106 protein-coding genes, 7 tRNA genes, 1 other RNA gene and 1 pseudogene (1 of these 115 running past the window's edge) are annotated in these 111,161 nt (G+C 60.1%); 48 read left to right on the top strand and 67 right to left on the bottom strand.

Annotated elements, in window-relative coordinates:
• The 5 genes from ccmE to ccmA all read right to left on the bottom strand — a co-directional run.
• On the bottom strand, positions 1-383 hold the 5' portion of the coding sequence (gene ccmE / locus ACJ8PL_RS08440; protein WP_004936264.1) for a cytochrome c maturation protein CcmE. 112 nt of this gene lie to the left of the window's left edge; 383 of the gene's 495 nt are visible here — the first part of the coding sequence; it begins with the start codon at positions 381-383; the stop codon falls past the left edge of the window.
• Positions 380-616 (bottom strand): heme exporter protein CcmD, encoded by a 237-nt coding sequence (gene ccmD / locus ACJ8PL_RS08435; protein WP_016926840.1) that lies wholly within the window; start codon positions 614-616, stop codon positions 380-382. The genes ccmE and ccmD overlap by 4 nt, the downstream gene beginning before the upstream one ends.
• Positions 613-1,350, bottom strand: coding sequence for a heme ABC transporter permease (locus tag ACJ8PL_RS08430; RefSeq protein ID WP_004936270.1), 738 nt, complete (start codon positions 1,348-1,350; stop codon positions 613-615). The genes ccmD and ACJ8PL_RS08430 overlap by 4 nt, the downstream gene beginning before the upstream one ends.
• A gap of 120 nt (positions 1,351-1,470) precedes the next feature.
• Positions 1,471-2,130, bottom strand: coding sequence for a heme exporter protein CcmB (ccmB, locus tag ACJ8PL_RS08425; protein ID WP_016926839.1), 660 nt, complete (start codon positions 2,128-2,130; stop codon positions 1,471-1,473).
• Entirely contained in the window at positions 2,130-2,762 is a 633-nt protein-coding gene (ccmA, locus tag ACJ8PL_RS08420; protein ID WP_016926838.1) for a cytochrome c biogenesis heme-transporting ATPase CcmA, read from the bottom strand. Before ccmA ends, ccmB begins: the two co-directional genes overlap by 1 nt.
• A gap of 229 nt (positions 2,763-2,991) precedes the next feature.
• Between ccmA and ACJ8PL_RS08415 the strand changes: the two genes are divergently transcribed.
• Positions 2,992-3,918 (top strand): formate/nitrite transporter family protein, encoded by a 927-nt coding sequence (locus ACJ8PL_RS08415; protein ID WP_049300086.1) that lies wholly within the window; start codon positions 2,992-2,994, stop codon positions 3,916-3,918.
• A 129-nt stretch (positions 3,919-4,047) separates the two neighbouring features.
• Positions 4,048-4,122: transfer RNA gene (locus tag ACJ8PL_RS08410), tRNA-Arg, on the top strand.
• A gap of 93 nt (positions 4,123-4,215) precedes the next feature.
• Here the strand turns inward: ACJ8PL_RS08410 and ACJ8PL_RS08405 are convergent.
• The 4 genes from ACJ8PL_RS08405 to ACJ8PL_RS08390 form a co-directional block, all read right to left on the bottom strand.
• Positions 4,216-5,490 (bottom strand): lactonase family protein, encoded by a 1,275-nt coding sequence (locus ACJ8PL_RS08405; RefSeq protein ID WP_233504957.1) that lies wholly within the window; start codon positions 5,488-5,490, stop codon positions 4,216-4,218.
• 20 nt (positions 5,491-5,510) lie between these two features.
• Positions 5,511-6,311 (bottom strand): helix-turn-helix domain-containing protein, encoded by an 801-nt coding sequence (locus tag ACJ8PL_RS08400; protein WP_016926835.1) that lies wholly within the window; start codon positions 6,309-6,311, stop codon positions 5,511-5,513.
• A 703-nt stretch (positions 6,312-7,014) separates the two neighbouring features.
• Entirely contained in the window at positions 7,015-7,236 is a 222-nt protein-coding gene (locus ACJ8PL_RS08395) for a hypothetical protein (protein ID WP_004936288.1), read from the bottom strand.
• A gap of 6 nt (positions 7,237-7,242) precedes the next feature.
• A complete protein-coding gene (locus ACJ8PL_RS08390) occupies positions 7,243-8,211 on the bottom strand; it encodes a DUF4013 domain-containing protein (protein WP_028127757.1) in 969 nt (322 codons plus the stop codon).
• A 228-nt stretch (positions 8,212-8,439) separates the two neighbouring features.
• Here ACJ8PL_RS08390 and ACJ8PL_RS08385 point away from each other — a divergent pair, with 228 nt between their 5' ends.
• The 3 genes from ACJ8PL_RS08385 (at position 8,440) to dsdC (ending at position 11,717) form a co-directional block, all read left to right on the top strand.
• A complete protein-coding gene (locus ACJ8PL_RS08385) occupies positions 8,440-9,936 on the top strand; it encodes a helix-turn-helix transcriptional regulator (RefSeq protein WP_016926833.1) in 1,497 nt (498 codons plus the stop codon).
• Positions 9,937-10,070: 134 nt separating this feature from the next.
• Positions 10,071-10,322: a CsbD family protein gene (locus ACJ8PL_RS08380; RefSeq protein WP_016926832.1), complete on the top strand. Its 252-nt coding sequence runs from the start codon at positions 10,071-10,073 to the stop codon at positions 10,320-10,322.
• A gap of 465 nt (positions 10,323-10,787) precedes the next feature.
• On the top strand, positions 10,788-11,717 hold the full coding sequence (gene dsdC / locus ACJ8PL_RS08375) for a DNA-binding transcriptional regulator DsdC (protein WP_016926831.1): 930 nt from the start codon (positions 10,788-10,790) through the stop codon (positions 11,715-11,717).
• 11 nt (positions 11,718-11,728) lie between these two features.
• On the opposite strand, the gene ACJ8PL_RS08370 is transcribed toward dsdC, so the two are convergent.
• The 3 genes from ACJ8PL_RS08370 to ACJ8PL_RS08360 are packed head-to-tail and all read right to left on the bottom strand — an operon-like array spanning position 11,729 to position 13,295.
• The gene (locus ACJ8PL_RS08370) at positions 11,729-12,031 is read right to left on the bottom strand and encodes a hypothetical protein (protein ID WP_028127758.1); all 303 of its coding nucleotides are present in this window, start codon (positions 12,029-12,031) and stop codon (positions 11,729-11,731) included.
• Positions 12,032-12,034: 3 nt separating this feature from the next.
• Positions 12,035-12,958 (bottom strand): DMT family transporter, encoded by a 924-nt coding sequence (locus ACJ8PL_RS08365; protein WP_028127759.1) that lies wholly within the window; start codon positions 12,956-12,958, stop codon positions 12,035-12,037.
• A gap of 46 nt (positions 12,959-13,004) precedes the next feature.
• Positions 13,005-13,295: a hypothetical protein gene (locus ACJ8PL_RS08360; protein ID WP_028127760.1), complete on the bottom strand. Its 291-nt coding sequence runs from the start codon at positions 13,293-13,295 to the stop codon at positions 13,005-13,007.
• A gap of 397 nt (positions 13,296-13,692) precedes the next feature.
• Between ACJ8PL_RS08360 and ACJ8PL_RS08355 the strand changes: the two genes are divergently transcribed.
• The gene (locus tag ACJ8PL_RS08355) at positions 13,693-14,844 is read left to right on the top strand and encodes a porin (protein WP_028127761.1); all 1,152 of its coding nucleotides are present in this window, start codon (positions 13,693-13,695) and stop codon (positions 14,842-14,844) included.
• A gap of 57 nt (positions 14,845-14,901) precedes the next feature.
• Here the strand turns inward: ACJ8PL_RS08355 and mltB are convergent, their stop codons facing one another.
• Positions 14,902-15,990, bottom strand: a complete 1,089-nt coding sequence (gene mltB, locus ACJ8PL_RS08350; protein ID WP_442531060.1) for a lytic murein transglycosylase B — start codon at positions 15,988-15,990, stop codon at positions 14,902-14,904.
• A 285-nt stretch (positions 15,991-16,275) separates the two neighbouring features.
• Here mltB and ACJ8PL_RS08345 point away from each other — a divergent pair, with 285 nt between their 5' ends.
• Positions 16,276-16,731 (top strand): DUF805 domain-containing protein, encoded by a 456-nt coding sequence (locus tag ACJ8PL_RS08345; protein WP_016926825.1) that lies wholly within the window; start codon positions 16,276-16,278, stop codon positions 16,729-16,731.
• Here ACJ8PL_RS08345 and pgaD read toward each other — a convergent pair.
• The 4 genes from pgaD to pgaA are packed head-to-tail and all read right to left on the bottom strand — an operon-like array spanning position 16,728 to position 22,969.
• Complete coding sequence (pgaD, locus tag ACJ8PL_RS08340; protein WP_016926824.1) at positions 16,728-17,168, bottom strand: poly-beta-1,6-N-acetyl-D-glucosamine biosynthesis protein PgaD; 441 nt, start codon at positions 17,166-17,168, stop codon at positions 16,728-16,730. The two genes, ACJ8PL_RS08345 and pgaD, sit on opposite strands and share 4 nt — an antisense overlap.
• Positions 17,165-18,499, bottom strand: coding sequence for a poly-beta-1,6-N-acetyl-D-glucosamine synthase (pgaC, locus tag ACJ8PL_RS08335; protein WP_016926823.1), 1,335 nt, complete (start codon positions 18,497-18,499; stop codon positions 17,165-17,167). Before pgaC ends, pgaD begins: the two co-directional genes overlap by 4 nt.
• Entirely contained in the window at positions 18,496-20,502 is a 2,007-nt protein-coding gene (pgaB, locus tag ACJ8PL_RS08330) for a poly-beta-1,6-N-acetyl-D-glucosamine N-deacetylase PgaB (protein ID WP_442531059.1), read from the bottom strand. Before pgaB ends, pgaC begins: the two co-directional genes overlap by 4 nt.
• 10 nt (positions 20,503-20,512) lie before the next feature.
• Complete coding sequence (pgaA, locus tag ACJ8PL_RS08325) at positions 20,513-22,969, bottom strand: poly-beta-1,6 N-acetyl-D-glucosamine export porin PgaA (protein ID WP_442531058.1); 2,457 nt, start codon at positions 22,967-22,969, stop codon at positions 20,513-20,515.
• A gap of 579 nt (positions 22,970-23,548) precedes the next feature.
• Between pgaA and ACJ8PL_RS08320 the strand changes: the two genes are divergently transcribed.
• Together ACJ8PL_RS08320 and ypdK are read left to right on the top strand one after the other, a co-directional pair.
• Positions 23,549-23,986, top strand: coding sequence for an antitoxin HicB (locus tag ACJ8PL_RS08320; RefSeq protein ID WP_048796672.1), 438 nt, complete (start codon positions 23,549-23,551; stop codon positions 23,984-23,986).
• A gap of 556 nt (positions 23,987-24,542) precedes the next feature.
• Complete coding sequence (ypdK, locus tag ACJ8PL_RS08315; protein WP_099782600.1) at positions 24,543-24,617, top strand: membrane protein YpdK; 75 nt, start codon at positions 24,543-24,545, stop codon at positions 24,615-24,617.
• Positions 24,618-24,686: 69 nt separating this feature from the next.
• On the opposite strand, the gene ACJ8PL_RS08310 is transcribed toward ypdK, so the two are convergent.
• The 3 genes from ACJ8PL_RS08310 to ACJ8PL_RS08300 form a co-directional block, all read right to left on the bottom strand.
• Positions 24,687-25,211, bottom strand: coding sequence for a cytochrome b (locus tag ACJ8PL_RS08310; RefSeq protein ID WP_442531057.1), 525 nt, complete (start codon positions 25,209-25,211; stop codon positions 24,687-24,689).
• A gap of 112 nt (positions 25,212-25,323) precedes the next feature.
• A complete protein-coding gene (gene alaC, locus ACJ8PL_RS08305) occupies positions 25,324-26,553 on the bottom strand; it encodes an alanine transaminase (RefSeq protein ID WP_033643934.1) in 1,230 nt (409 codons plus the stop codon).
• A gap of 119 nt (positions 26,554-26,672) precedes the next feature.
• A complete protein-coding gene (locus ACJ8PL_RS08300) occupies positions 26,673-27,212 on the bottom strand; it encodes a GNAT family N-acetyltransferase (RefSeq protein WP_097101587.1) in 540 nt (179 codons plus the stop codon).
• Between the two features lie 168 nt (positions 27,213-27,380).
• Here ACJ8PL_RS08300 and ACJ8PL_RS08295 point away from each other — a divergent pair, with 168 nt between their 5' ends.
• From ACJ8PL_RS08295 to ACJ8PL_RS08285, 3 genes are all read left to right on the top strand, one after another.
• Positions 27,381-28,625, top strand: a complete 1,245-nt coding sequence (locus ACJ8PL_RS08295) for a DUF1479 domain-containing protein (protein ID WP_097101585.1) — start codon at positions 27,381-27,383, stop codon at positions 28,623-28,625.
• 91 nt (positions 28,626-28,716) lie between these two features.
• Positions 28,717-30,408, top strand: a complete 1,692-nt coding sequence (locus ACJ8PL_RS08290; RefSeq protein WP_016926815.1) for a sensor histidine kinase — start codon at positions 28,717-28,719, stop codon at positions 30,406-30,408.
• On the top strand, positions 30,405-31,139 hold the full coding sequence (locus ACJ8PL_RS08285) for a LytR/AlgR family response regulator transcription factor (RefSeq protein ID WP_004936341.1): 735 nt from the start codon (positions 30,405-30,407) through the stop codon (positions 31,137-31,139). The genes ACJ8PL_RS08290 and ACJ8PL_RS08285 overlap by 4 nt, the downstream gene beginning before the upstream one ends.
• A gap of 4 nt (positions 31,140-31,143) precedes the next feature.
• Here ACJ8PL_RS08285 and ACJ8PL_RS08280 read toward each other — a convergent pair whose 3' ends face one another.
• Positions 31,144-31,476, bottom strand: a complete 333-nt coding sequence (locus ACJ8PL_RS08280; RefSeq protein ID WP_016926814.1) for a DUF2502 domain-containing protein — start codon at positions 31,474-31,476, stop codon at positions 31,144-31,146.
• Between the two features lie 397 nt (positions 31,477-31,873).
• Between ACJ8PL_RS08280 and ACJ8PL_RS08275 the strand changes: the two genes are divergently transcribed.
• Positions 31,874-33,103 (top strand): L-lactate MFS transporter, encoded by a 1,230-nt coding sequence (locus ACJ8PL_RS08275; RefSeq protein WP_016926813.1) that lies wholly within the window; start codon positions 31,874-31,876, stop codon positions 33,101-33,103.
• Between the two features lie 69 nt (positions 33,104-33,172).
• On the opposite strand, the gene glk is transcribed toward ACJ8PL_RS08275, so the two are convergent.
• On the bottom strand, positions 33,173-34,135 hold the full coding sequence (gene glk, locus ACJ8PL_RS08270) for a glucokinase (RefSeq protein WP_016926812.1): 963 nt from the start codon (positions 34,133-34,135) through the stop codon (positions 33,173-33,175).
• Between the two features lie 310 nt (positions 34,136-34,445).
• Between glk and ACJ8PL_RS08265 the strand changes: the two genes are divergently transcribed.
• Positions 34,446-35,693, top strand: a complete 1,248-nt coding sequence (locus ACJ8PL_RS08265) for an ion channel protein (protein ID WP_049190183.1) — start codon at positions 34,446-34,448, stop codon at positions 35,691-35,693.
• On the opposite strand, the gene ACJ8PL_RS08260 is transcribed toward ACJ8PL_RS08265, so the two are convergent.
• On the bottom strand, positions 35,690-36,382 hold the full coding sequence (locus ACJ8PL_RS08260; protein WP_016926810.1) for an aspartate/glutamate racemase family protein: 693 nt from the start codon (positions 36,380-36,382) through the stop codon (positions 35,690-35,692). The two genes, ACJ8PL_RS08265 and ACJ8PL_RS08260, sit on opposite strands and share 4 nt — an antisense overlap.
• 66 nt (positions 36,383-36,448) lie before the next feature.
• Positions 36,449-36,901, bottom strand: coding sequence for a multidrug/biocide efflux PACE transporter (locus ACJ8PL_RS08255; RefSeq protein ID WP_016926809.1), 453 nt, complete (start codon positions 36,899-36,901; stop codon positions 36,449-36,451).
• A gap of 99 nt (positions 36,902-37,000) precedes the next feature.
• Between ACJ8PL_RS08255 and ACJ8PL_RS08250 the strand changes: the two genes are divergently transcribed.
• Positions 37,001-37,870 carry a LysR family transcriptional regulator gene (locus ACJ8PL_RS08250; protein WP_016926808.1) on the top strand — a complete coding sequence of 290 codons (870 nt, stop codon included), beginning with the start codon at positions 37,001-37,003 and terminating at the stop codon, positions 37,868-37,870.
• Here ACJ8PL_RS08250 and ACJ8PL_RS08245 read toward each other — a convergent pair.
• A complete protein-coding gene (locus ACJ8PL_RS08245) occupies positions 37,867-39,528 on the bottom strand; it encodes an alpha-keto acid decarboxylase family protein (RefSeq protein WP_442531056.1) in 1,662 nt (553 codons plus the stop codon). The two genes, ACJ8PL_RS08250 and ACJ8PL_RS08245, sit on opposite strands and share 4 nt — an antisense overlap.
• 188 nt (positions 39,529-39,716) lie before the next feature.
• On the opposite strand from ACJ8PL_RS08245, the gene mgrA reads away from it, so the two are divergent.
• Together mgrA and ACJ8PL_RS08235 are read left to right on the top strand one after the other, a co-directional pair.
• Positions 39,717-40,706, top strand: a complete 990-nt coding sequence (gene mgrA, locus ACJ8PL_RS08240; RefSeq protein ID WP_442531055.1) for an L-glyceraldehyde 3-phosphate reductase — start codon at positions 39,717-39,719, stop codon at positions 40,704-40,706.
• A gap of 222 nt (positions 40,707-40,928) precedes the next feature.
• The gene (locus ACJ8PL_RS08235; RefSeq protein ID WP_004936369.1) at positions 40,929-41,339 is read left to right on the top strand and encodes a DUF2502 domain-containing protein; all 411 of its coding nucleotides are present in this window, start codon (positions 40,929-40,931) and stop codon (positions 41,337-41,339) included.
• Positions 41,340-41,380: 41 nt separating this feature from the next.
• Here ACJ8PL_RS08235 and ACJ8PL_RS08230 read toward each other — a convergent pair whose 3' ends face one another.
• On the bottom strand, positions 41,381-42,616 hold the full coding sequence (locus tag ACJ8PL_RS08230) for an Nramp family divalent metal transporter (RefSeq protein WP_004936371.1): 1,236 nt from the start codon (positions 42,614-42,616) through the stop codon (positions 41,381-41,383).
• Between the two features lie 377 nt (positions 42,617-42,993).
• Between ACJ8PL_RS08230 and ACJ8PL_RS08225 the strand changes: the two genes are divergently transcribed.
• Positions 42,994-44,181 carry a NupC/NupG family nucleoside CNT transporter gene (locus tag ACJ8PL_RS08225; RefSeq protein ID WP_004936373.1) on the top strand — a complete coding sequence of 396 codons (1,188 nt, stop codon included), beginning with the start codon at positions 42,994-42,996 and terminating at the stop codon, positions 44,179-44,181.
• Positions 44,182-44,299: 118 nt separating this feature from the next.
• Here ACJ8PL_RS08225 and ACJ8PL_RS08220 read toward each other — a convergent pair.
• Together ACJ8PL_RS08220 and ACJ8PL_RS08215 are read right to left on the bottom strand one after the other, a co-directional pair.
• Positions 44,300-44,375, bottom strand: a tRNA-Ala gene (locus ACJ8PL_RS08220).
• A gap of 60 nt (positions 44,376-44,435) precedes the next feature.
• Positions 44,436-44,511, bottom strand: a tRNA-Ala gene (locus ACJ8PL_RS08215).
• A 308-nt stretch (positions 44,512-44,819) separates the two neighbouring features.
• Between ACJ8PL_RS08215 and ACJ8PL_RS08210 the strand changes: the two genes are divergently transcribed.
• Complete coding sequence (locus ACJ8PL_RS08210) at positions 44,820-45,605, top strand: formate/nitrite transporter family protein (protein WP_016926804.1); 786 nt, start codon at positions 44,820-44,822, stop codon at positions 45,603-45,605.
• A gap of 68 nt (positions 45,606-45,673) precedes the next feature.
• Here ACJ8PL_RS08210 and gltX read toward each other — a convergent pair whose 3' ends face one another.
• Positions 45,674-47,089 carry a glutamate--tRNA ligase gene (gene gltX, locus ACJ8PL_RS08205; RefSeq protein ID WP_016926803.1) on the bottom strand — a complete coding sequence of 472 codons (1,416 nt, stop codon included), beginning with the start codon at positions 47,087-47,089 and terminating at the stop codon, positions 45,674-45,676.
• Positions 47,090-47,383: 294 nt separating this feature from the next.
• Here gltX and ACJ8PL_RS08200 point away from each other — a divergent pair.
• The 9 genes from ACJ8PL_RS08200 (at position 47,384) to ACJ8PL_RS08160 (ending at position 52,307) form a co-directional block, all read left to right on the top strand.
• Positions 47,384-47,459 (top strand) — tRNA-Val (locus ACJ8PL_RS08200).
• Between the two features lie 29 nt (positions 47,460-47,488).
• Positions 47,489-47,564, top strand: a tRNA-Val gene (locus tag ACJ8PL_RS08195).
• A 38-nt stretch (positions 47,565-47,602) separates the two neighbouring features.
• A tRNA-Val gene (locus ACJ8PL_RS08190) sits at positions 47,603-47,678 on the top strand.
• 7 nt (positions 47,679-47,685) lie between these two features.
• Positions 47,686-47,761, top strand: a tRNA-Lys gene (locus tag ACJ8PL_RS08185).
• A 75-nt stretch (positions 47,762-47,836) separates the two neighbouring features.
• A non-coding RNA gene (locus tag ACJ8PL_RS08180) (RtT sRNA) lies at positions 47,837-47,961 on the top strand.
• Positions 47,962-48,168: 207 nt separating this feature from the next.
• Complete coding sequence (gene fepB, locus ACJ8PL_RS08175) at positions 48,169-49,176, top strand: Fe2+-enterobactin ABC transporter substrate-binding protein (RefSeq protein WP_033639716.1); 1,008 nt, start codon at positions 48,169-48,171, stop codon at positions 49,174-49,176.
• A gap of 214 nt (positions 49,177-49,390) precedes the next feature.
• Positions 49,391-50,446, top strand: a complete 1,056-nt coding sequence (gene fepD, locus ACJ8PL_RS08170; RefSeq protein ID WP_016926801.1) for a Fe(3+)-siderophore ABC transporter permease — start codon at positions 49,391-49,393, stop codon at positions 50,444-50,446.
• Positions 50,446-51,483, top strand: coding sequence for an iron-enterobactin ABC transporter permease (gene fepG, locus ACJ8PL_RS08165; protein ID WP_110147242.1), 1,038 nt, complete (start codon positions 50,446-50,448; stop codon positions 51,481-51,483). Before fepD ends, fepG begins: the two co-directional genes overlap by 1 nt.
• A gap of 17 nt (positions 51,484-51,500) precedes the next feature.
• On the top strand, positions 51,501-52,307 hold the full coding sequence (locus tag ACJ8PL_RS08160) for an ABC transporter ATP-binding protein (protein ID WP_016926799.1): 807 nt from the start codon (positions 51,501-51,503) through the stop codon (positions 52,305-52,307).
• A 28-nt stretch (positions 52,308-52,335) separates the two neighbouring features.
• On the opposite strand, the gene ACJ8PL_RS08155 is transcribed toward ACJ8PL_RS08160, so the two are convergent.
• From ACJ8PL_RS08155 to budA, 3 genes are all read right to left on the bottom strand, one after another.
• Positions 52,336-53,922 (bottom strand): ABC transporter substrate-binding protein, encoded by a 1,587-nt coding sequence (locus ACJ8PL_RS08155; RefSeq protein ID WP_442531054.1) that lies wholly within the window; start codon positions 53,920-53,922, stop codon positions 52,336-52,338.
• A 140-nt stretch (positions 53,923-54,062) separates the two neighbouring features.
• The gene (gene alsS / locus ACJ8PL_RS08150; protein WP_442531053.1) at positions 54,063-55,748 is read right to left on the bottom strand and encodes an acetolactate synthase AlsS; all 1,686 of its coding nucleotides are present in this window, start codon (positions 55,746-55,748) and stop codon (positions 54,063-54,065) included.
• 32 nt (positions 55,749-55,780) lie between these two features.
• The gene (gene budA, locus ACJ8PL_RS08145) at positions 55,781-56,560 is read right to left on the bottom strand and encodes an acetolactate decarboxylase (protein WP_004936416.1); all 780 of its coding nucleotides are present in this window, start codon (positions 56,558-56,560) and stop codon (positions 55,781-55,783) included.
• Between the two features lie 451 nt (positions 56,561-57,011).
• On the opposite strand from budA, the gene ACJ8PL_RS08140 reads away from it, so the two are divergent.
• Positions 57,012-57,914 (top strand): LysR substrate-binding domain-containing protein, encoded by a 903-nt coding sequence (locus ACJ8PL_RS08140; protein WP_442531052.1) that lies wholly within the window; start codon positions 57,012-57,014, stop codon positions 57,912-57,914.
• On the opposite strand, the gene eutC is transcribed toward ACJ8PL_RS08140, so the two are convergent.
• Positions 57,893-58,684, bottom strand: coding sequence for an ethanolamine ammonia-lyase subunit EutC (gene eutC, locus ACJ8PL_RS08135; RefSeq protein WP_442531051.1), 792 nt, complete (start codon positions 58,682-58,684; stop codon positions 57,893-57,895). The genes ACJ8PL_RS08140 and eutC overlap by 22 nt on opposite strands.
• Positions 58,681-60,066: an ethanolamine ammonia-lyase subunit EutB gene (locus ACJ8PL_RS08130; protein ID WP_442531050.1), complete on the bottom strand. Its 1,386-nt coding sequence runs from the start codon at positions 60,064-60,066 to the stop codon at positions 58,681-58,683. Before ACJ8PL_RS08130 ends, eutC begins: the two co-directional genes overlap by 4 nt.
• A 159-nt stretch (positions 60,067-60,225) precedes the next feature.
• Here ACJ8PL_RS08130 and ACJ8PL_RS08125 point away from each other — a divergent pair, with 159 nt between their 5' ends.
• Positions 60,226-60,774 (top strand): nucleotidyltransferase family protein, encoded by a 549-nt coding sequence (locus ACJ8PL_RS08125; RefSeq protein WP_234213039.1) that lies wholly within the window; start codon positions 60,226-60,228, stop codon positions 60,772-60,774.
• Between the two features lie 52 nt (positions 60,775-60,826).
• Positions 60,827-61,294, top strand: coding sequence for a FlxA-like family protein (locus ACJ8PL_RS08120; protein ID WP_016926792.1), 468 nt, complete (start codon positions 60,827-60,829; stop codon positions 61,292-61,294).
• A gap of 1 nt (position 61,295) precedes the next feature.
• Here ACJ8PL_RS08120 and ACJ8PL_RS08115 read toward each other — a convergent pair whose 3' ends face one another.
• Positions 61,296-62,216, bottom strand: coding sequence for a LysR family transcriptional regulator (locus ACJ8PL_RS08115; RefSeq protein WP_442531049.1), 921 nt, complete (start codon positions 62,214-62,216; stop codon positions 61,296-61,298).
• 96 nt (positions 62,217-62,312) lie between these two features.
• On the opposite strand from ACJ8PL_RS08115, the gene ACJ8PL_RS08110 reads away from it, so the two are divergent.
• The gene (locus ACJ8PL_RS08110; RefSeq protein ID WP_016926790.1) at positions 62,313-63,305 is read left to right on the top strand and encodes a bile acid:sodium symporter family protein; all 993 of its coding nucleotides are present in this window, start codon (positions 62,313-62,315) and stop codon (positions 63,303-63,305) included.
• Positions 63,306-63,331: 26 nt separating this feature from the next.
• On the opposite strand, the gene ACJ8PL_RS08105 is transcribed toward ACJ8PL_RS08110, so the two are convergent.
• From ACJ8PL_RS08105 to zipA, 3 genes are all read right to left on the bottom strand, one after another.
• Complete coding sequence (locus ACJ8PL_RS08105) at positions 63,332-63,547, bottom strand: DUF3820 family protein (RefSeq protein ID WP_004936441.1); 216 nt, start codon at positions 63,545-63,547, stop codon at positions 63,332-63,334.
• Complete coding sequence (gene ligA / locus ACJ8PL_RS08100) at positions 63,547-65,568, bottom strand: NAD-dependent DNA ligase LigA (protein WP_004936443.1); 2,022 nt, start codon at positions 65,566-65,568, stop codon at positions 63,547-63,549. Before ligA ends, ACJ8PL_RS08105 begins: the two co-directional genes overlap by 1 nt.
• Positions 65,569-65,647: 79 nt before the next feature.
• On the bottom strand, positions 65,648-66,673 hold the full coding sequence (gene zipA / locus ACJ8PL_RS08095) for a cell division protein ZipA (protein WP_079452165.1): 1,026 nt from the start codon (positions 66,671-66,673) through the stop codon (positions 65,648-65,650).
• 221 nt (positions 66,674-66,894) lie between these two features.
• Between zipA and cysZ the strand changes: the two genes are divergently transcribed.
• The 5 genes from cysZ to crr all read left to right on the top strand — a co-directional run bounded on the left by cysZ (position 66,895) and on the right by crr (position 71,797).
• Positions 66,895-67,653, top strand: coding sequence for a sulfate transporter CysZ (cysZ, locus tag ACJ8PL_RS08090; RefSeq protein WP_033639704.1), 759 nt, complete (start codon positions 66,895-66,897; stop codon positions 67,651-67,653).
• 185 nt (positions 67,654-67,838) lie between these two features.
• On the top strand, positions 67,839-68,807 hold the full coding sequence (cysK, locus tag ACJ8PL_RS08085) for a cysteine synthase A (protein WP_016926786.1): 969 nt from the start codon (positions 67,839-67,841) through the stop codon (positions 68,805-68,807).
• Positions 68,808-69,206: 399 nt separating this feature from the next.
• On the top strand, positions 69,207-69,464 hold the full coding sequence (ptsH, locus tag ACJ8PL_RS08080; protein WP_004936458.1) for a phosphocarrier protein Hpr: 258 nt from the start codon (positions 69,207-69,209) through the stop codon (positions 69,462-69,464).
• Positions 69,465-69,510: 46 nt separating this feature from the next.
• Positions 69,511-71,238 carry a phosphoenolpyruvate-protein phosphotransferase PtsI gene (gene ptsI / locus ACJ8PL_RS08075; RefSeq protein WP_015378671.1) on the top strand — a complete coding sequence of 576 codons (1,728 nt, stop codon included), beginning with the start codon at positions 69,511-69,513 and terminating at the stop codon, positions 71,236-71,238.
• A 49-nt stretch (positions 71,239-71,287) separates the two neighbouring features.
• Complete coding sequence (gene crr, locus ACJ8PL_RS08070) at positions 71,288-71,797, top strand: PTS glucose transporter subunit IIA (RefSeq protein WP_004936467.1); 510 nt, start codon at positions 71,288-71,290, stop codon at positions 71,795-71,797.
• Between the two features lie 299 nt (positions 71,798-72,096).
• Here the strand turns inward: crr and ACJ8PL_RS08065 are convergent, their stop codons facing one another.
• The 10 genes from ACJ8PL_RS08065 to ACJ8PL_RS08020 all read right to left on the bottom strand — a co-directional run bounded on the left by ACJ8PL_RS08065 (position 72,097) and on the right by ACJ8PL_RS08020 (position 81,621).
• Positions 72,097-73,416, bottom strand: coding sequence for an ATP-binding protein (locus ACJ8PL_RS08065; RefSeq protein WP_421131301.1), 1,320 nt, complete (start codon positions 73,414-73,416; stop codon positions 72,097-72,099).
• A gap of 6 nt (positions 73,417-73,422) precedes the next feature.
• Complete coding sequence (locus tag ACJ8PL_RS08060) at positions 73,423-74,103, bottom strand: response regulator transcription factor (protein WP_016926783.1); 681 nt, start codon at positions 74,101-74,103, stop codon at positions 73,423-73,425.
• A 252-nt stretch (positions 74,104-74,355) separates the two neighbouring features.
• On the bottom strand, positions 74,356-75,237 hold the full coding sequence (gene cysM / locus ACJ8PL_RS08055) for a cysteine synthase CysM (protein WP_028127766.1): 882 nt from the start codon (positions 75,235-75,237) through the stop codon (positions 74,356-74,358).
• Positions 75,238-75,318: 81 nt separating this feature from the next.
• A complete protein-coding gene (gene cysA / locus ACJ8PL_RS08050) occupies positions 75,319-76,407 on the bottom strand; it encodes a sulfate/thiosulfate ABC transporter ATP-binding protein CysA (RefSeq protein WP_025303786.1) in 1,089 nt (362 codons plus the stop codon).
• Complete coding sequence (gene cysW, locus ACJ8PL_RS08045; RefSeq protein WP_021505625.1) at positions 76,397-77,272, bottom strand: sulfate/thiosulfate ABC transporter permease CysW; 876 nt, start codon at positions 77,270-77,272, stop codon at positions 76,397-76,399. The genes cysA and cysW overlap by 11 nt, the downstream gene beginning before the upstream one ends.
• Complete coding sequence (gene cysT / locus ACJ8PL_RS08040; protein WP_019453852.1) at positions 77,272-78,111, bottom strand: sulfate/thiosulfate ABC transporter permease CysT; 840 nt, start codon at positions 78,109-78,111, stop codon at positions 77,272-77,274. Before cysT ends, cysW begins: the two co-directional genes overlap by 1 nt.
• Positions 78,112-79,134: a sulfate ABC transporter substrate-binding protein gene (locus ACJ8PL_RS08035; protein ID WP_240293663.1), complete on the bottom strand. Its 1,023-nt coding sequence runs from the start codon at positions 79,132-79,134 to the stop codon at positions 78,112-78,114.
• 201 nt (positions 79,135-79,335) lie between these two features.
• Positions 79,336-80,235, bottom strand: coding sequence for a Dyp-type peroxidase (locus ACJ8PL_RS08030; protein WP_016926778.1), 900 nt, complete (start codon positions 80,233-80,235; stop codon positions 79,336-79,338).
• Between the two features lie 177 nt (positions 80,236-80,412).
• Positions 80,413-81,000: an RpoE-regulated lipoprotein gene (locus ACJ8PL_RS08025; RefSeq protein WP_004936494.1), complete on the bottom strand. Its 588-nt coding sequence runs from the start codon at positions 80,998-81,000 to the stop codon at positions 80,413-80,415.
• A 156-nt stretch (positions 81,001-81,156) separates the two neighbouring features.
• Positions 81,157-81,621 (bottom strand): DUF2919 domain-containing protein, encoded by a 465-nt coding sequence (locus tag ACJ8PL_RS08020; RefSeq protein ID WP_079452163.1) that lies wholly within the window; start codon positions 81,619-81,621, stop codon positions 81,157-81,159.
• A 174-nt stretch (positions 81,622-81,795) separates the two neighbouring features.
• Between ACJ8PL_RS08020 and ACJ8PL_RS08015 the strand changes: the two genes are divergently transcribed.
• Complete coding sequence (locus ACJ8PL_RS08015) at positions 81,796-82,194, top strand: YgiW/YdeI family stress tolerance OB fold protein (RefSeq protein ID WP_016926776.1); 399 nt, start codon at positions 81,796-81,798, stop codon at positions 82,192-82,194.
• Between the two features lie 41 nt (positions 82,195-82,235).
• On the opposite strand, the gene ACJ8PL_RS08010 is transcribed toward ACJ8PL_RS08015, so the two are convergent.
• Positions 82,236-82,661 (bottom strand): GNAT family acetyltransferase, encoded by a 426-nt coding sequence (locus ACJ8PL_RS08010; RefSeq protein ID WP_004936504.1) that lies wholly within the window; start codon positions 82,659-82,661, stop codon positions 82,236-82,238.
• 205 nt (positions 82,662-82,866) lie between these two features.
• Here ACJ8PL_RS08010 and amiA point away from each other — a divergent pair, with 205 nt between their 5' ends.
• From amiA to ACJ8PL_RS07995, 3 genes are all read left to right on the top strand, one after another.
• Positions 82,867-83,748, top strand: coding sequence for an N-acetylmuramoyl-L-alanine amidase AmiA (amiA, locus tag ACJ8PL_RS08005; RefSeq protein WP_016926775.1), 882 nt, complete (start codon positions 82,867-82,869; stop codon positions 83,746-83,748).
• 65 nt (positions 83,749-83,813) lie between these two features.
• Positions 83,814-84,734: an oxygen-dependent coproporphyrinogen oxidase gene (gene hemF, locus ACJ8PL_RS08000; RefSeq protein WP_016926774.1), complete on the top strand. Its 921-nt coding sequence runs from the start codon at positions 83,814-83,816 to the stop codon at positions 84,732-84,734.
• Complete coding sequence (locus ACJ8PL_RS07995; protein WP_028127767.1) at positions 84,734-85,189, top strand: YaiI/YqxD family protein; 456 nt, start codon at positions 84,734-84,736, stop codon at positions 85,187-85,189. The genes hemF and ACJ8PL_RS07995 overlap by 1 nt, the downstream gene beginning before the upstream one ends.
• Before the next feature lie 22 nt (positions 85,190-85,211).
• Here the strand turns inward: ACJ8PL_RS07995 and ACJ8PL_RS07990 are convergent, their stop codons facing one another.
• The 4 genes from ACJ8PL_RS07990 to ACJ8PL_RS07975 form a co-directional block, all read right to left on the bottom strand.
• On the bottom strand, positions 85,212-87,452 hold the full coding sequence (locus ACJ8PL_RS07990; RefSeq protein ID WP_016926772.1) for a TonB-dependent receptor domain-containing protein: 2,241 nt from the start codon (positions 87,450-87,452) through the stop codon (positions 85,212-85,214).
• Between the two features lie 120 nt (positions 87,453-87,572).
• Positions 87,573-89,699 (bottom strand): S9 family peptidase, encoded by a 2,127-nt coding sequence (locus tag ACJ8PL_RS07985; RefSeq protein ID WP_442517049.1) that lies wholly within the window; start codon positions 89,697-89,699, stop codon positions 87,573-87,575.
• A gap of 54 nt (positions 89,700-89,753) precedes the next feature.
• On the bottom strand, positions 89,754-90,551 hold the full coding sequence (locus tag ACJ8PL_RS07980; RefSeq protein ID WP_123867361.1) for an energy transducer TonB family protein: 798 nt from the start codon (positions 90,549-90,551) through the stop codon (positions 89,754-89,756).
• A gap of 102 nt (positions 90,552-90,653) precedes the next feature.
• A complete protein-coding gene (locus tag ACJ8PL_RS07975; protein WP_421131305.1) occupies positions 90,654-91,493 on the bottom strand; it encodes a ChaN family lipoprotein in 840 nt (279 codons plus the stop codon).
• A 177-nt stretch (positions 91,494-91,670) separates the two neighbouring features.
• On the opposite strand from ACJ8PL_RS07975, the gene mmuP reads away from it, so the two are divergent.
• Positions 91,671-93,080 carry an S-methylmethionine permease gene (mmuP, locus tag ACJ8PL_RS07970; RefSeq protein ID WP_033639696.1) on the top strand — a complete coding sequence of 470 codons (1,410 nt, stop codon included), beginning with the start codon at positions 91,671-91,673 and terminating at the stop codon, positions 93,078-93,080.
• Complete coding sequence (gene mmuM, locus ACJ8PL_RS07965) at positions 93,070-94,008, top strand: homocysteine S-methyltransferase (RefSeq protein ID WP_115436377.1); 939 nt, start codon at positions 93,070-93,072, stop codon at positions 94,006-94,008. The genes mmuP and mmuM overlap by 11 nt, the downstream gene beginning before the upstream one ends.
• 9 nt (positions 94,009-94,017) lie before the next feature.
• On the opposite strand, the gene ACJ8PL_RS07960 is transcribed toward mmuM, so the two are convergent.
• The 7 genes from ACJ8PL_RS07960 to ACJ8PL_RS07930 form a co-directional block, all read right to left on the bottom strand.
• A complete protein-coding gene (locus tag ACJ8PL_RS07960) occupies positions 94,018-94,374 on the bottom strand; it encodes a type II toxin-antitoxin system death-on-curing family toxin (protein ID WP_025303801.1) in 357 nt (118 codons plus the stop codon).
• Positions 94,371-94,580 carry a type II toxin-antitoxin system Phd/YefM family antitoxin gene (locus tag ACJ8PL_RS07955; protein ID WP_004936539.1) on the bottom strand — a complete coding sequence of 70 codons (210 nt, stop codon included), beginning with the start codon at positions 94,578-94,580 and terminating at the stop codon, positions 94,371-94,373. The genes ACJ8PL_RS07960 and ACJ8PL_RS07955 overlap by 4 nt, the downstream gene beginning before the upstream one ends.
• Positions 94,581-94,689: 109 nt before the next feature.
• A complete protein-coding gene (maeB, locus tag ACJ8PL_RS07950) occupies positions 94,690-96,969 on the bottom strand; it encodes an NADP-dependent oxaloacetate-decarboxylating malate dehydrogenase (protein ID WP_016926766.1) in 2,280 nt (759 codons plus the stop codon).
• Positions 96,970-97,183: 214 nt separating this feature from the next.
• On the bottom strand, positions 97,184-97,357 hold the full coding sequence (gene lysC / locus ACJ8PL_RS07945) for an Rz1-like lysis system protein LysC (protein ID WP_033634179.1): 174 nt from the start codon (positions 97,355-97,357) through the stop codon (positions 97,184-97,186).
• Complete coding sequence (locus ACJ8PL_RS07940; RefSeq protein WP_028127771.1) at positions 97,338-97,715, bottom strand: DUF2570 family protein; 378 nt, start codon at positions 97,713-97,715, stop codon at positions 97,338-97,340. The genes lysC and ACJ8PL_RS07940 overlap by 20 nt, the downstream gene beginning before the upstream one ends.
• Complete coding sequence (locus ACJ8PL_RS07935; protein ID WP_049299551.1) at positions 97,712-98,113, bottom strand: M15 family metallopeptidase; 402 nt, start codon at positions 98,111-98,113, stop codon at positions 97,712-97,714. Before ACJ8PL_RS07935 ends, ACJ8PL_RS07940 begins: the two co-directional genes overlap by 4 nt.
• Positions 98,103-98,429, bottom strand: a complete 327-nt coding sequence (locus ACJ8PL_RS07930) for a phage holin, lambda family (RefSeq protein ID WP_004936551.1) — start codon at positions 98,427-98,429, stop codon at positions 98,103-98,105. Before ACJ8PL_RS07930 ends, ACJ8PL_RS07935 begins: the two co-directional genes overlap by 11 nt.
• Before the next feature lie 292 nt (positions 98,430-98,721).
• On the opposite strand from ACJ8PL_RS07930, the gene ACJ8PL_RS07925 reads away from it, so the two are divergent.
• The gene (locus tag ACJ8PL_RS07925; RefSeq protein ID WP_016926761.1) at positions 98,722-100,221 is read left to right on the top strand and encodes a glycosyl hydrolase family 18 protein; all 1,500 of its coding nucleotides are present in this window, start codon (positions 98,722-98,724) and stop codon (positions 100,219-100,221) included.
• 85 nt (positions 100,222-100,306) lie between these two features.
• Here ACJ8PL_RS07925 and ACJ8PL_RS07920 read toward each other — a convergent pair whose 3' ends face one another.
• Positions 100,307-101,248, bottom strand: coding sequence for a LysR family transcriptional regulator (locus ACJ8PL_RS07920; RefSeq protein WP_025303805.1), 942 nt, complete (start codon positions 101,246-101,248; stop codon positions 100,307-100,309).
• Positions 101,249-101,652: 404 nt separating this feature from the next.
• Here ACJ8PL_RS07920 and ACJ8PL_RS07915 point away from each other — a divergent pair, with 404 nt between their 5' ends.
• Entirely contained in the window at positions 101,653-102,246 is a 594-nt protein-coding gene (locus tag ACJ8PL_RS07915; protein ID WP_004936574.1) for a lytic polysaccharide monooxygenase, read from the top strand.
• Positions 102,247-102,311: 65 nt separating this feature from the next.
• On the opposite strand, the gene ACJ8PL_RS07910 is transcribed toward ACJ8PL_RS07915, so the two are convergent.
• The 6 genes from ACJ8PL_RS07910 to ACJ8PL_RS07885 all read right to left on the bottom strand — a co-directional run bounded on the left by ACJ8PL_RS07910 (position 102,312) and on the right by ACJ8PL_RS07885 (position 108,314).
• Entirely contained in the window at positions 102,312-103,274 is a 963-nt protein-coding gene (locus ACJ8PL_RS07910) for a sugar-binding transcriptional regulator (RefSeq protein ID WP_004936575.1), read from the bottom strand.
• A gap of 95 nt (positions 103,275-103,369) precedes the next feature.
• On the bottom strand, positions 103,370-104,026 hold the full coding sequence (dhaL, locus tag ACJ8PL_RS07905; RefSeq protein WP_193843003.1) for a dihydroxyacetone kinase subunit DhaL: 657 nt from the start codon (positions 104,024-104,026) through the stop codon (positions 103,370-103,372).
• 3 nt (positions 104,027-104,029) lie between these two features.
• A complete protein-coding gene (locus ACJ8PL_RS07900; protein WP_033639686.1) occupies positions 104,030-105,031 on the bottom strand; it encodes a dihydroxyacetone kinase subunit DhaK in 1,002 nt (333 codons plus the stop codon).
• Positions 105,032-105,060: 29 nt separating this feature from the next.
• Positions 105,061-105,831 carry an SDR family oxidoreductase gene (locus ACJ8PL_RS07895; RefSeq protein WP_042705973.1) on the bottom strand — a complete coding sequence of 257 codons (771 nt, stop codon included), beginning with the start codon at positions 105,829-105,831 and terminating at the stop codon, positions 105,061-105,063.
• Between the two features lie 35 nt (positions 105,832-105,866).
• Positions 105,867-107,135, bottom strand: coding sequence for an MFS transporter (locus ACJ8PL_RS07890; protein WP_033639685.1), 1,269 nt, complete (start codon positions 107,133-107,135; stop codon positions 105,867-105,869).
• A gap of 66 nt (positions 107,136-107,201) precedes the next feature.
• A complete protein-coding gene (locus ACJ8PL_RS07885) occupies positions 107,202-108,314 on the bottom strand; it encodes an MDR/zinc-dependent alcohol dehydrogenase-like family protein (protein ID WP_147882606.1) in 1,113 nt (370 codons plus the stop codon).
• A gap of 318 nt (positions 108,315-108,632) precedes the next feature.
• On the opposite strand from ACJ8PL_RS07885, the gene rpiB reads away from it, so the two are divergent.
• The 3 genes and pseudogenes from rpiB to ACJ8PL_RS07870 form a co-directional block, all read left to right on the top strand.
• Complete coding sequence (gene rpiB, locus ACJ8PL_RS07880) at positions 108,633-109,091, top strand: ribose 5-phosphate isomerase B (protein ID WP_004936593.1); 459 nt, start codon at positions 108,633-108,635, stop codon at positions 109,089-109,091.
• A 193-nt stretch (positions 109,092-109,284) separates the two neighbouring features.
• Positions 109,285-110,235, top strand: a complete 951-nt coding sequence (tal, locus tag ACJ8PL_RS07875) for a transaldolase (RefSeq protein ID WP_016926754.1) — start codon at positions 109,285-109,287, stop codon at positions 110,233-110,235.
• Positions 110,236-110,253: 18 nt separating this feature from the next.
• Positions 110,254-111,161, top strand: a pseudogene (locus ACJ8PL_RS07870) (transketolase); the annotation flags it as partial.

The raw sequence follows: 111,161 nt of genomic DNA, 5'->3' as shown, positions 1-111,161 counted from the left end.
GCCAGCACTTCACGCGCGTTGACCACGTTGCCCTCGCCCAGCACGCCCTGCGCCACCACGCCCTGCCCTTCGCGGAACAGATCCGGCAGAATGCCGGTGTAGGTCACGCCGATCGCGCCGCGCGCGTCGTAAATCTTGAAGCTGACCTGCAGCGTATTGGGATCGCGTTTCACCGAGCCCGGCATCACCATGCCGCCGATGCGCAGCCGTTGGCCGACCTCGGGCTTCTCATGATTTTCGCCCTTGCCCTGCAGGATCTCACCCGGGGTATAGAACAGATCGATGTTGGAGCGCAGCGCGTACAGCATCAGGGTCGCGGTCAGTGCAATACCGATCAGCACAACGATCGCCAGATAAAGGCGGCTTTTACGACGTGGATTCACAATGATTTCTCCCGCGGTGCGGCGGATTTTTGTTTTGATTGTTGCGCATGGCGAATGCGCCGCTCGCGCGCCTGACGGCGGCCGATCTCGGCGAGCAACTGCCGCCGCTGCCAGACGGTGTGCGCCACCAGCCCCAACAGCGAAATCAGCGTGGCGGCGACCGCCAGCCAGACATAGAAGGCATAACCGCCCATGGCGAAAAACGCCGGCCAGGAATCGAATGCGGCATTCATGACTGACGCTCCTTGTTCACCAGCCCGGCGACCCACGGGCGCTGGCGCTCCTGGAACAGAATCAGATTGCGCAGGCGCATCAGCGTCAGCGTGACGAACAACAGCAGGTAGCCGAGGATCGCCCAGCGCAGCGGGGTACGCATGCTGGGCGCGATGGATTGCTGCATGTTGGTCGAGCCCTGATGCAGCGTGTTCCACCATTCGACGGAGAAATGGATGATCGGAATGTTCACCACGCCCACCAGCACCAGAATGCCGGCGGCCCGGCCCGCCAGGCGGCGGTCTTCGAAAGCGTTATACAGCGCGATGACGCCCATATAAAGGAACAGCAGCACCAGCTCGGAGGTCAGCCGCGCATCCCATACCCACCAGGTGCCCCACATCGGCTTGCCCCAGGCGGAGCCGGTCACCAGCGCGATAAAGGTGAACACCGCGCCGATCGGTGCCATCGCCGCCACCACGGTATCGGACATTTTCATCTGCCACACCAGGCCGATAAACGCCGCCACCGCCATCGAGGCATAGATGCCCATCGACCACATGGCCGCCGGCACGTGAATATAAATGATGCGGAAGCTGTCGCCCTGCTGATAATCCTTCGGCGCGAAACCAAAGCCCCAGGCCCAGCCAAGCAGCAGGCAGGCCGCCGCCGCCAGCCCCAGCCAGGGGATAAAGCGGCCGCAGACATGATACAGCCGTTCAGGCCGCGCCAGTTGATGTAACCATTTCCACATTGTCGTCAGTGCTCACGGTAATTTTTATGCGTCGGCCGCCTCGAGCGTTCGAAACGGCGAAAATCTTCTGCGGGGTACGCTCTTGCCGGCCTTGCCCCGTCTGTTCATTCAATTTGTTAGCTAGTGCACGCTCACTCGCAGCGCCGCTGCGGCAGCAAACGGCGCCAATGTCACGCTGCCCGCCAGCATCGCGCCGAGTATCGCCAGGTAACCGTCGATCGGCATGCCCATCGCGGCGGCGTCGATCGCGCCGGTGGCGAAGATCAGCACCGGGATATACAGCGGCAGCACCAGCAGGCTGAGCAGCACGCCCCCTTTGCGCAGGCCGACGGTCAGCCCCACGCCGATAGCGCCGATCAGGCTCAGCGTCGGCGTGCCGAGCAGCAGCGTACCCGCCACCGCCAGCCAGGTTTGCATATCAAGCGACAACAGCAGCGCCACCAGCGGCGACAGGATCAGCAGCGGCAATCCCGTCACGACCCAGTGAGCACACACTTTGCCCAGCACCGTCATCGGCAGCGGCGTCGGCAGCAGCAACAGTTGCTCCAGCGAGCCATCGAGAAAATCGTCGCGAAACAGCCGCTCCAGCGACAGCAGCGAGGCCAACAGCGCCGCCACCCATACGATGCCCGGCGCAATGCGCGCCAGCAACTGCGGCTCCGGGCCAATCCCCAACGGGAACAGCGTGATCACAATCAGGAAAAACCACAGCGGGTTGACGATCTCCGAACCTTTACGGCAGGCGATTTTCAGTTCGCGACGCACCAGGGTCAAAAACATCACAAACTCCCCGCGTCGTGTTCCGCCAAACGAATTTTGCCCACCGTTTGGCTGACGCCGGCCAAATCCTGATGGGTGGTCAACAATACCATGCCGCCCCGCTGCGCATGTTGCTCAAAAAGGCTAATCAAATCGGCCACGCCCTGTTTATCGATCGCCGTTAGCGGCTCATCGAGGATCCACAGCGGCGCCGCGCTGAGCCACAGGCGCGCCAACGCCACGCGCCGCTGCTGCCCGGCGGAAAGCTGCGCCACCGGCAGATCTTCGTAGCCCACCAACCCCACCTGCTCCAGCGCGCGCCAGATAGCCTGATGCTCGACCGCGCCGCGCACCGCCTGATAAAACTGCAGGTTTTCGAAGGGTGTCAATACGGCTTTTATGCCCGGTTGATGGCCGATAAACAGCAAATCTTGCTGGTAATCCGCGCGAGCGCGCAGCGTGTCACGCCCGCGCCAGCACACCTCACCGCCGTCCGGCCGCGCCAGACCGGCGAGGATGCGCAGCAAACTGGTCTTGCCCGCGCCGTTCGGCCCCTCTACCTGAATGATATCGCCCGGCTGAACTGAAAAGCTTAGCTCGCTAAACAGGATGCGTTCATCACGCACGCAACTCAGACTTTTGGCTTCCAGCATCGGGGAACTCATATTTTTCTTTGGGATAGCGAATCATAGCATAAGCCTTTCACCACACGCAGCCCGCGGGGGGCGCGCCGAGGGGCCAATATGGCGAGCAGGATCAAGAATGCGCGGAAAAAAGCGGCGGATTTTAACTCTTGTTACCTTTTTCTGTATTTCGCCGCATTTAGGCCGGGCAACTACGCTTAATGACGTGACCTCACCCTTATTGAGCAGGAGCGACAGCATGAACGAACAGCAACGCCAGGAGCACGAGCAGGATGAGACGATGCGGGTAGAGAGCGAAGAACAGGAACAGGGCAAGCGCGAAATCGAAGTCAGGGAAGAGAATCTGCCGTCGCGCGCGGCGGCGGTGCATGAACAGATCCGGATGGAAGGCGAAAAAGAGCTGGAGCGCGACGGGCTGGCATTGCTGTGGTCGGCGATCGCCGCCGGGCTGTCGATGGGCGCCTCGCTGGCGGCGAAAGGCATTTTCCACGCCCGCTTGCCGGACGATCCCAGCCGCTTTTTCATCGAGAACCTCGGCTACACCTTCGGTTTTATCATTGTCATTATGGCGCGCCAGCAGCTGTTTACCGAAAACACCGTCACGGCGGTATTGCCCATCATGCACAAACCCACGCCGCGCAACCTGCTGATCCTGCTGCGCCTGTGGGGCGTGGTGCTGCTCGGCAACCTGATCGGCACCGGGCTGGCGGCGCTGGCGTTTACCCATATGCCGCTGTTCGACGCCGAAACGCGCGGCGCCTTCATCAGCCTGGGCGAAGAGGTGATGCGCCATACGCCGGGAGAAATGTTCGCCAACGGCATCCTGGCCGGCTGGATCATCGCCACCATGGTATGGATGATCCCGGCCGCCGGCGGAGCGAAAATCTGGGTGATCGTGCTGATGACCTACCTGGTGGCGATTTGCGATCTGACCCATATCGTGGTCGGTTCGGTAGAGATCCTCTATCTGGTGTTCAACGGCGCGATTGGGTGGCAGGAATTCGTCTATCCGTTCGCCCTGCCGACGCTGGCGGGCAACATCATCGGCGGCACCTTTATCTTTGCGTTGATAAGCCATGCGCAGATCCGCAACGATTTGAGCGCCCAAAAACGGGCGGCGCGTCAGCAACAGGAAAAACGGCGCCACGGCGGGGAAAAACCGTGATCGCCGTCGGTTAGGCGAGGAAATTTCGGCGCTAACTGGCGAGGTATTGAGCAAACGCGCCGCTAAGCGCTTATTCTGCGGGTAAAAAAAGGTATAATGCCTCGGCAGCTTCGGTTGCCAGCCCGCAGCGTCCCCGTAGTTAAACGGATATAACAAGCCCCTCCTAAGGGCTAGTTACTGGTTCGATTCCAGTCGGGGACACCATTATTTATTATCAAGCCATTCCCCATCATCCGCACCCGCAATCCCCCTTCTCCACGCCTCAGACCCGATTTCCTCCGCGCGTTATGATTGGCATTAATTGAAAAACTTGATATCCGTCGGCGTAGAAATCGTCGCCGCCTCACCTTTGGCCTTCAACTCGCCCGTCTCATCATCGAAATCGAACAGCGTAACGGTATTGGTGAACACGTTCGTGACATAAAGATGGTTGCCGGTGGCATCGAAAGCGAGCGCACGCGGCTCAATGCCGCCGGCCTCATAGCGCGTCGTCTCCCCTGGCAGCCCATCCCCACCAATTTTTAATACCAGCAAATGGTTATCGGCACCGCGATTGGTGGCAATAAGATATCTCCCGCTCGGGCTGAGGATAATGGCTCCGCCGCTTTTCGCCTCCGCGGAATCCTGCCCACCGTTCAGTTTCACTTTTCCTTGTAGCGTCAATCGATGGTCACTGACGGTAAACGCCTCGATTTCACCCGCCATTTCGGTGATGACATAGGCATACTCGCCTTTCGGCGAGAACACCATGTGCCTTGGGCCGGCGCCTGGCGCAAAGCTGACATCGCGCGATGCATCCGCCTGTAACGGCTGTGCGCTATCCGAGCGATAGCGATAGGCGTGCAGCTTGTCCCCGCCGAGATCCGCCGCATACAGATATTTACCATCGCGGCTGAAGGTGGTTGAGTGCGCATGGCCCCCTTCCTGGCGCCCCTGCACGACGCCAGAACCTGATATAAACGGATAATGCTGCACCCGTTCACCCAGTTTGCCGTCACTGCCAATTGGCAATACCGTCATCCCCGCGCCGCCTTTGGCGACGGAGTAGTTGGCGACAAACAGAAACTTGCCATCCGGACTGAGGGTGGCGTGCGTCGGCTGCTGGCCCGCACTGTTCACCGTATTCAGCACCCGCACGCTGCCAGCGTCGTCTATTGCCAAGGCGGTCACCGTTCCCGCGTTCTCCTCATTGGTGGCATAGGCGAAACGGCCATCGCGAGATTTTACGATCCACGATGGGCTTTTCATTTTAACCACGTCGAGCAGCGTTAACGTGCCGTCGCCATTAACCGTCAGGCGATAGAGCCCTTCACTGGGTCTTGCCGGTTTCTGCACCGCAGGCGCATCCGGAATATGGGTCCAGGTACCGACTAACGCTATTTGCTGATGTTCCCGATTATTGGCCATCGCATTTCCTGAAAACATGAGAAAAATTAACACCGCAGTTAATTGAATGCCCGGCCGGCCTAAGCCGGCAACGATTGTTCGGCCAGGTGCAGACAATATAGAAGATAGCATAAAGCGAGCTTGAGGCCGCTTATTAATCGAGTCGAGAGGTTTTTCTCTATTCATGATGTTTTCTTGCCTCATCACTATGTCACAGGAATAAGTATATCGACATTGACAACCTTCCCATTTAGATCCTCTTGCCTGTATAACTCTATAAAAAAGCTCTCCCGCATTTTGACATTGATAGCTGGCAGATAAGCGTCATACATTACATCGAAAAAGTCAATATATTCTGACAACTCCCCCGTAAAGGGAATGACAATATATTTACCCATAGGGATATAGAAGTTAAAAATGGAATGGAAAACCTCTTGCCCCTTGCTGTTGGAATGCCATTTATTACTCCTTTTCTTTTCCACATTACATGCCCCCCGCTGCTTGCTTAACCATTTCTCATTGGTCTGGGCAATGTCGCCGGCATCTCTGAATTTTCTTATAGAATGAAAAATCAGCGATTTGTAATGCTTTAACATCTCAATGTCATCCGGCATGACCGTGTGATAGAAATAGGGTTTCTTATCGTTGCCATACGGGGGGATCTGCGTGGAAAAATCCCACCCCCGGCTGTTTCTAAAGCTGTTGGGCGTTTCGCCAAAGAAACGTTTGAATGCCCGCGTGTAACATTGTTGTGAGGCAAACCCGGATGCCAGGGCGACATCCAATATGTTCCCTTGGTGCTGTTTGAGCAGAATAGCAGAGCGACTCAGTTTTCTATTCCTTATATAAGTCCCTAGCGTTATACCAAAATAATGCTTAAACAGCCGTTGCAAATGCCATTTAGAGTAACCTGAGATAATGGAAACCTTTTCAACTGACAGCCCCTCAACAATATTCTTTTCCATATATTCCAATACCTGCAAAAGAATATCTTTTCTGTAATCCATATGTGCTCCTTGCTTTTATAAGATTCGCGTCCTTTTTATTAAAATCGTTAACCAACCAAACCAAGTCATTAAGATTAATCCTAAAAAAAACCAGCCTGTCAATTCATTTTTTTCGTCATAGGAAAAACTATCGCATAAATAACTGAAAATGATCATGTTATATAAATCTCTCCGCAAGAAACCCATAAAACAAAATCAACTCGCGTAAAGTGCACTCATCAAAGATGCACTTGCCACGCCAGGTAGAATCACACTTTTTGCTAATTGTTTTACCTTAAAGTGTTTTTTACAGCCAGATTTCATGGCCGAATAGGAATTTCATCATCACAAATGAAAACGCATTTTATATGCTTGGCCCGCCGATAAAACGTACTGCGGAAGAGATATAAAAGTATGGCCGGCAGTCAAAGAAGACGGGAGGAATAAGCTCAAGGCTGAACATCGGTCTCAATAATCTCGCATCGCAATAGCGCGTTTCTTTTTTATCGTTCCTGCGCAGAGAAAACGGATATCTTAACAAACCTTGCTCGATGCCCTATTTTACAAACCGCGCCCATTGGGAACCCTGTCTACGCCCATGAATCGCCCATCTCTCCCCCGGCAAAGTACCGAGCCGACTCGCCCGCGCCTTGTTGTCAGAACGGCCGGCGGCCGCAAACAAAAAGCCCGGCTCGCGAGGCAGGGCTTTTCATTAACGGCCTGATTAATCAGCCAGGTTGTCGATCTCTGCGGACCTGTGCTTGCGCAACAGGTACAGCAGCAAAGACACCCGCCGCTCGGTGCGCTCCGGAGTATCCGGCGGCAGGTTGTAGCGCAGGGTATAACGCTCGTTGTTCTCGTTGCAGAAATCGATGACGAGCACGGGAGCTGAGGCCCCCGCTACTTTTCGATAATTCAGCGAGATGCACGACAGATTTTTTTTCATCTCAACTTACCGCGCGACAGTGCGGCGGGTTGATTCGGCAATCCGCCCCACGCCGGCGCTCAACGCAGCGCCCAACAGCAGCACCAACAACGACCCCCACGCGGCGCGAGACAGTTGTTTGGCCGCTTCATCGGCCGCTTCACGCGCTTTCTGTTCGGCCTCGGCCTTGAGTTTTTCCACTTTCTGCACCGCCTGCTGGTAAGCCTGAGCGTAGTTATCGACGATTTGGCTCGCTTCATCGCGGCTCTTGCCGGTGCGCGCCGCAACGATATTCACCAACGCATCCTTGTCGGCCGCGCTCAACGTCGGCTCACCGGACTGCTTGACGCGGTCGAACCACTGTTTAAGCTCAGAGGCGGCCTGCGCCGGATCGGCAGCCGCATCCATGGCCGATTGTTTGCCATCGGCGGTCGCTCTATCGGCCTTCTGTTCTAACCGAGACGGATCCAGTTCCGGTTTGCCGGTCTGCTTGAGCGTGGCGTTCAACTGATTTTCCAGGCTTCCCCAGTCAAGGCTGATGCCCTTTTTATCCAGCTGCTGCTTGAGGCCTTCGCCCACGTTTGGCGCCGCCGCCGCCAGGCCGCTGCCCGCCAGCGAAAGCCCTTTGCCCACCGCGCTGCCCGCCAGCCCCACCACGCCGCTCGCCAATGAAACCATCAGCCAGGTGGTCAGCAAGGTGGTGATCGCCCAGCTCAGCAAACCATGCAAGCCGCCGCGATTCGGTGCGGCGCGGCCGGCGACGAACGCGCCTGCGGCCAGCGATGCCAACGTTGAAACCAGCAGCCAGATCCCGGTGCCGGTGCCAAAGCCGCTCAACGGGTTGCCCTGTTGCATCATATCCACGGCCTGAGCGCCAATAGCCGTGCCCAGCACGCTGAAGGTCAGATAAGTCACCAGCGCCACGGCACTCCCGGCCAATATCGAGCCCCATGACACCTGAAACGCTAAGCGATTTGATTCATAGACAGTGGTCATCGTTGTTCCTTATATTTTCTGGACAAGTGATTGCACGCACGGCGGATAACCGCGCAGACAAATTCAGTCTGCCGCGCGGCGTTGTCGGCCGTCCCGGTTCATTTGCATCAGAATGCCTAGTGCATTCACACCCTGCGAATACGCACGTTATGCACTAAGCTGCTCAGCGAGTAGCGTAACCCGCGGCCCCCTTAAGCGGCCGTCCCCCTTCTGTCTAGCGGAGAACACATGAGCCAATCCGTTTTGGCCAGCGAAACCCACCGCGGCCACCTGCAGCAAATCATCTCCGGCTTGTCCGACGGCGTGATCCTGACGGATACCGATCAAACCTTGCTATGGGCCAACGAGGCCGCGTTGGCCATGCATGGCGTGAGTCATCAGAAAGCTCTGGGGGCCGATGCCGGCGAGTACGCGGCGCGTTTTGCCCTGCGCTATCGCAACAATCATCCGCTGGTTTTGGAACAGTACCCGCTGAACCGGGTTGCCGAAGGCGAAACCTTCACCGATGTGGTGGTGGAGGTTCGGCAGGTCGACGATCCGGACAGCTTCTGGGTGCACCGCCTGCGGAGCCTGATTATCACCGATGCGCAGGGGCAGCCGGAGCTGCTGGCGCTGATCCTGAGCGACGCGACGGAGTGGGCCAGCGCCGAACAGCGTTTTGAAAAAACCTTCAACGCCAATCCGGCGCCGGCGGTCATTTGTCGGCTCAGCGACCTGCGCTACGTCAAGGTCAACCAGGGCTTCCTTGATATGACGGGTTATCAGCGTGAACAGGTCATGGGGCGTTCGGTTTATGAACTCGACGTTTTGGAACAGGCGGAGCACAAAGAGCTGGCGGTGCAGCGCCTGGGGGAAGGCGCCACCATCCCGCAGATGGAGGCCGAGCTGAAACTGCCCGGCGGAGGAAGCAAGCTGGTGGTGGTTGCCGGCCAACCGCTGGATATCAATGAAGACGACTGCATGCTGTTCACGTTCACCGATCTCGAACCCCGACGCCAGGCGGAATCAGCGCTGCGAGAAAGTGAAGAGCGGTTCGCCAAGGCATTTCGCCTGAGCCCGGTGCCGACGTTGTTATGTACCGCGCACGAACGGCGCGTGCTGGATGTCAACGAAGCCTTCACCCGCGCCACCGAGTACGCCGCCGAAGACTTGATCGGCAAGACGGTCGGAGAGATCCCGTTTATTGACGATCCGGAGGCGAACCGCCGTTTGTTTGCCGCCCTGGAAAAAAGCGGCAACGTCGAAGGGCTGGACATCCGGGTGCGCAAGAAGGGGAGCGAGTCGATTGACTGTGTGGCCTCGGCGGATGCCGTCAGCATCCACAATGCGCCCTGTTATCTGCTGGTGCTCATGGACATTACCGAACGCAAACGCTCGGAGCTGGAGCTGGTAAGCGCCATCGAAGAAGTGATGCAGGACGCCTCCTGGTTCAGCCAAACCCTGATCGAAAAACTGGCCAACGTGAAAAGCATCAACCGGCCCGACCAGGCTGGACTCACCGCCAGCGATCTCACGCCACGCGAGCGCGATGTGCTGGAATTGATTTGCGAGGGGCTGCCGGACAAGAAAATCGCGGCGCGTCTCAATCTGGCGCTCAACACCATCCGCAATCATGTCGCGACGGTCTATTCCAAACTCGGCGTGCACAGCCGCAGCGAAGCCATCGTCTGGGCCAGAGAGCGCGGGCTGTTTACCGGCGGAGCGGCCTCCAGGAACGGCAAGTAGCCTGCAAATGCACTACCCAAACAGATGCAAACGCCCCTTATAGGCCAAAAGTGAAGTGCATAACATGGCGGTGCAAATGCAGGCTTTCGCTCTGTGCGAACGCCAAACGGATCGAACCTTAGGAGCACATCATAATGAACAGCGAAAAAGCCAATGGCATGATGGACAAAGTGGCGGGCAAAGCGCAGGAAATCGCAGGTGACGTCAGCGGTAACGAACGTTGGCAGGCCGAAGGCGTCACGCGCCAGGCAGTGGGCGCGCTGCAAGAAAAATACGGCGACGCCCTGAGCTGCGCCGGCGGTATGATGAAGAAAAACCCCCTCGCCGCGTTGGCACTCGTTGCCGGCGCAGGTTTGTTGGCCGGCCTGCTGCTGCGCCGCCGTTGATACGCGCCGGCGAGCAAACCGCTTTTCCCTGAATGTCGCGCCCGGAGGGTAACCACCGGGCGCAGTTCTATCGGCCTGAGGGGGCGCAGTATTATCGATTGATGCCTCCGCTCGTTTGCCGCTGGGATTAACGCGTATTCTGTGTCGCCATGCGACAAATTATTGCGGCGAAAACGTTATATCCCGCAGGGAACATGAGCCTTTATCGTTCAGGCTGCGCACACCGTCTTTACTCGCTGCTTAACGGCACGTCTTTTTATTATATTCGTCCTATTGCTGATTATCATAACCCTCTCACTCAGTGCGCCCACTGCCTGTTATTTCCGGTTGTTATGCAAGCAAGTGAATTTCCCTTCAACATAACGATATCTCTCAGCGTAAAAACTGAATATATCAATCAGTCTGGGTTTATCCTCCGCGCCATTAAATGTTAACATTGCCGTATTATGCGCATGGAGAAATAGCATGTTCCCCAGTAAAAAACATTCGCAGCGGGCAACCCCGCTGACCAGCTATCAATTTTCCCGGCTACATACTTTCGAATGCGTCGCCCGTCATTTATCTTTTGCGCTGGCGGCGCAAGAATTGTCGATCACCCCCAGCGCCGTGAGCCACCGCATTAATTTGCTCGAAAAGGAATTGGGTTTTCTGCTATTCCAACGCTTTCATCGCCGAATTACGCTGACGCCGGAGGGCGAGCGCATGCAATGGGCGCTGGACAGTTCCTTCAACACCTTGAATCAGGAAATCCTGGACATTAAAAATCGCGAGTTGACGGGGACCTTGACCCTCTACTCGCACCCGTCCCTGGTGCAATGTCTGCTGCTGCCGCGCATCGGCGACTTTATCGCCCAACACCCCACCATTCACCTCAACATTCTGACCGGGCAGGAAATCATCAACCTGGCCAACCGCGGCGTGGATCTGGCGATGTACTTCGGCAAACTGCGCTCGGGGCGGCATCTGGAAGAGGCCTTTATGCAGGAATCGATGGTGCCGATCTGCACGCCGCAGTACGCCGCCGCACACAATCTGTATAGTGCGCCGGAAAACCTGGCTCACTGTACGCTGCTGCACGATCGCTACAACTCCGGCGAAGATGAGTGGCAAACCTGGTCACAACACTTTGCGCTGGGACTGGATACCGACAGTAAAAGTATGGAGTTCGACCGTTCCGATCTCGCGGTGCTGGCCGCTACGCGGCACCTTGGCGTCGCCATGGGGCGGCTTAATCTGGTGCAGGACTGGATCAAAAGCGGCGAGCTGATCATTCCATTCGCCGATATGACCGTGCCCTGCGAACACTGCTATTTTACCTCGACCATCTCCGAGCGGCAGTGGCCGAAGATCCTCGCGTTTAAGCAGTGGATCATGAAAATCTCCCCTCTGGTCTGATGGCCGGAGGGTTAGCGCTCTATTTTGGGAGAATAAGAAAAATGCAGCGCGCAGGCGTAGAGCCGGCCGGCCTTTGAATAAGAGATATATTTGCGGTTTTTATCCCAGGCCAGCAGGGTATTATTGGCAAAATAATAAACCTCCAATTGCATCCCATTAGCCAACCTCGCCCAACTCCGGCTTCTTATTACGGTAAAATCACCGTTATCGCTGAGCGTAATCAGCGGCACACCCCAGGCATAGCGGGATATTTGCAGCTGAATAATGAATTGGCTTTCGCAGCTTATTTGGTAGTTCTGTACATCAACATCCATAATTTATATTTTTGGTGCCACCCTTCGGTCAACATAAATAAGATATGAACAACTCACTACGATTAACCCCAGTACGATCAGCACGGCACCCAATACAAATTCAATTTGCAATGGTTCGCCGAGAATGACGGCCCCCGCCAGGATGCCGAATACCGGCGTCATAAAGGTGAGAATGCCCAGCGAGGAAGCCTGATAACGGCGCAACAGTGAAAACCAGATCAGGTAGCTGAAAAACGACACGATCACCGTTTGGAACAACAGGCTGCTCCAGGCCACGGGGCTCAGGACAACGTGCAAATTGTCCGTCGCCAGCGCCAGCAGCGACAGCAGTACACAGGCGCCCGTCAACTGGAACAGCAGCGTCTGTTTGGCCGGGCACTCCGCCAGGCGCGTGGTACGGATCACCAGGGTAGAACCGCCCCAGGCGATCCCCGCCAGCAGGCCATAGAAATCGCCTTTCAGCCGATCGGCCCCGCCGCTTCCCTCGGCCATGCCCGATATGGCCAGCACCACGCCGCCAAAGGCGATGAGCATGCCCAGCCACTGCAGCGGCGACAGGCGCTCCTGACGGATCAGGAAATGCAGGCCAAGGGCGGAAAACAGCGGCGCGGTGTACAAAAACACCGCCATATGCGAGGCGCTGGTATAGCGCAACCCTTCGGAGACAAAAAAGAACTCCAGCGCGAACAATGCCCCTACGCTCAAACCGGCGCTCAGCGTGGCGCGATCCCAGGTGAAACACTCGCCGCGGCAACGCGCCAGCAGGTATACCCCCAACGCGGCGAGACCCGAGCGAATGGCAATTTGCAGCACCGCCGACACATCCGCCTCGGCAGCCTTGATCGCCACCTGCTGCATTCCCCAGATGGCGCAAAGCACCACCATGGCGGCCGCAGCCCTGCCGTCAATACCGATTCTTGCATTCATAATAGGATTCTCGCCGCCGTTGAAATAATCACAGGCTGCCGTCGCGTTATTCTTTATACACCACGATTTCCTGATAAATTTTAATAACCTCACCATCGCTGTCGACGGAGTCGGTATATTCGGTTTGCTGCGCCAAATGAATCACCTTCCATCCTTTGCGCGCCAGTTCCGGGATCGTCAGGCGCCCTATGCCGCGGCAGGAAAACTGGGTATCGTCAGACAACCTGACCTTACTAACCTCTGCATAATCATAAGCTTGAGAATGACAAACGTGCGATTCCGCCGCCATCGCCGGTAATGAAAACACCCCCACCAACAACATGAACAGATTTCTCATGGCGACCTCCCAATCGCTTATTCCTGCCGACCGATTACGCAGAAAAAGGCTAACGTTAATACGGCGGTGACAGGCTGAAATTAATTATCTCTTGCACGGATAAAATTACAGGCTGACGCCGATGACTGACAAATGAAAAATATAAACCTTGGCGTTAGATGAATTCATCCGAATCGAAAGGCATGAAAAACGGCCCTTTTCACCGCACGAAATGGTCAAAAACCGGCCAACAATTAGCAAGAAAAGTAATTATTTATGTCACCGTTTATGTTACAAATGCCGCCCGCCGCTAAAACACCAAAAAAACCGTCAAAATGCGTGAAAACGCAGCGTTCTGCGCAAAACATCGGCATGGCGGCGCTGATGGGGGCGGTCATACATAAAACAGGGATAACACATGGCAATGAAATTGCGCGTATTGACTCAAGCGGTGGCGCTGGGTCTGGCGATCGGCAGCGCGTCGTTCGCCGCTCAGGCGGAAATCACCCTGCTGAAGCAGGATCCGCAGGCTGGCGATCCGCTCAGCCGCCTGAACTTCACCGTTGGCGGCAGTATCCGTCCGCAGTTCAACAACATGACGGGTGACGGTGACAAGGGCTCCTACAAGCGTAACGGCTTCGACGGCGGCACCCGCTTCCGTTTCGCGGCGGACTATTACCTGTTCGACGATATCAGCTGGATCAGCTACTACGAGCTGGGCGTGAACATTCCGGCGCTGTTCGACTGGGATCACCACTATGCCGACGGCGCGAGAAACACCAGCCGCCGCATGCTGTACACCGGCCTGAAAAGCAACACCTGGGGCCAGATGACCTTCGGTCAGCAGAACAGCGTTTACTACGATGTGGTTGGCGCCAAAACCGATATCTGGGACTACGACATGCTGGCCCAGGCACCGGGCAACGGCATCAACGGCGACTACGACGGCTCTTACCGCTCACGCAAAATGCTGAAGTACAAGAACCGCTTCGGCGATGCGGACGTTTACGCTTCGTACCTATTCAGCGACAGCGACTATCTGCCGGGCAACGGCCTGCGCTACAAGCGCAAAGGCGGCGGCTCACTGGGCGTGGATTACCACATTACGCAGGACCTGACCTGGGGCACCGCCTGGAACTACACCCGCGCCGAAATGCGCAATCCGTCCACCAGCGGCAGCAAGAGCTATGACCAGAACATTTTCGGTACCGCCATCAGTTGGAAACCGGACAACTGGACCCTCACCTTCGGCGGCGGTTACTACAACGACTTCCTGACCACCAAGAAAGCCGACATCAATAATTACTTCGCCGGCGACGCATGGGGTATCGAATACCTGGCCGGTTATACCGTGCCGGTTGGCCAGTACGCGGTGAAATCGGTGATGCCGTACTTCATGGGCGACCGCCTGGAATACATCACCGGCCGCAACTACCAGCGCATCGACAACGGCCTCGGGGTTACCGTGCAGTTTGACTACGGTTTCCGCGTTGACGTGGAGCATGTGCTGACATCGAGCACCGACAACCTCGGCGATATGACCGTGGTGCGCCTGCGCTACGATTTCTGATTGCTCAGAACGCAAAAAAGGCCGCTTGCGCGGCCTTTTTCGTTTATTGACGCAGCGTCAGAAGCCGCCGCGCGCCGAGCGCCCGACCGCTTCGCCCAGTTGCCATACCGCCATGGCGTAATGGGTGCTGTGGTTATAGCGGGTGATGACGTAGAAGTTCGGCAGGCCGTACCAATACTGGTAGCCGGTGCCGATGTCCAGCCGCAGCAGGCTGGCTTCCTGATTATCGCCGAGCGAGCCCTGCGGGCTTAGGCCGGCTTCCGCCAGCGCGGCGACCGAGTAGCGCGTCTTGAAGCCGTTTTCCAGCCCCGGCGCCTGGCCGTTGGCCTGAATGGCGACCGGCTCGCCTTTGGACCAGCCGTGCGCCTTGAAGTAATTGGCCACGCTGCCGATGGCATCGACCGGATCCCACAGGTTGATATGCCCATCGCCGTTGAAGTCGACCGCGTAGCTTTTGAAGGAAGAAGGCATGAACTGCCCATAGCCCATCGCGCCGGCAAAGGAGCCGCGCAGTTCGAGCGGATCGTCGCCTTCAGTGCGCGACATCAGCAGGAAGGTTTCCAGCTCACCGGCGAAGTAATCGGCGCGGCGCGGGTAGTTGAAGGCCAGCGTCGCCAGCGCGTCGATAATGCGGGTTTTACCCATTACGCGGCCCCAGCGGGTCTCCACGCCGATAATCCCCACGATGATCTCCGGCGGCACGCCGTATACCTGCCAGGCGCGCTGCAGCGCATCCTGATATTGATTCCAGAACACTACGCCGTTTTGCACGTTATCCGGAGTGATGAACTTGTTGCGGTAGCGCAGCCAGGAACCGTTCGGCCCGGTTGGGCCCTGGGTAGACGGCGTCGGCGCCTGCCTGTCCATCAGCCGCAGCACCGAGTCCAATCGCCGAGCCTGCGCCAACACGTCGTGCAGCTGCTGCCGGTCAAACCCGTGTTCCTGCACCATCTTATCGATAAAGCGCGCGGTATTCGGGTTATTGGCGAAATCCCCTCCCAGCGGCGCGCCGCTGTGCACCGGGCTCAGCAAAAAGCCGCCCTTTACCGGGGTGCTCTGCGGCGTAGCGGTGGTACTGGGTTTCGGCGTGCTGCTACAGGCAGCAAGCAAGGTAATCAGCGGTAAAAGCGCAACCAGGTGACGCATCGGATATCCATATAGCCATGCAAGAGATAAGTGGGAGTTATGTTAATGCATTGTTCAACGCGAACAAACAGGATTATGCCGCCAATTACCGCGCCAGGTAGCCAAACGTGCCAAATTGTGACGTTTTGCACGGTGAAAGGACGCCCGGTGCGACCGCGTGGAATCTCAACCGCGACTAAATGAGAAAAGTTATCACCTTGACGCCCCCGTTTGCCCCGTTAAAATGCCCGGCTGCTTGCCATCCGGCCGTCGCCGGGCGGTCAATGATTACGACAACGGACTGTGATGGAATCTCTCGGACAACTCGCCAAAGACCTTTACCGCGGGCGCATCTCGCGCAAACCCTTTGTTTTCTCGCTGGCGATCTTCGCCGTTGGCATCGTGCTGTTGTCGTTTCTGTCGACCTACCTGGATAAAAACCATTTTCGCGCCCATGCGCACGGCGACACCGAGGAATTCGTCTCGGTGCTGCTGTATCTGCTGTGCATCATGGTGTGGGCGCTGTTCTGTTTTGGCCTGGTGGCGTGGTTTATGGCCAAAACCGCGTTTCGGCTCAACGATATCGGCCTGCCCGGCTGGATGCTGGCCGTAACATGCTACGTTTGCTCGGTGCTCAACAACTACGCCCCCGGTCCGGTGGCGCGCTGGCTGCCGCTGTTCAGTCTGGCCGTCATGATCTGCGCCCTGCTGTTGCCGCCCGACGGGCTGCGCCGCAAGCCGGACGGCAACGCTGACGATTAACGCAGCTGCACCACCTTGTTCGCTGCTGGTTCGGCCGCCGTCAGCCTGCCGCTAACCTGGCTGATGCCGCCGCCGCTGTTGTGGGACACCACGGCGATCGGCAAACGCCGCAACTGCCGGGTCAGCTCCGGCGTGATATAGCCGATGTGGGTGTTCTGTTGCTGTTTCCGCCAGCGGTCGGCCGCCCTGCGACGGGAGAAATACTGGTTGTATTTGGCCCAGGCGATCAGAGTGACGGCATTGAACAACGCCACAATGATATACAGCGAGATCACTTCCAGCAGCGACAGAGCGGAACCCACCCCGTGCTGATCCATTACCGACATCAGGCCGCGACTGAACAGATAAAGGAAACCGCACCAGGCGAAAAGCGTCAGCAGGCTGTCTACCATACGCGGCAGCAGGCCGCGCTCGGAATAAATCAGGACGTCCGTCATTCTTTGATCCTCCCAATGCCCCGGTCGGGGCTTATCCAGCGCGCACGCCCGCGCCGAGCTTTCAACATCACTTTGGAAAACGCCACCAGCGTGGTCAGCAAGCTGAGCAGCCAATACACCAGCGGATACCAGATGATCCAGAACAGCGAGCGGCCGAAGCCCTTCTCATAACGCTTCTCCAGCAGCAGACTGACGGTGAACTGCAGCAAGCACACCACGCCCAGCACCAGGCCGGTAAACGCCGGCGTCAGCAGCGAGTGGATGCGGATGCCCTCCGGCAGCGGTACCGCCAGTCCGACCAGAAAAATCAGCACGCTGACCAGGTAAGTGAACGCCCACAGCGTGGAGAGGCAATACTCGGCGAACAGCAGCCACATATGCCGGTGCTCCCAGGCCCACAGGTTGCGCAGATTCTTTAAAAACACCTCGGCCCCGCCCTGCGCCCAGCGCAGGCGCTGCTTCCATAGCCCGCGCAAGGTCTCCGGCATCAGGATCCAGCACAGCGCTCGCGGTTCGAAGAAGATAGCCCAGTGCTTCAGCTGCAGCTTCCAGCTGATGTCGATGTCTTCGGTGATCATGTCCTGACTCCAGTAACCGACATCGGTGAGCGCTTGCTTACGAAACGCCGCGACCACGCCGGAAATGGTGAACAGGCGGCCATAAACGCGCTGCGTGCGCTTGATAAGGCCGATGATCGACGAAAACTCACCGACCTGGATGCGGCCGATCAGCGTGGAGCGCGTGCGGATGCGCGGGTTGCCGGTCACCGCGCCGACATGCGGATTGGCCAACAGCGGCGCCACCAAATAGGCTGCCGCATCGCGATCCAGCAGCGCATCGCCGTCGATGCACACCAGATACTCGCTGCGCGCCGCCGCTGCGCCCGCCTGCAGCGCGATCGCCTTGCCCTGATTTTGCGCCAGATGGATCACTCGCAGCCGGGGGAACTCCAGCGTCAACTGGTCCAACACCTCGGCGGTGTCATCGCTGGAGCCGTCGTTGATGGCGATCACTTCGATATTGTCATAGCGCTGCGCCATCGCCGCCGAAATGGTTTCACGCGCGTTCAACCCTTCGTTGAAACAGGGGATCAGCACGCTGATCGACGGGTTGCCCGGCAGCGCCGGCGCGGGCATGTCCGGGCTCCAGCGCCAATGCCGCTCACGATGCAGCCAGAAATAGATGCCGCCGGCGATCCAGATGCCGGACATGAACAACGGCCAGAAGAACACGAAGTTGAGCAGCATTTCGCCGGTAAACAGCAGGACGATGCCGAAAGGCACGCTCAACACCAGACACAGGATAAATAAGGCAATTAAACGATCGGTCATGGCAGTGGGAACCAGGCTGAGGACAACACCGGGCGAACGGCATCCAGCTTAGGCCGATCGTCGAGGAAGTTGTCAGGGTAATAACCAAAGCTCTGAGCGCCATTGCGCTGCAGGCGACGCATCCATTCGGCCAGCAGTTGACCGTCATCCAGGCTGACCCGGCGCTCCTTGCGCCAGTCGACAGCCTGCAACTCAAACACCGTTTTATCGAGCGCGCCGGGGTAAGCGGCCACTTTGCCCACCAGTTGATCCAGCCAGCGGCCGCTGTCGGCGCGCGGCACGTTTTCCATCAGCGGCATCGCCATCGGCGCCACCCAGTCGTAGGCCTGCAGGAAATCCGCCAGATTCTGGCCGAACCAGGCTTCACTGGCGGGATCGAGCACCGGCATCGCATAGATGTTGCGCGCGGTTTGCACCTGCGGGCCGCGGATCGCCCGCACCCGCTCGGTCAGCGACTGGGTAAACCCGATCAGCGCCCGGCTCTTGAAGCGCGTCCAGCGCGCCATCGCCTTCGGATCCTGGCGTATCGCCGCCACCGAATCGGCGAAGCCGGCCTGACGGTAGGCCGCAACGGCGTCGGGGCCGGCATCTTCGAAGTCCGACAGCAGGGCATCGTCGTGGAACAGGATCCCTTTGAAGGTGGCGTGGGCCGCCAGATCCTCGTAGATCTCACCGATGCGCTGACGCGCCACCGGGCTGAACGGCGACAGGCGACGATACTGCTTGTCGTCTACCGACAGCTGCCCGCTTTGCGGATCGAGGCGCTGCACGCGCGGCACGTCAGGCCCCAGCTCGAATGCCAGCACCGGCATCCAGGCATACACGGCCACGCCGGTGCGCGAAGAGAGCTGCCAGGAGACTCGGTTGAACAGGTCGGCCTTCATCGGCAGCCAGCGGTTGGGAAAATAGAGCTCGCGCACGTTGCCGTCGCCTTTTGGATCGGCGAACGCCTGCAGGAAAACGGTATTGATGCGCAGGTCGTAGATGCGCTGGATCAGCTTATCGAGGTTTTTGGCCTGCTGCTGCGGATCGGGATCGTAGAGGTAGTCGAGATCGACGTGCGCCACCCGCATGATCTGTCGGTTCTGTATCTGCGTCAGTTGCTGGGCGAAGCTCGTCAGCGACGGGTTGCCGGCCACCAGCATGCGCGGCACGTTCTCAGGCGCGTTGACGTCTCCCAGCCCGTTCTCCAGCGTCAGCGCCATGCGGTAACCGTGCTTGCGCGCGATGTCCAGCGCCACGCCGCCGGCCGCACCGTACGGCCAGACCCACACGCGCGGCGCCTTACCGGTGGCGGCGGTGATGCGCCGGGTGATCAACGCCACGTCCTTCTCGATGCGTTGGCGGTATTCCTTCTCGCTTTCGTAGCGGCCCTGTTTGGCGTCGTACAGCCGATTGGCGACCGCCGGTTCGGTATTGCCCTGCGGGTTGGCGATGCCGCCGTAATGCGAAGCGTAGGTATGCGCGCCAATCTCCACCAGCCCGGAGTCCGACACTTCCCGCACCTGCTGCCAGGTGAGGAAACGATCGCGCGGCGTCATCAGGCCGCCGAAATCGACCGGCTTGCCGGCCGGCGCATCCAGCCAAACGCCGACCGGCGCCAGCACCGCCGGCCAGTTGTAGGCCTTCAGCAGCGGGAATACCCGGCTGTAGAAGCTGCGGTAGCCGTCGTCGAAGGTCAGCAGCACCGCCTTGTTCGGCAACGCCGGGCCGCCGTTTTGCGCCTGCAGGATCTGCTCGACCGACACCGGCTGGTAGCCGTTTTGCTTCAGCCAGGCGAACTGTTCGTTGAGCGCGCTGGTGCGCACCGACATGTAGCGCTGGTCCGCCGCGCCGTCTTCTACGTCGTGATACGCCAGCACCGCGTAACGGTTGGCCGGCCACGGCCGTTCCATCGGCCCCACGGGGCGCTCCGCCGGCGGCGTGAAGCGCGGCACGTCCGCCTGACTGCAGGCGGTGGTCAGCAAGGCGGCCAACACGAGAAGTGAAGATCGAATAAGCATGATGATTCCTTTAAAAACGATAATTCAGATCAAACGTCACGCCGATGTTCCGCTCGCGTTTACCGTCGTACGGATGCTTCTCAAACTGCAGCATCGCGCCGGCGTCCAACACTCCGTTCCAGCTGACGCGCTGGCCGTAACCCAGCTGGGTGATCGGCTTGCGCGCATAGTCCCGCTGCCAATAGCTGCCGGCGCCGGCCTGGAACTGCTGACTCCACTCGGTCTGATAATGGCGATACAGGGTGTGATCGAGCGTTAACGACGGCAGCAGCGTGAAGTCGCGCTTCGGGTTGTAATACGGCACGTTCTCCTTGCTGTTGCGGCTGCCGGACAGCGTCAGGTTCATGTCCAGCCGATAGCGGGCGCCGGCGAGCAGCCGTTGCCGCCCTTCCAGGCCGTACTCCAGCCGGTTGTTGCCGTCCGAGAAGTGCGAAGGCGCCACGCTGGCGCGCAGCTCGCGGCTTTCGTTCTGCTGCCAACGCAGCCACAGGTTGCCGCCGTTGGCGCTGATGCCGTTGGTCAACGCGCGCAGCGGCGTCTCGGCCGACAGGCGCGCCACCGAACCGCCGAGGCGCCATTGATCATTCAGGTCATACCAGGATGAGAGGCGCAGGCCGAGCTCATTGCCGTGGCCGTAGTTGCGGTTGGCCACCTCGGCCTCCAGCCACAGATCGCGCGAGCGCCACTCGGCGCCGGCGCTGAGATCGCGGTTGATGCCCTTGCCCTCGTCGAATTGGCCGGTGTTGAATCCCCAGCCGGTGAACAACCGCCAGTTGTCGTCGATCGGCGGTGAATAGAGCGCGGCGTGAATGCCGAAATCGTGGCTGCCGCTGACCGGCCCGTCGGAATCAATGCCCTGATTGCCGCTGATGCGCAGTTCAGACATATGGTGAATGCGGCGCGAACGTTCAAGCTGCTGAGCGGCAACGCTTTCCGGCGCGCGCTGGATGACGTCGTCGGCCAGCAAATCCAGTTGGCGCCACTCCTGCAACGCCTGCGCGACATAGCCCTGCTGGATCTCCAACGGCAGGCTGCGCGGCTCCAGCCCTTCCACCTGCTTCAACTCCTCCTCGGCGCGACGCGGCCAGCCGCGCGCCAAATAAACGCTGGCCAAGGAGATGCGCAAACCCTGATTGCCCGGCGCCGTTCGCGCCAGATGGGTCAACTGCCGTTCGGCCTCGGCCAGATCGCGTTGATAAACCCGCGACTGCGCCAGCAGCGATTGGCCGACCAGCCAGTCATCGTTGTAGGCCAGCGTCGGCAGTTGGTACAGGCGGGTCGCGTAGGGATAGCGCTGGCTGACGCGCTGCGCCAGCAACGCCGCCTGATCGATGCGTTCGTTCTCCGCCTGCGCGTAAAACAGATCGGTTTCGTCTTCGGCTGTCACCGCCTGCGGCGCGGCGGCGTTCAGGCGGCCGAAAATGGCCTGCGCCTTGTCCGGCTGCTGCAGATAGAGGTAGGCGGACGCCGCCCAGCGCTGGGCATAATCCGGCACCGTGCGCCCTTCCGCCTGCAAGGTTTGATATTCGCTCACCACTTCGGCCATTCGATAACGCGCCAACAGCGCGCCCAGGCGATCGACGCGCGCCTGTTGGTAGCTGTCCTGCGCCTCCGGCAGCGGCCGCCACTGCGCCAGCAGTTGGTCATAGCGCGCCAGCGCGCGGTCGGCGATGACGAAACGTTCTTGTTCGCCGCGAGCATCGATAAACGACAGCCGCACCAGCTCGGCGGCTTCATCCGCCTGCAGGCGCCGCTGCTGCGCGGGCGGCAATGCCAGCCCCTGGCTTTCACGCAGCGCCGGATCCGCGACCCGATTCGCCGCCAGCAGCGTCACGTAATAAGCCTGAATACCGGTGTCGGACGGCGCCAGCGCGCGGGCATGAGTGGCGTTTTCCAGCGCCGCCCAGCTGCGGCCGGCGGCCTGGTCCACATAGGCGCGCGTCAGATACCACGTCGCCGGCTCCAGCAGTTTCTCCGCTTTGGACGCCTCCGTTTGCGCCTGCGCATCCTGCCCGGCATCCGCCAGCGTCATCACATAGCCACGCTGTAAGCCGCCGTCGGCGGGAGCGAGCTGCAACGCCGTACGCCACAGTCGCAGCGATGGTTGCCACTGCTTCAGGTTGCGATAGGCGCGGGCCGCCGTCGCCAGACTGGCGCTATCCCGCTGCAGCGCGGCGCCGTCGGCACGCCAAAGCGCGACGACCTCTTCATCGTGGCCGGCCCATCCGGCCACCTGGATATAATCGGCTCGCTGCTGCAGGCTCAACTCCTCCTGAGCGCGCCGCTGCGATAGATACGCCAGCACCGGCGCAGTATCGCCCGATCTGGCCTGACGGATCAGCGCGTCATAGCGTTCATCCGCCAGCGCGGTGGCCGGCAGGGATAAACCGATAAACAGCAATGACGCCGCATATTTGGTAGCGTGGCGTTCGGTAAAGCGTAATGAACGCGAGTTAACTTTAGGCACGAGGTATTCCTTTAATCCGTGAGCTGCTGTCCTGGCAAAGTAGAAATGCGAGCAGGCACCCGAAAAGTCGGCTAGAGCCGTCGGGTAATAAGCATGGAGTAATGAATATTTCTGTCTGGCGCACGCTTAAATAGAATCGAATGCGCCTTTGCCTAAAAAGAGTATTTTATAAATCCGCCAATGAATACCGCAGCCAGGTGATATCTGCCTGAAACTGGAATTTCACAATTATCAATAAGTGAAATAATAAAAATTAAAACAATACAAATCAATAAGATGGGATTTATTTATGACCAATATTCTTATTTTCACTCTTTCGTGTGAAATTATATAAAAACCAGTGTGATATTTGATTTTAATTCTCATTATCACCGGCCAACAGGAATATTAATCCAAACACCCAATTAAATAATCTACCTTCTTGGAAAAATAATAAGACTATTGTTAACACGAAAATTAAATTTGCCTGCTAATAATTATTCAGTTCAATTTAAATTCCCCACGTATACATTCATGCTGGCTATCTCCCGGGCATGCCGTCACAATAGCGCCTCATTCTGGTTTCAATCAGGGATTGCCATGTACAGCCACTACCCCGCCCATTACACCTTCGATAGCGACAGCGATGCCTGGCAGATCGGTTTCCACGACTTCCCCGAGTGGCAATCTGCCTGCTATAAACGCGAAGACATCGAGCTGGAAGCACAGGAAAGCCTGCTGGCCGCCATCGCCGCCGCGATGGATGAAGGGCTGCCCCTGCCCGCCCCTTCTCCTCTGCAAACCGATGACTTGAGGGTACATCTGCCGGCGCTGGTGACGCTGAAGATCGAACTGCACAACGCGATGCTGCGCAAAAACACCGGCAAAGCGGCGCTGGCGCGCAAGCTGGGATTCAACGGCGGGCAAATGGAGCGGTTGCTGGATATCGGCTACGCCTCGAAGATTGAAGCGTTGGAGCAGGCGTTGTATCTGCTGGGCTACGAAGTGCGCGTGACAATAAGCGAAGTTTGTCAATAAGTTAGCGATATGTAAGCGAAATATTATCCAAGGGGGCTAAATTTTCCCCGTTTTGCGCCGATATGATGGCTACCTAATCACTTGTCGCAACAACGAAGGCTAAAAATGGAGTGGAGTCGCCGTCATATTTGGGCCGTTATTCTGCTGTCTTGTCTCGTTTTTTGGGTCATTTTGGCGACCGGCATCAACGCCGTCGCTTGAGCGCCTGCCGCCGTATTGCAATACCCGATTTTAAAGCCCGCCACAGCGGGCTACTTTCTGTCGCTTGCTTATAAAAAGCGTTATAAAACAGCCCGCACTGTTTAAAAAACAGCCTAAAATTGTGATCAAAAACACAGTATTGAAATCAGACCAGTATTGAGAGTACATTAGCGCCGATCCTGTCGCGGTTCGGATTTTACCTCACGGAGCATGAGGCGCGACAACCGGACACCCCGCGCTCGAGGACGTTGTTCTTTCGCTTGGAAGAATCCGCCCGACAAGCCGGTTGTCCATAAAACACTCAGCACAACAATCGGGATCATTGCTGGCGAGGACTCCAGACAGGAGTTGTTCAGTGAAATATTTTTTGATGGGCGTGTCATTCATGCTGGTTGCCTGGGTTGGCACCTTCATGTTGATGGTTGCCTGACAGCAGCCACACCAGGAACACAGACAAAGGGACGCGCAAGCGTCCCTTTGTCGTTTCCGTCGTTCGCCATTATTTGCCCGGCATCATGCGGCGCAGGGTGTCATCCTTGCGCAGGTAGTGGTGATACAGCGCCGCCAGCGCATGCGCGCCAATGATAAAGTAGCCGATATTCGCCAGCGTCTCATGAACCGTTTTAACCAGCTTGCGCATCACCGGATCCGGCGTCACCCATTGCGGTACCGGCCACCCCAGTAAAGTCCACGATTTCCCGCCGTAGGCCAGGGTTAACACGCCCAGCAGCGGCAACATCAGGAATACCACGTACAGCAGCCAATGGAAGATCTTGGCGCCCACTTCCTGCCATTCCTCCAGCGGCGGCGTGGTCGGCGGCGTCGCGTGGAGGGTGCGCACCGCCAGCCGAATCAGCATCAGGACAAAAACCGAAGCCCCAAAATTAAAGTGCAGATTTTTGACCAGCGGCGCCCACGCCTCCGGCACCGAATCCTTCAGCAACATCGCCGCGTAGGTGAGGATCACCATCAGCAGTGTCAACCAATGTAAAACGATTTGCGATCGCGCATAGCGGTTGCTCATACACTCTATCCAAAAAAATAAAATTCAGCGTAGTCGAGCATAATGGGGAAATAATGAAGAAAACCTTGGGACGGGAAAAAATAAGGCCGGACAAACGTCCGGCCTGACAGGATTATTTGGCGCCGCCGCCTTTGCCCGGCATCAGCAGCCCGTCCGCGCGGAACATGGCCTTGATGCCGCGCACCGCCTGGCGAATACGGTCCTGATTTTCGATCAGCGCGAAGCGCACATGGGTATCGCCATAGTCGCCGAAGCCGATGCCCGGCGAAACGCAAACCTTGGCTTCCGCCAGCAGGCGTTTGGCGAACTCCAGCGAACCGAGATGGGCATAAGGTTCGGGAATTTTCGCCCAGACGTACATCGACGCCTTCGGGTTTTCCACCATCCAGCCGGCCTCATGCAGCCCTTTCACCAACACGTTGCGGCGCTGCCGGTACTGCTCGGCGATATCGCGCACGCACTGCTGATCGCCTTCCAGCGCGGCGATGGCCGCCACCTGCAGCGGCGTAAAGGTCCCGTAGTCGTGGTAGCTCTTGATGCGCGCCAACGCGCTGACCAGTTCGGGATTGCCGACCATGAAACCGATGCGCCAGCCGGCCATGTTGTAGCTTTTCGACAGGGTGAAGAACTCCACCGCAATGTCTTTCGCCCCCGGCACCTGCATGATCGACGGCGCTTTCCAGCCGTCATAGACGATATCGGCATAGGCCAGATCGTGGATCACCAGCACGTTGTACTGCTTGGCCAGCGCCACCACCCGCTCGAAGAAATCCAGCTCCACGCACTGCGCGGTCGGGTTGGACGGGAAGCCGAGGATCATCATTTTCGGGCGCGGAATGGTTTCCCGAATGGCGCGCTCCAGCTCGCCGAAGAAATCCACGCCGTCCACCAGCGGCACCGAGCGCACCTGAGCACCGGCGATCACCGCGCCGTAAATGTGGATCGGGTAACTGGGGTTCGGCACCAGCACGGTATCGCCGTGATCGAGGGTCGCCAGCATCAGGTGCGCCAGCCCCTCTTTCGAACCGATAGTGACGATGGCTTCGCTTTCCGGATCGATATCCACCTGATAACGATCGGCATACCAGCGCGAAATGGCGCGGCGCAGGCGCGGAATGCCGCGCGAGGTGGAATAACCGTGGGTGTCGTCGCGCTGGGCGACGGCGCACAGTTTTTCCACGATGTGCGGCGGCGTCGGGCCGTCGGGGTTACCCATGCTGAAGTCGATAATATCCTCGCCGCGACGGCGTGCGGCCATCTTCAGTTCGGCGGTGATGTTGAATACGTAAGGGGGAAGGCGTTCAATGCGCGTGAAACGGCGCTGTGGACTGTTATCAGCCATAGGGGATTCCTCGATAGACGTTAGCGCCCGGACCGTCCGAGCGACGCTGGCCAGCGAACTGACCGAATATCGAACATAGCGCAGCGCCGACGAGCTTGTCGATACCCGGCGCGATATTTTTATTTAGCGCTCTGAAACTCCGCCGCCAGCAGCCCGAACAGCCAGTCGTCGCACCACTGATCCGCCAGACGGTAGTTGTCGCGCAACGTGCCCTCCAGCTGGAAACCGCACGACTCCAGCAGGCCGCGCGAGGCGAGGTTGCCGGCGGTCACGGTGGCGGTCAGCTTGTGAAAACCGCAGGCGTTCACCGCAAAATCCAGCACCGCCCGCAGCGACTCCTTGCCATAGCCCTTGCCCTGCCCGGAAGGCAAACTCCCGTATCCCACTTCCGCCTGCCGATACGGCACCCAGTGCGGGCGAAAGCCGGTAATGCCCACCGCCTCTCCGCTGTGCTTCTCACGCATCACCAGGCACAGCCACTGGTCGCCGTGTTTGTCCCAGACCGGCAGGCGCTCCTCGAATCGTGCGCGGATCTCCGCTTCGCTGCGCGGATCGGAGATGTAACGGATCACCTCGGGATCTTGGTACAGGCGCAGAAACAGCGGCCAATCCTCGGCGGTTATCGACTGTAATTGCAGACGTTCAGTGACCAGCTTCATAAAATCTCCGAAAAACGAAAAAGAGGAACTTACGAATGAAAGATATCTCTTTATTTTCCCCGATTGGTTGCCGATAATCATTTACGTTAAAACCACAAAACCATAACGTCTTGCCCGATTCCCTACAACTGCCCGCCGCCGTTACCCACGCGGCATCAGGAGAACACCATGGCCTCTTTAGTCATCGACGATATTCCGCAGGCGATCGTTAACGTCAAGCGTCAGCTGCGCCAGGCATTGCCCAACTATCGCGACGTATTCCAGGCGCTGGAAGAGAACATCCGCGCCCAGGTCGAACAGATTCGCCGCGAACTGGCCGCCGGCCACAACCCGGTGCCGCAAATTGACGCGGAAGATATCCTGCAGCAGCGCGTCACTGAACAACAAAAAGCGCTGATCAAACAGCGCGGCGCCTGCGCTATTCGCGGGGTGTTTCCGCGCGCCAAAGCCGAGGGCTGGAACCGCGAAATCGGCGATTACCTCGATCGCAACAACTTCGTCGAGCGGTTGAAAAACGCCGCCGAAGACAACTATTTCGGCAAGCTGGCCGCCAGCAAGCCGCAGATTTACGGCATCTATTGGTCAAAACCGCAGGTCGAAGCGCGGCAGGATGCGCGCATGCATGCGGTACAGGTGTTCCTCAACAGCCTGTGGGCCACCGAAAGCAACGGCAAGCAGCATTTCGATCCGACCCGCGTCGCCACCTACGCCGATCGCACCCGCCGCCGCCCGCCGAACTCCTCATCACTGGGCCTGTCACCGCACGTCGACAGCGGCACCATCGAGCGCTGGCTGGACGAGAATTTCCGCTATGTGTATCGCCACGTCTTCTCCGGCGACTGGCAGCAGTACGATCCCTTCGCCGCCGACGGCCGCACCGAGGTGCGCGAAATAGCCTCCCCGGCGGTCTGCTCGATGTTCCGCACCTTCCAGGGCTGGACGGCGCTGACGCCGCAACGCACCAACGCCGGCACGCTGAACCTGGTGCCGATCGCCAACGCCATGGCCTATGTGTTGCTGCGCGCGCTGCAGGACGACGTCGCCGACGACGATCTGTGCGATGCGGCGCCGGGCCGCGCGCTGTCGATCTCGGAAAAATGGCATCCCCTTTTATTAAGCGGGATTTCCCCTATTCCCGATCTGGAGCCGGGCGACACGGTATTTTGGCATTGCGACGTGATCCACGCGGTGGAGAACGAACATAACGGCGAGTTCGACAGCAACGTGATGTACATCGCCGCCGCGCCGGGCTGCGAGAAAAACGACGCCTATCTGCAGCGCCAACTGCCGAGCTTTATCGACGGCAGAACGCCGCCGGACTTCGCCCCCGACGATTTCGAGGTCGATTTCGAGGGCCGCGCCACCGTCGAGCTGCTGACGCCGCTGGGCAAAGCGCAGCTCGGCATGCGCTGACCGCCGCCCCAGCCACGGGCCTCTCTCGCTGTGGTATACTGCCGTCATCCGTAGGCCGCAGCGAGAACCCGTCGTGCACCCTTTTTTTGAAATGCTGTTGGCGGTGTTTGATCGCGCCGCGCTGATGTTGATCTGTCTGTTTTTCCTGACCCGCACCCGGCTGTTCCGCCAACTGCTGCAAAAAGAAGACCATACGCCGCTCGAGCTCGGCATCGTCACGGCGATCTTCTCGCTGTTCGCGCTGTTCAGCACCTACTCCGGCATTAACGTTGAGGGATCGCTGGTCAACGTGCGCGTCATCGCCATCATGGCCGGCGGCATCCTGTTCGGCCCCTGGGTGGGGATCGTCACCGGCATCATCGCCGGGGTGCACCGCTATCTGATCGACATCGGCGGCATCACCTCGGTGCCCTGCCTCATCACCAGCATCATCGCCGGCATCAGCGCCGGCTACATCAACCTCAAGGTGAGAAAAGAGCAGCGCTGGCGCGCCGGCATCGTCGGCGGCATGCTGTGCGAATCCCTCACCATGCTGCTGATCGTGCTGTGGGCCAAGCCGACCGAGCTTGGGCTGGACATCGTGTCGCAGATCGCGCTGCCGATGATCCTCGGCACGGTGTGCATCGGCCTGATCGTGCTGCTGGTGCAGAGCGTCGAAGATGAAAAAGAGGTGATCGCCGCGCGCCAGGCCAAGCTGGCGCTGGATATCGCCCACAAGACGCTGCCCTATTTTCGCAACATCAACAGCGAATCGCTGGCCACCATTTGCGATATCATCCGCCAGGACATCCGCGCCGACGCGGTGGCGATCACTGATACCCATCAGGTGCTGGCTTACGTCGGCGTGGGGCGCGAAGCCTACCCGATCGGCCGCGAAGGGCTGAGCCGCGTTACCCGCGAAAGCATTCGCCACGGCAAAATCATCATCAAAAACAACCTGGAAAACCCGGCCGCGCCGCAGATCCATTCGCAGCTGGTGGTGCCGTTGTGGGAAAAGGGCGAAGTGACCGGCGCGCTGAAAATTTACTACTGCCACGCTCACCAGATCACCAACACGCTGAAGGTGATGGCGGTCGGGCTGTCGCAGATCATCTCCACCCAGATGGAGGTTTCGCGCATCGAGCATCTGCGCCAGATGGCGGATAAAGCCGAAATGCGCGCGCTGCAGAGCAAGATTAACCCGCACTTCCTGTTCAACGCGCTGAACGCCATCTCTTCCTCCATCCGCCTGAATCCGGACACCGCGCGCCAGCTGATCATCAATCTGTCGCGCTACCTGCGCTACAACCTGGAGCTGAACGACGAACTGATCGATATCCGCAAGGAACTGCATCAGATCCAGGATTACATCGCCATCGAACAGGCGCGCTTCGGCGCCAAGCTGACGGTGATTTACGACATCGACGACGACGTCTCGGTGCGCATTCCGAGCCTGCTGATCCAGCCGCTGGTGGAGAACGCCATCGTGCACGGCATCCAGCCCTGCAAGGGCAAAGGGGTAGTCGTGATCGCGGTGAAAGATCAGGGCGACCGGGTGAAAATATCGGTGAAGGATACCGGCCACGGCATCAATCAGGAAACCATCGATCGGGTGGCGCGCAACGAGATGCCGGGCCACAATATCGGCCTGCTCAACGTACACCACCGCGTGTCGCTGCTGTACGGTGAAGGGCTGCATATCCGCCGCCTGGAGCCGGGCACCGAAATCGCGTTCTACATCAGCAAAAACGGCGGCAAGCTGCATCAGGAATCGAGCGCGCCGCCGATCGGGGAGGCCTCATGAAAGCCATCATCGTGGAAGACGAATTCCTCGCGCAGGAAGAACTCAGCTACCTGATCAAGAAACACAGCAATATCGATATCGTCGCTACCTTCGAGGATGGCCTCGACGTCCTCAAATACCTGCAGACCCACCAGGTCGACGCCATTTTCCTCGACATCAACATCCCGTCGCTGGACGGCGTGTTGCTGGCGCAAAACATCAGCAAATTCGCGCATCGCCCGTCTATCGTGTTCATCACCGCCTATAAAGAGCACGCGGTGGAAGCGTTCGAGATCGAAGCGTTCGACTATATCCTCAAGCCCTATCACGAGGCGCGCATCGTCACCATGCTGCAAAAGCTGGAGGCGCTGCATCATCGCCCCGCTGGCGCGGCGGAACCGACCAGCGCGCCGAGCCGCGGCAGCCACAGCATCAACCTGATCAAAGACGAGCGGATCATCGTTACCGACATCAACGACATCTATTACGCCGCCGCCGATGAAAAGGTGACGCGGGTCTACACTCGCCGGGAAGAGTTCGTGATGCCGATGAACCTCACCGAGTTTTACGGCCGGCTGCCGGAAGAACATTTCTTCCGCTGCCACCGCTCTTACTGCGTTAACCTGGCCAAGATCCGCGAGATCGTGCCCTGGTTCAACAATACCTACATTCTGCGGCTGAGCGATCTTGAGTTTGAAGTGCCGGTCAGCCGCAGCAAGGTGAAAGAGTTTCGCAAGCTGATGCGCCTGTAAGCGCTTACCAGCGCGGGCCCGGACGGTAGTAATAGCCGGGCGGCGGCGGTGGCGGCATGCGGTAATGCGGCCGATCTCGCCAGTCGCGCCGCGGCGGCCCGTAGTAAATCACCCGTGGCGGCGGGCCGTAATAGTACCCGCGCGGGCGTTCATACCGGTGATGATCGGCCCACCAACGCGGATCGCGCCAGCGATAGCCGTCCCAGTAGTGGCCGCGATGATCGCGATCGCCGATATGCAACGACAGGCCCGGCACGTTCACGCCGATGGACACGTCGGCCTGGCTCGCCAGCGGCAGCGCCAGCAGCGCGGCCAGTAACAACAGCGTTTTTTTCATTTCATGGACTCCTGCAGAGCGGACCTCGTCCGATCGCAGATAACATAGTCCCGCGCTCGCCGCCGCTCTATAGGCGCAATGCCGATTTACGCCTTGCAGACGCATCCTTCACAATTTCACCACAATCGTTCACCGGTGATTAACAATAAATCGTTGATATCTTTGATGTAGATCACGTGTCACCCCCGGCATTTCACGCGCTTTTCGGCGCAAAAACGGCAACTCACGCCGTATAAAATGCATTTCATTCCTTCCATCGTGCAACTCATTCCCTATCCGCCGCCCGCCGGGGGCGCCGGCCATATAATAAGCCCATACCGCGGGAACACAGATTCACCCCGCAAATTTCAGCCAACGGCTCACGCCCGGCAACGCACACACAGGAAGGAGACCGGCCATGAACACCAAACCGGCAAATCGCAGCTTAATCGTTCTCGGCACCATCATCTGTCAGATGGGTCTGGGCACCATCTACACCTGGAGCCTGTTCAACCAGCCGCTGGTCGACAAGTTCCACTGGGGGCTGGCGGACGTCGCCACCACCTTCTCCATCACCAGCTTCTTCCTGGCCTTCGCCACGCTGTTCGCCGGCAAGCTGCAAGAACGCTTCGGCATCCGCAATCTGACGCTGTGTTCCGGCATTCTGGTCGGCCTGGGTCTCATCGCCAGCGCCCACGTCAGCTCGCTCGACATGATTTACCTGCTGGCTGGCGTGGTGGTGGGCTTTGCGGTCGGTATCGCCTACATCTCCACCCTGTCCAACCTGATTAAGTGGTTCCCCGCCAACAAAGGCCTGATTTCCGGCATCTCCGTCGGCGCCTTCGGCAGCGGCAGCCTGCTGTTCAAATACGTCAACGCCGCCCTGATCGCTGACGTCGGCGTTTCCGGCGCCTTCTTCTACTGGGGTGCCATCGTGATGGGCCTGATCGTCGTCGGTTCCCTGTTGCTGAAAGAGCCGGTGCTGGCGGCCAACGCCGCACAGCAAGGCGCCAATGGTCTGGGCAACGACTTCAGCGTGCGCCAGATGCTGGCCACCAAAGAAGCCTACCTGCTATTCACCATCTTCTTCGCTGCCTGCATGAGCGGTCTGTACCTGATTGGCATCGTGAAAGACATGGGCGTTCAGCTGGCCGGGATGGACTTGGCTACCGCCGCCAACACCGTGTCCGCCGTCGCCATCTTCAACACCGCCGGCCGCATCATCCTGGGTACGCTGTCCGATAAAGTGGGCCGCATGCGCGTCATCAGCTTCACCATGCTGGTTACCGTGCTGGCGATTGTCGCCCTGAGCTTCATGACCCTGAACCACACGCTGTTCTTCATCTGCGTCGGCGCGGTGGCCTTCTGCTTCGGCGGCAACATCACCGTGTTCCCGGCGATTGTCGGCGACTTCTTCGGCCTGAAAAACCACAGCAAAAACTACGGCATCATCTACCAGGGCTTCGGCCTGGGCGCGCTGGCCGGTTCGTTCGTCGCCAAATACTTCGGCGGCTTCCACGCCACCTTCATGGTGATTGGCGTCCTGTCCGCCGCTTCTTTGCTGATTACGCTATTCATCAAAGCGCCGAAGGCGGTGGAAATGGAAAGCGAAGAAACCGCACAGGCGGCGGAGCTGGCCAAAGCCTGATACCCCGCGAAAACGACAAGGGGCGCAACCTGCGGGTTGCGCCCCTTTTTTATTGCCCTGCCGCGCGGCTTACAGCCGCATGCCCAGCGTCTGGCGCAGATGCGCGCCGGCCCCCAACAGGCCCGGTTGACCATGGGTTATCATGAACACCGGAATGTCTCGCACATAGTCACGGAAACGCCCTTTGTCTTCGAAGGCGGCGCGGAAGCCCGAGGCCTTGAAGAATTCCATAAAGCGCGGCACGATGCCGCCGGCGATGTACACGCCGCCAAAGGTGCCCAGATTCAGCGCCAGGTTGCCGCCGAAGCGCCCCATGATCACGCAAAACAGCGACAGCGCACGGCGGCAGTCGATGCAGCTGTCGGCCAGCGCCCGCTCGGTAATGTCCTTCGGCGCCAGTTTCTCCGGCAGGCGGTTGTCTGCCTTGACGATGGCGCGATACAGGTTGACCAGGCCCGGCCCGGACAGCACGCGCTCGGCGGAAACGTGCCCTACTTCACCGCGCAGCACCTCCAGAATAATGTCTTCTTCTTCGCTGTTCGGCGCGAAATCGACATGGCCGCCCTCGCCCGGCAGGCTGACCCAGCGGCGATCGACCTGCACCAGGTGGGCGACGCCCAGCCCGGTGCCGGCGCCATACACCGCAATCGGTTTGCCCGGCTGCGCATCGCCGCCGCCAAACTGCAGCACGTCGTCCGGCGAGAGCATCGGGATCGCCATCGAGACGGCGGTGAAATCGTTGATCACTTCCAGATGACTCAACCCCAGGTTGGCCTTCATTTCTTTGATCGAGAACGCCCAGCTGTGGTTGGTCATCGCGACCCAGTCTTCCGTCACCGGGCAGGCGATCGCGATACAGGCGTCCTGCACCTCGATATCGCACGCTTTCAGATAGTGGCGGATCACCGCCTCCAGGCTGTCGAACTCCAGGCCGGAATAGGTTTTCGCCTGGGTAATCTCACCCGTCGCAACAGTGCACAACGCCAGGCGGGCATTGGTGCCGCCAACATCACCTACGAGGGCATAGGTCATTGATTTCGTCTCCGCAAAATGAAAAATAAAAAGCTGCCCACACTGTAAAATCCTGCTGCGAAAACAACAATCACCCGCCTCGGATCTGCACCTCAATAGCGATCCGGATCACAAAAAACGTTTCAGCTTGCCCGCTATGCCGCGATTTGAAACAAATTGCGGCAAAAAATGCCCCCCGGCGACTGTTAACCGCCATCGCCGCCGGGCAATATCAATGCGTGCCTGCGCGCCGATAGTCTGGCAAGTTGTGGCCACTGCCCAACCACCCGCTCTCCCTGCCCCGCAGGGAGACATCGACAAGGGATTATTCATGCTGCATCCGCGCGCCAATGCCATGTTGGCCTTTGCTTTGCCTGCGCTGATTATCGGTTCCGCTTCCAGTCTGGTGCTGCTGTTGGTGATGAAAATTGCCGCCGCATTGCAGCAATTACTGTGGGTGACGCTGCCCGATGCGCTGAGCCTGGACGCCCAGTCGCCCTGGTGGCCGGTTGCGATGCTGACGCTGACCGGCGTGGCGGTCGGCCTGATCGTGCGTTATATGCCGGGTCACGCCGGGCCGGATCCGGCGACGGAATCGCTGATCGGCATGCCGCTGCCGCTCTCCGCCCTGCCGGGGTTGGGGTTGGCGCTGATCGTCGGCCTGGCCGGCGGCGTCAGTCTGGGGCCGGAGAACCCGATCACCGCCATCAACATCGCACTGGCGGCGGCGGCCGGCGCGCGCCTGCTGCCGAAAGTGCCGCGCATGGACTGGATCATCCTGGCCGCGGCAGGCACCATCGGCGCAATGTTCGGCACACCGGTCGCCGCCGCGCTGATCTTTTCGCAAACCCTGGCCGGCAATAACGAAACGCCGCTGTGGGATCGGCTGTTCGCCCCGCTGGTGGCCGCCGCCGCCGGCGCGGTCACCACCCAGATGTTCTTCGTGCCCAATTTCGCCCTGCAGCTCGACGCCTACGACGTGACGCGGCTGCCGGACATCTTCAGCGGCGCCATCGTGGCGCTGATCGCCATCGCGCTCGGCATGGTGGCGCTGTGGTGTTTCCCGCATGTTCACCGCCTGTTCCATTCAATGAAGAATCCGGTGTTGATGTTAGGGCTGGGCGGCTTTGTGCTGGGGCTGCTGGCGCTGTTGGGCGGAGAGATTACCCTGTTCAAGGGGCTGGATGAGATGAAACGCCTGGCGGTGGACGACAGCTATTCGGTGCCGGCGCTGTTGACCATTACCCTGACCAAGCTGGCGGCGCTGGTGATCGCCGCCGCCTGCGGTTTCCGCGGCGGGCGCATCTTCCCGGCGGTGTTTGTCGGCGCGGCGCTGGGCCTGATGCTGCATCAGCACGTTCCGGCGGTGCCGGCGGCGATCACCGTCTCCTGCGCCATCATGGGGCTGGTGCTGGTGGTGACCCGCGACGGCTGGCTCAGCCTGTTTATGGCGGTGGCGGTAGTGCCGGATCTGCACCTGCTGCCGGTCTTGTGCATCGTGATGCTGCCCGCCTGGCTGGCGCTGGCGGGCAAACCGCTGATGCTGGTAAACCGCCGGCAACCGCCGCACGACGATTAGGCCAGCGCGAACGCCGCGGCGGCGCGGGCGTGGATCGCGGTGGTGTCGAACACCGGCACCGACGCATCCCGCTCGCTCACCAGCAAGCCTATTTCGGTGCAGCCGAAAATAATCCCCTGCGCCCCCTGCTGTTCCAGATCGCTGATGATCCGGCGATACTCGTCGCGCGAGGCGTCGCGAATTTTGCCGAGGCAGAGTTCGTCATAGATGATGCGGTGCACGATGTCACGATCGGCGCTGACCGGCGTCACCACGTCGATGCCGTGCAATTCCTGCAGGCGGCCGCGGTAGAAGGTCTGCTCCATGGTAAAACGCGTGCCCAGCAGCCCGACGCGGCGAATGTTTTTCTCCCGCACCTGCAGCGCCGTGGCGTCGGCGATGTGAATCAGCGGCAGGCCGCTGGCCTGCTCGACCGCCTCCGCCACCTTGTGCATGGTGTTGGTGCAGATCACGATGGCTTCGGCGCCGGCGGCGCGCAAAGCCACCGCGGCCTCGGCCAACAGCCGGCCGGCGCCGTCCCAATCGCCCTGGTGCTGCAAGCGCTCAATCTCCTGGAAATCGACGCTGTAGAGCACGATTTTGGCCGAATGCAGCCCGCCGAGGCGCGCCTTTACCTGCTCGTTGATGGTGCGGTAATACGGAATGGTGGATTCCCAGCTCATGCCGCCCAGCAGACCCAACACTTTCATCCTTCGTTCCTCAGCATTTCCGACGATCCTCTGACCTTACCTGAGAATCGTCAGTCTGACGACGCCTTATTTGGCGCCGGAATTGATCGGCTGGCGCGCCTCGAACCAGCGCTGGCGCAGCGTGTCGTACAGCCAGTTATAGGCCATGGTGTACGGCAGGAAGAACAGGAAGAAACCGATTTCCAGCATAAACGCCTGCGCCCAGGAGATACTCAGCATCCAGGCGGCGATCGGCACGCCGATCAGGATAAAACCGGCTTCAAAGCCGACGGCGTGCAGCGCACGCACCTTCAGGTTACGCACCACCCGGCTGACCGGCCACAGGCGGTCGAACACCGTGTTGTAAACCATGTTCCACAGCATCGCGACGGTGGACAGCATCACCGCCAACGCGCCGACCTGCACCATTGAACGGTTCAGCAGCCACGCGCCCAGCGGGGCGCAAACCATCACGGCGATGGCCTCGAAACCGACGGCGTGGACGATACGTTCAATGAGAGACTTGTTTTGCAGTTGCATACATCACCTTTTTTTCAACAGTTGTTGCGAAAGCCAGGTGATTATCATCGCTTTTTTGGGTAGATTAAAAATAGGTTCCATCGATAAAGTAGATATATCATGCACTATTCCCCGGAAGCGTTGCAGGCGTTCGTGGAAGCCGCCGCCCTCGGCTCATTTTCCGCCGCCGCGCGCAAACTGCGCAAAAGCCAATCCACCGTCAGCACCGCCATCGCCAATCTGGAAGCCGACCTGGCATTGACGCTGTTCGATCGCAGCGCGCGCCAGCCGGTGCTCACCGCCGCCGGCCGCAAAGTGCTGGGGCACGTACAGGCGATCCTCGCGGCCAGCGAACGGCTCGACGCCCTGAGCATTCAGCTGGCGGGCGAGGTTGAACCGCGCCTGAGCATGGTGTTTTCCGATACCTACCAGCCCAAGCATCACGATCGGTTGATGCAGCTGTTCGAACAGCGCTACCCGGAAATTGAGCTGGAATGGATGATCGCCGAGGAAGGCGACGTCATCGATCTGCTGCAAAGCGGCCGCGCGCATTTGGGCATGGTGGAAGTGCAAAAAAGTTATCCGCCGGATATCGCCTTCTCCCGGCTGCCTGAGCAGACCGAAATGGGGCTGTTCGTCGCCCATCAGCATCCGCTGGCCCAGGTCGCCGCGCCGACGCCGGAGCAGTTGTCCAGCACCCGCCAGCTGATCCTGAATACCTACACCGGCGCCGAGGCGGCCAGACAGGGTGGACTGGTCTGGTCGGCGCCCAGCTATCTGCTGTTGCTGGAGATGGCGGAACAAGGATTCGGTTGGGCGGTGTTGCCGCACTGGCTGGTGCAGCAATACGGCCACGGCAGACTCACCCAGCTGCGGCCGCGCGGCTGGCCAAAACTGATTTCGGTGGATGCGGTATGGTCCAAACTGACCCCGCCGGGCCCGGCGGGGTTCTGGATGCTGGAGCGCCTGCTGGGCGACACCCTGCCCTAAGCGGCGGCGTTGCGCGCCTGAATAGCGCGAGAGACGGTATCGAGGAGTTCCGGAATGTCCATCTTCGGCAGCATCACTTCGATGAAGGCCAGCCGCTCGTCGTCCGCTACCTCGCGCAACGCCTGACGCAATCCGTCCGGCTCGCTGACCCGCAACGCCTTCACCGGCCGCTCACCGGCCAGCGCCGTCGGCAACTGCGTCCAGTTCCAGCGCGCGATGTCGTTATAACTTTGCTCCGGCCCGTGGATCGCGCGCTCAACGGTATACCCCTGATTGTTCAACACGAAGATCACCGGTTTAAGCCCGTCGCGCAGCATCGATCCCAGTTCCTGCACGGTTAACTGCGCGGCGCCGTCACCGATCAGCAATACTGCCCGGCGCTGCGGTTCGGCGGTCTGCACGCCGAACGTCGCCGGCAGGGTATAGCCGATCGATCCCCAGAGCGACTGCACGATCAGGCGGCAGCCACGCGGCAACCTCAGCGCCGCCGCGCCGAAACAGGCGGTGCCCTGATCGGCCAGCACGATATCCCCCGGCCGCAGGAAATCCTGTATCTGCCGCCAGAAGGCGTGCTGATCCAGCCGTTCCCCATCGCCTTCCGGCAGCGCCGGGCGAACGATCGGCGGCAATGGCCAACGCGACGCCAGCGACAGGCTCAGGCGGTGCAATGCCTGCACCGCCTCGCGCATCGGAATACGGCTAAAGCGCCGCCGCCCGACCCAGGCTTCGAACGGTTGAATATCGATGCATTTTTCCACCGGCAGATGATGCGTGAAACCGGCGGTAATGGTGTCGGTCAAGCGTACGCCGACGTTGATCACCACATCGGCGTTTTCGATCAATTGTTTCACCGCCGGATCGCTGGCGCCGCCGCAGTAGGTACCAACGAAACCGGCGCGGTTCTCGTCCAGCACGCCCTTGCCGAGCAGCAGCGTCGCGTGCGGCATATCGACCTCCTGCAGCCACTCGTCCAGCGCCGCTTCGGCGCCGAAGCGATCGGCGAGGAAGTCCGCCAGCAGCGACACCCGCCGCGCCGACAGCAGCTTTTCGCGCGCTGCGGCGATAAACGCCTGCAATGCGCTCTGCGACAGTTTGGCCTGACGCAACATCAACGGCGCCGGTTTGGCCGACAGCGGCGCTAGTGCGACGTCGCTGGGCAACATCAGATAAACCGGGCGATGTTCCAGCAAGGCGACGCCGATCAGGCGGTCTATCTCCACGGCGGCGTTATCGGCTGTCAGGTTAGCCTGTGCGACGGTCACCTCTTTGGCTATCCGGGCGAAGTGGTTAAAGTCGCCATCCCCCAATGAATGGTGCAGCAAATCACCGGCGCGCTGGGCCCGCTGCGCCGGTGTGCCGACCACGTGGATCACCGGCAGGTATTCAGCGTAGCTGCCGGCCACCCCATTCAACGCGCTCAGTTCCCCCACGCCAAAGGTGGTGAGCAGCGCGGCCGCCGGTTTGCAGCGCGCATAGCCGTCGGCGGCGTAGGCGGCGTTCAATTCATTGGCGCAGCCCACCCAGGTAATTTGCGGATGATCGAGGACGTGATCGAGAAATTGCAGGTTGTAATCCCCCGGCACGCCGAAGAAATGACGGATGCCGATTTGGGCCAGACGATCGAGCAGATAATTGGCCACCGTATAGGTCTGAGTCATGATCATCACCTGTCTGCAACTGGAGCGATTATCTTAAGTATCGAAGATGCCGTTCGAATTTCGAACAATCCCCCCTGCGTCGAACGGCAACCTGGCGTTACATGCCGGCGCCGTGATCCCTCCCGCGGCAGCGCGAGGTGAAAACGTATACACTCAAAGCACTTCACCTCTCGCCGACAAGGATAACTATGTCTTACCCAGCCTCCCCCTCGCGTTATCAAGATATGGAATACCGGCGCTGCGGCCGCAGCGGGCTGAAGCTGCCCGCCGTCTCACTCGGGCTGTGGCACAACTTCGGCGACGCCACGCTGTACGACAACGCCCGCGGCCTGATCCGCTGCGCCTTCGATCGCGGCATTACCCATTTCGATCTGGCCAATAACTACGGCCCGCCGCCCGGCGCCGCCGAGGAGAACTTTGGCCACATTCTCAACGCCGATCTACGGGCCTGGCGCGATGAGCTGATCGTCTCATCCAAAGCCGGTTACACCATGTGGCCCGGCCCCTACGGCGATTGGGGCTCGAAAAAGTACCTGGTCGCCAGCCTCGATCAGAGCCTGAAGCGCATGGGGTTGGAGTATGTGGATATCTTTTATCATCATCGGCCGGATCCGGACACGCCGCTGGAAGAAACCATGGCGGCGCTGGATCTGCTGGTGCGCCAGGGCAAAGCGCTGTATGTCGGTTTGTCCAACTACCCGGCCGAGCGCGCGCGACAGGCGTTCGACATTCTGCAGCGGCTCGGCACGCCGTGCGTGATCCACCAGCCGAAGTATTCGATGTTGGAACGCGGGCCGGAGACGGCGTTGCTGGATACGCTAGAGGAACATGGCGTCGGATCTATCGCCTTCTCGCCGCTGGCGGGCGGCCTGCTGACCGATCGCTACCTGCACGGCATACCGCAAGATTCTCGCGCCGCCAGCGGCAGCCGCTTCCTGCAGCCGGAGCAGCTGACCGCCGAGCGACTGGACAAGGTGCGCCGCCTCGATGCGCTGGCGCGGCAACGCGGGCAAAAGCTGTCGCAGATGGCGCTGGCCTGGGTGCTGCGCGGCGATCGCGTTACCTCAGTGCTGATCGGCGCCAGCAAGAATGCGCAGATAGAAGACGCGGTGGGCATGCTGGCCAATCGTCACTTTAGTGAAGAAGAGCTCGCGCAGATCGAGACAATCTTATTGTAATCGTTTACAAATTCCGCCGTTCAATAGAGCGGCGCTACCCCAGAAAAATCTCAAATCTTAACCTCCTGCATCATTTTCAGAGTGGCTCTCAGATTCAACCCTATGCGCCGGCGCTATGATGCCGATATTGCAGCAAAAATAACGATAAGGCCGCTTTTAAACTGATGAACGCGCTTCATAAAGTGACAAACGGCCAGGCCGCGCAAGCGGGAAGGAGAAGCCATGTTTAAACCTCTGCTCTTGGCCGCCATTTTGGCGGCGACGGTACTGCCCGCCGCACAGCAGGCGCATGCCGAAGGGATCAGCATCGATCTGATGCCGGGCGTTTCATTGCGCATCGGCGATCAGGATAACCGCGGCCGCTATTGGGATGGTTACGATTGGCGGGATCGCGACTGGTGGCAAGGCCATCAGGGGCGTTATCTCGGCGACCGCAGCCGTCGCGGTTACTACTGGGACGGCTATCGCTGGCGCGATGGCGACTACTGGCGTAAACACTATTACTACCATGAAGGACGCTATCGTAAATACGACAAACACTACGATAAGCACCACTGGAAGAAAGAGAAAAAGCACCACCACGATCATGACCGCGATCGCTGGCGCCGCCACGGCGATGACGACCGCGATTAACGACGACGGGCCGGCGCAACGCCGGCCCGCACTGTTTTTGCTTACAGCACGCTGCCGATCAGCAGGTAGCCGTTCAATCCCACCACCACCAGCACGATCAGCTTGCCCAGGTTTTGCACCAGCGGGCCGTTGACCATTTCCCCCATCAGCGCCCGATTGCCGGTGAAAGCCAGCAGCGGCACCAACGCCAGCGCAATGCCGAAGCTGAGCAGCACCTGACTCAGCACCAGAATGCGCGTCGCATCCATCCCCAACATGATGACGATAAACGACGGCAGCATGGTCACCGCGCGCCGCAGCCACAGCGGAATATGGAAACGCACGAACCCCTGCATCACCACCTGCCCCGCCAACGTGCCGACCACAGTAGAAGAGAGGCCGGCCGCCACCAGGCTCAGGCCGAACACGGTGGCGGCGGCGTGCCCGAGCAGCGGTTGCAGCGTCAGGTAAGCCACGTCGAGATCGGCGATGCCGCTGTGGCCGCTGAAATGAAACGCGGCGGCGGCGGTGGCCATCATCGCCAGATTGACGAAACCGGCGATGGTCATGGCCACGGCGACGTCGACTTTGGTAGCGGCATAGCGTTCCGCCTTGTCGTGCTCGCCGCCGATTTGGGTGAGCGACGAATGCAGATAGATCACGTGCGGCATGATGGTGGCGCCCAATACCCCGGCAGCCAGGAATACCGCATCGCCGTTAGGCAAATCGGGCAGCGCCATGCCCTTCAGCAACGGTGCCAACTGCGGCTGGGAGAACGCCAGCTCGACGATGTAGGCGGCGGCGACGAACAACAACAGGCCGCCGATCACCAGCTCCAGCGGCTTTTGCCCGCGTTTTTGCAGCATCAGAATTAAAAAGGTGGCGATGCCGGTCAGCACTGCGCCCTGCAACAGAGAGACGCCGAGCAGCAGCTTGAAGCCGATCGCCGCGCCGATAAACTCGGCCAGGTCGGTCGCCATGGCGATGATCTCCGCCTGCACCCAATAGGCCCACACCGCCGGCCGCGGAAAGCGATCGCGAATATGCTCGGCCAGATTTTTCCCGGTGGCGATGCCCAGCTTGGCGGACAACAGCTGGATCAGCATCGCCATCACATTGGCCCAAACCACCACCCACAGCAGGCTGTAGCCGAATGAGGCGCCGGCCTGGATGTTGGTGGCGAAGTTGCCGGGATCGATATAGCCGATAGCGGCGATGAAGGCGGGCCCCATGAGCGAGAGTTTGATTTTTCTGGCGGAGCGACCGGAGGTGGTTTCAACCACGCGACTGTTCAGCATATGTTGAACCCTTACTGAAATTACGTTTATCTCCACTCTATATAAATGATAATAATTATCAAGCGCATTTGGAGCGGTAAAACTTATCTCTGTAATAGCCAACATTAACGGTTTTATCGAAGGGTTCAGCGCGAAGCTTGCCGATTTCCGTGCTTTTGGGATGGGATTTTGGCTGCAATACCCCTGAAAGACAGGTTAGCACAAGAATACGAATTTCCTATTGCTGCTTTAACATCTTGATTTTTTATGCTTTTGCGCAACACTTTAGGAGAACTCCCACTATGATTTTCCATATTTGCAATAGAAGTCTCGTTTTTAAACGTAGCGTTACATAAAATGACAGCCGAAATTCAGCCTGCCTCAAATTTGGAGCAAACATGTCCCATATTGCGCACTTTGCGTTGGCGATAGTGGTGGTGGCGATCCTGGCCCTGTTGGTGTGCCGCGATCGTAAAAGCATCCGCATTCGCTATGTTATTCAACTACTGGTTATCGAAGTACTGCTGGCCTACTTTTTCCTGCATTCGGAAGCGGGTTTGGGCTTCGTAAAAGGATTCGCCGCGCTGTTTGACAAACTGCTCGGGTTTGCGGGACAAGGGACTGATTTCGTGTTCGGCGGCATGGGCGACAAAGGCCTGGCGTTCTTCTTCCTGAAGGTGCTGTGCCCAATCGTCTTCATTTCGGCGCTGATCGGTATTCTGCAGTACATCAAGGTGCTGCCGTTCATCATCCGCATTATCGGCACCGTGCTGTCGAAAGTGAACGGCATGGGCAAGCTGGAGTCGTTTAACGCCGTCAGCTCGCTGATCCTGGGGCAATCCGAAAACTTCATCGCCTACAAGGATATCCTGGGCAAGATGTCGGAAAAGCGCATGTACACCATGGCGGCGACCGCGATGTCTACGGTTTCCATGTCCATCGTCGGCGCCTATATGACCATGCTGGACGCCAAGTTCGTGGTGGCGGCGCTGGTATTGAACATGTTCAGCACCTTTATCGTGCTGTCGCTGGTCAACCCGTACGACACCAATAAAGAAGAAGAGCTGCACCTCGGCAACCTGCACGAAGGCCAGAGCTTCTTTGAAATGCTGGGTGAATACATCCTGGCGGGCTTCAAAGTAGCGATTATCGTCGCCGCGATGCTGATTGGCTTCATCGCCCTGATCGCCGCGCTCAACGGTGTGTTCAGCGCCATTTTCGGCCTGAGCTTCCAGGAAATCCTCGGCTACTTCTTCTATCCATTCGCCTGGATCATGGGCATTCCTAAACACGAAGCCCTGCAGGTTGGCAGCATCATGGCGACCAAACTGGTTTCCAACGAATTCGTGGCCATGATGGAACTGCAGAAAGTCTCTGCCGAGCTGTCGCCGCGCAGCCTGGGGATCCTGTCGGTGTTCCTGGTGTCCTTCGCCAACTTCTCTTCCATCGGCATCGTGGCCGGTGCGATCAAGGGCCTGAACGAACACCAGGGCAACGTGGTGTCACGCTTTGGCCTGAAGCTGGTGTACGGCTCTACGCTGGTCAGCATCCTGTCCGCTTCCATCGCGGGTCTGGTGCTGGGCTAAGCCTCGAACCGGCCAGGATAACAAGGCGCCTGCGGGCGCCTTTTTTATTGGCTGGCCTTCGGCGAAGGTGGAATAATGCAAAGCAAAAAGCCGACCCTAAGGTCGGCTTTTTAAATGGTGGTGGAGCTAGACGGGATCGAACCGTCGACCTCTTGCATGCCATGCAAGCGCTCTCCCAGCTGAGCTATAGCCCCACAAAAGTGGTACGCGTTGACCGGCGTTACGGTATTCCCCAACCTATCTCAGAAGAAGGTTGGTGGAGCTAGACGGGATCGAACCGTCGACCTCTTGCATGCCATGCAAGCGCTCTCCCAGCTGAGCTATAGCCCCGTTCCACAATCACTTTGTGCTGTGAACGGGGCGCATAATATGAAACCCGCTCAAAGCTGTCAACGGCTAAATTGAATTACTGAATCAAGCGTTGAAAAAGCCGCCAAATCAGCATCTTTGGCGCCAAAAAATCATCACTTTGCGCAGAGTTCATCCATTTTTCGCGCTACATCTCAAAATGGCGAAAGACCCTGCATATCACGTTGATTTTTAATTAACGGAATGTTAGCGAAATGCGCTTGAGTCGGACTCCCGAGCGGCATAGACTGCCCGCGCCATAAACTTCATTACTATAAACCGAGTCCGTCATGTCTTTGCATTCACCAAAAGAAATCGCCGCCCTCGCCGTTCAGGCCGGGGTAAACAAAAGCCGCGCCCCGCTCGCTAATCTGCTGATTCTGGGCTTTCTCGCCGGCGCCTTTATCGCCACCGGCTTCCTGCTGGATATTCACGTCATCGGCACCCTGCCGGCCGAATGGGGCTCTTTCGGCGCGCTGTTGGGCGCAGCGGTCTTTCCTATCGGCCTGATCCTGACCATTCTGGCCGGCGGCGAACTGTTGACCGGCAACATGATGACCTTGCCGATGGCCTGGTTTGCCCGTGAAATTCCCGCTATCGCCGTGCTGCGCAACTGGTTTTGGGTCACCCTGGCCAACCTGGCCGGCAGCGTGGCCGTCGCCTACTTTTTCGGCCATCTGCTGGGCCTGACCGAAGGCGCGTTTTTGCATAAGACGCTGGCAATCGCGCAGGCCAAAGTGGATGCGGACTTCCTGCACGCCTTCATCTCCGGCGTCGGCTGCAACTGGCTGGTGTGCCTGGCGGTGTGGTTAGCCTTCGCCAGCAAGGATGTGCCGGGCAAAGTGATCGGCATGTGGTTCCCGGTCATGGCTTTTGTCGCCATCGGCTTCCAGCACGTGGTGGCGAACATGTTCATCATCCCGGCGGCCATCTTTGCCGGCGGCATGGGCTGGGAGCAGTACCTGCCTAATTTCGTCGCGGTATTTCTCGGCAATGCGCTGGGCGGCGCCGGCTTTGTCGGGCTAATGTATTTCCTCGCCTACCGCCCGGGTTTACCGGCCGGCGAGCAAGCCTGACAGCAAGCAATAAAAAAAGCCCCGGGATTGCTCCACGGGGCTTTTTCATTTATGGCGTATCAACCTAATCAGGCTTGCGCTTCGCGCTCGGCGATGTAAGCCAGCGCCATGTCGATGCGCTGCAGCGAACGCTTCTGGCCGATCGCATGCACGGTCACGTCCATGCCCGGCGACTGGCCGGCGCCGGTCACCGCGACGCGCAGCGGCATGCCGACTTTACCCATGCCGACACCCAGCTCATCCGCCGTGCCCTGAATGGCGTCATGCACATTTTCCGGCGTCCAGACGGTGATGGCGGCCAGCTTGGCGCGCACCGCTTCCAGCGGCTGACGCGCAACCGGGCGCAGGTGCTTCTTGGCGGCGTCGGCGTCAAACTCGCTGAAATCTGCGTAGAAGTAACGGCAAGACTCCGCCATCTCTTTCAGCGTTTTGCAACGCTCGCCCAGCAGCTTGACGATGTCTTTCAGTTCCGGGCCGTTGCGGGTTTCAATGCCCAGTTGCTCAACGTGCCATGCCAGATGCACCGCCACTTCTTCCGCCGGCATATGGTTGATGTAATGGTGGTTCAGCCACTGCAGCTTCTCGGTGTTGAACGCGCTGGCGGATTTGTTGATCGCTTCCAGCGTGAAGAACTCTTTCATCTCATCGATGGAGAAGATCTCCTGATCGCCGTGGGACCAGCCCAGACGCACCAGGTAGTTCAGCAGCGCCTGCGGCAGATAGCCGTCGTCGCGATACTGCATGACGCCCACCGCGCCGTGGCGCTTGGACAGTTTTTTACCGTCGTCGCCGAGGATCATCGACACGTGCGCGTATTCCGGCACCGGCGCGCCCAGCGCTTTGAGAATGTTGATCTGGCGCGGGGTGTTGTTGATGTGGTCTTCACCGCGGATCACATGGGTGATTTCCATGTCCCAGTCATCGACGACGACGCAGAAGTTATAGGTTGGCGAACCGTCGGTGCGGCGGATGATCAGATCGTCCAGCTCCTGGTTGCTGAATTCGATCGGGCCGCGAATTTTGTCGTCGAAGATCACCGAGCCTTCCTGCGGGTTACGGAAGCGCACCACGTGCGGCTCGTCGTCGGTGTGGCTGCACTGGCTGTCGCGGCAGTGGCCGTCGTAACGCGGCTTCTCGCCGTTTTCCATCTGCTTCTCGCGCAGCGCTTCCAGACGTTCCTTGGAGCAATAGCATTTATACGCCGTGCCCTGCTCCAGCATCTCGTCGATGACCGCGTTGTAGCGATCGAAACGCTTGGTCTGGAAATACGGGCCTTCATCCCAATCCAGGTTCAACCAGTTCATGCCATCCATAATTGCGTCGATCGCGTCCTGGGTAGAACGTTCCAGATCGGTATCTTCGATACGCAGAACGAACTCACCACCCGCATGGCGGCTGAACAACCAGGAATAAAGTGCGGTACGCGCGCCGCCGACGTGAAGATAGCCGGTCGGGCTCGGTGCAAAACGGGTTTTGATTTTCATTGGGTTCACTGCCTTATTACGCAACGCGTGTCGGCGGTTGCCGACGATTGCTCGGAATTGAAAAAAGAGTGGACGACATTGTATCACCACGCGCTAATTCCTCAACGCCGACACGATATTGCGCCAGTCGATTTAGCGCGTTTTGCGGCGAGTTTCGCATAGCATCGCGCAAAGAATCGGCGCCGCTGGCGATAATTATCGCGCCCTGCCTAAATTTGCGGCGAACGATTGAAATCATTTTAAAAAGCGTTGACTCACTTTGAACTATCCCTATAATGCGACTCCAACAAGACGGGGCGATTAGCTCAGTTGGTAGAGCATCTCCTTTACACGGAGGGGGTCGGCGGTTCGAGCCCGTCATCGCCCACCATCTTGTTGAGAAAAAATGAGAACGAATGAGGGTGATTAGCTCAGTTGGTAGAGCATCTCCTTTACACGGAGGGGGTCGGCGGTTCGAGCCCGTCATCACCCACCATCATTCGCTCGTTTAGCAGTGCCTGGAAGTCCTGAAGTGGGTGATTAGCTCAGTTGGTAGAGCATCTCCTTTACACGGAGGGGGTCGGCGGTTCGAGCCCGTCATCACCCACCACTTCTGCGGGTCGTTAGCTCAGTTGGTAGAGCAGTTGACTTTTAATCAATTGGTCGCAGGTTCGAATCCTGCACGACCCACCAATTCAGAAAAAAGCGCCTTTTGGCGCTTTTTTCGTTTCTGCGCCATCTGACTCTACCTTTATCTTCTTACTGACATGGCCCACTGAGTCGTGCGGGTGAGATCCTGCGTTCAGGTTCGAGCATCGCGCAGCGATACGACAACGCGCAGCGTTGCCCGTAGGGTGAGGCCACAGGCCGAATCAATCCTGCACGACCCACCAATTCAGAAAAAAGCGCCTTTTGGCGCTTTTTTCGTTTCTGCCTCACTCACTGCCCCTATCTCCTTATTTTTTCTGTATTCACCACGCGCTGAGATACGAATGGTTATCATTTTGGCGGCTTGAATGGTAAATTAGCGGGCATACACCACGCAGCCAATCCGCCGCCGGATTGATACGCCTTAGTTCAAGGAAAGAAAGAGCCCGCTCATGACCCTATCCTTACGCCAGCTGTTCATTGCATTTATCGCCACTTCCAGCCTGCTGCTCAGTGGCTGCGGCCCGGACGACAAGAGCGACGGGCAGAAACCGTCCGCCCCCGCAACCGACAGCAGTTGGCCGCGCACCATCGACAGCGTCAAAGGGAAATTCACGCTGGAAAAACCGCCGCAGCGCATCGTGTCCACCAGCGTCACCATCACCGGCACGCTGCTGGCTATCGACGCCCCGGTGGTCGCCAGCGCCGCCACCAGCCCAAATCCCCTGGTGGCCGATAAACAAGGTTTCTTTACCCAATGGAGCGAGGTGGCCAAGCAGCGCCACGTCGAGCGGCTGTACCAGGTGGAGCCCAATGCCGAAGCCGTCGCCGCCGCCGCGCCGGATTTGATCGTCGTCGCCGCGACCGGCGGGGATTCGGCGTTGAAACTGTATGACCAGCTGTCCGCCATTGCGCCGACGCTGGTGCTCGATTATGGCGACAAAAGCTGGCAGCAGCTGGCCAGCGAGCTCGGCGAGATCACCGGTCATGAAGCCGGCGCCAAACAGGCGGAAGATCGTTTCGAACAGCGCGTGGAGCAAGTGAAGCAGGCGATCGCGCTGCCGCCGCAGCCCACCACTCCGCTGGTGTATGCCGACAACGGCCGCGAGGCCATGCTGTGGACGCCGGGTTCCGCCCAGGGCAAACTGCTGACCCAGCTCGGTTTCCAACTGGCCACCCCGCCGGAAAGCGCCAAAGGCAACACCAGCATGGGGAAACGCCATGACATCATCCAGATCTCCGGCGAAAAAATGGCCGAAGGCCTGAATGGCAAAACCCTGATCCTGTTCGCCACCAATGAGCGCAAAGTGCAAGAGGTGCTGACCAACCCGTTCCTCAAACATCTGGAGCCGGTGGAACAGCGGCACGTCTACGCCGTCGGCAACGACACCTTCCGCCTCGATTACTACAGCGCCACCAACATGCTGAACCAAATCGAACGGTTGTTCAAAAAGCCCTGAATCACGCCGTCGGCAGGCCAGACCCCTGCCGACGCTTTCCGCAAGCGGGGCAAGCATTCACATTCAATCAATTGAAATATCAATAGTTATTAACATCATCATTGCACCTGCGCCGCCAACCGGCGGGTGCATGCGGGCGTAAACTCGTGCTACTATAAGCACCCGCATGAACGCAAATAACAATGAGAATAAAAATCATACAGGAGTTACCGGTGTGAACGTACCCACTCCGACTGAGCGGACGCTTTCGTCCGCACCGCACGCAGCTTACGCCAGTGGCTTCAAACGCATCGCCGGGTTCGGTATCGGTTTGGCGCTGTTGCTGCTGTGCATCATGGCCAGCCTGATGCTGGGTTCCAAAGCCATCCCCTTCCATACCGTCTGGCTCAGCCTGCAGGGCGCCGCGAGCGGTTCCGACAGCACCATCATTCTCAATGCCCGGGTACCCCGTACGCTGGCGGGCATCCTGGCCGGCATGGCGCTCGGCGCCGCCGGCGCGCTGATTCAGGCGCTGACGCGCAACCCGCTGGCCGATCCCGGCGTGCTCGGCATCAACGCCGGCGCCAGCTTCGCCGTAGTCATCGGCATCATGTTTTTCGGCGCCGCCACCACCGAAAGCTATATGGCCTACGCCTTTGTCGGCGCGGCCCTCACCACCCTGCTGGTCTACCTGATCGGCACGCTGGCGGGCGGGCGCATCAACCCGGTGCGGCTGACGCTGGCTGGCGTGGCGATCGGCGCGGTGCTGCTCGGCATCACCACCGGGCTGTCGCTGATCGATCCGCAAACCTTTGACCAACTGCGCTTCTGGCAGGCCGGCACGCTGGATATCCGCACGCTGTCCACGCTGCCGGTCACCGCCCCCGCCATTTTGCTCGGCTGCCTGCTGACGCTGCTCATCGCCCGGCCGCTGAATACCATCGGCATGGGGGAAGATTTGGCTATCGCGCTCGGCGCGCGCGTGGTGTTGACTCAGATCGTCGCGGTGATCGCCATCACGCTGCTGTGCGGCGCGGCGACCGCCACCGTCGGTCCGATCAGCTTCATCGGCCTGATGGTGCCGCATATCGCCCGTTGGTGGGTCGGCCCCGACCAACGCTGGATCCTGCCCTATTCCATGCTGCTGGCGCCGATTTTACTGCTGTGCGCCGACGTGGTCGGCCGCTTGCTGGCGGCCGGTGAACTGCGGGTTTCCATCGTCGCCGCCTTTATCGGCGCGCCGGTACTGATCTGGCTGGTGCGCCGCAAGAAAACGCTGGGGGGCTTGTGATGAGTCTGCCGCACACGCTGTATATCGGCCGTCCGGACGGCGTCATCAACTGGCGCGTGCCGCTGCGCCTGCTGTTGGTCAACCTTTCGCTGCTGGCGTTATGCCTGGCGATGGCGGTTGCCGCGCTGTGCTACGGCACGCTACAGCTCTCGCTGGAGCAAGTCTTTGCCGCGCTCAGCGGCGAGGCGCCGAAAAATCTGGTGACCGTGGTCACCCAATGGCGCTTGCCCCGCATCGCCATGGCGCTGTTGTTAGGCGCCGCGCTCGGCATGAGCGGCGCCATTTTCCAGTCGATTATCCGCAACCCGCTCGGCAGCCCGGACGTGATCGGCTTTAACATGGGGGCCTACACCGGCGCGCTGATCGCCATCACCCTGTTCAACGGCGGATACTATTACATCGCCGGCGGCGCGCTGGCCGGCGGCATTCTCTCGGCGCTGGCCATCTATCTGCTGGCCTGGCGGCAAGGCATCGCCGGTTTCCGGTTGATCATCGTCGGCATCGCCATCAGCGCAGTGCTGGTTTCCACCAACACCTGGCTGATCATCACCGCCTCGCTTGAGCGCGCCATGGACGCCGCCATGTGGCAGGCCGGTTCGCTCAACGGCATGACCTGGCAAAAAGCCCAGCCCGCCACGGCGTTCATCGTGCTGGCGGCCGCGGCCGCGCTGCTGATGGGCAAACGGCTGCAGCTGCTGGAAATGGGCGACGACACGGCGCGCGCGCTGGGCGTCAACGCCGAAGGCAGCCGGCTGTGGCTGATGCTGTTTGGCGTTACCCTCACCGCCGCCGTCACCGCCACCGCTGGGCCGATTTCCTTTATCGCGCTGGCGGCGCCGCAGATCGCCCGTCGCCTGGCCGGACAATCCTCGGTCACCCTGACCTCCTCGGCGCTGATGGGCGCGGCGTTGCTGCTCGGCGCCGACGTGGTGTCCCAACATCTTTTCGCGCCGATCCAACTACCGGTCGGGGTCGTGACCGTCTGCATCGGCGGCCTGTACCTGATTTGGCTGCTCATCCGAGAGGCCCGCAGATAATGAAGAGTGATAATGCCATGAGCCACCGCCTGCACGCCTCGCACCTGAAGCTGGGCTACGACAATAAAATCATCGCTGACGATCTGAGCGTGGCGATCCCCGACGGCGCCTTCACGGTGATCGTCGGGCCGAACGCCTGCGGCAAATCGACGCTGTTGCGCGCCCTGTGCCGCCTGCTGAAACCCAGCGCCGGCGAGGTGATGCTGGACGGCAAGAACATCAGCAGCTTCGCCACCAAGGCGCTGGCGCGCGAGCTTGGCCTGCTGCCGCAAACTTCAATCGCGCCGGACAGCATCACCGTGGCGGATCTGGTGTCGCGCGGCCGCTATCCGCATCAGAGCCTGCTGAAACAGTGGACGCAGGCCGACAAACAGGCGGTGGAAGCCGCCATGGCGGCCACCAACGTCAGCCAATTGGCGGACCGCAGCGTCGACGAACTGTCCGGCGGGCAGCGTCAGCGCGTCTGGGTGGCGATGGCGCTGGCGCAGCAAACCCCGCTGCTGCTGCTGGATGAGCCGACCACCTACCTCGACATCGCGCACCAGATTGAGCTGCTGGATCTGTTCCGCCAGCTTAACCGCGAGCGCGGTCAAACCATGATCGCGGTGCTGCACGATCTCAACCACGCCTGCCGCTATGCCGATCACATCATCGCCATGCGCGACGGCAAGATCGTGGCGGAGGGGAAACCGGCGGAGATCATCACCGCCGAACTGGTGGAGCGAGTGTTCGGCATGCCGTGCATGATCATCGACGATCCGCTGTCCCACACGCCGCTGGTGATCCCGCGCGGCCGCTACCACTGCGACACGCCGCAGGCATGAAAAAGGCCGGGTTACCCCGGCCTTTTGGTTACTTCTCCAGCGACACCTGTTTGAAGATGTGTTTGCCGAACGGGTCTATCTCGTAGCCTTTCACTTCCTTGCGCACCGGTTCGAAGATGGTCGAGTGCGCGATCATCAGCGCCGGCATCTGATCGTGCATCATCACCTGCGCCTGCTGGTACATCGCCACCCGTTTGGCGTGATCGTTCTCTTCACGCGCCTGCAGGATCAGCTGGTCGAACGGTTTGTAGCACCATTTCGCCGAGTTGGAGCCGCCGAGCGAAGCGCAGGTGAACAGCGGGCCGAAGAAGTTGTCCGGATCGCCGTTGGCGGTGGTCCAGCCCATCAGCGCGGTCTGGTGCTCGCCGTTTTTAATCCGCTGTAAATACTCGCCCCACTCGAAGGTGACGATTTTGGCGCGCACGCCGATCTTGGCCCAGTCGGCCTGGATCATCTCCGCCATGCGCTTGGCGTTGGGGTTATAGGGCCGCTGCACCGGCATCGCCCACAGATCGATGTCGAAACCCTGCCCCAGCCCGGCCTCCTGCAACAGCTGCTTCGCCCGCTCCGGCGAATACGGGTAGTCTTCAAGCTGCGCGTTGCTGCCCCATTGGGTCGGTGGCAGCAGATTTTTGGCCGGCTGGCCGGCGCCGTGGAACACCGCGTCGATGATCGCCGGCTTGTTGACCGCCAGCGCCAGCGCCTGGCGCACCTTGACGTTATCCAACGGTTTCTTCTGGGTGTTGAACGCCAGGAAACCGATATTCAAGCCGGATTTTTCCATTACCTGAAGGTTGCCGTCCTGCCGCATGCGCGCCAGATCCACCGGGTTGGGGAACGGCATCACCTGGCACTCGTTCTTTTGCAGCTTGGCGTAACGCACCGTCGCATCCGGCGTGATCGAAAACACCAGTCGGTCGATCTTCGGTTTGCCTTCCCAGTAACGATCGAACGCCTTGTAGAGGATTTTCGCATCCTTCTGGTACTGCACCAGTTGGAACGGCCCGGTGCCGATCGGATCGTTGTCCACCCGCTGCGGCGTGCCGGCCTTCAGCATCGTGTCGGCATATTCCGCCGATAAAATGGTGGCGAAATACATGCCCAGATCGGCGACGAACGGCGCCTCGGCGCGGGAGAGCTCAAAGCGCACGGTGTGGTCATCCACCTTGACGATCCGGTCAATCAGCGTGCCGAACTCCATCGACTCGAAGTTGGTGTAGGCGCCATTGGAGACCTTGTGATACGGGTTGTTGGCGTCCTTCTGGCGCATAAACGAGAAGATGACGTCATCGGCGTTGAAATCGCGGGTGGGCGTAAAATATTTATTGCTCTGGAATGCCACGCCCTTGCGCAGATGGAAGGTATAGCGCTTGCCATCTTCGCTCACCTCCCAGCTTTCCGCCAGGCTGGGTTGCAGCTCGACGGTGCCGGGTTTGAAATCCACCAGCCGGTTGTAGATCGCCGCCGAACTGGCGTCTACCGTGGTGCCGGAGGTGAACAGCTGCGGGTTGAAGCCTTCCGGTGAACCTTCGGAACAGTAGACCAGCGTATTGGCCCGCGCGCCGCCGGCAATCGCCAACGCCAGCAGCCCGATCGTTATTGCTTTTCTTTTCATTGCGCTATCCCCAGTGGTGAAAAAACAGCCCAACGGATAGCAATAAATCATGCAGTTAGCGATGTAAAGGACAAATTCCGCGCATAAAAACGGGCAGGCGCGCAAGCGGCCTGCCCCGGTGAAACAGCGCGATGATGAAATTAAATCATCTGGCTGAAGTTCATCTGCGCCATCAGCTTATAGTTGTCGGCGTAGTCGACCGGAATGGCCACCACCACCGGTCCCTGGATCGCCATCGCCTTGCGCAGCATCGGCCGCAGGTCGTCTACCGACTGCACGGCGAAACCGACCGCGCCGCAGGATTCCGCATAGGCCTTGAAGTCAATCGGCCCAAACTCCACGCCGGATTTGCGCTGGTATTTGTTCACTTCCTGCATCTCCACCATGTTGTAGGCGTTATCGACCCAGATCACGTGCACGATGTTATTTTTCAACCGCACCGCGGTCTCCAGTTCCATGCTCGACTGCATGAAGCCGCCATCGCCGGAGATCGACACCACCTTATCGCCGGGGCGCACCAGCGCCGCGCCGATGGCCCACGGCAGCGCCACCCCCATGGTTTGCTGGCCGTTGGAGATCAACAGCTGGCGGGCGCGGAAGCTGTAAAGGTAACGGGCGATCCAGATGTGGAAGCTGCCCATGTCCACGCACAGCGTCACGTCGTCGCTGACGATGTCCTGCAGCTCCTTGACGATGCGCAGCGGATGGATCGGCATGCCGCCGCGGCGCGCGGCGCGTTCCGCCAGTTCTGTGCGCTGACGGCCGAGATCGGAGAGGATCAGCTCCACCTCCGGCGGCACGCAGACCGCCTCATTGAACGCTTCGGTCATCATGTTCAACGTGGCGCTGATGTTGCCCACCAGTTCGACATCCGGCCGATAGCAGGTGTCGATATCCGCCGGCAGCACGTCGATGTGCACCAGCTTCAGCTGCCCGTGGCTGTTCCACATGCAGGGATCGTATTCGATCGGATCATAGCCGACGCTCACCACCAGATCGGCCTTCTGCAACAGCTGATCGGCCGGCTGGTTGTTGAACAGGCCGACGCGGCCGGCGAAACGGGCGAAGTGGTTGACGTCGATCACCCCCGCCGCCTGATAGGTACCGACCACCGGCATATGGGTGCGGTACAGCAGATGGCGCACCGCCTCGCTGTTCTCCGGCCGGCTGGCCTGCAAACCGAGCAGCAATACCGGGCATTTGGCCTGGCGAATCAGCTTCACCGCCGCCTGGATGTCGTCCGCCGCCGCGGCCCCCATGCGCGGCAAGCGGCAGCCGGCCAGCACCGGCGCGCTGACCGGTTCATTGACGATATCCATCGGCAGGCTGACGAATGATGCTCCCGGCCGGCCAAACTCGGCGCGGCGGAAGGCGTTGGCGATCACCTCGGAAATCGCCGAACCGGCATGCACTTCGGCGCAATACTTGGTCACCGGCCGGAACATGCTGACGGTATCCATGCTCTGGTGCGTCTGCTTCAGGCTGTCGGCGCGCTTCACCGCCCCGCCAAAGGCCACTACCGCGTCCCCCTCCGAGGTGGCGGTGGCCAGCCCGGTGATCAGGTTGGAGCTGCCCGGCCCGGAGGTGACCAGCGCCACCCCGGCCTTGCCGGTCAGGCGGCCGACCGCCGCCGCCATAAAGGCCGCGTTGGCCTCATGCCGCACCACCACCGTGTCGATCGATGGCGCATCCTCCAGCGAGTCGAACACCCGATCGATCTTGGCGCCCGGAATGCCGAAAACGTGTTTGACGCCCTGCGCTTCCAGGTTTTTCACCACCAAATCGGCGCCGCATTGCCAGTCATTGCCTGTTTTTTCCTGTGCCATGGTTCCACCTCCTAAGAAAACGATCGCCGGGGTTAGCCCTCGGCGGAACGAATCGCGCGATCCAAATCCTCTGGGCAGAGGTTAGCGCGCAAGAAATCCGCATCATGCGGCAACTGAAGATTGAGACGGGTGATGACGCCGAACTGCAGGCGGCCATGATCGAGCTGGTAGTCCAGCACGTGGCCGCCGCCGCTGCGGTCGTCGGTAACGAAGTGTTCGTGATAGCCGGCCACGCCGATGCCCTGCATGTAATCCGGCGAGCGGAAACCGACCAGCGTGCCGCGCCGTTGATGAAACGAGAAGGTCGGCTGCTCTTCTATCGCTTCCAACATCGGGCGGTAGGGCCGCTCCTGGCGCGGCACGGTGCGGGTTTCCACGTGACTGAACTCACCGTCGACCCGTACCGCGCAGAACAGGTTCGGCGAGGCGACCTGTTCGTCGATGCACTGATGCAGTTGCGCCTTGGTGATCGGCCGGTCGAACTGTTGGCTGATGCTGGGCTGGAAAAAGGTGACGACGGCGAAAGGGGTTTTCTGTTGCAAACCGGCTGGGCGGGCGCTGCCGTCGGCGCGCAGCTGGTGTATTTCCTGGTCGAAAGCGATCAGTTCGCCGTCCAGGTGATTGAAGGTGCCGAGGCCGAAATCGCCGTGTTTGAGCAACTCGGCAATGGTGGTTTCACCCTCGTAGACCCCGTCGATGAGCGCGCTCATCAGCGAGATTTGATAGATTTCGCCCTCCCCGGCGTTGATCGACTGCCTGGCAAAACCCTGCGCCAAATGGCGCGCACAGGAACACCCATGTTTTTCGTTCATGACTCACTCCTCCACCAGCGCGGGATCGCGATTCCGCGCGTTCAAAAGACCCACCGACGGCGGGCCAAGATGCCCCCTAAGGCGCGTTCATCAGTTGGAACGATTCAGCCTGAGGCGACAAAAAAACCGGCACGGCTGGCCGGCCGATATCCAGAACCCACGGCATGATGTGTGAAAGTAAAGGCTCACTAATCATTAATGCTGAGTCGGATATCAAATTGAACGGTTAATCTGGTGTTGGAGCGACAATCAACTCCGCAGGCGGCTCATGCAGCCTGGGAAAAACATCTGTTATTTAGTGCTAAGCGCCGCGAGGTTTATGCGTTTTTTCTCTATACGGCCAGGATGCGGCGGCGTTGAAGCCCGCCGTCAACCCGCAGCCAGAGTAGCCGCAGCGCCGCCGACAGAGAAGCGGGTATTCATAAGAAACGCTTTTGCATATAATGCAAAAATGAATGACGCCCGTTATGTTGAACATCTGCCGATCTTTCTCGACGTGGCCCGCCTGGGCAGCTTTTCCGCCGCCGCTCGCCGGCTGGGCATGGTGCCCTCCTCGCTGGTGCGCCATATCGACGCATTGGAAAGCGCGCTCGGCGCCGCGCTGTTCGTCCGCTCCACCCGTGGGCTGCTGCTGACCGACGCCGGCGAGCTGCTGCTAACGCGCGCCGCCGAGCTGATGGCGGACATTACCGGTATTCACGCCGAGCTGAGCGCGTTAAACGAAACGCCGCAGGGCACGCTGCGCATCAGCTGCCTGCCGACCTTCGGCAAAACCTATGTGCTGCCGCTGCTGCCGACGCTGGCGGAACGCCATCCGCAGCTGTCTGTCGATCTCGATCTGACCGAACGCCAGACCGATCCGACCCAGGAACGGCTGGACGCCGCCCTCCGCATCGGCGAACAGAAGGACAGCGCGCTGTACGCCAGCCGTATCGCCACGCAACGCTGGGTGATGTGCGCCAGCCCCGCCTACGTCGCCCGCTATGGCCTGCCGAGCGATCTGGAAGCGTTGCCGCAGCATCGGCTGATCGCCCGCTACCACAAACAGCAGCCGGCCTGCTGGGCGCAGATCCTCGACGCGGCGCTGATGAGCCGCTGCACCATGGCGCTGCGCTGCGACGACTTCACCGCGCAGCGCCAGGCGGCGCTGCTCGGCCTCGGCATCGCCTTTCTGCCCAACTGGGTGGTGGGGCCGGACGTGCAGAATGGGCAACTGGTTCAGATGCTCGAAGATCCGCGCCATGAGCAGCAAGGCATCTATCTGCTGCGCCCGATGGCGAAGGTGTCCGCCCGGCTGGCGGCCTTCACCGCCCTGCTGCAGCAAACCCTCGGTCAGCCGCCCAGTTGGGGGTAAAGCGGTGTCACCCGGTTGTGCAGCGCCGGATTGTCGCTCTCGTCCTTCAGCTCGATGCCGCTCAGCCGCCGCTGGAACGCCTGCTCCAGCAGCCAGGCCAGACGGAACGCCGCCTGCGGGTAATCCAGCCCCTCCGGCCGCACGTTGGAGATGCAGTTACGCTCGGCGTCCGTTCTGCGCGCATTCGGCTCCCAGGTTAAATAAATGCCCAGGCTGTCCGGCGACGACAGCCCCGGCCGTTCGCCGATCAGCACCGCCACCGCCCGGGCCTGCAGGCATTCGCCGATCTCATCCCCCAGCGCCACCCGCGCCTGATGCGCCAGCACCACCGGCGTCACGCTCAACCCCAGCGTATCGAGATAAGGTCGCAGCGCCTGCAGCAGCGGCAGCGCCTGGCGGTGCACCGCCTTGGAGGAGAGGCCGTCCGCCACCGCCAGCAGCAGATCGACACGGCGCGATGGTGAGCCGAGCAGCAGGCTGCGGCTGTCCGGCGCCAATCGCCGCCCCAGATCCGGTCGGCGCAGGTAGGCGGCGCGGTCGGCGGCCTGGCTGTGCACCGTCAGCGTGGGCCAACCGGCCTCGTGCAAATCCGCCGCCAGCCGCTCGCTGTCGAAAGGCTGATGCACCGCGTCGCGCGCCAGGGCATGGGCCAGGCCGAAGCGCAGCAGCTCGTCGGTCGGCAGGCTGGCGCCGGTGCGCCCCAGCGCGATGCGCGCGTCGGTAAAGGCGCGCAGCGCGTTCCAACTGTTGACGTGAACCGGTTTGCTCATGTCCGTTCTCCCTGCAGCGCCAGCAACAACGGGTGATTGGCGGCGGCATCGCGCAGCCGCCCGCGTTCGTCGGTGATGTTCATCGCCGCCAGCCAGGCGGCGAACTCCGGCGCATGCTTCAGCCCCAGCAGCTCGCGGATATAGAGCGCGTCATGGAACGAGGTGCTTTGGTAGTTGAGCATGATGTCGTCCGCGCCCGGCACGCCGATCAGGAACGTCAACCCGGCGGCGGCCAACAGCGTCAGCAGCGTGTCCATGTCGTCCTGATCGGCTTCGGCATGGTTGGTGTAGCAGACGTCGCAGCCCAGCGGTAGGCCGAGCAGCTTGCCGCAGAAGTGGTCCTCCAGCCCGGCGCGAATAATTTGCTTGCCGTCATACAGGTATTCGGGGCCGATAAACCCCACCACGGTGTTGATCAGCAGCGGTGAGAAATGGCGCGCCACCGCATAGGCGCGCGCCTCGCAGGTCTGCTGATCGACGCCGTGATGCGCGTTGGCCGACAGGCAACTGCCCTGCCCGGTTTCGAAGTACATCACGTTATCGCCCAATGTGCCGCGCCTAAGGCTCAGCGCCGCCTGCTGCGCCTCCGCCAGCAGCGCCAGGCTGATGCCGAAACCACGGTTGGCCGTCTCGGTGCCGGCGATCGACTGAAACACCAGATCCACCGGCGCGCCGCGCTCCATCAGCCGCAGCGTGTTGGTCACATGGGTCAGCACGCAGGATTGGGTGGGAATGGCGAAGCGCTGTATCACCTCGTCCAGCATATAGTTGAGCTTTTCCAGCAGCGGCAGGCTGTCGCTGGCCGGGTTGATGCCGACCACCGCGTCGCCGCTGCCGTACAGCAGACCGTCCAGCATGCTGGCGGCGATGCCCTGCAGGCTGTCGGTCGGGTGATTGGGCTGCAGCCGCACGCTGAGGTGGCCCGGCAGACCGATCGTGTTGCGAAAGCGCGTCACCACTCGGCATTTCTTCGCCACCAGGATCAGATCCTGATTGCGCATGATCTTGCTTACCGCCGCCGCCATCTCCGGCGTAATGCCGGCGGCCACCTGCGCCAGCATGGCGCTGTCCGCCTGCTCGCTCAGCAGCCAGTCGCGAAAATCGCCGATCGTGAGGTGCGAGATGGGCTCAAAGGCGGCGGTGTCGTGGCTATCGATGATCAGGCGCGTCACCTCGTCCTGCTCGTACGGCACCAGCGGCTGCTGCAGGAACGTCTTGAGCGGCACATCCGCCAGCGCGATGCGCGCCGCCATGCGCTCTTCGGCGCTTTCCGCCGCCACCTCCGCCAGATAATCGCCGGAACGCGCCGGCGAAGCTTTCGCCATCAGCTGGCGCAGGCCGCCGAAGCGATAGCCGCGTTGGCCCACCGTTGCCTGATACATAGCCCCCTCCCTTGCCCTGAGTGACGAGATAACAGCCCTGCACCAAGTGTAGTCAGTGAAGCAAGAAAATTAATTTGCCTGCTATCGCCGCCATCGCGCATCCCCCCATTTCACCCGCCGCCGCTTCGGGTTACAGTAGCCGCGAAAACAGGAGGGGTGATGGATCCGCAACGGCAAATTATCGACTGGCTGCAACAAGATAGCGCGCGCATGGTCGCCCTGCGCACCGTGCGCCGGCTCGGCCTGAATGACTGGTGCCTCGGCGCCGGCTTTGTGCGCAACCTGGTGTGGGATCGGCGCCACGGCTATGTGGAGCCCACGCCGCTCAACGATATCGACGTGATCCACTTCGATGCGGAGCGGGCGGACGCCGAACGCGATCGCATGCTGGAGGCGCGGCTGCAGCAGTGGCTGCCGCGGCCTTGGTCGGTCAAGAACCAGGCGCGGATGCACCTGCGCGGCGGCCGGGCGCCTTACCGCGACAGCGAAGAGGCCATCAGCTTCTGGACCGAAGTGGAAACGGCGATCGGCGCGCGCCTGAACGCCGACGACAGCATCACGCTGGTGGCCCCCTTCGGGCTCGCGGCGCTGTTCGACGACACCATTACCTTCAACGCGAAAAACGGCGATCGCGCAGCCTATGCCCAGCGCGTGGTCGACAAAGGCTGGCTGCTGCGCTGGCCGCGTCTGCGGCAGGTAAAGATTTAGCCGCCGCTGCCGATACCCTGAACAGCGAGATCCAGACTCAGGGAGAGCAACCATGTCGACCACCATCACCATGATCGTACCGATCAAGAATACCGTCCCCGGCGTCAGCAACGTCTTCAGCGCGCCGGGCCATCAGGGCGAATTGCTGATGGCCAAGCCGGTCAACAACCAGCCGCAAGGCGGCAAGATGGAGAAAAACGAACGCGCCAACGGCAATGACGAACCGGTTAATCTCAACGAAAGCCGCGCCTCGGCGCGCATCAAGGCGCTGAACCGGCAGATTCAGGCGCTGCAGCAAAAGCTGGTGGAACTGAAGGACTCCGACGCCGATCCTAAGGAAATCGAAAAGCAGAAACAGCTGATCGAAGCGCAGATCAAGATGTTGCAAGCCGAGATCGCGCGCATCCAGAAAGAAGAAATGGAAAAGCAGCAGCAGGAGCAAATGGAAAAAGCCGCGGCGCGAGCCGGCGACGGCGTAAACCGCCCAACGCCGCTCAACGCGGTGGACGTCTATATCTGAGTCAATATGCCGCGTTTTCCCGCCGGCGCTGTTGCAGCAGCGCCGCCTGCTGACGCGCCACCTGCCAGATGGCCTCCGCCGCCGGCGTCAGCGAGCGGTTCTTGCGCCGCACCAGCATCAGCGCGCGGTTAATTTCCGGCACCAGCCGCCGTACCCGAAGCCGCCCCCCTTCCGGCAGCGGCAGCGCCAACACCGGGAAAATGCTGATGCCGATCCCCTCCGCCACCATCGGGAACAGCGTCGCCGGATGGCCGATTTCCTGCACCACCTGCGCTTCGACCCCCTGCTGCCTCAGCGCGCTGTCGATCAGCGGCCGGCTGCCCGACGCATAATCCTGCAGCACCAGACGGCAGCCGTTCAATGCCGACCAACGCACCGCCTGCTGCGCAGCAAACGGGTGATCGTCGCGGCACAGCAACAGGAACGGTTCATGCAGCACCGCTTCGCACTCCAGATCCACCGCTTGCACCGGATCGACCACGATGCCGAAATCCACCTCGGCGTTACGCACGCTGTGCAGTACCTGCTGCTGCGCCTGATCGCGCAGCATGATGCGGATCTCCGGGTATTGGCGCTCGCCGGCGGCGATGCACTGCGGCATCAGATGGGCGGAAATGGTCTGGCTCGTCGCCACCCGCACCGTGCCGCTGCGCTGTACGCCAAAGCTGCGCGCATCCAGCAAAGCAGCCTGCAGTTCGTCCAGCAACCGTTCAACCCGGTTGGCCAGCCGCAGGCCGGCGTCGGTCAACACCACTTCACGCGTGGTGCGATCCAGCAAACGCACGCCGACCTCCGCCTCCAGCTCTTTCACGCTGTGGCTGACCGCCGATTGCGTCAGGCCGATCGCCTCGCCGGCGCGGCTGAAGCTGCCGTGGCGGGCGACAACGACGAACACCCGCAGCTGTTTGAGTGAGTAATTCATGTGTTTTATTCATAGATGAATTAAATAAATCAATTTAATTATTATATCCCCGCGCGGGAGAATAGCCCCATCGATTTTCTACCCGAGCGCATCGCCATGAGATTCCTGCCCGATCGTTTTACCCTGACGCTGATCGCCACCGTGCTGCTGGCGTCGTTCCTGCCGGCGCGCGGCGAGTTCGTCGGCTGGCTCAACGCCCTGACCATCGCCGCCATCGCCCTGCTGTTCTTCATGCACGGCGCCAAGCTGTCGCGCGAGGCCATCCTGGCCGGCAGCAATAACTGGCGGCTGCATCTGTGGGTGATGTTCAGCACCTTCATCATTTTTCCGGCGCTGGGGATGCTGTTCGCCTGGTGGGCGCCGATCGACGTCAGCCCCGAGCTGTACGCCGGTTTCATCTACCTGTGCATCCTGCCCGCCACCGTGCAGTCAGCCATCGCCTTCACCTCGCTGGCGGGCGGCAACGTGGCGGCGGCGGTGTGCAGCGCCTCCGCCTCCAGCCTGCTGGGGATCTTCGTGTCGCCGCTGTTGGTCGGCCTGCTGATGAACGTGCACGGTGATACCGGCAGCCTGCGGCAGGTGGGCTCGATCGTGCTGCAGCTGCTGGTGCCGTTCGTCGCCGGCCACCTGCTGCGGCCGCTGATCGGCGGTTGGATCGAGCGCCATCGCCCGCTTATCGGCAAAACCGACCAGACCTCGATTCTGCTGGTGGTGTACGCCGCCTTCAGCGAGGCGGTGACGCACGGCATCTGGCATCAGGTAGGGATCGGTTCGCTGGCGTTTATCGTCGGCGGCAGCATCGTGCTGCTGGCGATCGTGCTGGTGGTGAACACTTACATGGCGCGCTGGCTGGGGTTCAGCAAAGCGGACGAAATCACCATCGTGTTCTGCGGATCGAAGAAGAGCCTGGCGAACGGCATTCCGATGGCCAATATCCTGTTCCCGGCGGCGACGGTGGGGATCATGGTGCTGCCGCTGATGGTGTTTCATCAGGTGCAGTTGATGACCTGCGCAGTGCTGGCCAAAAGGTATCAACGCAAGCAGCAAACGCAGCAGGCGGTGCCCAACGCGCAGGCGTCGCGCGGGTAAAAAAAGACGGGCCGAGGCCCGTCAGATCAGCTTTTCTTCAGCGGCTTGACCAGGTGGTCAAGCCCTTCGATTTTAATCGCCAGCGTCATCTCCATCAGCATGCCGAGCTTGCCTTTGGGGAATTCGCCCTTACGGGCGAACCACAGCAGGTACTCTTCGGGCAGGTCGATCAGCACCCGCCCTTGGTACTTGCCGAACGGCATCACGGTGTTGGCGATCTCCAGCAGGTTTTCCTTTTCCATCAGTCACCCAGCAGGCGGATCATTTCCGCTTCGTCGATCACGGCGATACCCAGCTCCTGCGCCTTCGCCAGCTTGGAGCCGGCCGCCTCGCCGGCGATCACCAGATCGGTTTTCTTCGACACGCTGCCGCTGACCTTGGCGCCCAGCGCCGTCAGGCGATCTTTGGCTTCGTCGCGCGACAGCTGGCTCAGCGAGCCGGTCAGCACCACGGTTTTTCCGGCGAACGGGCTGTCTATCTCTTCCGCTACCACCACCACCGGCGCCGGCCAGCGGATGCCGATCTCGGCGCCCACCAGCTCGTTGATCACCTGCTGATTGAGCGCTTCATCGAGGAAATTGCGGGTGTGTTTGGCCACCACTTCGCCGACGTCCGGCACTTCTTTCAGCGCCTCGATATCGGCGGCGAACAGCTTTTCCAGCGAACCGAAATGCGCAGCCAGGTTGGCGGCGGTCGCTTCACCGACCTCGCGAATGCCAAGCGCATACAGAAAACGGGCGAAGGTGGTCTGCTTGGATTTCTCCAACGCGTTGACCAGATTCTGCGCCGATTTCGGCCCCATGCGATCCAGACCGGTCAGAATGCCGGCGGACAGGCGGAACAGATCGGCCGGGTTCTTCACGTACTCCTTGTCCACCAGCTGCTCGATGATCTTGTCACCCATGCCCTCGACGTCCAGCGCGCGACGGGAAACGAAGTGCTTCAACGCCTCTTTGCGCTGCGCGCCGCAGATCAGCCCGCCGGTGCAGCGCGCCACGGCTTCGCCTTCCACGCGCTCAACGTCGGAGCCGCACACCGGACAGTGCAGCGGGAACACCACTTCGCGCGCATCCTGCGGCCGACGGTCTTCCAGCACCCCCACCACCTGCGGGATCACGTCGCCGGCGCGGCGCACGATCACCGTATCGCCGATGCGCAGCCCCAACCGCTCAATTTCATCGGCGTTGTGCAAGGTCGCATTGCTGACGGTCACCCCGGCCACCAGCACCGGCTCAAGGCGGGCCACCGGCGTAATCGCGCCGGTGCGGCCAACCTGAAACTCCACTTCGCGCACCACGGTGATCTGCTCCTGCGCCGGGAATTTGAACGCCGTCGCCCAGCGCGGCGCACGCGCCACGAAGCCCAGCGTTTCCTGCAGATCGATATCGTCAATCTTGATCACTACGCCGTCGATGTCGAAACCGAGCTGTGCGCGGTCCTGCTCGACCTGGCGATAGAACGCCAGCACTTCCTCGCTGCCGGTGCGGCGCTGGGCGCGATCGCTGACCGGCAGGCCCCAGGCCTTGAACTGCATCAGGCGCTCAAAGTGGCTGCGCGGCAGCTCGCCGCCTTCCAGCAGGCCGACGCCGTAGCAGAAGAAGGTCAGCGGGCGTTTGGCGGTAATACGCGGATCGAGCTGGCGCAGCGAGCCGGCGGCGGCGTTGCGCGGGTTGGCGAATACCTTGCCGTCTTTGCGCCGCGCCTCTTCGTTCATCTGTTCAAAACCGGCCTGCGGCATGAACACTTCGCCGCGCACTTCCAGCCGGCGCGGGATATTGTCGCCGGTCAGGCGCAACGGGATGGCGCGAATGGTGCGCACGTTGGTAGTGATGTTCTCGCCGGTGGTGCCGTCGCCGCGCGTCGCCGCGCGCACCAGTTCGCCGTCTTCATACAGCAGGCTGACCGCCAGGCCATCCAGCTTCAGTTCGCAGCAGAAGGTCAGCGGATCGCTGCTTTTGAGCCTGTCCTGCACGCGCTTGTAAAACGCCAGGAAGCTTTCTTCGTCGAATACGTTGTCCAGCGACAGCATCGGCACTTCGTGACGCACCTGGTCGAACGCCGCCAGCGGCGCCGCGCCCACGCGCTGGGTCGGTGAATCGGCGGTGATCAGTTCCGGATGCGCGCTCTCCAGCTCGCGCAGTTCGCGCATCAGGCGGTCATATTCCGCATCCGGCACTTCCGGCGCATCCAGTACATGATACTGGTATTCATGATGGCGCAGTGTGGCTCGTAGTTGATTGATTTGTTGGATTATCGATTCCATGGCTCACCATCAAAGATAAAAAACCCCCGGCTAGCGGGGGCTTTGTTGTTACGGATGTTCAGTGCGCGCGGCAACCCGGTCAGGCGTTGTTTTCCAACACTTCACGGATACGCGCTTTGTAGGTTTCCAGCTTCTGCGGCGTCATCATGCGGCGCTCGTCGTCCAGCACCACGCCGCCCACGTCGTCGGCGATGCGCTGCGCCGACTGCAGCATCAGCTTGAAGTTCTGATTGGCGTCGCCGTAAGACGGCACCATCATAAACATCGACACGCCCGGCGTGGAGAAGTCGGACATCATGTCAGGATCGAACGACCCCGGCTTGACCATGTTCGCCAGGCTGAACAGCACCGGGCCGCTGCCGGCCGGGCTGATATGGCGGTGGAAGATGCCCATCTCGCCAAACTGGAAGCCCGCTTGCAACACGCTCTGCAGCAGCACTTCGCCGCCGATCACGCCGCCCTGATGGGCCGCGACATGCAGCACCAGCACGGTCTCTTTCAGTTTAGCCTGAACTGGCGCAGCGGCCGGCTGTTGCGGCTGCGGTGCAGGTTCCGACTCAGGCTTGACTTCCGGCGCTGGCTGCACAGGGGCGGGTTCGGCGTGGAATGCCGGTTCCGCCGCCAGCGGCGCCTCATGTTCATGCGGCAGATCGTCAACGCGCGGCTCGCGGCGCGCGGCCGGTTGCGATTGCTGCGGCTCGGCCGGTTCTTCGTCCGGCGCGTAGTTGTTCAGCAGGATGTCATCATACTCCGGCCGCTGAGACAGCGGAGGCGGCGTCTGATGAGCGGCCGGCTGAACGGCGCGGGGCGCAGGCGCAGCCGCCGGAGCGGGCTTCGGCGCGGCCACGGGTTCTTCGCGTGCGGCATCGAAATGGCCGAATGACGGCTCGTCTTGCGGGTGAGCGGCGCGTACGCGCACCTCACCGACGCCTTCTTCGAGATCGTCGATCGGAGTTTGTTCACGTTCCTTTTGGGAACGTTTGGCTGGGCGATCGCGGAAGAGCGCTGACCGTTCTTTGCGACTGGTCCACAGACCGTGCAATAACAGCGCTATTATGGCGATCGCGCCAACAACGATTAATATCAGACGCAAATCCTGCATCATTGCTATCTCTGTTGTTCCAATACATTGCCACCGCGGCAAACATTCACTCTTTAACTCTATTTGCCCGCGCACACAAGTGCAAGTCCGTGCTGAACTTTATGCCAATAAAGATGATTATACTGCCTTTTTCTGCTGGTTTTTCAGCCAACCCTACCCTAGCCAGTGGAAAATCATCCCTATATGATAATGATGCCTGTTCAGACAACGAGATAACTTAAGATATGTCCTATACGCAGCCCCCTCCCCGATCGACCAGCGGCATTCACTATTTCGCCGAAGGCTGGCGCCTGATTTCACGCCCGGGGATTAAACGCTATGTGGTCCTGCCGTTGCTGGTCAACGTGCTGCTGATGGGTTCCGCTTTCTGGTGGCTGTTCAGCCGCCTCGGCGACTGGATCCCGGCGATGATGAGCCACGTTCCCGACTGGCTGCAATGGTTGAGCTACCTGCTGTGGCCGCTGGCGGTCATTTCGGTGCTGCTGGTGTTCAGCTATCTGTTCAGCACCATCACCAATCTGATCGCCGCGCCGTTCTGCGGTCTGCTGGCCGAACAGCTCGAAGGCAGCCTGACCGGCAAACCGCTGCCGGACACCGGTCTGCTCGGCATCGCCAAAGATCTGCCGCGCATCATGGCGCGCGAATGGCGCAAACTGATGTATTACCTGCCGCGCGCGCTGCTGCTGCTGGCGCTGTACTTCGTGCCCGGCATCGGCCAGACGGTGGCGCCGGTGCTGTGGTTCCTGTTCAGCGCCTGGATGCTGGCGATTCAGTATTGCGACTATCCGTTCGATAACCACAAGGTGAGCTTTGCCGACATGCGCCGCGCACTGCGCCAGCACAAAACCGACAACCTGCAGTTCGGCGCGCTGGTCAGCCTGTTTACCATGATCCCGATCCTCAACCTGGTGATCCTGCCGGTCGCCGTCTGCGGCGCCACCGCGATGTGGGTCGATCGCTACCGCTCGCAATTCGTCCGATAACCGCCGTTTTTTGCCGCCGACAGCGCGGAAATTTTCGACAGGGCGCGCATTTCGCGCCCTTATCATTGTGCTTAAAACTTATTTCCTAATAACATATAGATATACCAATTCTTTACTTCCCTGCCGGTACTGTTAGCGTATGCTTTCGATGTTCCCCACATTTTCATAGAGTTAAAGGACGGGCTATGAGCAAGATATATGAAGACAACTCATTAACAATCGGCCATACGCCGCTGGTTCGTCTGAACCGTATCGGCAACGGACGCATTCTGGCCAAGGTTGAATCACGCAACCCGAGCTTCAGCGTCAAATGCCGCATCGGTGCCAATATGATTTGGGATGCGGAACAACGCGGTGTGCTGACCGCCGGCAAGGAACTGGTGGAGCCGACCAGCGGCAACACCGGCATCGCGCTGGCCTTCGTCGCCGCCGCGCGCGGTTACAAGCTGACGCTGACCATGCCGGAAACCATGAGCATCGAACGCCGCAAGCTGCTCAAGGCGCTGGGCGCCAATCTGGTGCTGACCGAAGGGGCGAAAGGCATGAAAGGCGCCATCGCCAAAGCGGAGGAGATCGTCGCCACCGATCCAAACCGTTACCTGATCCTGCAACAGTTCAGCAACCCGGCCAACCCGGCCATCCATGAAAAAACCACCGGCCCGGAAATCTGGGAAGACACCGATGGGGAAGTCGATGTGTTCATCTCCGGCGTCGGCACCGGCGGCACATTGACCGGCGTCAGCCGCTACATCAAGAACACCAAAGGCAAGGCCATCACCACCGTGGCGGTCGAGCCGACCGACTCGCCGGTCATCAGCCAGGCACTGGCCGGTGAAGAGCTGAAACCGGGCCCGCACAAGATCCAGGGCATCGGCGCCGGCTTCATACCGGGCAACCTCGATCTTGACCTGGTGGATCGCGTCGAAAAAATCTCCAACGACGAAGCCATCAGCATGGCACGCCGCCTGATGGACGAAGAAGGCATCCTGGCAGGCATCTCCTCCGGCGCAGCGGTCGCAGCGGCGGTAAAACTGGCCGAAGAACCGGCGTTCGCCGACAAGACCATTGTGGTCATCCTGCCCTCTTCCGGCGAACGTTATCTCAGCACCGCGCTGTTCGCCGATCTGTTCACCGAGCAGGAATTACAGCAGTAATTCCGCCACTGCACAAATCGCTAAAAAAGCACCCTGCGGGGTGCTTTTTTGTGGACTGGATCAAACTTTATAGCAGTCCAAGATTGCTTTTGCCCGTCGCCTTTAGTATTTAACGGTGCATTATTTCGATGCGCAAAATTAATCACTCTCCGAGCCTGGTCGAGGCTGAATCGATTTACTCATCTGTCGCCGACGCGGCGAATCGGGCATAATGGGGAGCGGATTGGAACGACGTCTAAAGCCGAGTTTTTTGATCTGAAGTGCCTAACGCGTCGTTTTCTGTTGCATCAACGTTCGCCCCTGTCCATAGTCAGGCGCTATAACCAGACAAGTTAAAGTCAGGCCCCTGGGCTAAACTTTAACTCCACAACATTAATCCAATAAGTTGGGGAAACATCAATGTTCCAGCAAGAAGTTACTATTACCGCTCCGAATGGTCTGCATACTCGCCCTGCCGCTCAGTTCGTTAAAGAAGCCAAAGGCTTCACGTCTGACATCACCGTGACCTCCAACGGCAAAAGCGCCAGCGCTAAAAGCCTGTTCAAACTGCAAACTCTGGGGCTGACTCAAGGGACCGTAGTGACCATCTCAGCTGAAGGTGAAGACGAGCAGAAAGCCGTTGAGCACTTGGTAAAACTGATGGCAGAGCTTGAGTAATCGGCCCGTCTTTTTAGTTAACACCAGTCAAGAGTAAGGTAGGGTTATGATTTCAGGCATTTTAGTATCACCGGGCATCGCTTTTGGTAAGGCTCTCTTGCTGAAAGAAGACGACATCGTCATCAACCGGAAGAAAATCTCTGCTGATCAAGTAGAGCAGGAAGTCTCGCGTTTTCTGGCTGGCCGCGCGAAAGCGTCCGAACAGCTGGAAGCGATCAAGACCAAAGCTGGCGAAACCTTCGGCGAAGAGAAGGAAGCTATCTTCGAAGGCCACATCATGTTGCTGGAAGACGAAGAGCTTGAGCAGGAAATCATAGCCCTAATCAAAGACGATCTGGCCTCCGCAGACGCCGCCGCCTACACCGTGATCGAAGGCCAGGCGAAAGCGTTGGAAGAGCTGGACGACGAATACCTGAAAGAACGCGCCGCCGACGTGCGCGACATCGGCAAACGCCTGCTGCAGAACATTCTGGGCATGCCGATCGTCGATCTGGGTTCCATTCAGGACGAAGTGATCCTGGTGGCCACCGATCTGACCCCGTCCGAGACCGCGCAGCTGAACCTGGACAAAGTGCTGGGCTTCATCACCGATCTCGGCGGCCGCACCTCCCACACCTCTATCATGGCGCGCTCCCTGGAGCTGCCGGCGATCGTCGGCACCAGCGACGTGACCAAGCAGGTGAAAAACGACGACTACCTGATTCTGGATGCGGTTAACAACAAAATTTACGTTAACCCGACCGCTGATGTGATCGATCAGCTGAAAGCCGCCCAGAACCAATACATCACCGAGAAAAACGATCTGGCCAAGCTGAAGGATCTGCCGGCGATTACGCTGGACGGCCATCAGGTTGAAGTCTGCGCCAACATCGGCACCGTGCGCGACGTCGCGGGTGCAGAGCGCAACGGCGCGGAAGGCGTCGGCCTGTATCGTACCGAATTCCTGTTCATGGATCGCGACTCGCTGCCGACCGAAGACGAGCAGTTCCAGGCTTATAAAGCCGTGGCAGAAGCCATGGGCTCGCAGGCTGTGATCGTCCGCACCATGGACATCGGCGGCGACAAAGACCTGCCGTACATGAACCTGCCGAAGGAAGAGAACCCGTTCCTCGGCTGGCGCGCCATCCGCATCGCGATGGACCGCCGTGAAATCCTGCACGCCCAGCTGCGCGCCATCCTGCGCGCCTCGGCGTTCGGCAAACTGCGCATCATGTTCCCGATGATCATCTCCGTGGAAGAAGTGCGCGATCTGAAAGGCGAAATCGAGACGCTGAAGGCGCAACTGCGCGAAGAAGGCAAGGCGTTTGACGAGAGCATCGAAGTGGGCGTGATGGTGGAAACACCGGCTGCGGCGGTCATCGCTCACCACCTGGCGAAAGAAGTCGACTTCTTTAGTATTGGGACAAACGATCTAACCCAGTATACTCTGGCGGTAGATCGCGGCAACGAGCTGATTTCTCATCTCTATAACCCGATGTCCCCATCAGTGCTTGGCCTGATCAAACAGGTTATTGATGCATCTCACGCGGAAGGCAAGTGGACCGGCATGTGCGGCGAACTGGCTGGCGATGAGCGTGCTACACTGTTGTTATTGGGCATGGGGCTGGATGAGTTCAGCATGAGTGCGATTTCAATCCCGCGCATCAAGAAAATTATTCGTAACACGAATTTCGAAGATGTGAAGGCGTTGGCAGCGCAGGCCTTGGCACAGCCAACGGCACAAGACCTGATGAATTGCGTCAATAAATTCATCGAAGAAAAAACGCTCTGCTAAACTTCCACGACACTGGAACGCCGCCCAATTTAATGCTTAGGAGAAGATCATGGGTTTGTTCGATAAACTGAAATCTCTGGTTTCTGATGACAAGAAAGACACGGGCACTATCGAGATCGTCGCTCCCCTTTCTGGCGAAATCGTCAATATCGAAGATGTGCCGGACGTAGTGTTCGCTGAAAAAATCGTTGGCGACGGTATCGCCATCAAACCGGCCGGCAACAAAATGGTTGCTCCGGTTGACGGCACCATCGGCAAGATTTTCGAAACCAACCATGCATTCTCTATCGAATCCGACAGCGGCATTGAGCTGTTCGTCCACTTCGGCATCGATACCGTAGAACTGAAAGGCGAAGGCTTCAAACGCATCGCCGAAGAAGGCCAGCGCGTCAAGAAAGGCGACGTCGTTATCGAGTTCAACCTGCCACTGCTGGAAGAGAAAGCCAAGTCTACCCTGACGCCGGTCGTTATCTCCAACATGGACGAGATCAAAGAGCTGATCAAACTGTCGGGCAGCGTGACCGTTGGCGAAACCCCGATCATCCGCATCAAGAAGTAATCGCGGATGAGCAAGAAAAACGGCGCCCTCGGCGCCGTTTTTTTTATCCCCTTCGTCTTTCGAACCGCAGCGTTGTTGGCCGCACGTGCTCACCCCGGTCACTTACCGGAGTAAGCTCCCGGAGATTCCCCCGCTTGCCGCCTAGCTGCAATTCGAAATCCTTTGGGTATGCCGCGGATAATAGACGTTATCGGCGCAGGCAGTTTGAACATGGACAGCGCGCAACCTTCGAAGCGTACACGCAGTACGTGACGAAGGCGTGCACTGCCCTAGTTCAAAATGGCAAGTAAGATAGTCTATTATTGCCAGCGCGGGATACGCAGGGTAATGACCAGCCCCTCTTTGTCGCCGTTGCGCGCCTCAACCTGGCCACCGTGCGCCAACACCACCTTGCGGGTAATCGCCAGCCCCAGGCCGTAGCCCTTGCCCGACTGCGCCGACTTCACGCGCACGAACGGATCGAAGATGCTCGACAGCTTCGCCTCTTCGACCCCCGGCCCCTGATCGCTGACGGCGATCTGGAACTGGTTATCGACGCGCGACAGCGCCACCGTCACCCGCTGCCCGTGGATGGAAAAGCGCAGCGCATTGCGCACGATGTTGTCCACCGCTCGCCGCATCAGCTCCGCATTGCCCTTGACGGTATACTCCACGTCCGATTCGGCCTGCAGCACGATATCCACGCCGGGCACCTGCGCCTCGTAGCGCGCATCGCTCACCACCGCATCCACCAGGCCGTACAGATCGAAATACTCTTCGTCCGGCAGGCTGCTGTGTTCGGTACGCGACAGCGCCAGCAGCTCGCCGATCATTTTGTCCAGCCGCCCCGACTCATGTTCGATGCGCTTGAGCGAGGTTTCGACGTTGCCGGCATTCTGTCGCGCCAGTCCGATCGCCAGCTGCAGGCGCGCCAACGGTGAACGCAGCTCGTGCGAGACGTCGTGCAACAGCTGCTCGCGGGCGCTGACCAACAGCTCCAGGCGTTCGGCCATAGTGTCGAAATCGCGCGCCACGTCGGACAGCTCGTCATGGCGGCGCCGCATCGTCGGAAACAGCCGCACCGAGAGATCGCCCTGCGCCACCCGATCCAGGCCGCCGCGCAGCTGACGCATCGGCCGGGTCAGGTTCCAGGCCAGCACGGCGCTGAACAGCAAACCGCCCAGCCCGCCGACCCACAGCATCGGCGCAGGAATGTTGAAGAAGTGGGAACGCCGCTCCGGCCGATACTCTTCCCGCAGCCCGCGCACGTCATAGCTCAGCCAGTAACCCTGCCCTTCCCCGGTCTGCACCCAGGCGGAAATCGCTTTCGGCATCCGCCGCCCTTCAAACACCGGTTCTTCCGGCGTAGGCGGCGGTTGGGTCATTGGCGTCACCGACAGCAGACGCCGATCGTCCTCGGGCCAGTCGCGCATCAAGGCTTCCAGCGCCGGCATGCCGCCGCGGCGCAACTGAGTGGCGGCCGAGGTCAGCTGCAGGCCTATGACCCGCCGCGCCATGGCGTTCTCCGGCGGCACATAGCGATCGCCATAGAGAGAAAACGCCACCCACAGCGCCTGCGTCATGATGAGAAAGGTCAGCCAAAAGCCGAGTAAAATTTTCCAGAACAGTCTTCCGCGCATGTCAGGTTACCGAATGCGATAGCCGATGCTGCGCACCGTCTCGATGCTGAGCTTACTGCCGGCCAGCGCGCTCAGCTTCTGGCGGATATTGCTGATATGCACGTCCACGCTGCGATCATAGGCCTCGCGCGGGCGCCCCAGCCCCTTCTCGGACAGTTCGTCCTTCGATACCACACGATCCGGCGCGCGCAGCAACAGCTCCAACAGATTGAATTCCGAAGCGGTCAGATCAAACGCCTTACCGCGCCATTCGCTGCTGCGGGTTGAAGGGTTCAGCGTCAGCTCGCCGAAGCTGATGGCGGCCTCCTCGTCCGCCTCTTGCGGCCGCTCTTCGAAACGGCGCAGCACCGCGCGCAGACGCGCCACCAATTCGCGCGGGTAGCACGGTTTGGGCATGTAATCGTCAGCACCCATCTCCAGGCCAATCACCCGATCGATGTTGTCGCCTTTGGCGGTCAGCATGATGATCGGCAGCCGGCTCTTTTTACGCACATCGCGCAGCACGTCGATGCCGCTCATGTCCGGCAGCATGATGTCGAGGATCATCGCGGTATAGTCGCCCGACAGCGCGCCCTCAACCCCCGCCTTGCCGGTCAGCACCAGCGTGGCGTCGAAGCCTTCGCCCGTCAGGTATTCGCTCAGCATGGTGCCAAGCTCCAGGTCATCGTCGACCAGTAAAATTTTCATGCCTTGCTCCTTCACCGATTTTCGTTATTTTCCCGCCAATTCCGCCGGCCCGCAGCCGGTTTTACTCAATCCTTACACATCGCTCTTTGCGTCTCGCCACCGTTATTGTGGTCGCTGCCGCGCAATTTCTCTACTTCAGTCATGGCATTGGCGCACGAGCAAGCGGCAGCTACCACGCAAGCGGGGCTGCCGTCTGTCGGAAGGAAAGTGGGAAAGATTCTCCCGACGGAACACACCGCCGGGAAGGAGCGATCAGTCGAACACGCCGGTAGAGAGGTAACGGTCGCCGCGATCGCAGACGATCGCCACCACCACGCTGCCAGGATGGGCCGCCGCGATGCGCAAGGCGCCGGCTACGGCACCGCCGGAGCTGACGCCGCAGAAAATGCCTTCACGCTGCGCCAACTGGCGCATGGTCTGCTCGGCATCGCCCTGTTCGATATCCAACACCTGATCCACCAGCTCCGGGCGGAAAATCCCCGGCAGGTAAGCGGGCGACCAACGGCGAATGCCGGGGATGCTGCTGCCCTCCGCAGGCTGCAGGCCGACGATCTGCACCTGCGGATTCTGGCTCTTCAGGTAACCGCCCACGCCGGTAATGGTGCCGGTGGTGCCCATGCTGGAAACGAAGTGCGTGATGCGCCCTTCGGTCTGGCGCCAGATCTCCGGGCCGGTGGTGGTGAAGTGGGCATAGGGATTGTCGAGATTGTTAAACTGATCCAGCACCTTGCCCTGCCCCTGGCGCTGCATCTCCAGCGCCAGATCGCGCGCCCCTTCCATCCCCTGCTCACGGCTGACCAGGATCAGTTCCGCACCGTAGGCGCGCATCGCCGCCTGCCGCTCCAGGCTCATGTTCTCCGGCATCAGCAGCTTCAGCGCATAGCCTTTCAATGCAGCGATCATCGCCAGTGCAATGCCGGTGTTGCCGCTGGTAGCCTCGATCAGCACGTCGCCGGGCTTGATCTCCCCGCGCAGCTCCGCCTGCTGGATCATCGCCAACGCGGCGCGATCCTTCACCGATCCCGCCGGGTTATTGCCTTCCAGTTTGACCCATACCTCGCTGCCCGCCTGGGCGGCCAGCCGTTGCAGTTGTACCAGCGGGGTATTCCCGATGCATTGTTCGAGCGTTGTCACGATCTTTGCCTGTGTGTTGGTGTGCGTAAAGTAAAAAGGCAACCCCGGGGTTGCCTTGAAGAAAAGGACGGCTAAAACCTATCAGGCGCTTTTGGCTAACGCAACAGGTTGCAGCAGTTGATCGCCGGCATACAGCCGCGCATTGAGGCTGCCGACGTAATAACGGCCGCCGCGCACCGGCGTGGCGTTGCCTTCCGGCAACACTATGCTTATCGGTTCCTGATGCCAGCCGATCGGCTGCACCGTCAGTTGCCAGAAATGGCCGCGCGGGCTGACTTCCAATACCTGAACCGGCAGTGGGCAGCGCTCGCTGCTCTCGGTCGCCACTTCCATTTCCCACGGGCGCAGGAACAGATCGACGCTGCCCTGGTGCATCGGCTGGAACGACAGCGGCCACTGGTGCGCGCCGACGAACAGCTGGGAGCCGCGAATTTCGCCGTTCAGACGGTTCACTTCCCCCATAAACTCCAGCACGAAACGGCTGGCCGGCTCGCGCATAATCTCCTCCGGCGAGCCAACCTGTTCAATATTGCCCTGGCTCATCACCACGATGCGGTCGGCCACTTCCATCGCCTCTTCCTGATCGTGGGTGACGAATACGCTGGTGAACTTCAGCTCTTCGTGCAGCTGGCGCAGCCAGCGACGCAGCTCTTTACGCACCTGCGCATCCAGCGCGCCAAACGGCTCGTCCAGCAGCAGAATTTGCGGTTCCACCGCCAGGGCGCGCGCCAGCGCCACGCGTTGTTTCTGGCCGCCGGACAGCTGCGACGGGTAGCGATTGGCCAAATGGCCAAGCTGCACCATGTCCAGCAACTGAGTGACTTTCTGTTTGATCGCCGCAGCGTTCGGCCGCTCGCGGCGCGGCAGCACGGTCAGGCCAAAGGCGATATTGTCGAACACCGTCATGTGGCGGAACAGCGCATAGTGCTGAAACACGAAGCCGACACGTCTGTCGCGCGCGTGCATGTGACTGACGTCGGTGCCGTGGAAACCCAGCTTGCCGCCGCTCTGGCTTTCCAGCCCGGCGATGATGCGCAGCAGCGTGGTCTTGCCGGAACCCGACGGCCCGAGCAGCGCCACCATCTCGCCGGAAGCAATATCGAGCGAGATATCGTTCAATACCTTGGTGCGACCGAAGTACTTGTTGATGCCGTTAATCTCAATGCTCATGATTTTCCTCCCGCTCAAGACGCGCATTTTGACGTTCCAGACGCCACTGCAGCGCGCTCTTCAAAAATAGGGTAACGATCGCCATCAGGGTCAGCAGCGCGGCGGCGGTAAAAGCGCCGACGGTGTTGTAATCCTGCTGCAACAGCTCGACCTGCAGCGGCAGGCTGTAGGTTTCGCCGCGAATCGAACCGGACACCACCGACACCGCGCCGAACTCGCCGATGGCGCGCGCGTTGGTCAGCACCACGCCGTACAGCAACGCCCAGCGAATGTTGGGCAGCGTCACGCGGCGGAACATCTGCCAGCCGGACGCCCCCAGCAGAATGGCGGCCTCATCTTCCTGGCTGCCCTGGCTGAGCATCATCGGCACCAGCTCGCGCACCACGAAGGGACAGGTGACGAAGATGGTCACCAGCACCATGCCCGGCCAGGAGAACATGATCTGGATGTTATGCGCATCCAGCCAGCCGCCCAGCAGGCCGTTGCTGCCGTAAAACAGCAGATAAATCAGCCCCGCCACCACCGGTGAAACGGCGAACGGGATGTCGATCAGCGTCAGCAGCAGCTGGCGGCCGGGGAAGGTAAAACGCGTCACCAGCCACGCCAGCAACGTGCCGAACACCAGGTTGAACGGCACGGTGATCAGCGCGATCAAGACCGTCAGCCAGATGGCGTGCAGCATGTCCGGATCGAGCAAGTTGCTCCACATCGCGCCAACCCCTTTGGAGAAGGCCTCGGCGAAAATCGACATCATCGGCACCACCAGCAGCAGCACCGAGAACAGCGTACCGATAGCGATCAGCGTCCACTTGCCCCAGTTGACGCGCGGGCGCTCGGCGCCGTTGAAGGCGGAAATATCAGCCATCAGTGCCCTCCTCCCAAACGTCTGCCGAAGCGGCTTTGCAAGACGTTAATGCTGAACAGCAGCAGCAGCGACGCCGCCAGGATCACCGAGGCGATGGCGCTGGCCGCCGGATAATCGAATTCCTGCAAACGCACAAAAATCATCAGCGAGGTCACTTCCGTCTTCCAGGCGATATTGCCGGCGATGAAAATCACCGCCCCGAACTCGCCCAGACTGCGGGTAAAGGAAATGGCGGTGCCGGCCAGCAGCGCCGGCGCCACTTCAGGCAGCACCACGCGGCGAAAACTCTGCCAGCGCGTGGCGCCCAGCGTCTCGGCCGCCTCTTCGTACTCCGGCCCTAACTCTTCCAGCACCGGCTGCACGGTACGCACCACAAACGGCAGGCTGGTGAACGCCATCGCCACCGCGATCCCAAGCCAGGTGAAGGTGACCTTGATGTCAAAGTGCGCCAGCCACTGGCCGTACCAGCCCGTGGTGGAAAACAGACCGGCCAGCGTCAGGCCGGCTACCGCCGTCGGCAGCGCGAACGGCAAATCGATCAGGCCGTCCAGCAGCGAACGGCCGGGAAAACGGTAGCGCGTCAGGATCCAGGCCATCAGCATACCGAACACCGCGTTGAACAGGCTGGCGACGCCGGCCGCCAGCAGCGTCACTTTATACGCCGCCACCACCTGCGGGTTGGAAATCACTTCCCAGTACTGCGCCAGGCTCATCTGCGCCAGCTGCATCACCAGCGCGGTGAGCGGCAGCAGCAGGATCAAACAGGTATAAAACAGGCTGCTGCCGAGGCTGAGGCCAAATCCGGGCAGCACCCGCTTACTGGACGACAACGCCAACATTTACTTGCGCCCTGCCGCTAACAGCTGATCCAGCTCGCCGCCGGTGGCGAAGTGGGTTTTCATCACCTGCGGCCAGCCGCCGAACTGGTCTTCCACCCGGAACAGTTGGGTGTCCGGGAATTGCCCCTTCGCGGCAGCCATCGCTTTCTGGTCATAGACGCGGTAGTAGAAGCTGGTGATCACCTGCTGCGCCGCCGGGCTGTAGAGATAGTTCAGATAGGCTTTGGCCGCCTGTTCGGTGCCGTTGCGCTCGACGTTTTTGTCGACCCAGGCCACCGGGAACTCCGCCAGAATATCGACCGGCGGCACGATCACTTCGTACTTGTCTTCACCGTATTGCTTGCGGATGTTGTTCACTTCGGACTCGAAGCTGATCAGCACGTCGCCCAAACCGCGCTCGACGAAGGTGGTGGTCGCGCCGCGGCCGCCGGTATCGAACACCAGCACGTTTTTCAGGAAGCGGGTCATGAAGGCGCGGGTCTTGGCCGCATCGTTGCCGTCAGCCTGGCTGGCGGCGCCCCAGGCGGCCAGATAGGTGTAACGGCCGTTGCCGGAGGTTTTCGGGTTCGGGAACACCAGTTTCACATCGTCACGCACCAGATCGTTCCAGGTGTGGATGCCCTTCGGGTTGTCTTTGCGCACCAGAAACGCCATGGTGGAATAGAACGGCGAGCTGTTGTTCGGCAGACGCGACTGCCAGTCAGCCGGGATCAGCTGCCCGCGATCGTGCAGGATCTGTACGTCGGTGACCTGGTTGTAGGTCACCACGTCGGCCCGCAGGCCCTGCAGGATCGCCAGCGCCTGCTTCGACGAGCCGGCGTGCGATTGTTTGATGGTCAACTTGTCGTTCGGATGCTGTTGATTCCATTGCTGTTCAAAGCCGGGATTCAGCGCGACGAACAATTCACGGGAAACGTCATAAGAGCTGTTCAGCATTTCCGCCGCCGACGCGGCGCCGCTCGCCAACAGCGCAGCCGCCAGCCAACCTTTCAGCACGAGATTTTTAACCCGGTTTTGTTTCATTCTGCACCTTATCACTGAGTCATTCCTTCAGGCTTTCGCCTTATTGACGACCAGTGTATTTATAACTCGGTGCGGAGCTGTAACGCTTTTATATACCGTTTAGTGATTTACAAGCATCAAACGCTATAAGGCAGGGAATGCGAGGCGTTTTCGGGACGGGAAAACGGACCGAAGCCGGACGCGCCGGCTTCGGCGACGGCGTCAAAGTGACAGCAAGCGCGTCAGCGATGGCGCAAAGTAGTAGCTGCCGGTCACTGCACGGCTGAAGCGCAACATCGCGTCACGTTTGCCGTCCAGATCGCCGAACATGCTCAGCAGCTGCTGCTCGATATTGTGCAAGCGCGCGCAATAGGCGATGAAGAACAGGCCGTGCTTGCCGCTGGCGGTGCCGTAAGGCAGGCTCTGGCGCAAAATTTTCAGGCCCTTGCCGTTCTCTTTCAAATCGACGCGGCTGACGTGCGAGGTATCCGGGCGCTGATCGGCCGGCAGCTCTTCGCTATCGTGCTTGGTGCGGCCGATGATCTGCTCCTGCTGTTCGGTGGTAAAGCGCTGCCACTGGCGCAGGTTGTGCTCGTAGCGTTGCACCAGCACGTAGCTGCCGCCTGCGTCCTCTTCGCCTTCAGCGATCGTCGCCACTGCCGGGCGCTGATCGCCCTGCGGATTTTCGGTGCCGTCGACGAAGCCACTCAGATCGCGCTCTTCCACCCAGCGGAAACCGTGGGTTTCTTCTTCAATCTTGATGACGTTGCCGAACGCCGCCAACGCCGCCTGCGCCAGCGTGAAGTTGACGTCGTGACGCAGCGACTGGATGTGGATCAGCATATCGCGCTGGGTGGCCGGCGCCAGCCCTTTGCCGAGCGGCGTGAACGGCTTCAACTCTTTCGCGCCCTGGCCGCTGGAGAGATCGTGCCAGACGTCGTAACCGAAAGCGATCACCGCGCCGAGGCGCGCATCGGGGAACTGCTGCTGCAGCTCGCTCAGGGTCTGACAAAACTGCTTGCAGCCCTGGCGCAAGTCGGCGAATTCGCCCTGTACGCTGGCTTCCATAAAAATGGCGAAACGGCAGTGCTCCAGCAGAATGCCGCTCTGAACCTGTGTCATGTTGTTATCCTCAATACCAAAACCAGGCAACAGGTATGGCGGTTGACGCGCGGGTTCCCTGTTACAAACGCGCGTTATCATACCGCAAGCGCGGGCGATTGCCTTGCAGCAGCGCAAAGAAAATAGGGGTAATGGCTTGAAAAGGCAGGCGCCGCGAACCGGCGCCCGTTGAACGCGTTACTGCTGCGGCTTGGCGTGCCAGATGATTTTGCTGACCGTCCAGCTTTTCAGGGTGTCGTCCGGCGGAATGATATCCTGCGCCCCGGCCCACTTGCCGCTGAAGATGTAGGTGACGTACTTGCTCTGCTCCGCCACGCACTCCACTTTACCGGCGTCTTCGCCGCTGCCCGGCTTACAGGAGCCGAACGCCTTGCTGTACATATCGCCGAACGGCGTGCCGAGCTTGTTGCCCCACTCCGTCGCCACTTTCGGATCCAGCACGTCCACGCGCTGCAGGCGCCCTTTCGGTTCGCCGGTGATCACCAGTTTCACTTCGTCGCCGGACAGCGCCTGGTAATAAGAGACGATCTGGCCGTTGTTGGTCGCCATGCCGCCGCGCAGGCGGTAGTTGCCGTCCAGCCCGTCATTGATGGCGCTTTCCGACATCGGCGTGCCGGCGTTGAGCTTGCCGACGCCCTTGGCGCCAACCTCCAGGCTGCTGCCGAACCAGTTGAACGGCGACAGGCTGGACCAAGAGAAATTGGACATGCTCGAACAGCCGGTCAGTAACAGCGGAAGCCCTAACAACAGGGGGCGAATATTCATCTCTAGCTCCTTAAACATCAATGGCACGGGGCGGTAACCCGCCCCTGCCGCACTCGGCGTTTTGCTGCATGCCAGCCTCTCACAACGGCCCGCACTACGCCAACGGTTGCCAGCTTGGAGTGCGGAAAATGCGAAAAGTGCCGCACTTCTCGGCAATTAGTCGGCGTGCTCCGCCGGCGCGAAACAGGCTTTCAGACGCGCATTCAGCAACAGATAGCTCAGCGCCAGCGCGTCGAGTAACGCCAACGCCAGCTCCAGCCCCGGCGCATCGCCGTCCTGGCGCCACAGGCTGAACAGCGAGCCGCCGAGCGACGCCAGCAGCGAGACAGCCAGCCCCCAGCGCCAACCGCGCCACAGCCGCGGCCATTGGTGGCGACGGCCGCTCAGCAAAAACGCCAGCGCCGCCGGCAGACCGAGCAGCATGCCGTACCAAAAGCGTTGGGTATCCGGATAAAACAGCGCCAGCAAGCTTTCGCCCTGCTCATGCGAAACGCCGGCCATCACGAACAATAGCCAGGTGCGCGCCTGCAAAATCAGCACGGCCCAAAATCCCAGCGGCAGCCGCAGCGCGCCGTGCTGGTCGTAATCATCCGGGGAAAACCGGGGTGAGAATGGCTTCAACGATCGTTCCTTGCCAACAGAATAAAGACTATGGCTACAGATGGGCGCCGGCGATGGGAATTTCAATGCGTCGGCTTAAGAAGCTCTTAAGATCGGCGTGTTTTAATCCCTATCACTAAGCAAGCCCCCGATATCAGCGGGATGTGATTTTCAATAACGATAAGGAAGCGCAACATGAAAAAACTGACTCTGGCCGCTCTGATCGCGCTGTGCAGCGCACCGGTACTGGCGCAACAAGGCGGGTTCCTCGATCCGGCCGCGCCGCAGGCTCAAACGCAAACCACCGCACAAGGTGGTTTCTCCGGCCCCAGCGCGGCGCTGACCACCGTGGACAAGGTGAAATCGCTGAGCGACGACACCTGGGTGATGCTGCAGGGCAACATCGAGCAGCGCATCGGCGACGATACCTACACCTTCCGCGACGCCACCGGCACCCTGACGGTCGAGATCGATCGCAAGCGCTGGAACGGCCAAACCGTCACGCCGAAAGACAAGGTGCAGTTGGAAGGGAAAGTGGATAAAGACTGGAGCAGCGTGGAAGTGGACGTGAAAACCGTCAAAAAGCTGCCGTAATGCGATGCGGCGGGCGGGCTATACCGCCGTCCGCCGCTCGATCAATATTCCTGATCTTCGATCAGCCGCTTGCCCAGGCTGGTGATGCCCTGGATTTCGTAGCCGAGCTTCTCGTACATCTCAACCACCGTGTCGTTGTCTTCGCGCACCATAATTTGGATCTTCGGGCAGCCGCGGGCGATCAGCTTCTTCTCCAGACGGTTGATCAACGCATTGGCGATGCCGCGCCCGCGATAGTCGGGATGCACCCCGAGGTAATACGCCGAGCCGCGGTGGCCGTCATAGCCGCCCATCACCGAACCGACCACTTCGCCGCCGACTTCCGCCACCAGGAACAGCTCCGGATCGTGGTTCAGCTTGCGCTCGATGTCCATTTCCGGATCGTTCCAGGGCCGCAGCAGATCGCAGCGCTCCCACAGGGTAATGACTTCTTCAAAGTCGTCTTGTCGAAATACGCGAATTTCCATCGATGTTGGCCGCTGTTAATTAAGGTGTTTATCTGATTATCGCGTGATTATTCACTTACGCAATATCAAACTGCGATTTAGCGCGCTATTTTGCCCGGAAATCGCCGGTAACAGGCGTAATAAATGGAAATAGTTATCGGGTCGATTAATGATTATCAATACGATATAACGTCGCAAAATAGAAACGTCGACGGAGCGTTGCGTAATGAAAAAGCAGGGTAAACAATTCCTCAATTTTAAGCCGCTTGCCGTTTCCCCGACGCGACGCCAACTGTTGCTTTCCGGCCTGGCGGTGGCGCTGTTCGGCGTGAAAAGCCACAGCGCCAAGGCGGAAGGCCTGCTGCGCAATCAGCACAGCAAACCGGCGGCGAAACCGGCCGGCGGCAAAAAGCGGGTGATGATCGATCCCGGCCACGGCGGCATCGACTCCGGCGCGGTCGGCCACGAAGGCTCGCAGGAAAAACACATCGTGCTGGAAATCGCCAACCACGTGCGCCGTTTCCTGCATGAGCACGATCACGTCGAGGCGCGCCTGACGCGCGAAGAAGATGAGTTCATTCCGCTGTTCCAGCGGGTCGAGATCGCCCACCAGCACCAGGCCGACCTGTTCATTTCGATTCACGCCGACGGCTTTACCAGCCCGTCGGCCTCCGGCGCTTCGGTGTTCGCCCTCTCCAACCGCGGCGCCAGCAGCGCCATGGCGCGCTACCTGTCCAACCGTGAAAACGCCGCCGACGACGTGGCGGGCGGCAAGTACAAGGATCAGGACAACTACCTGCAGCAGGTGCTGTTCGATCTGGTGCAAACCGACACCATCAACAACAGCCTGACGCTCGGCCGCCACGTGCTCGGTCAAATTCGCCCGGTGCACCATCTGCACAGCGACAGCACCGAACAGGCGGCGTTCGCGGTGCTGAAATCCCCGTCCATCCCCTCGGTGTTGGTGGAAACCTCGTTCATCACCAACCCGAACGAAGAACGGCTGCTGGGCACCACCGCGTTTCGCGAGAAAATCGCCCGCGCCATCGCGGACGGCATCGTCAACTTCTTCGACTATTTCGACGCACACCAACGCAAACCCCGCTGATGCCGCGGGCGGCGAATAAGAGTATACTCAGCGCCTTGTTCAGCCAGACGCTATAAAGACCCCGCATGAGTTTACCTAACATCGCTGAAGTAAAATCCTTCCTGCTGGCGCTGCAGGATCACATCTGCGCGCAGCTCGCCCAGGCCGACGGCGGCGCCGTGTTCACCGAAGACCAATGGACGCGTGAAGAAGGCGGCGGTGGCCGCAGCCGCGTGCTGACCAACGGCGCGGTGTTCGAACAGGCAGGAGTCAACTTCTCGCACGTCTCCGGCGCCACCCTGCCGGCCTCGGCGACCGCGCACCGTCCGGAACTGGCCGGACGCAGCTTCCAGGCGATGGGCGTCTCATTGGTTATCCACCCGCTCAGCCCCTACGTGCCCACCAGCCACGCCAACGTGCGCTTCTTCATCGCCGAAAAACCGGGCGAAGCCCCGGTGTGGTGGTTCGGCGGCGGTTTTGACCTGACGCCGTTCTACGGTTTCGCAGAGGATGCCGTGCACTGGCACCGCACCGCGGCCGAGCTGTGCGCGCCGTTCGGCGACGAGGTCTACCCCAAATATAAACAGTGGTGCGACGATTACTTCTTCATCAAGCATCGCAACGAAGCGCGCGGCATCGGCGGCCTGTTCTACGACGATCTGAACACCCCGGATTTCGACCATTGTTTCGCCTTCACCCGCGCGGTGGGCCAGGGCTTCCTCGACGCTTATCTGCCGATCGTCGAAAAACGCAAGGCCTTGACCTGGGGCGAGCGCGAGCGCCAGTTCCAGCTGTATCGCCGCGGCCGCTATGTGGAGTTCAACCTGGTGTGGGATCGCGGCACGCTGTTCGGGCTGCAAACCGGCGGGCGCACCGAGTCCATCCTGATGTCGATGCCGCCGCTGGTGCGTTGGGAATATAACTACCAGCCGGAGGCCGACAGCCCGGAAGCGGCGCTGGCGCGCGATTTCCTGCCGGTGCGCGACTGGCTGCAGGAGTCGAAATGATGCAGATTTGGGTCGATGCGGACGCCTGTCCGAACGTGATCAAAGAGGTGCTGTTCCGCGCCGCCGATCGCACCGCCATCACCGTCACGCTGGTGGCGAACCAGCCATTGCGCACGCCGCCGTCGAAGCACATCCGTTCGCTGCAGGTGGCGGCCGGCTTCGACGTGGCCGATAACGAGATCGTGCGCCGCTGCGAAGCGGGCGATCTGGTGATCACCGCCGACATCCCGCTGGCGGCGGAGGTGATCGAGAAAGGTGCGGTGGCGCTGAACCCGCGCGGCGAACGCTACACGCCGGACACCATCCGCGAGCGACTCAACATGCGCGATTTTATGGATACCCTGCGCGCCAGCGGCATTCAGACCGGCGGCCCGAACGCCCTGAACCAGCGCGACCGCCAGCAGTTCGCCAACGAGCTGGACAAATGGCTGCTGCAGGCGAAACGGGCGCAGTGACTGCGCCCTGCTCTGCTGCGGTTTAGAAGCGCAACTCCCCCCCGAAGATATAAGTCCGCCCACGGGCGGTGTTGGTCGGCGTGAAATCTTGTGACTGCGAAGGCAGCGAATTCATCTTGTTCAGCGCGTCCGAGTAGTCCTTGTCCATCAGGTTTTGCACGCTGAGCTTCAGCAGCAGATTGCGATTCACCTGATAGGTGCCGTACAGATCGATAATGGTCGGAATATGCGGCGCCGGCTCCTTCATCAACTGTTCGTTTTCATCGAGAGTGGAATCAGGCGACAGGCGCACCGCTTTGCCGGTGTATTTCACCACCCCGCCCAGCGTCAACGTCTCGTCCAGCAGGCGCACCCCGCTGTCCAGCGTGAAGTAGAATTCCGGCAGTTCGCTGACATCACCCGCGCCGAACACGTTGCTGGCCTGGTTGGTCGGCTGGGAAGTATGCTCCTTGCTTAACGACAGTTTGGTAAACGCGAAACCGGCGTCGTACAGCGCTTCGATCTCCACACCGCGCATTTTGACCGGTTCGGGGGCGTTGCTGTACATGGTCATGCTGACGTTGACGTCCGCGTTATCCCACTCTTCCTGCGTCGCCTGCGAACGGTTGCACTTCTGGCGGTCTTTACACACCAGGTAGGTTTGGCTGGAGATGTAGTTTTTGATCCTGGTTTCGAAATAGACCGCTTTCAGTTGGAAGCTGTCCTGCTTGAACAACAGATCGTGGGCATTGGCGTTGAACCCGCCCTGCCAGGTCTCCGCTTTTTCGCCCTTGAGGAACGGGTTCATCGACTGGCCGCCGCTGTTGGCGAAGAACACCTCCTGGATATTCGGCCCGCGCATCGACTTGCTGTAGCTGACGAACGGCTGCAGCCACGGCGTCACCTGCGCCGACAGCATGACCGACGGGTTGAAGCCGTGTTCGTTACGGTTGATATTGCCGGCGCCCTGCGGGAAGCACTCTACGCGCTCGTCACAGGCCGGCTTATAGCCGGAGAGGCGATAGGCGGTGTAGTTCAGATCGAAATTCCCCTGCCAGATGCCGTAGTTGGCCTGCAGGCCGCTGTACAGGCTGGAGATATCCTGCTTGCCCGACATTCCCACCGGCATGCTTTCCGCCTGATTGTCATCCGTCACCAAACCGGAGGCCTTTTTCTTATACTCGTTGCGCACCAGCTTGCCGCCGTAGCTGAACGCGAAATCGACGTCCTGCAGGCTGAAACGGCTGGTGTTGTTGATATCCAGCGCATCGGAGATGTTTTTCGCCGTGCTGTCGCTGAATCCCGCCATGTTGTCGGACATGAACTTCTGCTCGCCGCGGCTGGTGCTGGCGGTCAGGTTGAAATCGATCAGTTCGGAGAACGGCGCGTAGTGGTATTTAAGGTAGAAATCGTCGCTGTCGATGTGGCGGCGGGTGATTTTATTCTGGTAGCTGCGCGCCGACAGTTCGATGCTGTTGAAGGCATCCGGCTTGATGTCCACCTTGAACAGCTGGGATTTCGGGTTCTGGCGGTAGGTTTTATCGACGTTGAACATCTCGCTGTCGAAACCGGCGCCGTTTTTGTAGTTGGAGGTGATGGAGCTGCCGCTGATCGCCGCCATCGCCCCCAGACTGCCGCCGTCGGCAAAAGCGGCGGTTTTGGCGCCCACGGCGATCATGCCGCTGCGGCCGATGCCGTTATTGCCCACCGAGAATTTGGTGCGCACGCCGAACGGGTTATCGGAAAACACCACATCGTCCACGCCGATGGTGCGGAAGTTGGCGCTGCCCGCCAGGGCGTTCACCCCGTCGGAACCGGTGGCGTTGCCGCGCGCCACGTCGACGCCGACGATAAAGTTAGGATCGATCAGCGCCCCGAACTGGCTGGTGGGCAATCCCCCGTGTGCCGCGTCGCTCGGCGAGTTGCCGTAGTAGTTTTGCGTGATGCCGTCGACCATGGTGTTGACCCGGCCAAAGCCGCTCAGGCCGCGAATATTGACGCTGACCGATCCCTGGCCGGGATCGATCTGGGTATAGGTGCCCGGCATGCTGCGCAGAATGCTGTCCACCGACTCCAGATTTTTGTTTTCGTCGCGCGAGCTGAACGCGCCCGGCCTGGCCAACGCCTCTTTTTCGCTGCTCTTGCCGCCGTCGGCGGCCGAGACGTTGAGCGGGCTGAACGCCACGCTGCCTTTATTATTTTCCGCCTGTTCCTGCGCGGCCGCAGCCGGCCCGTACAGCGCCAGTCCCGCGCCGATCAGGCTCGCTATCATTTTGATTTTCATATATCCCCAGAAATAGCCAATAAGGTTTGATGGCCGACAATGCCCAGCAAAAAGCCCGCCGAAAGCGCGGTAAAAGTTGTTATTGTTTTATTGCGCCGCAGCGTGCCGCGGCGCTGAAGGTTATTTCTGCGCCTGCCGATCCGCCGCCAGAATAAAGGCGTACTCCAGCGCGCCGTTTTCCAGCCGCGCCAGGCGACCCGATTTGCCGCCGTGGCCGGCGGTCATGTCGGTGGAAAGCAGCAGCAGCGAATCGCCCTGCTTGAAGCGCCGCAGCTTCGCCACCCATTTGGCCGGTTCCCAATACTGCACCTGCGAGTCGTACAAACCGCTGGTGACCAGCAGGTTCGGGTAACGCTGCCTGCGCACGTTGTCGTACGGGCTGTAGGACTTCATCAGCGCATAGGCGGCCGGCTGGTGCGGGTTGCCCCACTCCTCGTATTCCCCGGTGGTCAGCGGAATGCTGTCGTCCAGCATGGTGGTCACCACGTCGACGAACGGCACCTGCGCCACCACCGCGTTGTACAGCTGCGGCGCCTGATTGATCACCGCCCCCATCAGCAAACCGCCGGCGCTGCCGCCCATGGCGTAGATGCGCCCCGGTTGGCCGTAGCCGTCGTTGATCAGCGCTTGGGTAGCGTCGATGAAATCGTTGAAGCTGTTCGGTTTGTGCGTCAGTTTGCCCTGTTTGTACCAGCGCTGCCCCAGCTCGCCGCCGCCGCGCACGTGGATCAGCGCATAGACGAAGCCGCGATCCAACAGGCTGATGCGGTTGGCGCTGAACGCCGGATCCATGCTCATGCCGTAAGCGCCATAGCCATACACCAGCAGCGGGTTATGCCCGTTTTTGAACAGCGATGTGCGGTACACCAGCGAGACCGGCACCTTCACGCCGTCGCGCGCCGCGATCCAAATGCGTTCGCTGTGATACAGGCTGGGATCGACGCCTTTCACTTCCTGTTGCTTGAGCAGGGTGCGCTCGCCCTTGTTCAGATCCCACTCATAGGTGCGGGTCGGCGTGGTCATCGCCGAATAACCGTAGCGCAACCGATCGCTGTCCGGCTCCGGGTTATAGCCCAGCCAGGCCATGTAGCTGGCGTCGTCGAACGGGATGGCGCGCTCGGTTTTACCGTCCCAGCTGATTTGCCGCAGCTGCACCAGCCCGTTGGCGCGTTCCTGCACCACCAGCCAGTCGCGGAACAGGCTGAAGCTCTCCACCTCGTGCTGCGCCTGCGGCGCAATCAGCGTCTGCCAGGGTTTGCCCGCCGCCGCCGTGCGGTACAGGCCGAAGTTCGGATCCTGATGGTTGGAACGCAAATAGAACTCGCCGCGGTAGTGATCGAGATAATACTCGCGGCCTTTTTGCCGGGCGGCGAACAGCTGCGGCTCGCGCTGCGGCTGGCTGGCGTCGATCAGGCGCACCTCGGAGGTGGTGTTGCCGCTGATGGTGAGTATCAGGTAGTCACGCGAAGAAGAACGGCTGAGGCTGAGGTAGAACGCCGGATCGTTTTCCTGATACACCAGTTTATCTTCCGCCGGCGGCGTGCCGTACTGATGACGGTAGACCTGATACGGCAGCAGCGTTTGCGGGTGGTTGCGCACGTAGAACAGGGTTTGGTTGTCGTTGGCCCACACCATGTTGCCGGAGGTGTTTTCCAGCGTTTCCGGCGACCAGCGTTCGCTGCCTAACTCGCGCAGGGAGATGCGGTATTGGCGGCGGCCCTGCAGATCTTCGGCCACCGCCAGACGGCGGTTGTCCCGGCTAATGTCCATCGCCCCCAGGCGATAGTAAGCGTGGCCGGCGGCGCGCTGGTTGGCGTCCAGCAGGGTTTGCCATGGCGCGTCGGCGGTGAGCGCCTGGCGTTGATACAGCGCGAAATCTTTACCGGCGGCGTAGCTTTCCTGATAGCGATAGCCGTTGAGCTGATACGGCACTGAACGATCGTCAGGGTTCATGCGGCCCAGCATCTCCTGATACAGCGTGGCGCGCAGCTTCTGATACGGCGCCATCATCTGCTCGGTATAGCGGTTCTCCGCCTTCAGGTAGTCCAGCACCTTCGGTTCTTTTCGGCTGTCGTCGCGCAGCCAGTAGTAATCGTCGGTGCGCGTCTCGCCATGCGCCGTCAGCGCTTTCGGCGCGCGTTCCGCCAACGGCGGCTGCGGTTGCGCCAGCGCGGCGCCGGCGAGGCCTAAAGAAAGCCAGAGCGCGGCCGCGATGCGACGGCGCGGGGTGAATAACAGCGGATTCATAATCCCTCACGAAGTTTGAAGAGGCGCACGACGGCGATGCGGCGCCTGCGGGCATTAACGGCGGGCATTCAACTCCGCCAGATTGAAATCGATCGGCATCGTCACCTTGACGGCCCCCTGCTGCAGCATCTCCGGCGGCGGCGGCGGCAACGGCTGGGCGCGCGACACCACCGCCACCGCTTCCCGATCCAGCGACGCGGTGCCGGAACGCACCTGCAGCATGACGTTCGAGACCCGCCCCTGCGCATCGACGCTGAAACTGACCTGCGGCATGCCGCTGCGCCGGCGGCTGCGGGCATCCAAAGGGTAATCCTTGATGCGGTTCAGCTTGCCTTTCACCAGGCTCTCCCACGACAGCTTGGCCTGCGCGTTGCTGTTGGCGTCGCTGTTGATCGGGGCGGCGGTGTGGTGGGAGAGCGTCTGCGCCTGCGGCGCGGCGGCGCTGGACGCGGCGGCATTGCGCGTCTCTTTGGCCTGTTCCTGCGGCTTCGGCTGCGCTTTTTGCGGGGGACGGTGTTCGGCGCGCTTCTTCTGCGCCGTCACGATTTTTGCTTTATCGGCGCGCGCCAGCTTGGGCAGATCCGGCTGTTGCTGCTGCTCAGCGGGCTGCGCTGCGGCGGATTCCGCCTGCTGCACGCCCAGCGGCAGCGGCTTGCTTTCCGGCGCTTCAATCTGCGCCGCCCAGCTCATCATCACCGCCGGCGGCGGCAACACCACCGGCTCCAGCGCCGTCTGCGGCCAGTAAAACAACAGCACCAACGCCGCGTGAGCCGCCAGGGCGAGCAGCAGGCCGCGCGCCCAGCGCGGCTGCGGCAGTTCAAAGGCCGGGAGGGAGTAAGACTGACTTAACATAGGGGCATTAGCTTGCTTAATTGCGAATGATTGCAGATCACATTTACTAATGATAATCATTTGCAACTATAATTAACACCCCTTTTCACTCTCTTAACGTATTCATTTCACTGATGGTGTGATCCACAGGTAGTCTGCGGTGTTCGCATCGACCTGTACGCCCGGTTCCGCCAGCATCAGCACCGTCGGCACCGCCGCCGGTTGCAGATCCCGCACGTGCAGCGGCACCCCTACCGATTTGGCGGCGTGATAGCCGCCGGCGATCAACAGCGCGGGCGTCGGTGCCGCCAGCAAGCGCTCAGCCATGCGCCGATCGCGCTGCTGCTGGATCGCCAGCATCGCATGCAGCTGGTCGGCCTCAATCTTGCCGCCGTGCGAAGTGCGGATGGTCTCTTCCAGCGCCTTGCGCACCGCCGGCTGCGCCGATAGCTGCCCCGCCGGGAACTGCGGCTGCTGATAGAACGCCGTAATCTCGCTGCGATCCAGGTTGGCCGACCACAGCGGGTAAGGCGCGCGCATCGCCGCCATCGTCACCCCGCCATACAGCTCCCACTTCCAGCCCGGCTGCCAGGCGATCAGTTCCGCTACGCGGCCGTCACGCACCGTGGGATCGCTCTGCAGCCACTGTTTGACCTTGTCGACCTGCGCCTGCTGGTTCGGGTTGATCATCTCCATCAGCACGCTGCCCTGCGGCCGCCGTTGCGGCAACTGCTGCACCAGCCATTGCTCAATCTGATGGTGGTAAGGATTGTCATGCTTCTCCCCCAGGATCACCCGCGGCTGCTGCGCCAATCGCGTCAACAGCTGCTCTGGCGTCAGGCTCGCGCCGCTGTGCAGATCGGTGATGCTTCCCAAACTCGCGACGTCGCTGGCCGGTGTCTTAACCGGCGTTTGGCTGCAGGCGCCAAGCGCCAACGCCGCCAATAAAATCAGATATCTCATCATGTTGCCCCATTATCGAAAATGGCGACATTATAGATAATAATTATCATTTGCATATAGATCCGGCTTAACGATTTTTTTACGCGGCGATCGCCGGTGGCGCATTGCGTTAAAAAGGCATTACGGGTATAACCAATAGCCATTCAGATATTTAGACGTCTATACGGATAGATTATTATGCACGCATCGGCGCCCGCCGCAGGGCAGTTCAAACGCAGCATGAAGGCCCGGCACCTGGTGATGTTGTCGCTGGGCGGCGTGATCGGCACCGGGCTGTTTTTCAACACCGGCTACATCATCTCCACCACCGGCGCGCTCGGCACGCTGCTGGCCTACCTGATCGGCGCGCTGGTGGTGTATCTGGTGATGCTGTGCCTGGGTGAGCTGTCGGTGGCGATGCCAGAAACCGGCGCCTTTCACGTCTACGCTTCGCGCTATTTGGGGCCGGCCACCGGCTATGCCGTCGCCTGGCTGTATTGGCTGACCTGGACGGTGGCGCTGGGCTCCAGCCTGACCGCGGCCGGATTCTGCATGCAGTACTGGTTCCCGCAGTCGCCGGTGTGGCTGTGGTGCCTGATCTTCTGCGCGGCGATTTTCCTGCTCAATGTGGTGACCACCCGCTTTTTCGCCGAAAGTGAATTCTGGTTTTCGCTGATCAAAGTGGTGACCATTCTGGCATTCATCATACTGGGCGGCGCCGCCATGTTCGGCCTGCTGCCGATGAAAGACGGCACGCCGGCGCCGTTCCTGCACAACCTGACCGCTTCCGGCTGGCTGCCGCACGGCACGCTGCCGATCCTGATGACCATGGTGGCGGTGAACTTCGCCTTCTCCGGCACGGAACTGATCGGCATCGCCGCCGGTGAAACCGAGAACCCGGAAAAAGTCGTGCCGCTGGCGATCCGCACCACGGTGATCCGCCTGATGCTGTTCTTTATCGGCACGGTCTTCGTGCTGGCGGCGTTGATCCCGATGGATCAGGCGGGGATCGTCAAAAGCCCGTTCGTGCTGGTGTTTGAACGCATCGGTGTGCCTTACGCCGCCGATATCTTCAACTTCGTGATCCTGACCGCCATCCTGTCGGCGGCCAACTCCGGCCTGTACGCCTCCGGGCGCATGCTGTGGTCGCTGGCCCACCAGCGCACCTTGCCGGCCTACTTCGCCCGCGTCAATGCGCGCGGCATTCCGATCAACGCCCTGACCTTCAGCATGCTCGGCGGCGTGCTGGCGCTGCTGACCAGCGTGATCGCGCCGGACACGGTGTTCGTCGCCCTGTCGGCGATCTCCGGCTTTGCGGTAGTGGCGGTGTGGCTGAGCATCTGCGCGGCCCACTATGCTTTCCGCCGCGCCTACCTGCGCAGCGGCCAGCCGATAAGCGGCCTGAAATACCGCGCGCCCGGCTATCCATTGACGCCGATCCTCGGCTTTGCGCTGTGCCTGCTGGCCTGCATCGGGCTGGCGTTCGATCCGGAGCAGCGCATTGCGCTCTACTGCGGGCTGCCGTTCGTCGCCCTGTGCTACCTCACCTATTTCCTGACCCGGCGCGCCGGGCAAAAAAATGCTTTGGGAGAACAACATGTCGGTTAACAACCCCGTCGCCCGCCTGCTGGCCGAACAGTCGACGCTGATCCTGGACGGCGCGCTGGCCACCGAACTGGAAGCGCGCGGCTGCGACCTGACCGATCCGCTGTGGTCGGCCAAGGTGCTGATTGAAAATCCCGAGCTTATCTATCAGGTGCATCTCGATTATTTCAACGCCGGCGCCCAGTGCGCCATCACCGCCAGCTATCAGGCCACACCGCAGGGCTTCTTGCGCCGCGGCCTGGATCAGGATCAGTCGCTGGCGCTGATCGCCAAAAGCGTGCAGCTGGCGCAGCGGGCGCGCCGCGATTATCTGGCCGCGCACCCGCAAGCGGCGCCGCTGCTGATCGCCGGCTCGGTGGGCCCGTACGGCGCCTATCTGGCCGACGGCTCGGAATACCGCGGCGACTATCGGCTGGCGCAGGATGACTTCATTGCCTTCCACCGCCCTCGCCTCGCCGCGCTGGCCGCCACCGGCGTCGATCTGCTGGCCTGCGAAACGCTGCCGTCGTTCGCTGAACTGCAGGCGCTGCTGACGCTGTTGCAGGAGTTCCCGACGCTCGGCGCCTGGTTCGCCTTCACCCTGCGCGACAGCCAACACCTCAGCGACGGCACGCCGCTGACGGAGGTCATGTCCGCGCTGCGCGGCAACCCGCAGGTGCTGGCGATCGGCATCAACTGCATCGCGCTGGACAAGGTCGCCCCGGCGTTGCGTCAACTGAACGCGCTGGCCGACAAGCCGCTGCTGGTCTACCCAAACTCCGGGGAGCACTACGATGCGGTCAGCAAAACCTGGCGCGCCTGCGACGGCGAGCACGGCAGCCTGGTCGATCAGGCGGCGGAGTGGCGCGCGCTCGGCGCGCAATTGATCGGCGGCTGTTGCCGCACCACACCGCAGGATATTCGCGCCATCGCCGCGCGCTGCAAGAAATGAGCAGGGGGGTTATTCGGTTAGCCGGCGTAAGTGTTCAGCGGCTTGTTCTACGTTGAGGCGGCCTTGAGCTGCTTCAACCGTAATTTCGACCAGTTCTGCGTCTTCCCGCAGTGCAATGCCATTAATACCGAGAAATAGCGCCATGCTTTGGAAGGCCGTACGTTTGTTGCCATCAAGAAAAATGTGACCGTGGCTGATGGCGATGAGATAGAGCGCAGCCAAGCGGTATACGTCTGTGACGTTCTCGTAGTGGTAAGCATTGAGCACGCGGTTGGCTACAGCCTCAACTTTGCTGCCTTCCTGGCGGCCGTGAGGCACAATTTCAGCATTGAACTCCGCAATATCCTCTGCGGTCAAAAAGATCATCTATTCGCCAGCGCCTTAATCGTATCCGCGTGTTTAGCCTGAATGCGCGCTTTCACTTTGGCTTTGACCAAAACCTCATAGTCGGCCTTACTGATGATGTAAACCTCATCGTGTCCGCGGCGCGTCACTTCCACCGGCTGTTTTTGCGCTTCCAAAAGCACCTCGGCCAAATTGTTTCTCGCCGCCGTATAGCTAATCGTAGTCATTTTCTTTACCTGTACATGTACATATTTGACGATTATTTGTACCACGCCCGCTGGAAATAAAAAAGCCCCCGGCGCCAACGGCACAGGGGGCCAGTCATTCAACCCGGTCTTACAGCGGTTCGGTCTGGGCTTCCACCACCGCCAGCGCCACCATGTTGACGATGCGGCGCACCGAGGCGATCGGCGTCAGGATGTGCACCGGTTTGGCGACCCCCATCAGCACCGGCCCGACGGTCACCCCTTCCGAGCAGGAGACGCGCAGCAGGTTGTAGCTGATGCGCGCCGCTTCCATGTTCGGCATGATCAGCAGGTTGGCCGAGCCTTTCAGCGGGCTGTCCGGCATCAGATCGTGGCGGATGCTCTCCACCAGCGCGGCGTCGCCGTGCATTTCGCCATCGATCTCCAGCTCCGGCGCCAGCTCGTTCACCAGCTCCAACGTTTTGCGCATCTTGCGCGCCGCCGGGCAGTCAGACGAGCCGAAGCTGGAATGAGACAGCAGCGCCACCTTCGGTTCGATGCCGAAGCGGCGCACGGTTTCCGCCGCCATCAGGGTGATCTCCGCCAGCTGTTCCGGCGTCGGATCGTCGTTGACGTAGGTGTCGGCGATGAAGGTGTTGCCGCTCGGCAGCAGCAGCGCGTTCATCGCGCCGGCGACGTGCGCGCCTTCACGGAAGCCGAACACGTTCTTCACCACGTCGTAATGCTCGTGGTAGCTGCCGATGGTGCCGCAGATCATCGCATCCGCTTCGCCGCGATGCAGCATGATGGCGGCGATCAGCGTCGGGTTGCCGATCACCGCACGGCGCGCCTGCTCTTGCGAAACGCCGCGGCGTTTCATGATCTGGTAGTACTCTCCCCAGTATTCGTTGAAGCGCGGATCCGACTCGTTGTTCACCACTTCGAAATCTTTGCCCGGCGTCAGCTGCAGGCCCAGCTTTTTCAGGCGCATCTCGATCACGCTCGGCCGGCCGACCAGGATCGGGAAGGCCAGCCCCTGCGACACCAGCTCCTGCGTGGCGTGCAGCACGCGCTCTTCCTCGCCTTCCGCCAGCACCACCCGCTTCACCTCTTTGCGCGCCTGCGAGAAGATCGGTTTCATGAACAGGTTGGTTTTGTAGACGAACTCCGCCAGCTTCTCCACATAGGCGTCGAAGTCTTCGATCGGGCGCGTCGCCACGCCGGAATCCATCGCCGCCTTGGCCACCGCCGGCGCGATCTTGACGATCAGGCGCGGATCGAACGGTTTCGGAATGATGTATTCCGGCCCGAAGGAGAGATCCTGATCGTCATACGCGGAAGCCACCACGTCGCTCTGCTCCGCCAGCGCCAGATCGGCGATGGCATGCACGCAGGCCAGCTTCATCTCTTCGTTGATGGTGGTGGCGCCCACGTCCAGCGCGCCGCGGAAAATGAACGGGAAGCACAGGACGTTGTTCACCTGGTTCGGGTAGTCGGAACGGCCGGTACAGATGATGGCGTCCGGGCGCACCGCTTTGGCCAGCGGCGGCAGAATTTCCGGTTCCGGGTTGGCCAGCGCCATGATCAGCGGATCGCGCGCCATGGTTTTCACCATATCCTGCGTCAGGACGCCCGGCCCGGAGCAGCCGAGGAAGATGTCGGCATTCGGGATGGCGTCGCCCAGCGTGCGCTGGCCGTTATCCTCGATGGCGTAGGCGGCTTTGGTCTGTTCCATATTGGCGTCGCGGCCTTTATAGATGACGCCCTTGGAATCGCAGACGGTGATGTTCTGCTGACGCAGCCCCAGCGCCACCAGCAGGTTCAGGCAGGCGATGGAGGCCGCGCCGGCGCCGGACACCACCAGCCGCACGTCGGAGATATTCTTCTTCACCACGCGCAGGCCGTTGAGCACCGCAGCGGTGGTAATGATCGCCGTGCCGTGCTGGTCGTCGTGGAATACCGGGATCTTCATGCGCTCACGCAGTTTCTGTTCGATGTAGAAACACTCCGGCGCCTTGATGTCTTCCAGGTTGATGCCGCCGAAGGTCGGTTCCAGCGCGGCGATAATATCGATTAACTTGTCAGGGTTATGCTCATCCACTTCGATATCAAATACATCGATACCGGAAAACTTCTTGAACAAAACGCCCTTGCCTTCCATCACCGGCTTACCGGCCAACGCGCCGATATTGCCCAGACCCAGTACCGCCGTGCCGTTGGAAATCACCGCCACCAGATTGCCACGCGCGGTGTATTTGTAGGCCGCCAGCGGATCTTCGGCGATCTCGAGGCAAGGCGCGGCGACGCCCGGCGAATAGGCCAGCGCCAGATCGCGCTGGGTCGCCAACGGTTTGGTAGGGGAAACCTGGATCTTCCCTGGGACAGGAAACTGATGGAAATCAAGGGCACTCTGTTTGAGCTGTTCGTCCATTATGGATTCCTTTGTTTTTTGCTTTTATGTTGAGGTAAGGCTTTGAGGCTGCGCCCTGCCGTGGGCCATGGCGCCCAATTACAATGACAGGGCACAGCCTTGAAGTATAGTGAGAGAAACATCACAAACTTTGAAGCGCGCCATAACCTTGGTCGAAAGAGCGTTTTAAAAGTAAAAAAAGAAGATCTGCGAGACGAGCAGAGAAACGCCGCCGTCAGCGCGGCGGCAGCGTGGCGCGCCAGGCGTTGAGCGTCTCCACCTGGCCGGCGCAAATGTGTAACGAGGTTTGTAACGCCAGGACATAGCTCACCGCATCCCCCCAGGTCTCTCCCTCTAACTGCGGTTGTTCACAGGGAGCGAACACCGACTCAGGGGGCAACAGCGGCACGGCCTGCGGCGTCGGCCGGGCGCAGGAGCTCAAGCACAGCGCCAGGCAGAGGCTGAGCGGCGCAGGGATCGTTTTTAATCGCTTCACGGTATTTCCTCTGATAAGCCTCGTGTTGTTGGCGCAACTGCCGTTCCTGCCGCTGCTGCGCCGCCATCAGCGCGCGATTTTGCGCATCCTGTGTCTGCAAGGTGGCGATAAGCCCCGCCTGCTGCGCCAGGCTTTTTTGCAGTTCCGCCGCCTGTTGCCGCGCGGACGCCAACTGGTGCGACAACAGCGAGCTATAGCCGCCCAGGCAGATGGCCGCCAGCAACAACAGCAGCAAGCCGCCCTGCATCAGTTTTTGCAGCCAGCCGCTCATGCCGGATAGTCCCGGAACGGCAGTTGGAAGTGCGGGCCATCCTTGAGGGTTTTCCACTCGCCGCCCCATTCGACGTTGATGCCGCATTCACGCGCCGCGCGCCGCACCGCCACCGCAATCTGCGCGTAGTAATCCCACTCCCAGGAGGCCACGCCCGCCGGCATCGCCACCACGTCCACCGCGTGCCCGGTCAGGTGGCGGCTGCGCAGCGTTTGGCTGCTGCCGGCGCGCACCATTTCCCGCTGGCGCGCCATGCTGCGCAGCCCCTCGCTGACGGAAAACGGCACCAGCGAATAACGCAGCGCCAGGCGAATAACGCGCACCAGATCCGGGTGCACACCGCGCAGGTTCTCTTCGCTGCGGGCGGTAAAACGAATCTCTTCAATGTCATTTAACATTTTTAAACCCCGTCTTTTTGCCGATGAATTTTTTAATTAAGGCGTTGATGTAATCCGCCCCCATAAAACCAATCAGTACGCTGGCCAAATTCGCCCACTTTAATTCCAGGCCCATCAGCGCCAGCGCATCGCGCACCGTCCAGGCCAATAACGCGCACATCGCCGCATTCAATAAACGGCGCCGAATTCCCACGTTGCGGTAAGCGCCATGTAATAGCGCCATCACGCCGGCCAGAATGGCGTTCAATACCGGCTGAAGATATTCACATACTCGCTGGACTATTAAGCCAACAGCGTCAGGCTCTATGCTGGACATAGCTCATCTCCTTTTTATTTTTAATTAAATGCCAATCACGGCCGGCGGGACATCGGATACTCAGAATCTAGTTAAGGATGCTATTACAAAGCAAATGAATAAATACAGGCCCTATGGTCGAATTCATTCACGCTGAACGTTGGCACAACACATAAAACGCCAATGCATGCGGCAGTTAATAAAAATTCATTCTTATGGTGATTTATTTCGACTTTTATTCTCGAGGAAAATAAACATTAATGGCGACGGGGAATATTCCCCCATTGAAAAACATCCACTCTGGAGAAATGCCATGTCCACACGCAAAGCCGTTATTGGGTATTATTTTATTCCGACCAACCAAATCAATAATTACACCGAGACCGATACGTCTGTCGTACCGTTCCCGGTTTCCAACATCACGCCGGCCAAAGCCAAACAGCTGACGCACATTAACTTCTCGTTCCTGGATATCAACAGCAACCTGGAATGCGCCTGGGATCCGGCCACCAACGACGCCAAGGCGCGCGATGTGGTCAACCGTTTAACCGCGCTCAAAGCGCACAACCCCAGCCTGCGCATCATGTTCTCCATCGGCGGCTGGTACTACTCCAACGATCTGGGCGTGTCGCACGCCAACTACGTCAACGCGGTGAAAACCCCGGCGGCGCGCACCAAGTTCGCCCAATCCTGCGTGCGCATCATGAAGGATTACGGCTTCGACGGCGTGGACATCGACTGGGAGTATCCGCAGGCGGCGGAAGTGGACGGTTTCATCGCCGCGCTGCAGGAGATCCGCACCTTGCTGAACCAGCAAACCATCGCGGACGGCCGCCAGGCGTTGCCGTATCAGCTGACCATCGCCGGCGCCGGCGGCGCCTTCTTCCTGTCGCGCTATTACAGCAAGCTGGCGCAAATCGTCGCGCCACTCGATTACATCAACCTGATGACCTACGATCTGGCCGGCCCCTGGGAGAAGATCACCAACCACCAGGCGGCGCTGTTCGGCGACGCGGCCGGGCCGACCTTCTACAACGCGCTGCGCGAAGCCAATCTGGGCTGGAGCTGGGAAGAGCTGACCCGCGCTTTCCCCAGCCCGTTCAGCCTGACGGTCGACGCCGCCGTGCAGCAGCACCTGATGATGGAAGGCGTGCCGAGCGCCAAAATCGTCATGGGCGTGCCCTTCTACGGCCGCGCCTTCAAGGGCGTCAGCGGCGGCAACGGAGGCCAGTACAGCAGCCACAGCACGCCGGGCGAAGATCCGTATCCGAACGCCGATTACTGGCTGGTGGGCTGCGACGAGTGCGTGCGCGACAAGGATCCGCGCATCGCCTCCTATCGCCAGCTGGAGCAGATGCTGCAGGGCAACTACGGCTATCAGCGGTTGTGGAACGATAAGACCAAAACCCCGTATCTGTATCATGCGCAGAACGGGCTGTTTGTCACCTATGACGATGCCGAGAGCTTCAAATACAAAGCGAAGTACATCAAGCAGCAGCAGCTGGGCGGCGTAATGTTCTGGCATTTGGGGCAAGACAACCGCAACGGCGATCTGCTGGCCGCGCTGGATCGCTATTTCAACGCCGCAGACTACGACGACAGCCAGCTGGATATGGGCACCGGCCTGCGATACACCGGCGTCGGCCCCGGCAACCTGCCGATCATGACCGCGCCGGCCTATGTGCCGGGCACCACTTACGCCCAGGGCGCGCTGGTGTCCTACCAAGGCTACGTCTGGCAGACCAAGTGGGGTTACATCACCTCGGCGCCCGGCTCAGACAGCGCCTGGCTGAAGGTGGGCCGCCTGGCGTAAGCCGTAAAAAAACCCCGTAGCCGAATGCTGCGGGGTTTTCATTGAGTTAACCGTTTGATTTTCGCGTCCCTTCGTGTCTATTCCATCAGTTGTGGCACCACGGATAGCCGCCATCCCGTACCACTTCGCGGCCCATCAGGCTGTAGACATCGCTTTTGCGCGTCAGCCGCTCATGCCACCAGTTAAACCCGGCGCCCTTGCTGGCCGGGTGCCACGCCAGCCAAATCATTTCGTCGCCCTTTTGCATTTCCACCGGCACCGTCACCAGTTCGCCGCTGGCCAATTCCTTTTCGATCAAAGCAGGCGGCAGAAAAGCGTGGCCGATGCCGCGTTTGAGCAGCGCCAGGTTGCTTTCCACGTCGCATACCACCAACTGACGCTGCAAGGGCAGCGTGCCGTGATTGCGCTTGGGCAGCTCGTGGCTGCTGTCGGCGATCACCACCACGATGTCGTTCAACCGCTGTTTCTTGCACACCGGTTTTCTCTGCGCCGCGAACGGGTGCGAAGGCGACACGCATAGCACAAAGTTGAGCTTGCCGAGCATCAGGGTTTTGGCCTGCACGCTGTCGGGAATTTGGCCGATGGCGATGATCAGATCCGCCCGGTTGTTCTTCAGCGCATCCCAGGTACCGTTCAACGCTTCCCGCTGCACCGAGATACTGGCGTTCGGGCAATGCTGAATATAGTCGCGGATATCCTGCGTCAGGGTTTCCAACGGGAAGAAGGTGTCTACCGCCAAGCGGATATTATTGTCCAGCTTGGGAATGTTGCGCACCCGGCTTTCCAGATCCTGCACCGCATTTAATATCCAGCTGCCCTCCTGCAGGAGAAATTCCCCTTCATCCGTCAGGGTAATCATGGGGCCATTGCGATGAAAAAGTTTCACGCAGAGTTTGCTTTCAATATTGGAAACCCGATAAGAAATCGCCGAAGGCGTTTTATGCAGTGCCTCCGCCGCCATAGAGAAAGATCCGGTGCTCTTGATGGTGCTGATTATTTTAATCGCGTCCAGGGATAATCTAGTCATACAAATTCCTCTTTAAAATAAAATAAGAAAAATGACACTAAATTCCCAAGGTGGTGGCGCACAAAAATCGATCAAATCGAACAAGGGTACTCATAGCAACAAGCAATATACTTCATAAATGAGAGCGCTATCTTAAATACTATTCATCACGACCTGATATAAAATTCATCATAGCGCCCTACTTTTACACAGCGACAGTTAAATAAATTCAGCCTAACGATCAAAGATCGTCATCATAATAATTTTCGTTAATAGCCGTTAAAACATTCCGCTCTATCGCATGACCAGAATGATAAAAATAAAACAAGCCGACAAGAAGGGTTATTTCCAATTGCGTTATTACTCTCTCATTTTGTCGGTGAAATACGCTCAACTTACAACATTATTTCAGTCAGGAGTGACTTATGAACAAAACTTCCCGTACCCTGCTCTCTCTGGGCCTGCTGAGCGCGGCCATGTTCGGCGTTTCGCAACAGGCGAATGCTCACGGTTATGTCGAGTCGCCAGCCAGCCGCGCCTACCAGTGCAAACTGCAGCTCAACACGCAGTGCGGCAGCGTGCAGTACGAACCGCAGAGCGTCGAAGGCCTGAAAGGCTTCCCACAGGCCGGCCCGGCTGACGGCCACATCGCCAGCGCCGACAAGTCCACCTTCTTCGAACTGGATCAGCAAACGCCGACGCGCTGGAACAAGCTCAACCTGAAAACCGGCCCGAACTCCTTTACCTGGAAACTGACCGCCCGTCACAGCACCACCAGCTGGCGCTATTTCATCACCAAGCCGAACTGGGACGCTTCGCAGCCGCTGACCCGCGCTTCCTTTGACCTGACGCCGTTCTGCCAGTTCAACGACGGCGGCGCCATCCCTGCCGCACAGGTCACCCACCAGTGCAACATACCGGCAGATCGCAGCGGTTCGCACGTGATCCTTGCCGTGTGGGACATAGCCGACACCGCCAACGCCTTCTATCAGGCGATCGACGTCAACCTGAGCAAATAATCGGTCAAATGAGGAGATCGTTGAGGGTTCAGCCTGGCGCTGAACCCTTTTTTTTGCAGGTGCCGCTATTGCGACATGTTGAGGATAGTGCGCACATTGAGCGCGCTGGTGGCGATAATGTCGATGGCGCCGGTGCGCAAAGCGCCCAAAATCGCCAACGCCTTGGTATTCTCGGAAGCAATGGCGATCACGCAAGGGATTTTGCGCAGCTCATCAATGCTCAGCCCGATCACTCTGTCATTCATCACCGTGTCGACATGCTGCCCCTGAGCATTGAAAAAGTCATAGCCGGCGATGTCGCCGATCACGCCCTGATTAAGGCTGGCGTCGATAATCTCGTGCGGCGTAAACCACCCCAATTTCACCATATAGCTGTTTTCATTCATGTCGCCAATCCCGACTAACGCCACATCGGCCTTACGCGCGCGGTCCAGCGTTTCCTTGATCGTGCCGTTCTGCATGAAGGCGTCTTTCAGCGCGCGATTTTCGACGTAGGCCGGCGCGTAAAGCGTCTCGCTGCTGCCGCCGAACTTCTTCGCCAAGCGCCGACTGATATGGTCGGCGTTGATCGCATCGCCCGGACGGTGGGTGCCGCCGATGCCGCAGATGAACTTGCAGTTGCGTTCCGTCACGCTGCCGACGTGATCGGCGATCGCCGCCACGTTGCGTCCCTGGCCGACCGCCAACACCATATCGTCTTTCAGCGACATCGCCAGATAGTTGGACACCAGCGCCGCCACCTGCCGACGCTGTTCCTCTTCGTCCTGATGGTCGAGCGCGATCAACGCGCGGCTGATGGGAAAACGTTCCATCATCTGCTGTTCCAGCCGGGTGCTGAATACCGGGTGATAACGCACGTTGATCTCGACGATGCCTTCTTCCTTGGCGCGCTTGAGCAAACGACCGACTTTGATCCGTGAGATGCCGAATTTTTTGGCGATCTCTTCCTGCGTGATCTCATCCTGATAATAAGCAACGGCGATTTCGGTCAGCAGTTCGTTATCCTGGGACACAGTTTGTTTTTCCATCCGTTAGACGTTTCCCCACGGCAGGCCGGTTGATGATGGCGGAGGGACGATACACGCCCCTCCGACAAGGCTGAATGCCCGCTAGTATAACGCGTTCAAGCGGCAACGGTATTCAGTCGTTGTTCCACCTCGTCCGCCAATCGGGTCAAGAGCAGGCAGCAAGATACCGCGCCGGCGTCCAGTACGCCGCGCGAACGCTCGCCCAGACGGCTGGCGCGGCCGATTTTCGCCACCAGCTCGCGCGTGGAATCGCGCCCGCGTTCCGCGGCGATCCTCATCTTTTCCAGCGCTGCGGCGAAGTCGTCACCGCGCCCGGCCGCCTGCTCAAACGCCGCCACCGCCGGTATCAGCGTATCCATCAGACACTTGTCGCCCACGCCCGCGCTGCTGATGTCCTGCAGTTCGCTCAATCCGCCGTGCAACATCGCCAAAAATGCCTGCTTATCCAGCACGCTGCGCTCACGGACGCTCTCCGCCATGCCCATGAACAGGCTGCCGTACAGCGGCCCCATCGAACCGCCGATGCCCTCCATCAGCGCATCCGATACCGCATCGAACGCCTGCGCCAGCGTGAGCTCGCGGCCGCGAATGGCATCGCCGCACATCGCGAATCCCTTCGACATATTAATGCCATGGTCACCGTCGCCGATGGCGCCGTCGATTTCGCTCAGGTATTCGCGGTTGCTGATAATGGTTTCTATCAGCCCCGTAACGATCTCACTGCCGTACCGGGTTGAAATTTGTTCCGTCATGATTCACTCCACCTGGGTTAAGCCTAAAGATTGCGCCGGCATGTCCAGCAGCGTTTTCAGTTCGTCATCCAGCGTCATCAGCGTCAGCGTCACGCCCATCATTTCCAGCGACGTGAAGTAATTGCCGACGTAGCGCCGATGCACCCGCACGCCTTTCGCCGTCAACCGACGCTCTATTTCGGCATAATAGATATACAGCTCCATCACCGGCGTGGCGCCAAGCCCGGAGATCAGCAACGCCACCTCCTGGCCTTGTTCCAACGGCATATCGTTGAGCACAAAATCGAGCATGGTGCCGGCCATCGCCGACGCCGACTGGATCGGCGATACCTCAATGCCCGGTTCGCCGTGATGGCCGATGCCGATCTCCATCTTGCCGTCTTCGATATGAAAATTGGGTTTGCCGACCGCGGGAATGGTGCAGGAACTGAGGCCGACGCCGATCGAACGACACCGGTCGATGGCTTTTTGCGCCGCGCCGATCACGCCGTCCAGATCGTATCCCTTGGCCGCCGCCGCCGCGCCGACCTTCCACATCAGAATTTCGCCGGCCACGCCGCGTCGCTTATCTCTCTCACTGGCCGGCGCCGAGGCGACGTCATCGTTGGCCACCACGGTTTTCACCCGTATGCCGGCCGCCGTCGCCTTCTTGATCGCCATCTTGACGTTCATGTTATCGCCGGCGTAGTTGCCGTACAGGCAAGCGACGCCCGCCCCGCTGTCCGCCGCCTTGAAGGCGTCGAGAAAAGCCCCCGCCGTAGGCGATGAAAAAATCTCGCCAATCGCGACGGCATCCAGCATGTTTTTGCCGACATAGCCCAGGAACGCCGGCTCATGGCCGGAGCCGCCGCCGGTGACGATGCCCACTTTGCCGGCGATCGGCGCAGGCGGATATTTCAACACCCGCGCATTGTCGGTGGCGGCGTAATAGTTCGGGTGGGCCAGCCTGTAGCCCTGGATGGCGTCTTCCACTACGTGATCGGGATCGTTAATGATTCTGTTCATCGCGGCCTCTCTGTCGCCTGAATAAGAAATTATTGAATGGTGTAACCGCCGTCGACCACCAGGTTGGCGCCGGTGATCATCGCCGCCGCGTCACCGGCCAAAAACAGGGCGCTGGCGGCGATATCTTGCGGCTCAGCAAAGCGCCGCAGCGGAATTTTCTGCTTCATCTGCTCAGCCACCTCGCCAGACCAGGCCTTACGGCCCAGCTCCGTCAAAACCACGGTGGGTGAAATGGCGTTGACCCGCACGTTGTGCGGCCCCCACTCCAGCGCCAGCACCTGGGTCAACCCGATAACGCCCGCTTTGCTGGCGCAATAGGCCAGGTGATTAGGCAAAGCCACCACCCCGGCCTGCGAGGCGAGATTGATGATGCTGCCGCCGCGCTGACTAATGAAACGGCGCCCTACCGCCTGGCAGGTAAGAAACACGCCTTTCAGATTGACCGCCAGGGTTGCATCCCACGCCGTTTCCGGCAGCTCCTCGGCCGGATGCAGCGCGACGATGCCGGCGCTGTTGACCAGCACGTCCAGCCGCCCGAAATGCGCCTCAATCTGCGCCACCGCCCGCTCCACCGACGCGGCATCGGTGACGTCGGCCACGACGCCCAACGCCGCCTCGGCGTCCAGCTGTCGCGCCACTTCCGCAACCTGCGGCGCCCGATCGAGCAGCGCCACGCGCGCGCCGTTTTGCAGATAGCGTTCGGCAATCGCGAGACCGATCCCTGCAGCGCCGCCGGTAATCAGCGCCACCTTGCCCTGCAGCGAGAGCTCGCGCGGCGCCGTAGTTTGATGATTAATCATAAATTTCCCCTTAAAACTGTGAACTTCACGATCGGTCAGGATATTTTCGCCAAACTCGCGCCGCGTTCTTCCTGCGCCGTCGCGCTTTCTTTCGGCAGCGTGACAAATTTCATCAGCACGCCGCTGAACAGGTACAAACCGGTAAAGATCCAGATCACGCCAACGGCGCCGAGGCTGCCGATAAACAGCCCCACCACCGCCGGGCCGACAAAGGTGCTCAGGCCGGCGCCCAGATTGAGAATCGACATCGCCGCACCCTTATTGTCCGGCGCCAGCGACGGCATGATGGCCGACAGCGGCACGAACGCCGCCAGGCAGGCGCCGAACAACCCGGCGGCGCACACGGTCAGCAGGTAGTTGGCGCCAAAGAATTGCGGCACGTAGTAGAACATCAGCGTGGTCAAGGCGCAGCCGACGCAGCCGAACCACATCACCACATTGCGCCAGCCGAGCCCGTCGCTGATCACGCCGAAAATCAGGTTGAAAATGATGTTGACCGTCCACAGCGCGGCGTACATCTGCAGCCAATGCGTGCGGGTGAACCCCATATCCATCATGTACATGGGCATGAATACGACGAAGCCGTAAGCCGCAGAGGTATTAATGGTGCGCACGATGCCGCCCAGGCCGATCTTCGGGTTTTCAAACGCGATGGTGATGCCTTTCAAGACGTAACCCAGCGACGCTTTTTCCCGGTTGCCGCGCTGTGCCGCGCCGTCGTCGCGATTGAGCATCAGCGCAATCACCGCGCCCAGCACGACGAAAATCAGCGCGCTCCACAGTGTGTGGATCTCGCCGAGATAAGGCAGCATGATGCTGGAATACAGCACGCCCAGCACGCTGAGCCCGCCGCTGTAGACGAACCAGAAAATCCCCACCGCCGACCCCAGCCTTTCCGGCGGCGCCTCATACGCCACCCACACCAGAAAACCGTAGGCAAATAGCGGATAGCCCAAGCCGCGCAGCGCATAGGTCGGCACCATGATCGCCAGGTTGTTGCTCGGCAGGCCGAACGTCAAAAAGCACACCGAACCGAACAAGAACAGCAGCAGGCCGGCCAACATCACCCGCCGGGCGGTAAAGATTTCCGCCAGCACGCCGGAAAACCAGGCGGCGATCGCGGCCGCAAAGCCATAAACGCTGAACAGCAGCGCCGATTCCTGAATGCTAAGCCCTTTGCCAATCAAATAAGGCGACAGCCATCCTTGTTCCAGCCCTTCGCCCATCATGAACACCAACACGCCGGCATAGCCCAGCAGCAGTTTCGGTGACAGACCAATGCGATGAATCAGTCCATGCAACATAGAACACCCCAGCACATGTGATTATGGAGGCGCAGGCTCGCCCGCACCCGAGGAACGACGCAGGTTTCAGAGGTTTGGATTAAGCACCACTTTGATTGAACCGATGCCGCGCTTCATCAGCTCGAAACCTTCGGCGAACTGTTCCAGCGGCAACGTATGCGTCACCACGCCTTCGGTCGGCAGATCGCCATTGGCGATGCCTTCGATCACCAGCGGGTAGCAGTAAGGGCCGAGGTGCGAACCGAGCACGTCCAGCTCCTTGCGGTCGCTGATGATGCTCCAATCGACGGTCACCGGATCCTTGAACACGGAAAATTCGACGAAGGTGCCGAGCTTGCGGATCAGCGTCAGGCCCTGTTCCACGGACTTCTGTGCGCCGGTCGCCTCGATGTAGATGTCGCAGCCGTAGCCGTCGGTCATCGCTTTAACCGCGGCGGGCACGTCGTCACGGGTAGGATTCAGCGTCACATCCGCGCCGAAGCGCTTCGCCAAGGCCAGACGTTCGTCGGACAGATCCAGCACCACCAGCTTCGAAGGCCCGGACTTTTTGATCGCCCCGATCATGCCCAGCCCCAGGGTGCCGGCGCCGGCCAACACCACCACATCGCCCAGTTTGATATTGGCGCGTTGCACCGCATGGAAGGAGCAAGCATAGGGTTCGATCAGAATGGCTTTTTCGATCGGCAGGTCGGCCGGCACATGGTAGTTAATCGCCTCTTTGGTGAACTTCATGTACTCGGCCATGCCGCCGTTAACGTTTTTCTGGAAACCGTACAGGTCATGCTTTTCGCACATCCAATACTGACCGCGGTTGCAGAAGCGGCATTGCCAGCAGGGAACGATTTGTTCTGATATCACGCGCTCGCCGAGATTGAAGCCCTCGACGCCTTCGCCATACCCCACGACATGGCCGATAAATTCATGACCGGGGATCATCGGCGCCTTGATGTATGCCGGTTGTTTTTCATCGCCCCAGAAGCTGGGCGCCCCTTCGAACGCTTTAACATCACCGGCGCAGATGCCGCAGGCCTCGATCTTCACCAGGATCTCTTTCGGGCCGATCTTCGGTACCGGCACCTGTTCCAGGCGGTAATCTTTCGGGGCGTACGCCACAACCGCCTTCATGATCTCGGGGATACCGGCCGCCATTTTCGCCTCTGTTATGCAGGTCTGACACATAGCACTCTCCTCTGGTAGGGCAACTTATTTTGATCATTAATACAAACAAAGAACAAATGAACACTAACGCCGCGCGTTCAATTTGCCCACAGTGAACTTATCAAAGTGTGATATCGCTCAAAAACCCGTCTCAACTAGGGTAAACAACGATTGAAAGCCCTTTTTTAGTGACTGATATCACCTTTTACAGTGGCAAACTGAAAAATCCAGCAAAAAACAAAAGAACATCAATTGAACATTTGATTAAACAGGGATACGGTAATGAACGTGGCGCCACCGAGGATCGCCACCCTTTTCGTTACCAATCAGGAGACCGCTATGCTGCCTATCGCCATCGGCGCCGATGATGCCGCCATTGAACTGAAGGATCTGATCGTTGCCCACCTGCAACAACGGGACATCCCCGTCATTGACTACACGACGGATCGCGCCGCAGAAACGGGGATCTATCCCGATATCGCCTATCGCGTCGCGCAGGCGATACGGGAGGAAAAACATCGGCGGGGCATCCTGCTGTGCGGCACCGGCATCGGTATGAGCATCGTGGCCAATAAAGTGCCCGGCATTCGTGCGGCGCAATGTCACGATACCTACTCCGCCCAACGGGCGCGCAAAAGCAATGATGCTCAGATCATCACGCTGGGCGCGCGGGTCATCGGTGCCGAACTGGCGAAAACCATCGTCGATGCCTGGCTGGAATCGGAGTTTGAAGGGGGAGGATCGGCGCCGAAAGTCGAGCGAATCGGCTATTACGAAAACGCGGCCGGACGGCGTTAAACCGCCTGCAGTCTCGATGGCGGTCGCGCGCAAGCCGCGCTCCGCCTGGGTTTATTCGGCATTCATTGTTATTATCCATCGCAACAATCAGAAAAAGCGCATTTTCATTCTCGATCCGATGATGCAGTGTGTTCCCCCTATGATGAAAAAGGTTCTCATTTCCCTACATTGAGCTTGGTCAAGGAGCTTATCAATGAATCAATTAGACGCACTCAAGCAGCTGACCACGGTGGTCGCCGACAGCGGCGATATCGAATCCATCCGCCAGTTCGAACCCCAGGACGCCACCACCAACCCTTCGCTGATCCTGAAAGCCGCCGCGCTGCCGCAGTACAAAGCGCTGATCACCGAAGCGCTGGAGTATGCCCGCCGCCAGGGCGGCAGCAAGGAAACCCAGCTGATCAACGCCAGCGATAAACTGGCGGTCAACATCGGCGTCGAGATCCTCAAAAGCGTGCCGGGCCGCATCTCCACCGAAGTGGACGCCCGCCTGTCGTTCGATCGCGGCATGTGCGTCGCCAAAGCGCGCAAACTGATCGGCATGTATCAGGAACAGGGCATCGACAAATCGCGCATCCTGATCAAACTGGCTTCCACCTGGGAAGGCATCAAAGCCGCCGAAGAGCTGGAAAAAGAAGGCATCAACACCAACCTGACGCTGCTGTTCTCCTTCGCCCAGGCCCGCGCCTGCGCCGAAGCCGGCGTGTATCTGATCTCGCCGTTCGTCGGCCGCATCTATGACTGGTATCAGGCCAAACAGCCTGCCGCCGACTACGACGCCGATCAGGATCCGGGCGTGAAATCGGTGCGCACCATCTATGAATACTACAAGCGTCATCGTTACCAGACGGTGATCATGGGCGCCAGCTTCCGCAAGGTTGAGCAAATCCTGGCGCTGGCCGGCTGCGATCGCCTGACCATCGCGCCGAACCTGCTGGAACAGCTGAAAAACAGCGAACAGCCGGTCGAGCGCAAGCTGACCCCGTCGACCGAGGGCTTCCACCAACCTGCCCCGCTGGCCGAAGCGGAGTTCCGCTGGCTGCACAACCAGGACGCCATGGCGGTGGAAAAACTCGCCGAAGGCATTCGCCTGTTCGCCGTCGACCAGCAGAAGCTGGAAGACATGTTGGCCGCTCAACTGTAATCGCACTGGAGTTTCGTTATGTCTTCTCGTAAAGAGCTTGCCAACGCTATCCGCGCACTCAGCATGGACGCCGTACAAAAAGCAAATTCCGGCCACCCGGGGGCCCCTATGGGCATGGCGGACATCGCCGAAGTCCTGTGGCGTGACTATCCCAACCACAACCCGACTAACCCGCACTGGGCTGACCGCGACCGTTTCGTGCTCTCCAACGGCCACGGCTCCATGTTGATTTACAGCCTCCTGCACCTCACCGGCTATGACCTGCCGATGCGCGAGCTGGAAAACTTCCGTCAGCTGCACTCCAAAACCCCGGGCCACCCGGAGTACGGCTACACCCCGGGCGTTGAAACCACCACCGGCCCGCTGGGCCAGGGCATCGCCAACGCCGTCGGCTTCGCCATCGCCGAACGCACCCTGGCGGCGCAGTTCAACCGCCCCGGCCACGACATCGTCGACCACCACACCTACGCCTTCATGGGCGACGGCTGCATGATGGAAGGCATCTCGCACGAAGTCTGCTCCCTGGCCGGCACCCTCAAGCTCGGCAAGCTGACCGCCTTCTACGATGACAACGGCATCTCCATCGACGGTCACGTCGACGGCTGGTTCACCGACGACACCGCCCTGCGTTTTGAAGCCTACGGCTGGCACGTGGTGCGCAACGTCGACGGCCACAACCCGGACGCCATCAAGGCCGCGATTGAAGAAGCCCGCAAGGTGACCGACAAGCCGTCACTGCTGATGTGCAAGACCGTTATCGGCTTCGGTTCGCCGAACAAGGCCGGCACCCATGACGTGCACGGCGCCGCGCTGGGCGCTGCCGAAGTGGCCGCCACCCGCGAAGCGCTGGGCTGGAAATACGCCGCCTTTGAAATCCCGCAGGACATCTACGCTCAGTGGGACGCCAAAGAAGCCGGTCAGGCCAA

Source organism: Serratia sp. CY83965, assembly GCF_052166375.1.
Taxonomy (GTDB): domain Bacteria; phylum Pseudomonadota; class Gammaproteobacteria; order Enterobacterales; family Enterobacteriaceae; genus Serratia; species Serratia marcescens.
The sequence above is the reverse complement of the archived record's forward strand: the minus strand, read 5'-3'. Positions and strand labels throughout refer to the sequence as shown.

What these genes read in the sequence shown, in the direction of transcription:
- ccmD (WP_016926840.1), bottom strand. Translation starts at nt 616, where the DNA reads ATGAATGCCGCATTCGATTCCTGGCCGGCGTTTTTCGCCATGGGCGGT.
- ACJ8PL_RS08430 (WP_004936270.1), bottom strand. Translation starts at nt 1,350, where the DNA reads ATGTGGAAATGGTTACATCAACTGGCGCGGCCTGAACGGCTGTATCAT.
- ccmB (WP_016926839.1), bottom strand. Translation starts at nt 2,130, where the DNA reads ATGTTTTTGACCCTGGTGCGTCGCGAACTGAAAATCGCCTGCCGTAAA.
- ccmA (WP_016926838.1), bottom strand. Translation starts at nt 2,762, where the DNA reads ATGCTGGAAGCCAAAAGTCTGAGTTGCGTGCGTGATGAACGCATCCTG.
- ACJ8PL_RS08415 (WP_049300086.1), top strand. Translation starts at nt 2,992, where the DNA reads ATGAACGAACAGCAACGCCAGGAGCACGAGCAGGATGAGACGATGCGG.
- ACJ8PL_RS08405 (WP_233504957.1), bottom strand. Translation starts at nt 5,490, where the DNA reads ATGAATAGAGAAAAACCTCTCGACTCGATTAATAAGCGGCCTCAAGCT.
- ACJ8PL_RS08400 (WP_016926835.1), bottom strand. Translation starts at nt 6,311, where the DNA reads ATGGATTACAGAAAAGATATTCTTTTGCAGGTATTGGAATATATGGAA.
- ACJ8PL_RS08395 (WP_004936288.1), bottom strand. Translation starts at nt 7,236, where the DNA reads ATGAAAAAAAATCTGTCGTGCATCTCGCTGAATTATCGAAAAGTAGCG.
- ACJ8PL_RS08390 (WP_028127757.1), bottom strand. Translation starts at nt 8,211, where the DNA reads ATGACCACTGTCTATGAATCAAATCGCTTAGCGTTTCAGGTGTCATGG.
- ACJ8PL_RS08385 (WP_016926833.1), top strand. Translation starts at nt 8,440, where the DNA reads ATGAGCCAATCCGTTTTGGCCAGCGAAACCCACCGCGGCCACCTGCAG.
- ACJ8PL_RS08380 (WP_016926832.1), top strand. Translation starts at nt 10,071, where the DNA reads ATGAACAGCGAAAAAGCCAATGGCATGATGGACAAAGTGGCGGGCAAA.
- dsdC (WP_016926831.1), top strand. Translation starts at nt 10,788, where the DNA reads ATGTTCCCCAGTAAAAAACATTCGCAGCGGGCAACCCCGCTGACCAGC.
- ACJ8PL_RS08370 (WP_028127758.1), bottom strand. Translation starts at nt 12,031, where the DNA reads ATGGATGTTGATGTACAGAACTACCAAATAAGCTGCGAAAGCCAATTC.
- ACJ8PL_RS08365 (WP_028127759.1), bottom strand. Translation starts at nt 12,958, where the DNA reads ATGAATGCAAGAATCGGTATTGACGGCAGGGCTGCGGCCGCCATGGTG.
- ACJ8PL_RS08360 (WP_028127760.1), bottom strand. Translation starts at nt 13,295, where the DNA reads ATGAGAAATCTGTTCATGTTGTTGGTGGGGGTGTTTTCATTACCGGCG.
- ACJ8PL_RS08355 (WP_028127761.1), top strand. Translation starts at nt 13,693, where the DNA reads ATGGCAATGAAATTGCGCGTATTGACTCAAGCGGTGGCGCTGGGTCTG.
- mltB (WP_442531060.1), bottom strand. Translation starts at nt 15,990, where the DNA reads ATGCGTCACCTGGTTGCGCTTTTACCGCTGATTACCTTGCTTGCTGCC.
- ACJ8PL_RS08345 (WP_016926825.1), top strand. Translation starts at nt 16,276, where the DNA reads ATGGAATCTCTCGGACAACTCGCCAAAGACCTTTACCGCGGGCGCATC.
- pgaD (WP_016926824.1), bottom strand. Translation starts at nt 17,168, where the DNA reads ATGACGGACGTCCTGATTTATTCCGAGCGCGGCCTGCTGCCGCGTATG.
- pgaC (WP_016926823.1), bottom strand. Translation starts at nt 18,499, where the DNA reads ATGACCGATCGTTTAATTGCCTTATTTATCCTGTGTCTGGTGTTGAGC.
- pgaB (WP_442531059.1), bottom strand. Translation starts at nt 20,502, where the DNA reads ATGCTTATTCGATCTTCACTTCTCGTGTTGGCCGCCTTGCTGACCACC.
- ACJ8PL_RS08320 (WP_048796672.1), top strand. Translation starts at nt 23,549, where the DNA reads ATGTACAGCCACTACCCCGCCCATTACACCTTCGATAGCGACAGCGAT.
- ACJ8PL_RS08310 (WP_442531057.1), bottom strand. Translation starts at nt 25,211, where the DNA reads ATGAGCAACCGCTATGCGCGATCGCAAATCGTTTTACATTGGTTGACA.
- alaC (WP_033643934.1), bottom strand. Translation starts at nt 26,553, where the DNA reads ATGGCTGATAACAGTCCACAGCGCCGTTTCACGCGCATTGAACGCCTT.
- ACJ8PL_RS08300 (WP_097101587.1), bottom strand. Translation starts at nt 27,212, where the DNA reads ATGAAGCTGGTCACTGAACGTCTGCAATTACAGTCGATAACCGCCGAG.
- ACJ8PL_RS08295 (WP_097101585.1), top strand. Translation starts at nt 27,381, where the DNA reads ATGGCCTCTTTAGTCATCGACGATATTCCGCAGGCGATCGTTAACGTC.
- ACJ8PL_RS08290 (WP_016926815.1), top strand. Translation starts at nt 28,717, where the DNA reads ATGCTGTTGGCGGTGTTTGATCGCGCCGCGCTGATGTTGATCTGTCTG.
- ACJ8PL_RS08285 (WP_004936341.1), top strand. Translation starts at nt 30,405, where the DNA reads ATGAAAGCCATCATCGTGGAAGACGAATTCCTCGCGCAGGAAGAACTC.
- ACJ8PL_RS08280 (WP_016926814.1), bottom strand. Translation starts at nt 31,476, where the DNA reads ATGAAAAAAACGCTGTTGTTACTGGCCGCGCTGCTGGCGCTGCCGCTG.
- ACJ8PL_RS08275 (WP_016926813.1), top strand. Translation starts at nt 31,874, where the DNA reads ATGAACACCAAACCGGCAAATCGCAGCTTAATCGTTCTCGGCACCATC.
- glk (WP_016926812.1), bottom strand. Translation starts at nt 34,135, where the DNA reads ATGACCTATGCCCTCGTAGGTGATGTTGGCGGCACCAATGCCCGCCTG.
- ACJ8PL_RS08265 (WP_049190183.1), top strand. Translation starts at nt 34,446, where the DNA reads ATGCTGCATCCGCGCGCCAATGCCATGTTGGCCTTTGCTTTGCCTGCG.
- ACJ8PL_RS08260 (WP_016926810.1), bottom strand. Translation starts at nt 36,382, where the DNA reads ATGAAAGTGTTGGGTCTGCTGGGCGGCATGAGCTGGGAATCCACCATT.
- ACJ8PL_RS08255 (WP_016926809.1), bottom strand. Translation starts at nt 36,901, where the DNA reads ATGCAACTGCAAAACAAGTCTCTCATTGAACGTATCGTCCACGCCGTC.
- ACJ8PL_RS08250 (WP_016926808.1), top strand. Translation starts at nt 37,001, where the DNA reads ATGCACTATTCCCCGGAAGCGTTGCAGGCGTTCGTGGAAGCCGCCGCC.
- ACJ8PL_RS08245 (WP_442531056.1), bottom strand. Translation starts at nt 39,528, where the DNA reads ATGACTCAGACCTATACGGTGGCCAATTATCTGCTCGATCGTCTGGCC.
- mgrA (WP_442531055.1), top strand. Translation starts at nt 39,717, where the DNA reads ATGTCTTACCCAGCCTCCCCCTCGCGTTATCAAGATATGGAATACCGG.
- ACJ8PL_RS08235 (WP_004936369.1), top strand. Translation starts at nt 40,929, where the DNA reads ATGTTTAAACCTCTGCTCTTGGCCGCCATTTTGGCGGCGACGGTACTG.
- ACJ8PL_RS08230 (WP_004936371.1), bottom strand. Translation starts at nt 42,616, where the DNA reads ATGCTGAACAGTCGCGTGGTTGAAACCACCTCCGGTCGCTCCGCCAGA.
- ACJ8PL_RS08225 (WP_004936373.1), top strand. Translation starts at nt 42,994, where the DNA reads ATGTCCCATATTGCGCACTTTGCGTTGGCGATAGTGGTGGTGGCGATC.
- ACJ8PL_RS08210 (WP_016926804.1), top strand. Translation starts at nt 44,820, where the DNA reads ATGTCTTTGCATTCACCAAAAGAAATCGCCGCCCTCGCCGTTCAGGCC.
- gltX (WP_016926803.1), bottom strand. Translation starts at nt 47,089, where the DNA reads ATGAAAATCAAAACCCGTTTTGCACCGAGCCCGACCGGCTATCTTCAC.
- fepB (WP_033639716.1), top strand. Translation starts at nt 48,169, where the DNA reads ATGACCCTATCCTTACGCCAGCTGTTCATTGCATTTATCGCCACTTCC.
- fepG (WP_110147242.1), top strand. Translation starts at nt 50,446, where the DNA reads ATGAGTCTGCCGCACACGCTGTATATCGGCCGTCCGGACGGCGTCATC.
- ACJ8PL_RS08160 (WP_016926799.1), top strand. Translation starts at nt 51,501, where the DNA reads ATGAGCCACCGCCTGCACGCCTCGCACCTGAAGCTGGGCTACGACAAT.
- ACJ8PL_RS08155 (WP_442531054.1), bottom strand. Translation starts at nt 53,922, where the DNA reads ATGAAAAGAAAAGCAATAACGATCGGGCTGCTGGCGTTGGCGATTGCC.
- alsS (WP_442531053.1), bottom strand. Translation starts at nt 55,748, where the DNA reads ATGGCACAGGAAAAAACAGGCAATGACTGGCAATGCGGCGCCGATTTG.
- budA (WP_004936416.1), bottom strand. Translation starts at nt 56,560, where the DNA reads ATGAACGAAAAACATGGGTGTTCCTGTGCGCGCCATTTGGCGCAGGGT.
- ACJ8PL_RS08140 (WP_442531052.1), top strand. Translation starts at nt 57,012, where the DNA reads ATGAATGACGCCCGTTATGTTGAACATCTGCCGATCTTTCTCGACGTG.
- eutC (WP_442531051.1), bottom strand. Translation starts at nt 58,684, where the DNA reads ATGAGCAAACCGGTTCACGTCAACAGTTGGAACGCGCTGCGCGCCTTT.
- ACJ8PL_RS08130 (WP_442531050.1), bottom strand. Translation starts at nt 60,066, where the DNA reads ATGTATCAGGCAACGGTGGGCCAACGCGGCTATCGCTTCGGCGGCCTG.
- ACJ8PL_RS08125 (WP_234213039.1), top strand. Translation starts at nt 60,226, where the DNA reads ATGGATCCGCAACGGCAAATTATCGACTGGCTGCAACAAGATAGCGCG.
- ACJ8PL_RS08120 (WP_016926792.1), top strand. Translation starts at nt 60,827, where the DNA reads ATGTCGACCACCATCACCATGATCGTACCGATCAAGAATACCGTCCCC.
- ACJ8PL_RS08115 (WP_442531049.1), bottom strand. Translation starts at nt 62,216, where the DNA reads ATGAATTACTCACTCAAACAGCTGCGGGTGTTCGTCGTTGTCGCCCGC.
- ACJ8PL_RS08110 (WP_016926790.1), top strand. Translation starts at nt 62,313, where the DNA reads ATGAGATTCCTGCCCGATCGTTTTACCCTGACGCTGATCGCCACCGTG.
- ACJ8PL_RS08105 (WP_004936441.1), bottom strand. Translation starts at nt 63,547, where the DNA reads ATGGAAAAGGAAAACCTGCTGGAGATCGCCAACACCGTGATGCCGTTC.
- ligA (WP_004936443.1), bottom strand. Translation starts at nt 65,568, where the DNA reads ATGGAATCGATAATCCAACAAATCAATCAACTACGAGCCACACTGCGC.
- zipA (WP_079452165.1), bottom strand. Translation starts at nt 66,673, where the DNA reads ATGATGCAGGATTTGCGTCTGATATTAATCGTTGTTGGCGCGATCGCC.
- cysZ (WP_033639704.1), top strand. Translation starts at nt 66,895, where the DNA reads ATGTCCTATACGCAGCCCCCTCCCCGATCGACCAGCGGCATTCACTAT.
- cysK (WP_016926786.1), top strand. Translation starts at nt 67,839, where the DNA reads ATGAGCAAGATATATGAAGACAACTCATTAACAATCGGCCATACGCCG.
- ptsH (WP_004936458.1), top strand. Translation starts at nt 69,207, where the DNA reads ATGTTCCAGCAAGAAGTTACTATTACCGCTCCGAATGGTCTGCATACT.
- ptsI (WP_015378671.1), top strand. Translation starts at nt 69,511, where the DNA reads ATGATTTCAGGCATTTTAGTATCACCGGGCATCGCTTTTGGTAAGGCT.
- crr (WP_004936467.1), top strand. Translation starts at nt 71,288, where the DNA reads ATGGGTTTGTTCGATAAACTGAAATCTCTGGTTTCTGATGACAAGAAA.
- ACJ8PL_RS08065 (WP_421131301.1), bottom strand. Translation starts at nt 73,416, where the DNA reads ATGCGCGGAAGACTGTTCTGGAAAATTTTACTCGGCTTTTGGCTGACC.
- ACJ8PL_RS08060 (WP_016926783.1), bottom strand. Translation starts at nt 74,103, where the DNA reads ATGAAAATTTTACTGGTCGACGATGACCTGGAGCTTGGCACCATGCTG.
- cysA (WP_025303786.1), bottom strand. Translation starts at nt 76,407, where the DNA reads ATGAGCATTGAGATTAACGGCATCAACAAGTACTTCGGTCGCACCAAG.
- cysW (WP_021505625.1), bottom strand. Translation starts at nt 77,272, where the DNA reads ATGGCTGATATTTCCGCCTTCAACGGCGCCGAGCGCCCGCGCGTCAAC.
- cysT (WP_019453852.1), bottom strand. Translation starts at nt 78,111, where the DNA reads ATGTTGGCGTTGTCGTCCAGTAAGCGGGTGCTGCCCGGATTTGGCCTC.
- ACJ8PL_RS08035 (WP_240293663.1), bottom strand. Translation starts at nt 79,134, where the DNA reads ATGAAACAAAACCGGGTTAAAAATCTCGTGCTGAAAGGTTGGCTGGCG.
- ACJ8PL_RS08030 (WP_016926778.1), bottom strand. Translation starts at nt 80,235, where the DNA reads ATGACACAGGTTCAGAGCGGCATTCTGCTGGAGCACTGCCGTTTCGCC.
- ACJ8PL_RS08025 (WP_004936494.1), bottom strand. Translation starts at nt 81,000, where the DNA reads ATGAATATTCGCCCCCTGTTGTTAGGGCTTCCGCTGTTACTGACCGGC.
- ACJ8PL_RS08015 (WP_016926776.1), top strand. Translation starts at nt 81,796, where the DNA reads ATGAAAAAACTGACTCTGGCCGCTCTGATCGCGCTGTGCAGCGCACCG.
- ACJ8PL_RS08010 (WP_004936504.1), bottom strand. Translation starts at nt 82,661, where the DNA reads ATGGAAATTCGCGTATTTCGACAAGACGACTTTGAAGAAGTCATTACC.
- amiA (WP_016926775.1), top strand. Translation starts at nt 82,867, where the DNA reads ATGAAAAAGCAGGGTAAACAATTCCTCAATTTTAAGCCGCTTGCCGTT.
- hemF (WP_016926774.1), top strand. Translation starts at nt 83,814, where the DNA reads ATGAGTTTACCTAACATCGCTGAAGTAAAATCCTTCCTGCTGGCGCTG.
- ACJ8PL_RS07995 (WP_028127767.1), top strand. Translation starts at nt 84,734, where the DNA reads ATGCAGATTTGGGTCGATGCGGACGCCTGTCCGAACGTGATCAAAGAG.
- ACJ8PL_RS07990 (WP_016926772.1), bottom strand. Translation starts at nt 87,452, where the DNA reads ATGAAAATCAAAATGATAGCGAGCCTGATCGGCGCGGGACTGGCGCTG.
- ACJ8PL_RS07985 (WP_442517049.1), bottom strand. Translation starts at nt 89,699, where the DNA reads ATGAATCCGCTGTTATTCACCCCGCGCCGTCGCATCGCGGCCGCGCTC.
- ACJ8PL_RS07980 (WP_123867361.1), bottom strand. Translation starts at nt 90,551, where the DNA reads ATGTTAAGTCAGTCTTACTCCCTCCCGGCCTTTGAACTGCCGCAGCCG.
- ACJ8PL_RS07975 (WP_421131305.1), bottom strand. Translation starts at nt 91,493, where the DNA reads ATGAGATATCTGATTTTATTGGCGGCGTTGGCGCTTGGCGCCTGCAGC.
- mmuP (WP_033639696.1), top strand. Translation starts at nt 91,671, where the DNA reads ATGCACGCATCGGCGCCCGCCGCAGGGCAGTTCAAACGCAGCATGAAG.
- mmuM (WP_115436377.1), top strand. Translation starts at nt 93,070, where the DNA reads ATGTCGGTTAACAACCCCGTCGCCCGCCTGCTGGCCGAACAGTCGACG.
- ACJ8PL_RS07960 (WP_025303801.1), bottom strand. Translation starts at nt 94,374, where the DNA reads ATGATCTTTTTGACCGCAGAGGATATTGCGGAGTTCAATGCTGAAATT.
- ACJ8PL_RS07955 (WP_004936539.1), bottom strand. Translation starts at nt 94,580, where the DNA reads ATGACTACGATTAGCTATACGGCGGCGAGAAACAATTTGGCCGAGGTG.
- maeB (WP_016926766.1), bottom strand. Translation starts at nt 96,969, where the DNA reads ATGGACGAACAGCTCAAACAGAGTGCCCTTGATTTCCATCAGTTTCCT.
- ACJ8PL_RS07940 (WP_028127771.1), bottom strand. Translation starts at nt 97,715, where the DNA reads ATGAGCGGCTGGCTGCAAAAACTGATGCAGGGCGGCTTGCTGCTGTTG.
- ACJ8PL_RS07935 (WP_049299551.1), bottom strand. Translation starts at nt 98,113, where the DNA reads ATGTTAAATGACATTGAAGAGATTCGTTTTACCGCCCGCAGCGAAGAG.
- ACJ8PL_RS07930 (WP_004936551.1), bottom strand. Translation starts at nt 98,429, where the DNA reads ATGTCCAGCATAGAGCCTGACGCTGTTGGCTTAATAGTCCAGCGAGTA.
- ACJ8PL_RS07925 (WP_016926761.1), top strand. Translation starts at nt 98,722, where the DNA reads ATGTCCACACGCAAAGCCGTTATTGGGTATTATTTTATTCCGACCAAC.
- ACJ8PL_RS07920 (WP_025303805.1), bottom strand. Translation starts at nt 101,248, where the DNA reads ATGACTAGATTATCCCTGGACGCGATTAAAATAATCAGCACCATCAAG.
- ACJ8PL_RS07915 (WP_004936574.1), top strand. Translation starts at nt 101,653, where the DNA reads ATGAACAAAACTTCCCGTACCCTGCTCTCTCTGGGCCTGCTGAGCGCG.
- ACJ8PL_RS07910 (WP_004936575.1), bottom strand. Translation starts at nt 103,274, where the DNA reads ATGGAAAAACAAACTGTGTCCCAGGATAACGAACTGCTGACCGAAATC.
- dhaL (WP_193843003.1), bottom strand. Translation starts at nt 104,026, where the DNA reads ATGACGGAACAAATTTCAACCCGGTACGGCAGTGAGATCGTTACGGGG.
- ACJ8PL_RS07900 (WP_033639686.1), bottom strand. Translation starts at nt 105,031, where the DNA reads ATGAACAGAATCATTAACGATCCCGATCACGTAGTGGAAGACGCCATC.
- ACJ8PL_RS07895 (WP_042705973.1), bottom strand. Translation starts at nt 105,831, where the DNA reads ATGATTAATCATCAAACTACGGCGCCGCGCGAGCTCTCGCTGCAGGGC.
- ACJ8PL_RS07890 (WP_033639685.1), bottom strand. Translation starts at nt 107,135, where the DNA reads ATGTTGCATGGACTGATTCATCGCATTGGTCTGTCACCGAAACTGCTG.
- ACJ8PL_RS07885 (WP_147882606.1), bottom strand. Translation starts at nt 108,314, where the DNA reads ATGTGTCAGACCTGCATAACAGAGGCGAAAATGGCGGCCGGTATCCCC.
- rpiB (WP_004936593.1), top strand. Translation starts at nt 108,633, where the DNA reads ATGCTGCCTATCGCCATCGGCGCCGATGATGCCGCCATTGAACTGAAG.
- tal (WP_016926754.1), top strand. Translation starts at nt 109,285, where the DNA reads ATGAATCAATTAGACGCACTCAAGCAGCTGACCACGGTGGTCGCCGAC.